Below are 115,343 nucleotides of genomic sequence, written 5' to 3'. Positions count from 1 at the left end.
GACCAAGTGGAATGATTTAAGCGAATCAAACAATATAACTCTGTATGCAATTTGCTGCGGTATCGTTGCGTCATCTCGCGTCACAATTAACTTATGTTGCGAAGTTGATTCGCTTATTTTGAATGGAAATACTCGTCCCATAGTTGGCTAAAGCGCTTGATGTATGGATTGTAAGGAATCTACCTTTCGGGGATTTGTGTCACCGCGGAGTTCCGTTGCCCGCGTATATCTTGCAATCTCTCATAGTTGATTTTTCAGACGGCAATTTCGTCCTTGAAGGATATCAAGCATGAACTCAAGCGCGAGTCGTTCAATTGAGGTTGATCTTCTGCGGGGAGTTATCTTTTTCGTGATAGCTCTTGACCACACCTTGAGCGGCTTGCTCCGGAACATCACGCTACACAGCTATGCGTATTGTGACGCGGCAGAAGGATTCGTGTTTTTGGGCGGCTATGCGTCGGCCGCAGCATACACGGGCGTTGCCAAAGCACGCGGTGAGATTGCCGCCAAGCGACGTTTTCTGAGGCGTGCGTGGCAGATATACCGCGCGTACCTGATTACTGCGGCACTAATGTTAGTGTGCAGCGCGATACTGGCGCGAGGGGCTGGTCTGCGTATCGACGGAGTGGTGTTATCTAGGATTGTGTTAAATCCGTTGCACTCGCTAGCAGATATCGCTCTGTTCCGCCGACAGCCGACACTGGCGGGAGTGTTGCCAATGTACGTTGTTTTTGCGCTGTGTGTACCGCTCACCGCGCCTCTCGCTCGAGATACTCCGGCGAAGGCCCTCGCACTGAGCTTTACCTTATGGCTCTTTGCTCCATGGCTGGGCGCAACGCTACCAGACGCGACTGGCGAGGGATGGGCGTTCAATCCCTTTGCCTGGCAGCTGATGTTCACCTTAGGAATGCTCTGCCGACTGCACCCGGTGTCTTCGCAATTTCAGGTTTCGAATAGAGGCAGATTTCTCACAAGTGCCGCCTTTTGCGTTGCGTTGGCGATTGCTCTATTCAGGCTTAGAGTTGACGTTCACCCGACGCCTGGATACATGAAGCAGAACCTCGCCGGTCTACGCGTAGTCAGCTTTCTCGCGATTGCTTGGCTCTGTGCGCAGTTTGTGCGAATAGGGTGGGGTCGAGCTTTGGCGACGCGTTTGACATGCGTGACCACCGTCGGTCAGCAAGGGCTGGTGTGTTTCGTTGCCGGTGGCGTTGTATCAATTCTGACCGATACATGCCTTCAATTCTTTCTGTCGAGGTGGTCTTCGGCAACGTTGGTGAACTGGCCCATACGCTTACTTGGTGACGCGTTCGTGATTGTAGCGCTGTTGTTTATCGGACATCTTTCGGCTGAGATTAAGCGGCTGCAAGCCTTCCGTTCGACGGAACGCGAAGTCATCAGAAGCATGCGAGAGGACTACCGTCTTCAGGTTCAACGGTGATGCGACCTACCAATTGTTAGCGAAGGACTGCCCGGACCAGACCGCGCCTCGGGTGGCAACTTTGTCTGGTTTGGATTGCGCAAGTACCGTTGTAAGTTCATAGCCACCGGCGCCGCGCCAGACTAGGCGGCGACTGCGCTTAATGCGACGAAGGCCATAGCCCATGTTCGCGACACACCTGCTTCGAGACCTGGGCCTGAAGAGTGCGGTGACTTGGAGTGGCCGCGACCGCGGTCGTTCGTCGGCCGACTCGCTGGGCGGATGTCGACCGCTCGGTCAAAGCGCACTTCAAGACGGGGCTGAAGAAGCAACTGGAGACATCTTGGGTGCCGGGCGCTGAACTGCGCTGGCTCTTCGTCGGTTGCCGCAATGGCGCGTTGCGTGGCGTCGGCTAACGTCTGGTATCCCTGGTCCGCGATGGAGCAAGCCCACCAGACATCGTTGTACTTGCGGTCGGCCGCTGCAATAGCGGCATCTATGAAGCTGCGACTTCTGCTAGGAAAGAAGGTCGAAACTTTTCCTAAATAGGTCCTACCGCGGCCGTCGACGTACGTCGGCTATCGCTGCAACGGACGCTCGAGAGGATTGGCCACGGCGCCTTGGTGTCGAAGGTCGTTCCGTCGACGATACCTGCATGTTTGCCCCGTTTTAGCGGAAACTTTTCGCCGATAGCGATTTCGGAATCTGAGCGCGAGTGTGCCTAGCTCGCTTTGTTCGTATGCCTACAATCGGTAAAAAGCACGAACCCAATAGCTGCAACAGTAGCAACTGTCACCACACCTAGCGCAATAAATCCTATCCACTGCGCCGGCAGTGCTGAGTCTACGATGGCGTACAGGTCAAACCAATGCGCGCCTGTGTGGGAGCTGAAGGGCATGCTATGTCCGGTCGGGTTAAGCCTCGTACTGTGTAAATACTCCAATGTTTACGTACATCGTAATGCGCCATTGGGAGTAGCCAGCCGAATTTAAGGCACTGTGCAGATTCGAGTCGAGTTCCGTAAGCGTCTATGTTCAAAAGTGGTCCGTCAATTTCGCACTTGTCCGATTCTCTGACGCTGTGTGACGCTCAGCGCACCGCCAGTTGTTGCGATTCGGTCGTTCTCGAAAGGAGGGCGACTTGGCCGGCTGGTACCTGGTTTGGATTGCGTCAACGTGCGTCAGAAATTTTTCCTCTGCGAAATTGAACGCGATTATTTGGTCAAAAATACTTGAGTTCTTAAGGCGCTTATCCACAAAGCTCTATGGTGCTCGGCACTGGCAGCGATGACCAGTGCGAGGTCATTGACGCTCCAGATTCAGGATAGGCCTCGGTTCAGGACATTCTGCTAACGGTCTTTAGAAGAGATGAAAAATCATCAGGCTACGAGCGCAACATACATCGTCGTGGGTGGCGGAACTACCGGCTGTATTGTGGCGTCGCGTCTTTCGGAGGACCCGTCAGCGACGGTCATCCTGATTGAAGAGGGGCCACGTGATTCAAGCCCTTACATCCGATTTCCCGGAACGTATTACAAGACTGCGCAGGGCGGCTTGCTCAAGCGCTATCGGTGGGAGCCGACGCCGGGCTACGAGCGTGAAGAGAACGACACAATGGTGCAAGCGAGCGTTCTCGGTGGTGGCAGTTCAGTGAACGGCATGGTCTACGTGCGTGGGAATCCTGCGGACTATGACAACTGGGAGGCAGCGGGCGCACGAGGTTGGTCGTACAGAGATGTGCTTCCGTATTTTCGACGTGCTGAGAGCAACAGCGACTTCGCCAATGAGCAGCACGGCATAGATGGTCCCGTTGGTATTAGCTTTCCTGCTAGCGTTCACCCGTTAACAAGGAAGTGGCTTCAGGCTTGTCAACAGTCTGGATTGCAATATGTGCCCGATTTCAATGGGGGCGTCCAGGACGGCTGCGGACTCTACCAGGTTGCAGTTAAGGGCGGCTATCGCTCAAGTTCGGCGAGTGCCTATTTGCGGCCGGCAGAAAAGCGCGGGAATCTCTCCGTGCTTGTGGGTGCCAAGGTACTCAAGATTCTGGTGGAGAAGCAGCGCGCGATTGGGGTTGAGTATGTCATCGCGGGCGAGACAAAGTGCGTCTATGCCGACAATGAAGTCATTGTTTCCTCAGGGACTATCAACACGCCAAAGCTCTTGATGCTGTCGGGTATTGGTCATGCAGCATTGCTTGAGCGACATGGAATCAAGATGCACGCCAACCTGCCAGGTGTAGGAAGGAATTTTCAGGACCATCTGGAGATGTCGCTCGTCTACCAGATGAAATCCGGTTCAGACAGTTACGACAAGTTCAAGAAGTTGCATTGGAAAGCCTGGGCGGCATTTCAATATGCTGTTGCCCGCAGTGGTCCTATTGCGTCAAACCTCATTGAAGGCGGGGCGTTTTGCCGGGGGACTCAAACAGGCCTGCCGCCAGACCTCCAATACTTTTTTATCGTCGGCGCAGGCGTAGAAGAGGGGACTGAAAGCGTACCTGGCGGGACAGGATGTACTCTGAACTTTGAACATGTGCAGCCGCATTCTCGCGGAGAGGTGTCATTGTTTAGTGCGAATCCGTCTGTGCCACCACGAATTGTGCCTAACTACATGGTTGAACAGCACGACGTCGACCGGTTGACCGAAGGGTTTCTCATCGGGCAAGAAATTATGGGCCAGGCTGCGATACGACCATATATTGAACGGGAACATTACCCCGGTAGGCAATTCGAGAATCGGACTCAGCTTGGTGAGTATCTTCGAAGGAATGCACGAGCGGCGCTTCACCCAGTTGGGACGTGCCGCATGGGTAGCGATTCGCTGAGCGTTGTCGACCCTGAACTTAGGGTGCGAGGAATTGATGGTCTTCGCATTGCAGATGCTTCCGTTATGCCGCGTATTCCGTCTGGCAACACGAACGCAGCCTGCACGATGATTGGTGAGAAGGCATCCGACATCATCCGTGGAAGGCGCCTGGCCGTGCAGGACATCGAACTCGCTGCGGGACAGGTGTAGTCAACGTAGTCAGTTGCGGTGTGCTTGACGAAGCCACCGCGGAACTTTGGAGTTCAACGGTGACATTCGATAACAACCGAATCACATTTAATACCACCGCCGCTAAGCACTCGACGCTGGTCATGGAACTTGATATTGCGCGCAGCGCCGGGTACACAGCGGTCGAAATAACGCAGGACAAAGTCTGTAGCTATCTTGACGCGGGCTACTCAGCTGATGACCTCCGCGGCGTACTTGATGGCTTTGTTGTCCATGGGATTGGGGCCCTCGTTGATATCGAACGACAGGGCAGTGCGGAGAAGGAGCTTTTCCGAGAGGCGGACAAATTGTTCACACTTGCCTCCGCAATCTGCGCGAAGGGTGTTCAGATTGTTTCTGGACCACTAGATGTCCAAGCTGTTCTGGATTTCAAAGAAAAGGGGTATTCGAAGCGCTACACAGGCCTGCTCCAGCATCACCAGGATGACCAAGTCAAGCTAACTGCGAAGAATCTGACCGCAATTGCCGACCGCGCGCGGGAGTACGGTTTGACCGTCTACCTTGAAGCACTCTCATGGGCGCCACTCAACTCACTTGCTGAACAGGTCGACGTCGTGCGGCGAGTCGGTCGCGAGAATCTGAAGCTCGTTATCGACTTCTGGCACTGCTACACATCAGGGGCAACGCCCGAAGACCTTTCGAAGGTCGAGCGCGAGCACATCTATGGCGTGCACGTGTGCGACTCTCTGCCTTATGAAGGAGGTGTTCCAGTGGAGACCGTTTTGCGCAACGTGCCGACGGGAAGTGGCGTGTTGAATTTGCGCGATTGGACTGACGCGGTGAAGGCAACGGGATTTAGAGGCTGGTGGTGCAGTGAAACTTTCTGCAAGAAGCAGCAGCAAAGCAATAGCTATACCATTGCAAAGGATATGAAGCGGCAGTTGGAGACGCTGGTCTTCAGCTGAAGAAATAGAGAAGCCCGTGGTACCGACACACGGGCTTAGTTTCACGCAGGCACTGGCTCACCGAGAATCCGGTGGGAGCGAGCTCCACACCTCGTTAGTGTGTGACGGTCAGGTCGCGTTGAATTGTGCGATGGTAGTGTCATAGACGTGCTTCGCACGTACGTCAACGGGTGCCTTGCGGAGGAAGTCAGAAAGAATTTCGACTCCCCAATATTTCTGATGGAATCCAGTCTTTTTCACCGCAGAAATGAAGGATGGACAATCGAGCTTTCCTTCGCCGCACGCCAAGCGGTGATACGTTGAGTCATTCATCAGCGTACCGATTGGGCTCGCATTAGCGTCGTTGAGTTCGATACCCTTGATAAGGTTGGCCGGAACTGCCGCAACTTCGTCGTAGGTAGTGCCGCTGCGGATGACATGCCAGATATCAATGACGAGGCCTCCGTTTTCCTGGCTGGCACCCTTTACGATTGGCAGTGCGTCTGCAAGGCCCGAGACCTTGCAAAATGGCATAAATTCAAGTCCAACAGTCGCGTTGATGGCGGCGAAGTCCTGGCAGAGCTTGGCGAATTCGTCAGCCATCTGACTGTGATTCGTCGGGGTGGCATCAAGGTGACTCACGCCGACTTTCAGATTGCACATCCCGAGTTCGCCACCAAAATCAAGAAACTCTCTGCGTGCACGGTCAGAGGCTTCGCGACGCCCGTCGGTCGTGTACCAATCCATTAGGATTTCGAGCTCAAAGAACTCGAGGCCGTTGTCCTTGAGGATACGTCGAACTCCAGCCGTGCCGTACTTCTGTACGCTGTACCTGCAATCGTCCAGGCTCAGGCCGATTCCTTTCCAGCCAGCCTTGGAGGCTGCTTCAGCTCGCACTTGGAGGCTGTCTGGGCTAATCCACTCGGCGTCGTCGGGGTGCGTTTCGCCTGCAATGGTCCAAAATGCTGCGAGCAAATTTGTGTCTTTACCGTTCATTTCACTATAGCCTTACATGATAATAGGGTCGTCTTGTCAGCAGCGAGCGCGTATGTGTGTTCTACGCTAATGCTGCTTTGCGTCATTCGGTGCGGAGCGGGCCTAAGAGTCGTTCACGGATGTCTCCGGCCTTCGTTACTCGAAACCCAAATGCAGCGGAGTTTTCCATTGAGCGCGAACTGTATGGAGCGAAAGGGGGGCGCTGAGACTATTCCTCCATCTTCCCGATATCGAGGCCGAAGCGGCTGAGGGTAACTGCCTCAACATCCAGTGGATACTTGCATGTGAGATACGCAGTCAGGGAAAGAACCGCCGCAGCAATTAGAAACCGTCTCATGTCTCGTATGAGGATAGTACTGGTTTTGCCATTGCGGCCGCTGCGGATGTCATATCGCCGGTTCGCACCTAGTTAGGGAAAGTATTTGGCTTCAAAATTTCGACGGCAATTTCGCAACGTAGTCGGGTAGTGACGCACTGTGGCGCAGGCAAATTGAATCGGCTTAGGGGAGGCCTCAGTTGTGGTCGAAGATTTTGGCCGTGGAGAATAGCGCGTCCTTCTGCATACGTCTGCGAAGGATTGCGAAGTTGATTACAGAGTTTCGACGGGAGAGACTCTTTTTCATCTTGCTGCAGTTTCGCGCGACCTGGGAGAAGAGAGATGGGTACCTGGCCTCTTGGTGGCAACTTATCCTGCTATGCGTTGTTCAGGGCGCTTGCTTCCGACAATGCCCTCAGCGTAATCGCATTGATGCTTACAGCGGGGATGCTTCTCGCTGTGGCTGCCATTTGGCTTTGGTGCCGGCGCGGAGTCGACAGGAAAACGGAAGCGAATTCTGAATCCGTTGTGACGCCGGGACCGGCGGATGCGGAGCGTAATGGGGTACTGGATGGAGCAGACGTCCATAGCGTGGGCCACTATTATCGCTGGCCTACGCGATTTTAGCCTTCTCCGCCCCAAATAATGCTCGAATTGTCTCCGGCCATGTATTCGCGAACTTCTAGCGGGAGTGATGAGTCACTAGGCAAAAGGACCGTCGCACTGCGCAGATGCTTCTTCTGGATTTTTCCCTTGTCGCAGAAGCTAAACACGAGCCTGGTCGAAAACGGCTGGCGATAGGAAGACGACGCCACGCCCGACACAAGGCCGTACAAGAAACGGATGGGACGACGGTGCTGGGGTGTCAATATAGAAAACGTAAGCTCGTTTTGCTGCTGCCCCTCGAAGTCGACCATGAAGATTCGGTCTCCGATGAGGAAACAAAATCCATAGTACGTGAACGAGTAGCCCGTCTTCCCGCTCCCATCGAGCAGTGGAAATCGCTCGACGGTAACGTGCTGGATTGTCGACTCTGCCTCGTAGAGGCATGTAACAGACCGCAGAATTCGTCCTTTGTAAATTGACGAGTTGTGGTACCGATAGTAAACGCCTAGGTAATCGCGCAGAGGCTCGACCGATGCCTTCGCGAACGGCAGAAAGGTTGCGAATTGCGAGGACGAGCGCAACCCCATGGGCAACTCACTCTCGAAACCCTCATAAAATTGCTTGAAGTCGGCCGGCTGACGGTAGAGGTCAGGCACCTCCATCATGAAGTGGCGCGCTATTTTTTGAAGCACCTTGTGCGAAGGTGCGTGCTGGCCGGCAAGGTACTTGTTGAACTGCTGCCGGTTAATGTCGAGGCTACGGCACAGACCGGCAACCGAACTACATGACTCGACCAGTAGCACGAGGTTCTTTTGGAGGTTGATGCGGTCTTGCGGTCTATCCATATACTTGGCGGAGATTCAAGGGTGGTGGGCGCCTTCACAGACCTGCGGCGTTCGCACCCTAACTTACCCAATCATTGCGAGCACCGCAAGATGCTCGCATATATAGGGTCAAAAGATGAGTTGAGGGGCTACGTTGTGGGCCTTCAGCGGATGAAGACGCGTGTTCCACCGCCGGCATGACTGCGAAGCGCTGCTTCGACAAATCTCATCCCCTCCACGCCATCATTGACATCCGTGAGCAACGTGCTTGCTGCGGGGACGGCGCTGTTTTCGAGCTTTGCTGCGATTTGCAATGCTGCGTCACGATAAAGCTGGGCGAATGCCTCGAAGAATCCTTCCGGGTGGCCGGCGGGAAAACGCGCCGCATGGTCTGCGGCAGGACTATGGGCACGTCCCTTGGTCAATCGGATAGTGTTCCCGTTGAGCGGCGTATGCCAGAGAAAATCCGGATGCTCCTGGTCGAAGGCTATGGAGCCGTTGGTCCCATAGACGCGAAGGCGGAGCGCGTTTCCCTCGCCTGCTGCAATCTGGCTCGCGATGAGGTTGCCGCGTGCGCCTGAGGCGTAGAAGAGCGTGGCCTGCACGTGGTCGTCAACTCGACGTCCCGGCACCATGGACGCGACGTCAGCCGACAATTCGTCGGGCAGCATTCCGGTGACAAAGCTCGCTAGGTGATAGGCATGAGTGCCAATGTCGCCAAGGCAACCACCTGCTCCCGTGCGGCTGGGGTCCGTGCGCCATTCGGCTTGCTTGTTTCCGCGCAGCTCGACCGGTTCCGTCAGCCAATCTTGAACGTATTCGACGGCGATAAAGCGCACATCGCCGAGTTCTCCTGCTGCCACAAGGTCCTTGGCATATCGGACCATCGGATAGCCCGAATACGTGTACGTAACGCCGAGAAGTCTGCCTTCGCGTTTCGCCAGGTCGCGCAAGTCGATAGCTTCCGCCAACGACAGTGCAAGTGGCTTGTCACACATGACGTGTATGCCGGCTTCCAGGAACGCCTTTGCAACAGGGGCGTGGAGGTGATTCGGGGTGACGATGGCGACTACGTCGATACCATCAGGACGCTTTGCCTCCGCGGCTGCCATCGCGCGGTAGTCCGTATAGACGCGCTCTGGGTCGAGGAAGAGGGCGCGGCCACTCTCTTGAGCTCTCTTCTCATCCGACGACAACGCCCCAGCAACGAACTCATAGCAGTCATCGAGTCGGGCGGCGAGCCGATGCACCCATCCGATGTAGCCACCTTGGCCACCGCCTACCATCCCGAGTCGCAGTCGACGATTCATTTGAGTCCCCAGTTGTAGGAATAGAAGTTTGCCCGCAAGGCTGCAGCCGAAGCCGGGCGAGAAAGATGTCCTGGAGCACGAGCAGTTGGCCGGCATTGAAGCGGCAGGCAGGCAACTAAGCGCCGACAGAATCGACGCCCTCGATAAGGCTTGCTGTTTGGCGTTGTCACTCAGGGACGACAACGACGCGATTCTCTGTGTCAAAGAACCGCGCAGTAGACGAACGTCCGATGCGGCGCAAACAATCCGTTTGCAGAAACATTCAGCAAACCAAGCAACGCAAACTGGAGCAAGGTGCGGAACAGACCAGTCCGTCCCGCACCTTTGTTCAGTGCCCGTTAGAAGCCGCGGCCTTCGACGTACTTGTCGCGGAGGTCGCCGAGGTAGGCCGGAACGGTGATGTCCCACCAGCCGGTCGGGTGCATGTTGCTGTACGGACGCTCAATCGAACAGATTGCCTCAACAACGTACGGCTTGCCCGACTGAATCGCGCGCTGCAGAGCGGCGCCGATTTGGCGGGGGTCGTCGACGCGCTCGCCTTCTGCGCCGAGCGACTTCGCGAAGTTCGCGATGTGCGCCGACCACGGCGAGCCATCCGGCGTCTTGAAGCCAGTGATAATTTCACGGTCTTCGCCGAACATGTTGAGCTGCAGGTTGCGGATGGCACCCCAGCCGCCGTTGTTGATGATGAGGAACACCGCGGGGATGCCCATCATCACAGCGGTCGCCAGTTCTTGACCCGTTTGCAGGAACGCGCCGTCGCCACAGACCGCGACTACCGGCTGATTCGGCGCGCCCAGCTTTGCGCCAATCGCGGCAGGCAGTGCGAAGCCAATGCCCGAGAAGCCGCCCGGCGTGATGTGCTGCTTTGCGCCGTAGACAGGGAATTCGTTGAATACCTGGTTCTGCGGGTTGCTCGAATCGGTCACGACGATGGTGTTGCGCGGCAGGACCTTGCGAGCCTCGAACAGAACTTGCGAGACCGTCATCGGCGAGTGATTGCATTCGCGCAGCGGGCGCAGATGCTCAAGCCATTGCGCCTTCAGTTCCTGCAGGCGGCGGAACTGCGGCGCGTTCTGGTAGTCGCGCGGCTTTGCGAGGTCGCGCATTTCATCGAGCAGCGCGGAGAGGATAGCCTTCGCGTCGCCGACGATGCCGACTTCCGCCGGGTAGTTCTTGCCGATTTCGAAGCCGTCGATGTCTACCTGAATGAGCTTGGTCTTCGGGATGTCGAAGGTGACGCCCGGACGGTACGACGAAGTGATACGGTCGCTGAAACGACAGCCGACTGACAGGATAACGTCGGCTTCACGGGTCATTGCGTTACCCGGGATGGAGCCGAGGTCCCCGCAGGGCCATGCATACAGCGGATGGTCTTCAGCGATGGAGCCCTTGCCCATGAACGACGTCGTGACCGCTGCGCCAACGTATTCAGCGATGGCGACGAGCAATTCAGTCGCTTCGGCCGCAATTACGCCGCCGCCGGCGAGGATGACCGGGCGCTCTGCGGAGAGCAGGAGCTTTGCCGCTTTGCTGATGTCGACCGGGTCGCCGTGAAGGCGGCCATGCGAACGATGGGTCTGCGACTCCGGCAGCTCGACGAGCGCCGCCTCAGCCTGCAAGTCTTGCGGCAGGTTGATGAGCGCCGGGCCGCGACGGCCCTCGAGCATGACGTTGAACGCCTGCGTCATTACGCCCGGGATTTGTGCAACATGGCTCGGCTGCCACCAGCGCTTCACGACCGGCTCTGCCATGCGGGGGAAGTTATCGCCGTGCGGGCGGTCGATTTCTTGCAGGACGCCCTTGCCGGTCATGTACGTGTGGACGCCGCCGGTAATAAGCAGTTGCGGAATCGAGTCAGCGAATGCCGTTGCCACGCCCGTGAGCGTGTTCGTTGCGCCTGGGCCAATCGACGAGCACACGGCTGCGATTTGGCCGGTCGCGCGGTAGTAGCCGTCGGCCATGTGCGACGCACCTTGTTCGTGCATCGCCGGGACGAGCGTGATTTCGTTCTGACGGTCCACGAATGCGTCGAGAAGCGCGGTGTTGCCGTGACCCGGGATGCCGAACGTGTAGGGCACCTTTTCGCGGACGAGATACTCGACGACGATTTGACCGCCGGTCATTTCCTTCTTTTCAGCCATTGAATTGCTCCTTTGCATGGCAACTTGATACAAATGCGCGCGTTTCCGCGACACGGTTTATGTTTTCTATTTATTGGCTATACAACGTATGGTTGGCCAACTCCGCACGACTCCTGAATCGGTCGTGTTAAGCGGCGTGTTGCGAAAACGTGCGAAAGTCCTCTTTCAACATATGGTCTGCTGCCCGTAACGCTTGCGCTACGATTGTCAGCGCAGGGTTAACTGCAGCTGAAGACGGCATGAACGACGCGTCTACAACGAAAAGATTCTCGTGCTCATGACTGCGGCAATACGGGTCAATGGCACTCGTCGTCGGGTCGACGCCGAATTTGACAGTACCGCACTGATGAGACGTCGAATGGCGAATCAGCGGCTTCACCAGGACGATGGGATATCCCGACTTCTTCAGCAGAGACGTCAACTTGTCAACGAGGCGATGGTGCGGCTTGAGATTGTTCCGTTTGATTGCGAGTTGAATCTTCCCGTCCCGCAGAACGATGCGGTTCTCTGGGTCAGGGAGGTCCTCGGAGAACGCAATCCAGTCCATGCTGTGGCGAGCCATCGTTGACCCAACGGCCTTTGGAAGGAAAGGGACGTTGGCTGAGAGCATGCCGCCCTGCAACTTGCCGAGCATCTGCGCGTGGCCGAGGGGGAAACGATAGTTGCCGTCACCAAAGTAATACTGGTTGAGCGCAAGCGTCTTCTGGAAGACCGTATCGTTTGTCTCGAAAGACAAGCCCATCAGCGCGGTTTGGTTGTGGGCCATGTAGTTGCGGCCAACCACGCCCGAGCGATTTGCGACGCCTTGGGGCGCGGTATCGGTTGCAGAACGCAGCAACAGGGCTGCGCTATTGATTGCGCCGCATGCGACAACCACAACTCCCGCACGTAGAACCTCATTTCGGCCATTGCGCGTCACCTCTACACCGTCAACGCGCTTGCCGTCGGCAGATAGCAGAAGCCGTTGAACATAGCAATGCGTGGCGATTTCGACGCGGCCAGTCTGAAGAGCGGGCGTTATGAGGCTGGTTTCAGCATCGTTCTTAGCGCCCAACTTGCACGGAAAGCCGTCGCAAGTTTTACACCGAATGCAACGTCCCTTCGGGCCAAAGTCAATTGCCTCGGGGAGTGCCGATGTACTCGCTCCGAGTTGACGCATCGTGTCTGCCATCCGCTGCACCAAAGGCTCGGAGACGAGCTTCGGCGACGGGTAAGGCTGGCTGCGCCACGGGGCACTGGGGTCACCGCTGTCGTCGCCGTGGACGTCGAAGATAGATTCAGCTTCGCAGTAATACGGCTCGATATCCGAGTAGCTAATCGGCCACGCTGGAGAGACACCTTCTTCGTGCTCCAGGACGCCAAAGTCCTCTTCGCGGAAGCGAATCATGCTGCCGCCATAGAACTTCGTACAGCCACCAACGTTGTAGTAGATGTTGGGTCGGAACTCGTGGCCAGTGCCATCAAGCCAACTGTCGTGCGCGGTGTACTTCTTCTGGTGGAAGACCGACGCAACGCTCCAGTTGTCATCTTCACGGGTCACCCAGTCGCCCCGCTCAAGGACCAGGACGTTAACCCCGTTTTCGGCCAAGCGGCGAGCTACGGTGCCTCCTCCGACTCCACTGCCGATTACGATAACGTCGTGATGTTTTTGCATGGTGACTTTAGGTATGTGGGGTTAGCGCTCCGCGAACTGTCTCGGTCGTTCGCTGTTCAAGCAGATGTCGCAAGTATTTGCGTCCAATTAAATCCGCTCAATTTCGCAACCACATCCAATCTGACGCAAAGTGACGCAGAAGAGGCTAATGGTTTAGCCTAAGTGCATTTCCAACCCTCTGCAAACGTCTTGCCCCTCAATGGAGTGCGTCAGTGTGTGTGTGTCTGGGCACGATGCTGGAGGCCAGGCAGACGGCTACAAGGAGAGCTGATAAGAGCCCGAAGGCTGCAGGCAGGCCGACGCCGTGGGCGATAAAGCCGATTGCGGCGGGGCCTGTCAAAGTTCCCGCATATCCGAGCGTTGCTGTTGCTGCTATGGCATGTTCCTTGGACATGGATTTGTCGGCACCGGCCGCTGAGTACAGAATCGGAACGACATTGGCGCAACCCAAGCCCATCAACGCGAAGCCAAAAATGGCGAGGTATGGGTCTGAAGCAAGGACAGCCAGAGCAATACCTGCGGCGCCAAGTGCGCTACCCAGTCTTACTACGCGGCGGGCTCCCAGCTTCGCCGCTATCCAGTCACCTGTGAGCCTCGCTGCCGTCATCGTGGCTGCGAAGACAGCATATCCAATGCCCGCCTTTGTCTCGGGCATTGCTTTAGACGTAGACAGGAGGAGCGCACTCCAGTCGAGCATCGCACCCTCAACTACCAGCAACATAAGGCACATGCAGCCGAGGAGGAGCACCCTTCCTCTGGGTAGGGTGAGCGAAGAGCGGTGTGCTTGGTTCCGGTCGCTGAGGAAGCGCCTACCAAAGATGAGAAGAGTTATGACCAGTGTTGATGCGGCTGCAATAGCCGTGGCAGACGGCGTGACGCCGGAAGAAAGTGCCACGGCTGCACCGCTTGACCCGGCGAAGCCTCCGACACTATAGAGCGCGTGGAAGCCTGACATCATGCGCCGGCTCGAATGTTGTTCGACAGCGACCGCGTGAATATTCATCGCGACTTCTAACGTCCCGATGGCAGCGCCGAAAATAGCGAGTACGAACCCGGTTACATAGAGTCCATCGACCGACCCGAGAAGACCAAGCATAGCGGCAACCAACACCATCGAAAAGCTGATGACGCGTTGGCAGCCGAATCTGGAGACGATATTCCCAGAGCCGAGCATTGCGAGAACAGAGCCGATGCCGAGACACAGGAGCAGGACGCCCAATGTCGCGTCATCAATGCCTAGCCGACTTTTTACAAATGGAACTAGCGGCGCCCATGAGGCAACTGCGAGGCCGGCAGCGAAGAAGGCAGCTCTCGTCGCGTGTTGATGCCAGACGGTCACAGCTGGATGGGATTTGGCGAAGCTGCAAGATGTCATCGACTAGCGGTCCTGTGTAGGATGAATCGTGAGATTTGGCTGACTGGCATCGAGTCAAATCCGTTGCCCGGTGGCAGCGAAACGCCTGATAGGTCTCGCGTATAGGAGTTTCGTGTGCGGTCAGCGTCAAGAATTCACGAATGCTACTCGACGTCAGTGTGCCAATGCAAATGATACGGTGTACTACATTTATAATGAAATTGGTTTGCCACATGCGGAAATAACCGCATGTGGCAATCGCGAAGAGCCTTAGAACGAATGGCGGATTCCAGCCACCGTAAGCACCTGGTAGTTCGCGCCGGAGTTGACGTCATAGGAGCCGATTACAGCTTGCGCGGGGCCTGCTCCATTCTGGCCGCTGGCATGCTGATATGCCGCGATGGCGTACAGGTCGGTCCGCTTGCTCAGGAAATAGTCGACGCCCAGTGCGACTTGATGATATGTCGCGGACGAGTCTCCCGTGGACTTCGTGTAGTTATAGCCAATCGTCGTTTGAAAGACCGGCGAGATTTGCCAAGTCGCGTATACCGAACCGTTTTGGAACTTTTGGGAATCGGTGAACGTCGAGTGGCCGTCCGGCGAATATTTGGAATAGCTGTACGCTGCCCCCACGGTCACCTGGTCAATCACATAGTGGCCACCGATACGCGCAATGTCGACAGCGTGAGCGGACGCATAAGCGGCGTTGACCGCACTGTTGAACAAGGAGTCTGCCGCGGTCGTACCGCGTGTGGAAAGGGTAGCGTTGCCGTTATCGATATGGATGTAGCCACCTGCAATCGAGAGCGGGCCGCGGTTGTACGAGGCGGCGCCCGAGTAGACCTGACCGGACCCTGTAGCACCGGCGATACCACCGAATGAGTACATTGCCTCAAGCGTTACGCCGCTCCAGTTCGGGCTAACCCACTTAACGGCATTGTCGAACCGCGCGCTGCTGTCATAGTTGTCGACGTCACCAGGCGTCGCGAAGATGCCCGAGAAAGAGTCCGCAGTAAGCGGTTGAAGAAGGTCTGAAATCGGGTCGTACTGCCGGCCGAGGGTTACAGCACCCCAAGTTGTCGGGGATGCGAGTCCAACCCACGCTTGGCGACCAAACAGGCGACCGTTCTGGTGCATTTGACCTGAGGCGATGTCGAAACCGTTTTCTACTTGAAAGTTTGCTGCCAGCCCGCCCCCGAGGTCCTCGGTCCCTTTCAGGCCCCATTCGTTTTCCGAGATGTTGCCGGTAGACATCTTCCACTGCGCACTATGACCTCCGCTGTTGTGGATATAGGCAAAGCCTGCATCCAGAATGCCGTAAAGCGTGACGCTACTTTGAGCGTGCGCATTAACACAGAATACGAGCCCGCACGCAGCGGACAGCGCGGAAAGTTTCTTCATGTCTGCTTCCTGTTTTCTAAAAAATTTAATTAGTTTGTATAACTAAGGGGATGGTCTTGAAGAAAGCTACGCAGCACTGCGTTCGACGCTCGTTGCGTGTCCAGAAGTGTTGGCAACCATAATTCCTGGCTCAATTTCGCAGCAGTAAAAATTGCCTTCGCACACTGACGCAGCGCGTGCGTCACTCAGAAGCGCCATGGCGCGAAGCTATGCGAAGGACCGCGGAATGGAAAGAGACAGTTTTTGGACGCAACATTGTCAAAGTTGCGAGCAGGTGTCCTGTTGGTCGCCGATAGCGTGCCTTCCAGCGGAGACTCCTACCGTTTCAAAGCTCGATGAGTTCAAAACGAAACGGGCGCAGAGCAGACTTAATTGACCCGCGTGGCAAGGGTCGTAGATGCAACCAGGAGACGTGATGCAGGCAGGAAGGGGCGGAGATAAGGGGGCGAGACGCTCAGTAGGTAGCTATGACTACGTTATCGTTGGTGCCGGAACGGCGGGGTGTGTCCTTGCAAACCGGCTATCCGAGGACGCTGACGTCTCAGTTTTGCTTCTTGAAGCCGGTGGTGTTGATGACTATCACTGGATACACGTGCCGGTCGGCTATCTCTATTGCATCGGAAATCCGCGGACAGACTGGTGCATGAAGACCGAGGCGCAGGCCGGCCTCAACGGTCGCGCGCTTTCTTATCCGCGTGGCCGGGTCCTCGGAGGCTGCTCGTCCATCAATGGGATGATTTACATGAGGGGGCAGCGCGAGGACTATGACGAGTGGGCCAGGCTGACTGGTGACTCGACGTGGAACTGGGACGCAGTACTGCCGGTCTTCCGTGATAGCGAGGACTATCACGGTGGTGCCAATGACGCACATGGCCGAGGTGGCCCGTGGCGTGTCGAGAAGCAGCGGTTGAAGTGGGAAATTCTTGAAGAGTTTTCACGCGCTGCGCAAGAAACAGGAATCCCCTTTACCAACGACTTCAACCGCGGCAACAACGCAGGTGTCGGTTACTTTGACGTCAACCAGAGGAGCGGTGTCCGCTGGAATGCTTCCAAAGCATTTCTGCGCCCAGCAATGAAGCGTCCGAACCTTACCGTCATAACCGGAGCCATGACGCAGCGCCTTAGCTTTGATGGCAAACGCTGTAACGGCGTGCACTTTCAGGTCAATGGCGAGGACGTGTGCGCGACCGCAAAGCTTGAAGTCGTCGTTAGTGCTGGCGCCGTAAATTCGCCGAAGCTTTTGGAGCTCTCCGGAGTCGGTAACGCCGCGCTTCTTAAGGGTTTCGGTGTAGATGTCGTGAACCATCTTGCGGGGGTCGGAGAGAATCTCCAGGACCACTTGCAACTGCGTATGGCTTACCGGGTCTCCGGGACGAAGACGCTCAATACGCTAAGTGCACATTGGTGGGGAAAGCTCGCGATTGGCATGGAGTACGTCTTCAAGCGTAGCGGGCCGATGGCGATGGCACCATCTCAACTGGGTGTATTCGCGAACAGTGGCACGGACGGCCTCGACGCGCGCCCGGATATTCAGTACCACGTCCAACCGCTGTCACTCGAGAAGTTCGGTGAGCCCTTGCATCCCTTTGACGCTTTTACAGCGTCAGTTTGCCAGTTGCGGCCTACCTCACGTGGGACGATTCACGTCAAATCGCGCGATGCCTCCGTCGCGCCCTCTATCGCTCCTAACTATCTGTCGACAGACTATGACAAGACGGTCGCGGTGAATGCACTTCGGTACACCCGTCATATCGTGTCGGCTCGTGCTCTCAAGAAGTATGAGCCTAAAGAGATTCTTCCCGGCCAGGAATACCAGACCGACGAGGAACTTGTGCGCGCGGCAGGAAACGTTGGCACCACGATTTTCCATCCGGTGGGCACGTGCAGGATGGGGAAAAAGGGAGATGTTGATGCTGTCGTAGACTCGCGCCTGCGCGTCTTCGGGGTAGAGGGGTTGCGCGTTGTCGACGCATCAATTATGCCGACAATCACCTCCGGAAACACCAATTCACCAACGGTGATGATTGCCGAGAATGCAAGTCGCATGATTAAGCAGGACAGAAGGGCAGGCACCGCTTCCACTATTGTTGAGCTGCCCGTAAGCAAAACAACCGCTTGAGGGTACTCCAGGCCAACTCGTCGCGACTAGCTCCAGTTGTACCATGCGTGAGGCCTTTCCTAGCCTCTTGGCGCAGGGCTTCGGCCCTGCTTTTTTTTGAGCTGAGCGCTTAGCGGCTCCGGCCACTTAAAGGCTCTGTGGCTTCTTCGAAGGCAGTACGTCGGGGAGATGACTATGCCTCGACAAGGTCTGCAACGAACTCTGTCCCGCATTCCTCGCTGCGCTGAGCCGATAGACAAGCCTCGACAATCGACAGGTTTGGCAGCCCGATGGCTGCTTTAGGATGACCCGGCTTGTACATTCTGTGCCCGCAGGATGGCTGAGCACAGAGTGCAGGCGGCTTGGGAGAGCTTGCGGTCGTTTGGGTGCGCACTAGGCAGTCGCTGTTTCGACGCGGAAGGTGCTGATGGCGGTGCTAAGTTGCGCGCCTTGTACTTCAAGTGACTTCGACGCGTTTGCGGCATCGTGAACAAGGGCAGCGTTTTGCTGGGTGGCAGCGTCCATATGCGATACAGCAGCATTGATTTGACTGATACCGCGACTTTGCTCTTCCGAGGCAGCCGCAATCTCGCCCATCAAGTTGCTAACTTGATTGACAGCTTTCGTCACCTCGAGCATCGCAAGCTCGGCTTGCTGAGCTAGCACCGAACCGTCCTCGATGCGCGCCACCGAGCTGCCGATGACTTCGGTGATTTCCTTTGCAGCGGTGGATGACCGCTGTGCAAGGCTTCGGACCTCGCTGGCGACCACGGCGAAACCACGTCCTTGCTCGCCAGCGCGCGCCGCTTCGACGGCGGCGTTTAGCGCCAGGATGTTGGTCTGAAAGGCAATGCCCTCGATGATTCCCGTGATTTCTGCGATTCTGTTCGAACCCGTGTGGATGGCTTGAATCGCGCCTATGACCTGACCGACGACGGCGTTACCGCGGGCGGCAGTTTCCGAGGCGTTGGCCGCTAGGATGCTAGCCTGGTGAGCATTTTCAGCGTTCAATTTCACGGTCGAGGTCAGCTCTTCCATAGTGGCTGCAGTCTCTTCTAGCGATGCGGCTTGCTGCTCTGTGCGTGCATTGAGCTCGGCGTTCCCTGTTGCAATTTCTGCAGTGCCATCAGCGATTCTGGTCGCTACTCCGTGTACGTTAGAAATCAATCGGACCAGACTCGCCTGCATGTAGCTAATCGACGCGAGGATGCTGCCAGACGGCGCATCGGATGCACTCGCAACTGGCCGCAAGTCACCATCGGCCACTCGCTGGGTGACCTCTCGGAGCAGGTCAGGTTCTGCCCCGAGAGCTCGTGTTAGGCCTCGAGTAATCAAGAGCCCTGCAATGATTGCTGAGAGAACGGAGACGACACAGATTCCGATGAGAAGGAGTCGCTGACGCGCGAAGCTCTCGGATGCGTTAGCAATTAGCGCGTTAGCCCGCGCTTGCGTAAAGTCGTCGTATGCGTTTGTCGCGTTTGTCAGCGAGACGAGAAGCGGGTAGCCCTGCCTCCCCATCAGCAGGATGGCGTCGGCATTGTCGAAGTTGTCCATTGCCTTAATCACTCTCATGGCAATCGGTGCATATTGGGCCTCAACGCCAGCGATGTCCGCAACGAGGGCGTCCGCTTTTGCATCGTTGTCGCTATGCATGCCAACTTCGTCCTGAAGTTGCTTGAGCTTTGCGTGCACATCGTCGTTAGCTCTTAGAGCGTCTGCTTTTCTTGCGTCGACCTCCGCTCCGGAGTTCGAAAGTAGCATCTCTTGGCTTGCGATGGCGCGCCGGTCTACCGCCGCCCGCACATCTTGTGCAAGCCTCGCGCGAGTGTTGATGCCGCTGACATAGTTCTCGAACCTCGAGTTCGCCGTGACGAGCGACGACAGTGCGGTTCCTGAAACAATTAGTACGAGGAAAGTCAGCGAGCCGAACGCAAACACTAGCTTCTGGCGCACTGTCATTGTCGAAGTTGTCACGCTGTCTCCTTTGGTGTTCTCTTAAGAAAGTGCCTTCGTGTTTTGAATTGGGCTTGGCCACGTGCTTCGGCTTGGATGCTGGCCAGTCAGACTGGTGGGCGCCGGCGCAAAGCGGGAGTTGCCCGTGTTCGCCACGTGTGCGACACGGTTCTAGCAAGCGAGAGATTGCATCCGCGAGCCGTTGGTCCCAATTCGGGTGACTAAGCTTCCGTGTACAAAAAGACGCGCTCAATTTCGCAAGCGTCTTAAAAACGACGCACTGCGACGCGCGTATTCCATTGCACCTGTGCGAGAGCGAGGCAGTGTCATTGTGGTGCGCTGCGCAATTGAGCAGCCCAAAAAGGTTAACGACTATTCGGCGGTTGCCGGAGGTTTACCGCCACCTAACCATGATGGTCAGCAAAGTCAGGCGAGAGGCACTCCCTATGAGGCGTTCGAGCGCCTCCTACGGGTTTGTCCTATTCGCACTTCGTCCGCTGGGCTTTCCGGGCGAGGGATTGCAGGTCGAAAGGGGCAGTCCATTGCTGGTGCGCCTTTGCGTCGGAAATGAAAGCGACCTCGGGGACTGCTGCAGCAACCAGCAAAACACCATGCGTCAGATTGCGTCAGGTTTAGCGGGGTTGCGAAATTGAGACCTGCATTTTGGATGCTGAAACTGCGTTCACGTTGAACCGATTTCCCAAGCAAAGGCCTTCAAGGGACCGCCCGTTCTAAGGCCCAGGGGCTACGTTCGCATCATTCCACTCTGTTAAGCGGGACCAGCGCAATGGCATCGATAAAGTTCGAGCACGTCTACAAGACGTTCGGCGAAACCAACGTGGTATCGGACCTCAACCTGGATGTCGAGGACGGCGAGTTTCTCGTATTCGTCGGACCATCGGGTTGTGGCAAATCAACGACCCTGCGCATGCTGGCCGGACTCGAAAACCCGACGGACGGTCGCATCTGGATTGGGAACAAGGATGTTACGGCCCTGCCTCCCGGCCGCCGCGATATTGCAATGGTGTTCCAGAGCTATGCGCTTTATCCGCACATGTCGATTTACAAGAACCTCGCCTTCGGGATGGAGGTGCGTAAGTCGAAGCCTGCGGAAATCCAGAGGCGCATACACGAGGTTGCCACAATGTTGAAGCTCGAGAACCTGCTTACGCGCAGCCCAGCTGAGCTTTCCGGTGGCCAACGTCAACGCGTTGCACTGGGCCGAGCGATGATTCGCGAGCCAAGGCTCTTCTTGCTTGACGAGCCGCTCTCCAACCTCGATGCCGCATTGCGCACTCACATGCGCAGTGAAATCTCGGACCTGCAACGACGGCTCGGCACGACGATGGTGTATGTCACGCACGACCAGGTTGAGGCGATGTCTATGGGCCACCGTATCGCAGTGTTTTCGGGTGGCAACCTCCTCCAGATTGACACGCCGGAGCGCCTTTATCGGCGTCCCGTGGACCGCTATGTTGCAACGTTTATCGGCTCCCCGCGAATGAACATTGCGTCCAGCGAAATCAGCCTCGGGTCCTCGGACGCCGACTGCCACGCTCTTGGCGCGAAGTTCCGCTTGCCGCCGGCTCAGCGCTCCGAATTCAACGGTTCCGCGCCATCGAATATCGAAGTTGGTATCCGCCCGGACGACCTCCATTGGGTCAAGGATGCGCCGGCGCGATGCGAGGTGCGCACTTCGGGCGTGGTCGAAGCAATTGAGACCACTGGGTCGGAGAATTTCGTGCGTGTCTCAATCAACGGGACTGCCGTGGATGCTCGATTCCCGAGTTTTTCTCCCGTGGGTATCGGCGAGCGAGTCGAGCTCGTTTTCGACCCCGCAGACCTTCACTACTTCGACGCCAATACCGGCAAGAGCCTCCGGCACTGAGGCGGGGTGGAACGTAGCTTCATTTCAACAATAGACACTAGGAGTCCAGCAATGCGTTGTTTTCCTCGTAAGAGCAGGAAGTTGGTCGCAGTAGCGTCCGCCATGTTGACCGCAGGGTCGTTGCTCTGCAGCGTTGCCCATGCGGATACCGTAGTCAAGCTCGCTTACGGTTCTGAGTACGTGATGGTCACGCCGGAGCTCACGAAGAAGTTCTGGGGTGACATCAAGACTGACTTTGAAAAGTCGCATCCTGGTGTCACGGTACAGCTTGTGCCGATTCCTGGTGGCTTCGACGACATCGTGACGAAGGTCAGCATGTCCTACGGGAACTCCAGCGCGGCTCCTGACGTCGCGCAGTTGCCGGCTCAAGAGATGGCGCAGTGGGCCGCGAGCGGGTACCTCATGCCGCTCAACCAGTATGTCGCCAACGCAGCCTGGTGGAAGGATGTTCCGGACGCGGTTAAGCAGGAAGCCACGACCGGCAAGGACGTCATTGGTATCAGCCAAGGCGTAAACACGTCCGGCTTGCTGTATGACCGTCAAATCTTCTCGAAGGCGGGCCTTCCGGCTGACTGGAAGCCCAAGAACTGGCAAGACGTCTTCGATGCAGCACGCAAGATTAAGAAGAGCGACCCCAGTGTCTGGCCGTTGTGGGCGATTACGGGGCCGGCTGGTGGCTCGTCAGCGCTCGTGTTGGGTGCCGCTAACCTCTTGATGGCGTCGAGTGACCCGACGATTAAGGACGCGTCCGGCAAGTGGGCAGTGGATACCAAGGGCATCCGCGAAGTCTTGAACTTCTATCGTCAAGCATCGGCTGAAGGGCTGCTCGCACCATCGTCGCTGCTTCTGAACGCGAACTCTCCGGCACTCGCAACGCCCGAGTTTCCGAAGCATCACATTGGCATTGCGCTGGTGGGCAACTACGTCCCCGCGGCATGGAGCAAATCCATGTGCGCCCCTTGCTGGCCTGACGCGCCAAAGTATGTGAGCTTCGCTCCGCTTCCGACTGTTACTGGCGGTGGCGTTGGGTATGCGAGTGCTTTCGGCGGCTGGGACCTGTCTATTTACAAGAAGTCTGCCCATCCCGATTTGGCTTGGCAACTGATTCAGCTGATTGTTGGCAAGCAGAATATTGTTAAGGGTGCTAACTGGACGGGCTTCGTACCGCCGCAAAAGACGTACTGGACTGACAAGGAATACACCGAACTCGCGCCGCCGTATCAGGAAGAATTCGGCAAGCTGCTTGCGGTGGCGAAGAGTGTACCCGCTGACCCGGACTATCCGGTCTGGGCGCATGCGTTCGAAGCGGCGACCGAGGCGCTCGTGCTCAAGCCGAAAATGAGCGTGGATGATGCAGTTCGTATGATGAAGAATGAACTGTCGAACCAACTCGGTGCAGACAAGTTGATGGCCGCACGATAGTTGATGTAGTTTGCTGGCCGCCGCTCCCGGGCGGCCAGCGGATGTTCTGGAGAGTTTTTAGAATGAATCAGACTACGTTCCGCCCTGTTAGTCTAGTTTTGCTGGCGCCAGCGGCTATTCTGCTGCTTTCGTTTTTCGCGCTGCCTGTCGTCTATGCAATCTACCTCGGATTCACCAACCTGCAGTTAATTGGACCGCACGCCGTCAACTACTGGTTCACGGGGCTGCAGAATGTTCGAACTCTTCTAGATGATGACGTCTTTTCGAGTTCGCTTTGGCAAACCGTTGTGTTTGTAGTTGGGTCTGGCGCGTTTGGCTCGACTGTCCTTGGGCTCGTGATGGCCCTGCTCATGCAAAAGGCGAGCGGCACCGTGAGCAGAGCGGTGTCCGGGCTGGCAATTCTCGCGTGGAACCTGCCACCTATCACCATTGCGGTCATCTGGTATGCGGCAACCACGAGTGGCGGCACCTTTCCGCGCATCTTGGGTGACGCCAACCACGACCTCCTTTACACCTACCCGATGCTAGTGGTGTCGATTGCGAACGTCTGGTCGCTTGCTGGCCTGTCGATGATTATGTTTTCTGCTGCTCTCAGAAGCATCCCGACCGAGATGGTGGAGGCGGCCATTCTCGAAAACGCGAGTGCCGCTCAGCGACTGTTCCGGCTCACTTTGCCAATGCTCAAGCCGACGATTCTGATGTCGTCGCTCCTGATGACGCTCCTGACGTTCGCGAATTTTACGCTCGTCTATCTGATGACCGGTGGCGGCCCCGACAACCAGACCAACATTCTGCCTATCTATTCTTACTTGCAGGGCTTCAAGTTCCATCGCTTGGGCTACAGCGCACTTCTCGGAAACGTTATTGTGCTGCTCTCTTCGGCGTTGGGTGTGGCTTTTGTACTCATCGCTCGCCAATATCGTCCTGGGCAAGTTCGAAAGAGCAAGCTGAAGACCATTCCCGCTTAACCGGTTGAAAACGCATCATGAAGGAATCCAGAATGGAACTGTCTGCTCAGAAGACGCCAGGAGAGTCCACGCTTCCCCACGCGCGTGCCAAGCGCCATTCCGTGCGCCGTGCCGAGCCAGTATCCGGCAAACTCTTCGCCAACCTCACTTTGCTGCTCATCGGCGCGTATTTTATCATCCCTGTCTTGTGGCTAGTGGTCGGCGCTTTCGACAAGAATGCGGGCTGGCAGATTCAAGTGCCTACGCTCACACTGGATAACTTTGTGGGCGCTTTGGCGGAAGGGAATGCGCAGGCTCTCTGGAATAGTGTAATTGTCTCGACGATAGCGGCACTAGTCTCCACTGGCGCGGGAATCTTGGCGGCATATTCGTTCTCGCGACATCGCATCCCATGGAAAGGGCCGATTCTGCTGACTATCCTTTTCCTCTCGGGCGTGCCCGTCACGATTCTAATTGTGCCGGTCTATAAGATGTTCGCGCAGTTCGACATGCTCTCCCTTGTACCGACAGCGGTACTGTTAGGCGTCACGTCGCTCCCGTTTGCCATCTATCTCATCAAAAACACGATTGACGCGATTCCGCGTGACCTGGAAGATGCGGCAAGCATGGAGCAGGCAAGTACGTTCCGTGTGCTTCGCTCAGTCATTGTTCCGTTGGCTATGCCCGGCATTGCATCTGCGGCTATCTTCAGCTTTGTGAACGCGTGGGGCAACTTTCTCATCCCGATTGTCCTGATTGCCGACCAATCGAGTCAACCTGCGCCCATCGCAATCTACAGCTTCATTGGTGCCGCAACGATTAGGTATGGACAGATTGCCGCGTTTTCGATTCTCTATTCGATGCCCGTCATCGTTCTTTACTTCGTGATGTCCCGATTCTTCAAGGGCGGTTTCTCGCTGAGCGGTGCTGTGCGCGGTTGACGGGAGGCGAGGGCTCTGAGTCTGCATGGGCTGATGATGCTCACGATTGACAACGAAACGGCTTTGAGTAGGTCGGCCTGGGCTGTCGCGGTGCGTCAAAGTGCGTCGCAAATTCGCCGAGTGCGAAATTGAGCCCAGCTTTTTTACCGCGAATACTGGTACACGAGGGGCGAATGCCTATGAATGACGCCTCTTGAGCATCAACATATCGGGAGTATCGAGTGAAGTTAACCGGCGGGCAGGTCATCGCGAAAGGGTTGCGCGCGTACGGAGTGCAATATGTCGCTGGTGTGCCCGGCTATGGAAACAGCGCGGTTCTGGAGGGGCTTAGTACACCAGGAGTCGGCATTCCGTTCATCAGGGTGGTGAACGAGCAAAGTGCGGTGCACATGGCGGACGGTTACTTTCGTGCATGCGGCAGCGCGATGGCCGTCATTCTCCCTGGGAAAACGGGGATTTTTACTGCAGCCGCGGCGCTTTCAAACTGCTTGTCCGACTCCTGTGGGGTACTGCTCGTAACCGGAGACCGCGCGGGTGACGACGCGAACGCGGTTTCCGCGAATTCGCCCCGGCCGAGAGCAGGGTGGGGTCCCGAGGCAACTTCGGGAGGCCTGAAGCAGTCGTGGAAAGTGCGGGGCTTCACAGAGTTGACCCAGGCAATCCATCGGGCATTTAACAGCGTGCTTGGTGCGCGTCCTGGCCCCGTTCATCTCGAAGTACCGTTCGAAATTCAAAGGCACGTCGACCATGTGGGCGCCGAGTCGCCACAGAATCGGCTTGCGCAGGGCAGGCTAAGGGGCGACCCCGCTGTCATCGAACAAGCGGCAAGTGTCCTCGCCAGTGCCGAGCGTCCCATCATCCTCGCTGGGGGCGGAGTTATCACAGCTGACGCTACTGCCGAACTTAACGCATTTGCAGAGGCGATTTTGGCACCCGTGTTAGTTGCAGGAAACGGCATCGGTGCGATTCCCCACGACCACGACTTGAACGCGGGCTGTGTAGGCTCTGCGGGAAGCCCATGCGGAGCAACCCTGCTTCGTAAGGCTGACGTCGTCGTTGCAGTGGGTAGCCGACTGTCAGACCTTCCAAATGTGTGTGACGGCGCTACTGCCTCCGACCTCGCAGGGAAGAAGCTGATTCAGATTGACGTCGAAAGGGACGAAATCGGAAGACGCTACCCCGTGGAGGTCGGCGTAGTAGCGGACGCAAAAAGTGCTCTCGTGGACCTCAAATCAGCTTTGAGCGGGAAGCTCAGACGCGCGTCGGGGGCAAGGCGGCAGGCGTTCATCGAACTGATGCGCGAGCTGCGGGGCCAGTGGAGAACAACCTTGGCTGCGAAGTCGGGTGCGCACGAAACACTCATCCGAGCGCCGCGGCCATTCCTTGAACTTCGCAAGATTTTGCACCGTGATGCGATTGCCGTAATCGGCTCAGGCGCGGTTGCACATATCGCGCGCGAGCACTTCCCGGTCTACGTACCGCGCACCTTTCTTTCTCCTGGTGCGTCGGTCGCTGGCGGATGGGCTGTTCCTGCTGCCATTGGCGCGAAGCTCGCGATGCCCGCGAGGCAAGTCGTATGTGTGGTAGAGGATGCTGACTTTCTCCAGTCGATGCAGGAAATGGCGGTTAGCGTCATGCACTGTATTCCCGTTGTTTTTGTGGTTTTCAATCAGAGCGGACCGGAATTTGTTCCGGGAGCTGTCGGCTCGCATGCAGCAAGACCTAGCGTAGGGGATTTTTCCCTTCCCGATGGACGGCCTTACTCTCTTGCATTCGCCGAAATTGCGCGGAGCTTTGGCCTCGACGCATGGCGTGTAGAGCATGCGTCGCAGCTAGACGGCGCTATCCGACGCGCGCTCGATAGTACTGGGCCTGCGTTGGTCGAAGTGATGATTGCACGCCATGAATCGGATGCAACGACCACGGTAGGGCTAGACGATTTGCAGGTTCACGCCGTGTAAAGACGCGTATCGAAGCGAGTCTCGCCCTGCGATGCGCAATGAGTCCGCGAATCGTCGCGTGGGAACGGCTCTCGCAGCGCAATACATCAAGGCGCTATCGCGGATGCTTCTTCCGGCAGGGCTCGCTCGGTCGCGGGTCCTTCAGATGGCATCGCGCGCGATATAGCTTGAATGCAGTTACCTTCTTACGCTTTTCAGCGAGATAGGTCGTCATCGATTTAGAGAGCGGATGTCCGACCTCGAGCCAGTTCGGCTTCGGGTTCTTTTGAAGCGCATGGTGCATTGGAAACTCAAATATAAAAGAGCGTCACAGTGCGTCATATTCAGGTGTCTCGCGAAATTGAGTTGGTGATTTTCTCGACTGATACTGATTCCGTGCTGCAAAAGTGACGCGCTTTCACACGAAGAACTTTTGGACTCTCTGAGTAGATTCCAGCTACGAACAACTTTTTTTGAAAAACCCGCTCAATTTTTGACTTTGCATCATAAGGGGCAATCATGTCGTTTTTTCTGAAGTCGGCTACCACGCAACCCACGGGCGAAGCTGACACCAAACAGGTCCGCCGCGTTGTCGAAGAGATGATTGCCGACATCTCGGCACGCGGCGACGAAGCGTTGCACGGATACTCCACCAAATTCGACAAGTGGAATCCCGCACAATTCCGACTGTCGCAAGAGCAAATCGACGCTTGTCTTGCCGAGCTTACTGAGCAGGAAATCGCGGATATCAAGTTCGCACAGGAGCAGGTTCGCAACTTTGCGCGGCATCAGCTGTCGTCGATGCGTGACATTGAAGTCGAAACGCTGCCGGGCGTAATTCTCGGACATAAGAACGTTCCCGTGCAGACTGTCGGTTGCTACATCCCGAGCGGCAAATACCCCCTGGTCGCATCGGCACACATGGGCATCGTGACGGCGAAAGTTGCCGGCGTTGACCGCGTTATTGCAACGTCGCCTCCGTTCGAGGGGCGCCCGAGCGCTCCGGTTATCGCGGCAATCCATCTGGCCGGTGCCGATGAGATTTATTGCATCGGCGGCGTTCAGGCCGTGACGGCAATGGCGCTCGGGATTGGCGAATTCCCGCAAGTGGACATCATCGTCGGGCCCGGCAATGCATACGTGGCCGAAGCGAAGCGTCAGTTGTTCGGTCAGGTTGGCATTGACCTTTTCGCGGGGCCGACCGAGACCGCGATTATTGCGGACGACTCGGTCGACGCTGAACTCATTGCCACCGACCTGCTCGGCCAAGCTGAGCATGGCCCGACTTCCCCGGCAGTGCTCATCACGACCTCGCGGAAACTCGGCGAAGAAACCCTCGTTGAGGTCGAGCGTCTGCTCAATCAACTCGACACTGCGGAAATCGCTCGGAAGGCGTGGGAGGGATACGGCGAAGTCATCATTTGTGAGAATGACGAAGAAGTGATTCGCGAATCGGACCGAGTGGCATCGGAGCACGTGCAGGTAATGACCCGTGACCCGGACTTCTTCTTGAAGCGCCTTCGCAATTACGGTGCGCTATTCCTTGGAGCCCGCACCAACGTCGCATATGGAGATAAGGTCATCGGGACGAACCACACGCTGCCGACGTCGGGTGCCGCCCGTTTCACGGGTGGCTTGTGGGTGGGGAAGTTCCTGAAGACCTGCACTTATCAGCGTATACTTACGGATGAGGCATCGGTGCTCGTTGGTGAGTATTGTTCACGGCTGTGCATTCTTGAAGGCTTCTCCGGGCACGCTGAGCAGGCGAATATCCGTCTGCGCCGTCTCGGCAATATCGATGTTCCTTATGGCAAGGCTGCCCCCGTCTCTACTGCAGCCGCGAAATAACCGAATGAACCGGGCTGCTTCGAACTGAAAGCATCCCGAGTGGTTGGCATGCGCTCTTGCCCGCTGGTTCTGCCAGCGGTGCAAGGGCGTTTTTCGCTTCTTCTCAAACTTATTTATACCGACCTCAGTCCGTTGTCGGACTTGAGACTGTTCAGGGACGATTTATGAACGATGTGCTGCGAGATGCCTACACAGTCCTGTTTCCAGCGTTTGGGTCACTCAGCCTGGATGCAAGCCTGGAGCGATACTTAGAGCGAGGGGGTGTTTGCTTGCTCGTCGGCGAAAGCCGTAAGGAGTATGTCGCACGTCAGATGCAGACAGACCGTTGCGCGAGCGAGACCGCTCAGCAGTTCAAGTCTCTAGCTCAGGCAGCAAGAAAAATTGCCGGCAGCGTAGTGATTGCAGTTGACCAGGAACTTAACGGAATACAGCGATTGCATCGATTGGTGCCTGCACTTCCTGAAATTTCAGACGCGCATGACATGTCATCCTCGCAATTGGCTGCCCAATGTGAAAGTGTCGCTCGGGCGGCGCGCGAACTCGGGGTGAACTTGTTTCTAGCTCCCATTGTAGATGTCGTGGTTGGGCCGAACCCTTGGCTAGAAGGACGAACGCTTGGCGCAGACCCAGCGGAAGTCGGCAGGCTCGCGCAAGCCTTCACTAGTGGCGTCCAGGCGGCTGGAGTTGCGGCGTGCGCAAAGCACTTTCCCGGTCATCCGGAGTCGAAGCTGGACCCGGCGGTCGCTGAGGCGGTCATCAGTTGCTCGCGAGCAGAGCTGGAGCCGAGCTTGGAGGTATTCCGGGGCGTGATTGCCAAAGGGGTGAAGGCAATTATGGTAGGCCCGGCGACAGTCACAGCAGTCGACGAACATTTTCCGTCAAGCAGGTCTCACGCGACCGTCGAGCTACTGCGCTCAGAACTCGCGTTTGATGGTCTTGTGATTTCGGACGACCTTGACGGTCCGGGAATTCTGCGCGGCATGTCGATTGAAGGCTGTGCCGTCGCTGCAATAGACGCCGGCGTCGATTTGTTGCTAGTGTCAAGTGAATCTGGGCTGGATTGCATTGCCGAGTCGATTGCCGATGCCGTTAAACACGGGAACCTGAAGCGCACCCGACTGGCGGAAGCCGCATCTCGAGTGAGAGTCTTCGCCGAGGAGCTCGACAGCGATAAGCGCGAGTAAAGCGCGCCTTGGTTGACGCCGAGCTGGCTGCCGGACCCTATGGCTCCAGCTTGCTTGTCTCTTCAAGTAGAGCTTGATGTAATGCCGGAGTTGCCGCAGCGATGACGCGACCGTTGCTTTCTGGTGTCAATGCGTTGCCGTTCCAATCTGTAATGACTCCACCAGCGCCGTTCACAACTGGGACAATCGGGAGGTAGTCATATGGTTTTAAGCCAGCTTCTACGACAGCGTCAACTTTTCCCGCTGCTAGCATAACGTAGCTGTAGCAATCCCCTCCAAATCTCCTGAATCGCGCTCTCTTGCTTAGAGCGTCGAACATTTTAAATTCCGAATTGCTGAACATATCGGGAGAAGTGGCAAACAAATTGCAGTTGCTCAGCTCTTGGCAACTGCTAGTGCTTATCGATGTGCCGTTTTTCTCCGTTCTACCGTCATAAGTACCGACGTATCGCTCGCGTAGTGCAGGAACGTCAACAATACCGAGTAGCGGTCGACCATTCTTGAGTAGTGCCAGCAATGTGCCCCAAATTGGCATGCCGCTGATAAAGCTTTTTGTTCCGTCGATGGGGTCAACTACCCAGCAATACTCAGCGGACAGGTTGATGGAGGCGTGTTCCTCGCCAAGTATGCCGTGTTGAGGGTACGCCGATGTAATGCGCTCGCGAATCAATGCTTCGATTTCAATGTCCGCGATAGTCACGGGACTCGCATCGGATTTCTGGTTGACGTTGACGTCTTGCATGAAGTAACGACGCGCTAGATTGCCCGTTTCATCTAACATTGAATTGGCAAGCTGTAGATGTTCATTGAACGCGTTCATGAGTGCCTCAGTCTGAAAGATTCATGCTCCACGCCGATAAGCGAGCGTATCCGTGACGCACAGCATAAGAGAGTTACTCTATTGTATGGCGTGGTTACGCGATTCGGTGTGCGAGATGCGATTCGCATCGAAAGGCATCGTTCGAAAGCAATTGTCTATTTCCATTTGCCGATAATTCTAAGGGAGAGCGTTCATGGGAAGACAGAATCGAATTGATAGTGATGTTGCTCAAAAAGTACGTGCGGTGGTGAGTTGCGCCCAGATGGAGAGGCGCATTGCAGGTGGTGTCGTCCTCGTCGCGAAGGACGGAGAACTGGTTGCGGAAGAAGCATTTGGATTTGAGAATTTGAGGCTCGCAGTTCCAATGAAGACCAGCCAGTGTTTCAGGTTGGCGTCTGTTACCAAGCCCATCGTGAGTCTTGCGGTGATAAGGCTTGTTGACTGTGGCGAGCTTGATTTGTACGAGCCTGTCACTCGTTGGCTCCCGTATTTTCGTCCATCACTAGCTACGGGAAATGTGCCAGGAATTACCTTGCATCATCTACTCACACATTCGTCCGGGCTGAGTTACGGCTTTCAGGAGGTCGCAGGTGGACAGTATGAGACGTTAGGCGTGTCTGATGGGCTGGACCAGTCGGGAATAAGCTTAGAAGAGAATCTCCGGCGGCTCTCCTCGGCTCATCTTCAGTTCGAGCCGGGCACCGCCTGGCGCTATTCGCTTGCAATCGATGTTCTAGGCGCCGTAATCGAGAAAGTCATAGGAGCTGAGCTACCCGTGGCTATAGAGGAACTGGTCTCAAGACCGCTAGGTTTGCAGTCACTGGCCTTTGCTGTATCGACAGATACAGCTCTCGCGGTCCCTTATGTGGACGGCGCCGGTGCCCTCGATGAGATGCCTGACTTTGCAGAAGTTACCCCTCCCGATGGAAACGGCGCAATCCGCTTTTCGCCAAATCGCGCCTATCTAGCTGACGAGTTCCCATCTGGCGGGGCTGGTATGGTCGGAACTGCCCCAGACGTTCTTAGACTCCTTGAAGTTCTTCGAAAGGATGGCGGTGGATTCATCAGTTCTCAGCGGGCGCGCACGATGTTCCATCCTCACGTTGGAGCAGACCTGAGAGGGCAGGGTGACGGCTGGGGCTATGGATATATGGGCGCGGTGCTCGTTGACCCTTCTGTGATGGATACTCCGCAATCGGTGGGAACCGTGGAGTGGGGGGGCGTGTATGGGCACAACTGGTTTGTTGACCGAACATCAGCGTTGACAGTCGTCTCGCTGACAAACACCACGTGGGAAGGTGTTGGCGGAAGCTTTCCGCAGGAGGTCCGTAACGCTATCTATGCGTCAATACGTTGACCTCGGAGTCATAGAGGACATCTCAGACCGGCTCTGACGAAAAGAGTCCGGGGTGACTGAAAGTCTCCCCGGACCCTGTATAGCGTTCAGTGCTCGAACGCTCAGAACTTGATACTTTGTCTGTGGAGCTCAGACGTCGATTGCGACTTTTCTTCCCAGAGCGAAACGCATGACGAGGAAGTAAGCGAGGCCGAGAGCTAACCACGTGCAGCCCATTTGCAACGTCGCAATTCGCATGGAAGACATAAGTGCGACGATGATTGCAAGGCCAATGAGCGGCATAGCCATGTGCGAGATGATTTTTCGTGAGCCCTTCTTGAACCAGAAGTATCCAATCAACGAGACGTTGACCAGCATAAACGCCGACAAGGCGCCGAAGTTCTGGAAAAGAGCGAGTTCGTCAAGATGGTCTTGAAATGCCAGGGACACCACGAGCGACACACCGGCAACAAAAAGATTGGCAACATAAGGCTGTCGGCTCTTCGTACTCAAACGAGCAAAGACATGAGGCAACTGACGGTCGCGGCCCATTGCATAGATGATTCGTGCGATTGCCAGTTGCGAAACAATCGTACAAGGTATGCCAAAGGCGAGTGCGGTGCCAATGGACGTCAGACCAAAGAGCCAATTGCCTCCTGCGTAGCGAGCGATGTCATAGAAGGCGGTATCAGCAGACGAGATATGTGCGCCAGGCGCCAAGTCGGCGGCGACCCACGTTTGCACGACGAAAAGCACAGCCATGATTGCCAGCGTTGCCATGCCAGCAAAACCAAGCAGGTGCTTCTGCTTCGGTCGAACCTCTTCTCCGAGCGTCGTTATCGCATCAAAGCCGAGGAAGTTGAGTGACGCGACGAGGATGCCGCTACCAGCTGCTGCCCAGGTAAAAGCGTGGGGATTGTAAAGGGAGCTGAGAGTCAACCCGCCGTTGCCTTTCCCGCTGTAGAGCGCGAAAAGCCCCGCACCGAGGAAGACAGCGAGTACGGCCATCATGATGACAAGGAAGATACGATTGGTCTTCGCTGTGACGGATACGCCGACAAGGTTAAGGAGCGTGCCGATTGCAATGAAACCAAGTATCCACGTCCAGCGCGGGACCTCCGGCAGGAGGCTATTCATCGCGGCGGCACTGATGATTGCCAGTAGCCCCGGGCTAATGATGTAGTCAAGGAAAAGCAGCCAGCCTGCAAAGAACCCGGCGACCTCACCGATGCCGTGCCGTGCATAAGTGTAGGCGGAGCCAGCATTCGGAAATTCTTTACTCAGCACCTGGTAGCTGCGTGCCGTGAATGCCATCGCAACTACGCTAAGGATGTAAATCAGCGGAACCATTCCGTTGCCAACGCTCGCGATGATGCCATACATCGCAAAGGGAGAGATTGGCAACATGTAGACCATGCCATATGCGATAAGGTCGCTCACGCTCAGCGCGCGGTTCAGACTCGTCGAATATTCGGCATCAGATTCTTGACTCGTGGGCCGCGTTTCATTTGCCGATACGCGGGTTGCAAAACTTTCCATGTGCTTATGACCTCCTCGCGGTACTACTCGATGACTTCTTTCTTTTGCACGTATCGCTCAATCAGCGTGCCGTATCGTTGGGTAGATAAATTCGGTATTAAATTATTTTAGCGACGATAGTCTGTTCGAAGTAACTAATACAGCTCCGCGCGTTTTATTCTGTAGTGCGCTTGGGCCGTCGCAGAGTTAATGTGCCTCACATGCCCGCGTGAAAAATTGGCGGCTCGCATGGCTAGCCAGTCAAGGGAATGGGCCGGACTTTGACTTTCTTCACACATAGCATCGATGCAATGGCAAATCTATCCCTCTTCTTGTCGCCCCACGTTGGCGCGGTAGTCAAGCAAATTGCAGATTGAATGGCACCACTGCGCTAAGAGCAACAAGCTAAGTGCAGTGTACGTTGCCAGAAATGAGGGTTGATAGTTCGCATGCGTCCCCCCGATGCAGCACAGCGACGCTATTGCTGCGTCAATGTGCGAAGCTTCTTGATATATTTACGGGGTAACCCTAATAAAACCTATCCGTTTTCCTGCTGAGAAGAGCTTCCATCACGATGTAGGAAAAGAACCCACAGCGTGATGCGCTCAATCGGGTCGTATTGCGACCCGATTTTTTGAGGTGGTTAGCTCGTGATTTCTACGCGAGTACCATCGGGTGCTACGAGGACAGCTTCGTAAAAGCCGTCTCCAGTCATCCGGGGCGACGACAACAAAAGTCCACTTGCATCGCAGCGCGCGGCTAAGGCGTCAACAGCTTCTTTACTCCCAAGCGAGAGAGCAATATGGTCCCATCCGATGCATTCGTCTGCGCTTTTATCGCCAACCCATGGGGCTGTCATTAACTCAATTTGGGCACCTCCTCCGGGAAACTGGACGAAGCAAGATTCGAAGCCTGGTCGGCGGGCGCTCTTGTATATCGCACCCACCTCAGCGTCAAAATACTGTCTCCAAAAATCTGCGGCGCCGACTAAGTCTCGTGTCCACAAAGCTACATGCGTTACTCGCATACATCATCCTCCGACGGTTTTTTAAAGGAAAATTAGGCGTTATCTAAGGCTGGTGGCGCTCTCAACAGCGTCGCGCCAGAGTTAGTGAGTTCGTTTGCTGTGAGGCTATCCACGTTGTGCTCAACGAAGATGAGGTCAAACTCGCTGAGCGAAGCGACACGAAATGTTGCGCTCGCTGTCAGTTTCTCATTGAGCGCCAACATAACGCGTTGCCGGCTATTGCGCACAAGGCACTTCTTGAAGTAGGCATCGTCCGAATTCCACACACTAAACCCAGATGACGCTGACACGGAGCATGCGCCAATGAAGCTTCTGTCAATATACATCTGTTCAACGGCTTGAAGTGCACTCGCATCAACAGCACCGCCGATGGAGCAATCAATTGTGCCACCCACCATGAAAAGCCTAATGTCTCCTCGCTGCATCGCAGCGGCCGCTATTTCGATGCAGTTCGTTGCGATGACTAAATCCAGTTGTGGCGGGATGAAGTCGACTATTGCAAGGTTGGTGCTGCCAGCGTCGAGGAAAACGAACTCGCTCGCGCGGATGGTCTGGGCGGCTGCCTGAGCTAACGCTGATTTACGATGCGCGTCGCGTCCAACCCGCGAGAGCATCGGTGTTTCGTCATGCGAGATAGGCAGCGCGCCCCCATAGACCCTGCGACATCGCCCTTCCGCGGCCAGCGCACGCAAGTCGCGTCTGATGGCATCTTCGGAAACGCCGTATTCTGCGGCGAGAGCAGCGGAGTTGACTGGCTGGCCGTTTGCCAATCGGCTTGCGATTAAATCGCGTCGGGCGAGGGGAAGAGGGGCATTCATTTCGTAATCGTAGTGTGGCGCGGCAAAATTCTAAAAGTAGCTGTCGAGCCACCGTGGATTGAATTGACCCTCGAGCGCTTCGCATCGCCTAAATGTCTACAGCCTCTTCTATGACTGCGGTAGGTAGCGCACTGACAATTCGTAAAGAAACTCCGCGGTAGCCTTCGAGCGCGATTCGTAGCGTGCCTAGCTCATCTAGGTCGCCCACCACTGACTCAGCAAGCATGTCGACAACCGGGCCTGGCGCAATGCCGGACAACTCAATCGTTTCATCTACAGTGCTCGCGCTGAAGTTAAGGGCGGTCACTTGCGTTCCCTTGCCGGCTGGGAGTTCATGGACCATGACTAGGAGGCTTGCAGAGGTGACGTCTGGAATCGCGATTTGTTTGCTGGACGCAATTTTATATGACTCACGGACTGCGAGGATGTGCTTGAGCTGAGATGCGAACGATTGCGGGTCAGCCAGCTGTTCGGGTAGATGGCCATACAACGCTAGCGCGCGTGGTATGCCTTCTTCCGATTCTGTTGCCGCTGGGTTTTCTCCCGTGAGGTCATAAGCCCCGCGCTGAATCCAACGAGTATCGCCATCGAACATACGCTCTTCAACTGTGGCAATCGGAAGGGGCAACGCACCGACAAGGTCCCATCCAGAAATTGCAAACACGCCGGGTTGAAGAGCGTTGTACATCGAGAGAAGGATGTGGACCTGACGGATGTTCTCCTTGTCTTGTTCCGACAGGCTGTGCAAGTCACGGATGTTGAGTGCTGCCGCGATGACACTTGCAGTTGTGCAGGAGACGCCGTTGGTAACAAAGCGAAGATTGTAGGGGGCGTGCTCCCCACTCAGCCGTTCATACATCGTCTCTCTAATGTGCTCGCGTAGGATGTTCCCGGGCCATGTCTGGCCCTGAAATGTGAACGTCGAATTGGCGTGAAGCGTCCAGAAGTGAACAAGCTCCAAGGTGAGCTCATCGTGATTCTGAAGAGCGTGAATGAGTGAGGCAGGGTCGATTCCATACTGGTGAACAGTTCGCAACATGAGACGCAGGAATTCTGTGTCACCTGTCAACAGTGCATGATGGTATGCAGGTCGGGTTATGAAGTCGTAAGAGAGGTCTGCACCCCCCTTGGACATCGCCGCGATGTCGTCGACGGTAAGATTCAGTTCCTGAAAGCTAAACCCACCTGCTTTGCGGATGGCCCCGCCGAGTAGCTGGTTTCCTGTAATTGAAAGTGGGTGGCTTTCCGACCAGGCATTCCCGTGGGGGCGCCGCTCGATGCCCAGGAAACCGTTGGCATCCAGGCGCAGTCCACGAGCACCGAGAATATCCAATGAATGGAGCGCGTCGCCTATGATGAGCTGCTGGGCTGCGAACGTTGGGTCGAGCCAGTTGAGTGAGGGTTGTCCCTCTTTGAAGTAGTGCAGGTAGACCCATCGGCGTACATTGCCGTCAACGCCGACCACGGGCGGGGTTGCGCTCCAGTCAGTCTCCTTTATGCCCGGCTCGAAGAAGATTACTCGCTGAAGTTGGCCTACGATGTAACACTTCTCCTTCAGAGCATCTACGGTCTCTGGTGCCAGATTGACGGAATCTCTGCCTTCGGAGACGTCTGGAAGAAGGCTCCAGTCTTCTCGCTTTATTTCAATCATGTGATAGAGACCGGGGTAGTCGCCATAGTTCATTTCGGCGAGCCTGAAGTCAGGTCCTTTCCCAGTATGCGATGGAACTACATCGTCAATTACAACCGCATTGTGTGCAGCGGCCATACGACTCATCGCTACGAATTGCTCTTCCGTGCCAAACCTCTGGTCAATCGACAAGCCAATGCGGTCGAAATTGCCGTCTACGGAGTGCGTGAATGTCTCTCCGCGGAGACCGCCGGCAACCTTCGTGGGCCCAGGGTGCAATGCTTGTATGCCGATAGACGACAGTGAGCGCCACAGGGTATTGCTTCCCAATGTCTGTAAAACCGACTCCCCGGGCGTGTTGATGACAGCACCAGGGTAAGCAGTGAGCCAGACAGATGACATGGCGCACGCGACTCGTGGACGGGCTTCGGCGTAAGGGTGAAGCCAGAGTCTGGCCTGTCCGGCATAGGTGCGCGCTCGGGCGCGTACCTGATGGAGCATGGATTGACCGACAAGCCATTCGACGTATTCTGGTGCAGGAGCATTCATGGCAGACCTCCTTGGGAAAGTCATTCATAGCGCCTGAGCGGAAAGTTCGCTCGAGCGGCAAAGGCTCGTCGCAAAGCCGATACCCGGAAAGTCCTCTGCGTCAGTCTGCGAGTGGCCACACCGCACCAAAGGTGGCCAGGTCGTTGTAAACAGGAGTCTTCGCCGGGAATGGATTTTCGGCGCCAGCTTCTACGATGCCGACAAACGGCATCCCGACTTCACATGCTGCTGCGAATTCTGTGGTCGAGTCGCCAATCGCAAGTATTTGCTCGAACGCGTATCCAGTTGCACGCGCAATCGCCGTGAACGCTTCGACCTTTCCGGTTGGTGAGCCCGTAATCGTCTGGAAGAAGTCAGCCATATCTCTATCTCCCACGATTTTGAGTAAATCGTCATGAGATGTACCGGAGACGAGGTGTAGCGAGAGCGTGCGCTCGAATCGCCGGAGGAAATTGCGTGCGCCGGGCAGTTCTGCGCAAAACGCGATTTGGTCCATGAGCAAGTTGCTGTAGCGTTTGGCCAGAGCAGCAATAGCTTTTGAGTCGGGTTCGCGACCGAATATCGAGCGCTCGAAGTGCTCGAACTTTTTCACTCGCCCTACGCCGCCGTGAGCAGCCTGATACGCGAGAATCGCGGATTTCTCTTGCTCACTTAGCGGGAATGGGTAGGATGCGATGAATAGGTCAGCCTTGAGCGAGACTGAGTCAAGTATCACGCCATCAAAGTCGAAAGCAATTGCGCGGATTTTGTTGAATTGAATGGTGCTCATGACGTTCCTCTACGCTGCTCAATTGGCCTGACAACGATGTTCACTTAGGGGCCATATGCATGACGGTTGCCGGTTCGAACTGCCCGTTCTTTTCGGTGTAGACCGTGACAACAGGGTCGGTAATATCGCCTCTTGCTGTATAGGCGAAGTGTCCGGTCACCCCACTATAGTTAGTGCTCTGAACCGCGGATAAAACCTGTGGCGCGCTGGTCGAATTGGACCGTTTCATGGCGTTAGCTACGATGTAGACGCCATCATAGAAGAACGGCGCGAGAAAGCGCACGGGTGTCTGGAAGCGTGCTTCATATGAGCGAGAGAATGCTTCTCCACGCTGCATGCTGGCCAACGGCGCGCCGACGCTAGTACAGATGACGTGCTGCGCGGCCTGCTTCGCAAGGTCAATCATTGTAGGTGTGCAGATGCCGTCTCCACCCAGCAACGGTACTGCGATGCCAAGTGCAATTGCTTGTCGGACGAGCGGAGCACCCATCGCGTCCATGCCGCCGAACATAATTGCGTCTGGCTTTTCTGATTTAATCTTTGTCAGGACGGATTTGAAGTCTATCGACTTGTCAGAAACGGCATCTCTCGAAACAATCTGCATGCCTATTGCGTTTGCGGATTTCGAAAATTCGTCTGCCAAGCCCAATCCGAAAGCACTCGCATCATCAATAACCGCAACTCGTTTCGTCTTGAGAACGTCGTGAGCATACGCGGCAAGGGCAGGCCCCTGGTTAGCATCAGTCGCGGTCAACCTAAATGCCGCGCGGTATCCAAGTTGCGTGTAACCCGGATTTGATGCGGTCGAGAGGAGCGCAATGTGTGCAGCGTTGTAGATACGAGCAGCGGGAATCGCGACTCCAGAATTCATGTGACCAACAACTGCAACGACACCATAGTCGACCAATTGTTGAGCGACTTGCGTTCCAGTGCGAGGGTCTGCGGCATCGTCCTCAGAAATCAATTGAAGCTGGATTTTACGGCCGTCTATAACCAGCCCTTTGGCGTTAATCTCATCGACTGCAAGCTGCGCACCGTTCTGATTGTCTTTGCCGAGATGCGCTTGGGCACCCGTCAGCGGAGACGCGAAACCAATTTTCACTATAACGGTCCCCGCCGTCTGAGATATCTCGCTAGCGCCACCAGTGTTACTGACGACTGCAGCGGCAAGAAGGGCTGTGGAGCAGGCGAATCGATTGAATGTCATGTTAAAAATCCCAGCGTCGTTCAGTTACTCGGCGTCACTTGCATTTGCCCGGTCTACTGCCGTGCAGTGCAGTGGCTTTGACGAAGCCATCGCAGTGCGAACTAGCATAGCGGCGATGCCAATTAGGGCTATCAATGCGACAGCAAGCGCGCAATGCATCCAGGACAGGGGAAGGAATTGCTCTAGTAGGGCAAAGAGCGAAACGTCACCGGCGAAGGAACCAAAAATCATAATAGTCTCCATAGCGGTCCAATAAGTGGGGGCGAAACATGTCCGTGTCACTCTGTCGCCGATGACGCTGACTATCGCTTGTTAGCGCTGCATGGTAAGGCGGGCCTGGTTAGTTGGCTCCGTCAGAATCTCTGGGCGCAGGATGTTGGCTAGCTCGTCTGCGGTGAGTAGCCCCTTCTCAAGGACGATTTCCGATACGCCGCGCCCCGACTCAAGGGCAGCGCGTGCGACTTCGGTTGCGTTCGCGTAGCCGATGTACGGATTCAGGGCGGTGACAATGCCGATAGAACGGTTGACGGTATCGAGAAGGTGTTCGCGATTGGCCGTAATTCCGGATACGCACCTGCGCGCGAGAGTCTCGCAGCCAGCTTTCATGTGCATGAGGCTCTTGAAGAGGCTGTGAGCGATGATGGGCTCGAATGCGTTCAACTGGAGTTGCCCGCCTTCTGCAGCCATCGTTACGGTCATGTCGTTGCCGATGACCTCAAAAGCAATCTGATTTACCACTTCAGGAATAACTGGGTTGACCTTCCCAGGCATGATGCTCGAGCCGGCCTGCATCGGCGGGAGATTGATTTCGCCAAGGCCGGCACGCGGACCAGACGAAAGAAGACGGAGGTCATTGCATACCTTCGACAGCTTCACCGCGACACGCTTGAGTACACCAGACAGCTGGACGAATGCACCAACGTCTTGCGTCGCTTCAATGAGATTCGACGCTGTGACGAGCTCAAGACCTGTAACCTGATTCAAGTGGTTACGAACGGCGGCGGCGTAGTCGGGATGCGCCGTAATGCCGGTTCCAATTGCAGTCGCGCCAAGATTGATTTCGCGAAGTAGGGTTGCTGCTTCTGCAAGGCGTGCCTCGTCCTCGCCGAGCATGACTGCATATGACGAGAACTCCTGCCCAAGTGTCATCGGAACAGCGTCTTGCAACTGCGTGCGGCCCATCTTCAGAACCTTGGCAAACTCCTTTGCTTTTGCCTCGAAGGAAAGGCGCAGCTCGGCCATGGCACCGCAAAGGTCCACAATCAGACGTTGCAATGCCAGCTTGATAGCAGTCGGATAGACGTCGTTCGTACTCTGACTCATGTTGACGTCTTCGTTTGGGTGGAGAAATTCGTACTCGCCCCGACGATGCCCCGCAATTTCCAGCGCGCGATTTGCAACGACCTCGTTTGCGTTCATGTTCGTCGACGTACCAGCTCCGCCCTGAATAACGTCAACCGGGAAGTGCTCGTGTAGAGCACCGTCAACGATTTCGCGGCACGCCGCGACAATCCAGTCAGCCTTGTGCCGCGAAAGCAGTCCGAGCTCGGCGTTCGCGAGCGCCGCCGCGGCCTTAATTTCGACAAGTGCATTCACGAGTGCCGGGTAATCTGCCACCGTCGTCCCGGTTATCGGGAAGTTGTTCATCGCGCGCAACGTATGAACGCCGTAATAGGCATCAGAGGGGACAGGGAGGTCGCCAAGCAGGTCGTGCTCAAGGCGGGCATCAGCGAAGGGTGTCATGTAAGTCCTCAAAGTTTGGCGAGTTTTTCAGAGTTATTTACAGCCGAATCCTGCTTCTCAACGGCGTTTTGCCGTCCACTTCATATGGCGTAAACCCTTGACTAGACGGCTGTTCCGGCCAGTTTTTGGGCTTCAGCCCTCCATTGGTCGAATCATAGTCCAGACCGCGAAAAAATGAAATCCTTTACATTGAGAGAAAACGTGACTAACATTCGTTCATAGGCCGTCAAATCGGGAGTTTTATGAAGAACCGGTGTGGCGAAGCTCATTGAGGAGTGGGTGCTCGGATGCATTTACTCTGTAAAAATGTAATCGTTTACTATCGTAAACACTGATTTGAGCCTTCGAGGGTCGAATCAGCTCTTAAAAGAGGTGGAGCATGAGCGCAGTCGAGCAACAGGCAGTTCAAGCCGGCGTCGAGGAAGAGGCACGCGCGGGCGGCAAGTACATGGTGGTCACCCCGGAAACCGAGGAGAGCTATTGGCAGCCGCAGCCAGCGAACGGCCACGCGTCGGTTCACGTTGCTCCTCATCTCGTCCCGATGGACCGTCCTTTCTCTGCTGGAACGCAAACGCTTCCGCCTGGCGGTGTAGTACGCAAGCACTCGCACGATGCGAACGAGGAAGTTCTGCACTTCATTTCTGGCTCAGGTAAGGCCGTGCTGGACGGTACGGAATATCGACTTGGCGCGGGCACGACGCTTTTCCTGGGCAAGCTCCGCACGCACACGTTTATCAACGACGGCGACACGGACCTGCACTGGGCGTGGTTCTTCGTGCCGTCGGGTCTTGAAAACTTCTTCCGCGACATCGGCCGCGAGCGTAAGCCGGGTGACGCAACGCCTGAACCGTTCGGCCGTCCGGAAAACGTCGCTGAAATCGAGGCGCGCACTGTCTTCGCGACGGGCGCGGGTCAAAAGTGATTGCAGAAACGAACAGCAGCGCAATCCATTACGACGTTGCGGGTGATGGGGACGCGTTGGTTCTCATTTCCGGACTTGGTGGACTCGGTGCTTTCTGGAAGCCAGTCGTTCCACTGCTGGCGGAACGCTTCCGTGTTGTCACCCTGGACCATCCGGGCGTCGGCAAGAGTTCGACGCGGGAAGGCCAAACCATTCCGGGCATCGCTGAAGCTGTTCTTGCAGTGATGGACCGGGAGCGCATCCAGACTGCTCATTTCGTTGGGCACTCGACTGGCAGTCTTGTGGCGCAGACGCTTGCGTTGGACTACACGAGTCGCTGTGAGCGAGTGGTTTTGAGCGGCGGTTGGGCTAGGGTGGATAAGCGGTTCCGGGACCTGTTTGCGTTTCGTCGATTCCTTCTCGAAACCAATGGGGTTGCTGCTTACAACGCCCTGTCGCGCATCGGTGGATATGACGGTCGCTGGTACAGCGAAAACCTGGCTTCAGATTCGGCACCTGACTTCTCTGCTGAACAGGAGGCGGACGTTGCGACCATCGTGAAGCGACTCGACATGTTGCTCGGATATGAGCGCGTCGCTGATTTGGCGGCTTTGCACAAGGACGTTCTTGTTATTGGTGCGGCAGATGATTTCATTGTGCCGTTCTACAACTCTGAAGACCTTGTGCGATTGATTCCAGCAGCGGAATTGAAACAGCTTGATGGCGGTCATTTTTTTCCGCAGGTCCATCCGAAGGCATTCGCGATGTGCGTAACGTCGTTCCTGGAGCGTAAATGAACTCTTCTACCGTTTTGGACGTAGCGCATAGCGAGGCTTCTTCCACGGTCATCAGCGCGTCGTCGCAGCAGCGCATTGCAATTATCGGTATGGGCGCGATGGGGCGCCGTGTCGTTTCGTCCCTGCGCGCTGGTCCGTTCAATGGCTTGGCGATTGCTGGTCTAGACCCCTACGCAGATGCACAGGCACTGAAGGCTGGTCTGGGCGTTGACCTGTTCGCGAATCTCGATGACCTGATGGCCTGGAAGCCGACAGTAGTCGTAGAGTGCGCGGGCCACGCAGCCGTCGAAGGAGTTGTCGCGCAATGTCTCGAGCGTGGCGTCGATGCAATCGTGGCCTCGGTGGGCGCGCTGTCATCTGACGAACTCCGAACTCGCCTCCATGATGCACAGGAAGTCGGCGGCTCTGAGCTTACCGTCGTGTCGGGCGCGATTGGTGGTCTCGATGCGTTGAGCGCAGCCCGCGGCAGCGGTATCGAATCGGTGAAATACATAGGGCGCAAGCCGCCTCGCGCCTGGAGTGGCACCCCGGCGGACGGCGAATTTGACCTCGATGCAATCGATAAGCCGACGGTCATTTTCGAAGGCACGGCGGCCGAATCTGCGCGTCAATATCCGAAGAACGCGAACGTGACGGCGGCTGTAGCTATCGCTGGCATTGGATTCGAGAAGACGCACGTAACGATGATGGCCGACCCAACCGTCAACAAGAACGTTCACGAAGTTGAGGCAAAAGGCCCGTTCGGCCAATTGAATATTCGCCTCGAAAACAACCCGCTGCCCGACAACCCCAAGACGTCGTGGCTGGCAGCTCTCAGTATTGAAGACGCAATCCTGCGTCGTCTTCAGCATGTAATTTGAGTGAGGATTGAAATGCGACTCGAAGGAAAAATTGCCCTGGTGACTGGGGCGGCCGCTGGTATCGGTGAAGCAACGGCGGAATTGTTCGCCAAAGAAGGCGCCTATGTTGTTATTGCCGACCGTAACTACGAACTGGCCAAAGCGGTAGCTGAGAGCATTGGTGACAAGGCGTTCGCAGTTCAGGTCGACGTAACGAGCGCCCAGCAGGTCAAGGAAATGGTTCAAGCCACTGTGGCTAAGTTCGGCGGCCTCGACATTCTGGTCAACAACGCCGGTATGGGAACCCGCGGCAGCGTTGTCACCATCGAAGAAGATGAGTGGGATTTGCTCATCGACGTGAACCTGAAGAGCGTGTACCTCTGTTCGAAGTTCGCGATTCCCGAGATGGTCAAGCGTGGTAAGGGCTCGGTCGTCAATCTCGCCTCAACAGTCTCCGTTGCCGGTATTCCTGACCGCGCAGCGTACTGTGCAGCAAAGGGTGGTGTCGCTGCACTGACGCGCGCGATGGCGATGGACCACGCGGAAACGAATGTCCGCGTGAACAGTGTTGCGCCGGGCGTTACGTGGTCTAAATACTATGACCAGATGCTCAAGGAAGTCCCGGACCCGGAAGCATTCGTGGCGGCACTCAAAGCTCGCGCGCCGGTGAACCGTTACGCGTCGCCTGACGAAATCGCCACCGCAATTTTGTATCTTGCATCGGATGAATCCTCGTTTGTGACGGGTTCGATGGTCACCGTCGACGGCGGCTATACCGCTCGCTAACGAAGGGCTGCGCGATGATTTATGAACTGCGAGAGTACACGCTTGACGTGGAAAATGCTCAGCCATACTTCGACCTCTTTCGAGATGTGGGTATGCCGATTCGCGGCAACGACTATGGTCGCCTTGTGGGTAACTGGACGGTCGATGGCGAGTATGTGAAGTTTGTCCACATCTGGGAATATGCTTCTCTTGAGGACCGCGCCCAGAAGCGTTCAGCACTTGGGAAGGTCGATGCCTGGTCGCGAACGTTCTTGCCGGAAGCGGCTAGGCGAGTGTCCTCGCAGTTTCTTACCATTCTGAATCCAGCTGGTGGCCGAATTCGTTCGGAGCCTGGGGCTCACTTCCCAGAATTGGATGGGCGTGTTCTGCACATGCTGCGCTGCCGGTTGGGGACAGCGCCAAGTATCGCTGCGGCAATTGACCAGGGGAGCGCAGCGAGATACGACGGAATATGGATTGGCGAGTTTCCTGACCCGAACACAATCTATGTTCTTGGCGACGAACAGTCGGTTCCGGCCCGCCATGGGGAGTTGGACGACCTTGGCGTCATCTACGCCAGCTCCCGAAAAATCTCCGCAGGCCCATATCGTTAAGCGAGGAAGGTAACCCGAGGGCGGCGCGAGCGGACCAATGAATGCACCAAACCATGCGTGAGGTCCCTACACCTCACTTTTGCGCGCAGAGCGTTCGCGTTCTGCGCGCTTTTTTTTCAGGAAGATTGACTGATGCGAATTGCACAAATTGCTCCGCTTCATGAGGCTGTCCCTCCGAAGCTGTATGGCGGCACGGAGCGTGTCGTCTCATATCTCACTGACGCACTGGTGGACCTCGGGCATGATGTAACTCTCTTTGCGAGTGGCGATTCGGTGACCAAGGCAAATCTCCACGCTTCGTGGCCGACTGCACTTCGCCTCGACAGGACGATTCGCGACACCAATGCCCCTCATTTTTTGATGCTCGAGCATGTGCGACGTCTTGCAGACGAGTTTGACATTCTCCACTTCCACCTTGATTATCTGCCTTTCCCGCTCTTCAGTGAGCTTGGAATTCCGTTCGTCACAACGCTGCATGGCCGACTGGACTTGCCGGAAATCCACCCCGCGTTCAAACGTTTCCCCGAAGCGCCACTTGTCTCAATCTCGGACGCACAACGGGTGCCGATGCCGACAGCAAATTGGGTATCCACTGTCCAGCATGGACTCCCTGCGGGCTTGTTGACCCCACTGCCACACAAAGCGGACGGAGCATATCTAGCTTTTCTCGGCCGCATTTGTCCTGAAAAGGGCGTCGATTCAGCAATCAAGATTGCCGCGGCGACGGGTCTTCCGCTGAAAATTGCTGCGAAGGTGGACAGGGTCGATGTCGACTACTACGAGCGTGAAATCAAGCCGCTACTTGCTACCAGCGATGTCGAGTTCATTGGTGAAATCAACGAGACACAGAAGCCCGCTTTCCTCTCCGGAGCACGGGCGCTGCTTCTGCCTATCGACTGGCCGGAGCCTTTCGGGTTGGTGATGATTGAGGCCATGGCCTGTGGCACGCCTACCATCGCATTTCGGCGAGGCTCGGTTCCGGAAGTTATTGACCACGGCGTCACAGGGTACATCGTCAGCGATATACAGGAAGCCGTAGACGCAGTCGGGCAAATTGGAGAGCTGTCGCGGGAGGAAATCCGCAGTCAATTTGAGCGCCGCTATACGGCGGAGCGCATGGCAAGCGACTACGTAGTGACTTACAAGGCATTGGTCAAGCAGACATCCCGGGAAGCACGAAATGGACTCTACAGCGTCTAACACCTGTACGCGACAGGTGGTCGCTGCAGATGCGAGTATTGGCAGTCGACAGGTGTTCGCGACGAGAGTCGCTTTCCTTGTCACCGGAATCGGGGTCTCTATTTGGGCTCCGCTGGTTCCCTTCGCAAAATCGCGCCTCGGCGTTGGTGATGCGACGCTGGGTCTTCTGATTCTGTGTCTCGGAGCTGGCTCGGTAATCTCGATGCCGCTTTGTCACCAGATAATCAAGCGTGTCGGCCCGCGAGCAGTAATTTTGCTCGGGGTCAGCATGATGTCGCTCGCTCTTCCTCTTTTAGCGTTTGAGGCCACTGTGCCATCAATGGCCGTTTCGCTATTGCTATTCGGTGCGGCGGTTGGACTTCTGGATGTTTCTATCAATGTGCATGCGCTGCTGGTCGAGAAGGGCGCCGGGCGAGCGCTTATGTCAGGATTCCACGGTCTTTTCAGCGTGGGTGGCATTGCAGGCTCAGTTCTCGGTAGCGGTTTGCTCTCGGTCGGAGTAACACCGCTAGTCGTCGCCTGCACGGTTTCAGCTGGTGTCGTGGCGCTGACTGCGATTTCGGCGAAGGCGCTGATTCCCAGCAGTATGCGTGCAGATGGTGGAGGAGGTTTTGCGCTTCCGCATGGCAGTGTAGTCGCTATGGGGCTTGTCGGCCTCTGCGTGTTTCTCGTCGAAGGAGCGATGCTTGACTGGAGTGCACTTTTTCTGACGGTCACCAAGTCATTTCCGGAGCGCCTTGCTGGGCTGGGTTACACGGGCTTTGCAATCGCAATGGCGGTTGGTCGTCTCTTGGGTGACGCATTGTCACGCAGGGCGAAGCCGGCGCTCATAGTGGCAATAGGCGGAATTTGCGGTGCTGCTGGTATCGTACTTGCGCTTTTTGCGCCTTCTGGCGCATTCGCAATCGCGGGGTTTCTGCTGACTGGCGCTGGATGCGCGAACATAGTTCCAGTTCTGTTTAGTGCTGTAGGCAGTCAAAAGGCGATGGAGCCGGGAGCTGCGGTCGCTGCATTGACGACAATGGGATACGCCGGTGCATTAGCCGGCCCAGCCGCCATCGGTTTCGTCTCCCATGCTGTGGGACTGCGCGTCGCGTTTTCGCTGCTCGCTGGACTGCTCGTTTTGGCGGCGCTGGTTGGTTGGATTCTGTTCAAGGACTCTTCGGTCCATCGCACACAAACACACTAAGCTGAAATCGAATCCGTACTGACAGAAAGATAGGCATGGCAAAGTGCTTAGGTATCGGGTGCTTCTCGAGCCTTGGCGAACGGCTAAATAAGCAGTTCGCCAAGGCTCTTTCGTTTAGAAGCGGTGACGCATCCCCACGATGGCCATTATCTGTGAGTTTGCTCCCGACGGGATATCGAAGGAGCCGATAACTGCCTGCGCCGGTCCGTCGCCATTGCTGCCGCTTGCATGTTGGTACCCGGCCATCACATACACGTCGGTGCGTTTGCTCAGCAGGTAATCACCACCCACGTTGACCTGATGGTATTTGGCTGACGAATCACCATTTGCCTTGGTGTAGTTATAACCGGCAATCGCCGAGAAAGCCGAGGTGACCTGCCACAGCGCGAAGACTGAGCCGTTGTGATATTTCTCGTTTGTGCCGAAGCTTGATGCTGCATCGGCCACGTAGTCGGTGAAGCTATATGCTGCGCCTACTGTTACGGGGCCAATCACGTATTGACCGCCAATACGCGCGATGTTGATAGCGCGCGCACTAGCGTACGCAGAATTGACCGGGCTGTTGAAGAGCGTATCCGCCGACGTTGTTCCGCGCGTTGTTGCTTGTGCGTTGCCGTTGTCGATGTGCAGATAGCCTGCAGCAACAGAGAAGGGTCCCTGAGCGTATGCAGCTCCTACAGACCACGTCTGGCCAGAACCCGTCGCACCTGCCACTCCCCCGAAGCCATACATCGCCTCCAAGGTGACGCCACCCCAGCTTGGGCTGGTCCATTTGGCTGTATTGTTGAAACGTGCACTGCTGTCGTAGTTGTCGACGTCGCCAGGAGATGCAAAGAAGCCAGAGAACTGGTCAGCGGTAATCGGCTGAACGAGGTCAGAGAGAGGGTCGTACTGCCGCCCAAACGTCAGCGTGCCGAATTGCGTGCTGGCGAGCCCCACAAATGCCTGACGGCCGAAGAGACGGCTGTTCTGTTGTGCAATACCGGTTCCGATGTCGAATCCGTTTTCGAGCTGGAAGACGGCAGACAAACCGCCGCCGAGGTCTTCACTTCCTTTAAGGCCCCATTCACTTTGCGACAGGTTGCCCGACGACATCTTCCACTGGCTCGAGTGGCCATCGCTGTTGTGCACATACGCGAGGCCCGTATCCACAATCCCATAAAGGGTTACCGAACTCTGCGCGTGAGCGGAGAACGACAGCATGCTCGTGACCGCGAGGGAAATTGCTGACAGCGTAATCCGATTCATGATTTTATAAATTTGGAGTAGACAAAGGCCACGCGCTCAGCGAGAGCGCGGCCACATCAGAACTACTTGGAGATGCTGCAAGAAGGCGGCACACCAGATATTCCCAAGGACAACTTATTTTTAAGGAGAAAAAAATCCGAAAAACTTGGGAATCGTCCTTCCCGCGAGCCAGGGTGTCGCGGGAAGGATATTGACCGGTGGAGAGGGTATTACTGATGTGCCGACAGGTTAGGGACCAGCGAGAGTCCCCGGCGACGATTCACAAAGTAGTAGAGCGCGCCCGGCACCAGCAAGCTCGGAATCCAGCTCACGTCTGCGCCAATCAGCTTGGCGAAGTAGCTGTGATAGAACGACATGTCCATGAAGGGAACTTGAACCAGGACTGCAACCAGGAAAATGGTGAGTGTCGACCAGTTGTATTTGCCGTAGATGCCGTTCTCGTTGTACATGTCAGGCACGCTGTATCGGCCTTTACGCACGAGGTAGTAGTCGACCAGGTTAATCGAACTCCAAGGCACGAGAACATAAATCTGTGCAACCAGGATGTCGGAGAAGTAATCGTTGAAGTGGTATTGCGTGCCGATTGCGATTGCCGTAGCAACGATAGCAATCAGGGCCATGATGGTGAATTTCATGGTCTTGCTGACTCGCGACATGCCTTTGAAGCCGGTGAAAATCGTCGTGGTCGACATATAGGCGCTGTACAGGTTCAGCACGTTGATTTCGAGCACGCCGAGGACGATGATAATCAGCGCCGGACGCGACCAGCCAGCGAAGAGGCTCGCGAGGCCCGTACCCGGGTCTTTCGTCACGTCAGCGATACCGCCGGCGAGGATGGCGCCAAGAATCATAACGAGCGTGGAGCCGAGGGCATTGCCAATGTAGCTGAACCAGAACGTCTGCTTAGTCGAGATGTTTTTCGGCAGGTAGCGCGAGTAGTCGGCGACGTACGGGCCGAAGCCGAGGGTCCAAGAAGCCGCTTGCGCAACCACAAGCATGAATGCGCTGTTGATGTAGCCGTGCGTGCTTGCCGAGAACGCATGTGCCGAGAAGGGCTTCTGGAAGGCGACAAATGCGGCTACAGCGAAGATGATGCCGGAAAGGGCAGACATCCATGCACCCATGCGGTGAATCAATTCATAGCCGATGTAGCTGATAATCAAAGTCAGCAGGCCAAACACGATGATGGCCGTATTGTCGGACATGAAGAAGATTGACTTGATGGAGTCCCTCATCACGACACCGTTGGCAGCCGTGAAAAGAATGTACGAGATGACGACGATGAACAGCGGAATGCCGGCGCCGAAAACGCCGAACTGTGCGCGGCTCTGAATCATCTGCGGAATGCCCAGATGGGGGCCTTGCGCCGAGTGGCCAGCCATGAAGACTGTGCCAATAAGGTTGCCCAAAATGAGGCCGACGATGGTCCAGAACACGCTGAGTCCTGCTGCCACACCGAGCGTACCGACCACGAGAGTGGTGACTTGCATGTTGGCGCTGAACCAAATCGTGAAGAGACGGCTTGGTTTGCCGTAACGCTCATTCTCGGGAATGAATTCAATACTTCTATTTTCGATGTCCATCGCGTCCTCGCAAGGGTAAAAAGCGCAAGCCGGCCAGCTCCTGCATCCGGCTGATGCATATAGCGCGAAACTCGGACGGTAGACCGTACCGACGCTTCTGCGGCATGCGTAAACTGTAATCCTTTACATTCCAACATCAATGCGGGGTTTCCCTATCGCAGGTCAAAAAACGCCGGAATTTACGGTGCTAATTGACGTATCAGGGAAGTATTCCGAACGGCGTATAGTGACAAAAACGCTTGGAAGGCGACGTATTGGTGTTTTGAAAGTAAAGGATTACATTGATATAAGCAGTATCTGTGCCAGTACTTGTGTAGACGCAGTTTCGGCGGATTGTGGCTCGGAAGCGCGGGGAAATCACGCAGGACATTTCGGCGGATGCCCGCGGAAAGTGCGTAATGGTGACTTTTGGGGCGTTGCAACTTGGTGCAGGCCTGATGATATGGAGAGGCTTTATGTTCGAATCGTGTCGATGGCTCAACCCACCAGAGGTTTGGAGTGTCGAGGGAGAAATTCTGCGAGTACGCACTTCAGAGGACTCGGACTTTTGGCGAGAGACGCACTACGGATTTACGAGGCATTCCGGCCACTGTTTTGGGCTTGAGGTGACAGGAGACGTCTCCGCCCAGGTGTTCATCCGCGCGAACTTCCGCGAGCTATATGACCAGGCAGGCTTGATGTTGAGAATCGACGAGTCCAACTGGGTCAAGGCTGGCGCAGAGTTCAGCGATGGCGAAATTCTGCTCGGTAGTGTTCTGACAGCTGGTCGCTCAGATTGGGCGACCGGGACGGTCGCTGACACCAGTGACGGACTTTGGGTAAGGTTGGGGATTTGCGAAGGTGTTCTGCGTGTGCAGTATTCGCTCGATGGCGAGCGGTGGCCGATGCTTCGCCTCGCACCGTTCCCCGTTTCCGGTCGCTACATGATTGGGATTTACTGCTGTACCCCTGAGAGAGCGGGGCTCGAAGTTGAATTTTCGAAGTTCGCTGTCAGTGCACCGCTTGGCCGCGACCTCCATGACTTGCGGTAGTCGACGATTTTGTTCGGGGCCATCTGCGCACATGTGAAGGCTCAGGTGGTCCCGCATCGCATGGCTCAGGCTTCTTGGGTGGTTGGACGCGCCTCAGAGGCCTCTCGAGCTGGCGGGACGCTCGTTGAGTCTCGTACAACCAACTTTGTATCTAGCCTGACGGACATGATTTTCTTCCGGTCACTCAGCGCATCGAGTATCGCCTGTGCTGCATGGTGACCCATTTCCGGAGCCGGAACTGATATTGTGGTCAGTGGTGGCTCGAAAATCGTTGTGTAGTCGTCGTCGTCAAAGCCGGTAATGGAAATGTCTTCGGGCACACGGAGTCCGAGTCGGCGACATTCAGCAATTGCACTGAATGCGAAGATGTCGCTGTTACAAACGACGGCAGTGGTCCCGGGAAACTCATCGTTTATTTGGCGCATCGCTTCCCCGCCGCGGAAGACAGCGGAGCCGTAGCTCTTCTCAATAACATGGCACTCATCTCCCAGGCCATGCGCTTTGAGCGTGTCCTGAAAAGCTTGAATCCTCGATTGCTGCCTGTCGTTTCCGCGCACAGGACCCGCCATCATGACCAGGCGTTTGTGGCCAAGGCGCAACAGGAACTCCACCATCTGTTTTGTCGCGGAATAGTTGTCGAAGCCGATTGATGGGAAGTGCTCGTCGTTTGTGAACGAGTAGGTCGAAACGCACGGAATATCCTTGTCGACGAGATATTCACGAAGGCGCTCATCATCGATACGTCCGACAAAAAGAAGCGCTTCCGCGCCTTTTTCTACAAGTGCCCGAACTTGTTCGAACATGTTCGTGTTGTCGAACCCAGTTGTCAGCACGAAGACGCTATATCCCGCTGCCGTCATCTTCTCCTCAAAGCTGTGCACAAGTCGCGCAAAAATCGAGTAGTCGAGTGTGGGAATGACTGCGCCGATGATGTGCGTTTTTTGCAGTCGGAGTGCTTTCGCCGACGGGTTAGCGCTATAGCCAAGCTTCTGTGCGACGGCAAGAACTTTGTCCCGCACTTCCTCGCGGACGAGGTGCGGCAGGTTGAACGCCCGCGACACAGTTGCGACGGATACGCCTGCTGCCTTTGCAACGTCCGTCACGTTAGCTTTCTGTCTAGGTTTGTTCATTTCCAAGTTCCAAAAATCTCAGTTCGGCTTCAGCGGCATGTCTTGGCGCCGGTCGGAGCGCTCACGCGCATCGAAGAAAACGATTACTTTCAGTGCATTGGATGCACCGTAGCTCGAAGGTCAATCGCTGTCTGAGGTAATTTATCGTTTAAAAACAACGTTATTTCGGTCGTGATGCCAATCTTCGCAAACGACTCACTAGGTATTTTTCTGCAACACACCAGTCGGACACGCTGCTATCATACCCCTGACGTCGTGTTTTTTACAGAAAAAAGACTGGTCGAATGTAACGGGCATAGTTGGGTAAGAGCGTATCGAACCCGTCTGGTTTGGTTTAAGGGCAGAAAGCGGAGTCTGTAACCCTTTACAGTAAAGGAGCAGGTGGATGCGTTGGAAGAATGTCTACCAAGTGGTGGACTGCCATGCCGAAGGTGAGGTTGGCAAGGTGCTGACCGGAGGCGTCTTCGATGTCCCTGGCGAGACCATGTTCGATAAGCGCAACTTCCTGATGAAGCACCGGGACGATATTCGTCGTCTATGCTTGCTCGAGCCTCGAGGTTCCGTGACCGACACATTGAGCATTGTGCTCCCGGCGACGCACCCTGACGCGCAGTTGGGATTTGTGTCCGCCACGGTCACCGAGTATCCGGTCATGTCCGGGTCAAACGTAATTGCTTTAGCAACGGTCCTGCTGGAAACGGGCATCTTGCCTATGAACGAGCCTCGCACCGATTTTGTCCTCGAGGCACCCGCGGGACTTATCCGCGTGAGCTGTCAGTGCAACGGTGGCAAAGTGCAATCCGTTCGCTTCACGAATCAACCGTCGTTTGTGTATTACACCGATGAGGAGCTTGATGTTGAGGGACTTGGCCGCATTTCGGTTGACGTAGCGTACGGCGGCGAGACCTTCGTTATGGTCGATGCAGGGGCATTGGGTTTAGCATTAGAAGCTAGCGAGGCGCGGGAGCTCTGTGCTGTTGGCGAGGCAATAAAGAGTGCTGCAAACAGTCGATTAAAGGTGCAGCACCCGATGAATTCGCAGGTGACGGGTATAGGCCAGGTCCAATTCATGGGGCCAGTCGCGCGAGACGGTTCGATTGTGACGTCACGCAACGCCGTTGTGCTTTCGCCGGGGCGTTTGGACCGGTCGCCATGCGGCACCGGAACCGCTGCGAGGCTTGCGCTTATGTACGCGCGGAAAGAGATAGCAGAGGGAGAAACGTTTATTCATGAATCTCTCATTGGAGCGCGTCTCGAAAGTCGGATAGAGCGCGTCGTCATGGAGGGGCCGCAAATTGCGGTTGAGGCGAGCGTGGAAGGGCGTGCTTGGATAACGGGCCTTCACCAGGTCGGTATGGACCCATCGGACCCGTTCGGAACAGGATTTGTTTTGCCAGATACTCACGCCTGGTTCCCAGGCGATGAAGGTCGGCATTTTTTTTGAACTTTCTAGTAATCGATTACAGGAGTGGATTATGGCTCGGCGTTATGAACTCTTCGTGGACGGCAAGTGGACGGCTGCCAGCACCGGTCAATTCATCGACCGGGTTTCGCCCGCACACGGCGAAATTCTCGCTTCATTCTCTGCCGGTAGCGCGGAAGACCTGTCGAATGCTGTCTCAGCCGCGCGCGCGCGTTTCGACGATGGCAGTTGGTCTCGCCTGCCCGGCGCGACGCGCGCCACGCTCATCAACAAATGGGCATCGCTGATTGAGCGTGACCTCGAAAAGCTCGCGAAAATTGAAGCGGAAGAAGTGGGCAAGCCGATTCGCTATGCGCGTGCAGAAGTGGCTGGTAGCGTTGACCTCGCGCGCTACGCAGCGTCCCTCGCATGGCAACTGAGCGGAAACGCGTTCACGAACCTGGGTGAGGATAAGCTCGGTCTGGTGACCCGCGAAGCACGTGGCGTCGTGGGGATGATTGTGCCGTGGAACTTCCCGCTGGTTACGCTGTTCCAGAAGCTTCCGTTCGCGCTGGCTGCGGGTTGTACGACGGTAATCAAGCCTTCGGAACTCACTTCGGGTACAGCGCTTGAAGTAGCAGCGCTGGCCAAAGAAGCCGGAATTCCGGATGGTGTCATCAATGTAGTCACGGGCACGGGCCAGGCTGTAGGCGAAGCTATGTCGACGCACCGCGATGTCGACATGATTTCGTTCACGGGCTCGACGGTCGTGGGCAAGCAAATCGCGAAGAATGCCGCGGACACTGTGAAGCATGTCGCCCTTGAATTGGGCGGAAAGGCTGCAAACGTCGTTTTCGCGGACGCAGACCTTGACGCAGCGCTTGATGGCGTCCTGTTCGGCACCATCCTTAATCAAGGCGAAGAGTGCGTCGCTGGCACGCGTTTGCTGATTGAAGAATCGGTTGCCGACGCCTTTGTGCAGAAGCTCGTTGAGCGCGCGAAGAAGGTTGTCGTGGGCTTGCCGCTGGACGACAAGACCGACGTCGGTGCGCTGATTCACGAGCAGCACATGAACAAGGTGCTTGAATACATCCGTATCGGTAAGGAAGAGGGTGCCCATCTGGCGGTTGGTGGCAACCGTGTCACGGCGAACGGCCTCGATAAGGGCTTCTTCGTCGATACGACGATTTTCACTAACGTGACGCCGCAGATGCGGGTCTTCCGCGAAGAGATTTTTGGTCCGGTGCTTACTGTTACGACCTTCAAAACGGTCGAGGAAGCAGTTGCGCTCGCGAATGACACCAACTACGGCCTCGGTAATGGTCTGTGGACGAAGGACATCGACAAGGCCATCGCAGTGTCGCAGCGCCTGCGCAGCGGTACTGTCTTCGTGAACACCTATCTTGAAAGTGCCCCGCAGATGCCTTTCGGTGGGTTTAAGGAGAGTGGAGTCGGCCGTGAAAACGGAATCGATGGTCTCATGGAATACACGGAAGTCAAGTCGACGTTCGTGAAGCTTGGCAAGCGCGTTCCGGTTCTGCCGACGACGATTGCCGGCAGTCACTAAGCGAAGACAAAGGGGCATCTTGTTGGCCTGATGCCCCCAAAATACAGTGAACGAGGCATGAATGCAGCGCAGGTGAGCAGCTTGCGCTGCGTTCAAATGTGAGAGTGAGATGAAGCTTAAACGGATGGTAAACGTGGTCGGTGTGCACACCGGCGGCGAACGTAATGACGTCATCACGGGCGGCGTTCTTGACGTTCCGGGTGCGACGATGTTCGACAAGATGAAGTATCTGGAGACGCAGGGCGACGACCTGCGGAAGTTCCTTCTCCAGGAACCGCGCGGCAGCGTTACACAGTGCGTCAACCTGGTGCTACCTTCCTCACACCCAGAGGCTGATGCCGGCTTTGTCATCATGGAAGCCGAGTATTATGTGCCGATGTCCGGCAGCAATACTATTTGCACGGTAACCGCATTGCTGGAAACGGGAATGCTGCCCATGCAAGAGCCGTACACAGACGTGACACTCGAAGCGCCCGGCGGCCTCGTGCGCGTTCGTGCCGAATGCAAGGACGGTAAGTGCGTGAACGTCACGTTCTCCAACGTGCCTTGTTTCGTCTTTGGGCTCGATGTTCCTATCGACGTCCCCGGAATTGGCAAGTTGACCGTTGACGTAGCGTATGGTGGCATGATTTACGTTCTCGTCGACGCCCAAGCCCTAGGGTTCAAAATCACGCCTGATGAGGCTGGCAAACTGGTCGAGGTCGGCGAAAGAATCAAGCGCGCCGCGGCCGAACAGTTCCCGGCAGTACATCCGGAGAATCCGGAAATCCACACCATCAATCAGACACTTTTCGCTGGCCCGATTGAGCGCACGGAGCAAGGGTTAACATCTCGCAATGGCGTGATTGTCTCGCCGGGGCGGCTTGACCGTTCACCCTGCGGAACCGGCACGAGTGCACGACTTGCTGTCATGCATGCGCGCGGTCAAATTCAACAAGGGGAGCGTTTCCTTCATCGCTCGATTCTCGACACTGAGTTTTTCGGTGAAATCACTGAAACGCTTTCAATTGGTGGAAAGCCGGGCATTCGCCCGAGCATTACAGGTAGCGCATGGATTACGGGTTTCCATCAATACGTTCTCGATTCAACTGACCCGTTGCCGACGGGTTATACGCTGAGTGACCTCTGGCGCAAGCCTGACTGAATGTCACTGTAGCGGAGACATCTACCATATTTGTATTTCTAGCCGCGGCCGCTTCGAAGAAGTGGCCGCGGTTCGTTTATGCGGTCAGCAGATACGGTTAGCGGTAGCCAAAATAAATCACAACGCTCTAATAATTTCGTATAACTAAGGGGATTTGGATGTATGCGTGGAGAAAGTTAAGTTTACGGGCACGACTACTTCTGGTTGTTGTAGCAATGGTCGCTACAGGGTTCGGCTCGACCATCGCCATTCTTGCGGGGCGCGCTGCATCCATGCAGGAGAGTTTGGCCGGCGACTACTCCGTTGCGCTTGCGAGCCGCGAAGCGGGTAAGGTGTCCGACCAGCTCAATGCTGCACTGCGCACAGCGGAAACTGTCGCTTCGACCTTTTCGACACTTCAGAAAATGGGACATGCAGAGCGCAGCACTGCAGATGCTGTGCTTGAGTCTGTCGTTAGAGTGCATCCAGAATTTCTTGGGATGGCAACAGCATGGGAAACTGACGCGTTCGATGGCAAGGACTCAGAGCACGCGAATGACAACGATAATGCTCGCGCGATACACGGAAGATACGCTGCTGCCGCGTCTTGGAATGCGAATCACGAAATCTGGCTTGAGCACATTGGCAGTTTCGAGTTACCGACTGACCCGAACGGTGGCGAGTGGTACGTGAAGCCCAAAACGTCGCTAAAACCAGCAATAGTGGAGCCATATACTTATCCCATCGACGGGAAGGTCATGCTCATGACGACTGTCTCAGCGCCAGTCGTCGTTGACGGCCGTTTCCGCGGTGTAGTTACGGTGGATATCCCGTTGGACAAGCTGCAGGCCGGTTTGAATGCGATTCATCCGTACGGGACGGGCTATGTAACCTTGGTGTCGAATGGCGGCACAGTCATTTCGACGCCAGAAGCCGCAAAACTGGGTACGCATGAAGACGTCAGGCCGGTTGACGTAGCAAGCGGGGAAAGCGGCGTCCAGTCGGATGCGTACGATGACTATTTGAAGGCAGTCGCGCGAAAGATAGCAGTGCCCGTCGATATTGAAGGTACTGGGACGCCATGGAGCTTCTCACTGTACGCACCGCTTGACCAAATTTTGGCACAGGTACGTTCACTGGGGCGCATCGCAGCGATACTTGGCTCAGTCAGTGTGCTCGCCGTTTGTATCGTTCTGGCACTTGCCTTGCAGCGAATGGTTGTGCTGCCAGTGGGCGGAGAGCCTGCAGACGCTGCAACGCTCGCGCTCGCGGTTGCAGGCGGCGATTTGGCATACAAGTTGCAAGCCACTCCAACTCGACCGAACAGTGTTCTCGGCGCGATGGCGACGATGCAGGCGAATTTGAAACGGATGGTTGGTGACGTGGGGCAAGTAATCGAGAGTGTGGCAGTCGGAGCGTCGGAAATATCGAAGGGAAATAATGACCTATCGATGCGTACAGAACAACAGGCGGCGGCACTTCAGCAAACGTCGGCAACACTGGAGGAGTTGGCTCAAACGGTGGGCAAGAATGCGGACGACGCTGCCCATGCAGACGAACTGGCACGCGGAGCGACATCCCAGGCAGAAATGGGCTCGACGTCGGTTGTGAAGGTGCAGGAGGTTGCATTCGATATGGCGAAGGACGTTGAAAAAATGTCTTCCATCATCGCAGCTATACAGAGCATTTCCTTTCAGACAAATATTCTCGCACTCAACGCCGCAATCGAGGCAGCGAGGGCTGGCGAGCAAGGTCGAGGTTTCTCCGTGGTTGCGAATGAAGTTCGCCAGCTTGCGCAACGTAGCAACGCGGCCGCGAACGAAATTAAAGGGCTGATTGAGCTAGCGATTTCAAAGAGTGCCCGCTGTGCGGCACTTGCAGCTGAGGCTGGCATTTCGATTACGGAGCTTTGTGGCTCGGTAAGCCGTGTCACTGTGTTCATGACCGAAATCGCGCGTGCGTCGCGAGAGCAAAGCGATGGCATTGAGCAAATTAATCGTGCTGTTGCGCAGATGGATACGTCGACGCAGCAAAATGCTGCTCTCGTTGAACAATCCGCTGCGGTAGCTGCTGCGTTGAAAGACCGTGCTTCCGAACTAAGTGCAACGATGGTGGTTTTCCGACTGTAGGAACCTCGTGACAGCCAGCGCTCTTCAGGCGCTGGTTCTGATATTCGGAAGCGCTGCTGGTCATAAACGCTCAAGCCCGTTAGCCCCGCAAAAATGCAAAAGCGGCCGTGAACATCTCTGTTCACGGCCGCAATCACGCGCGCCGGAAGTCCGGCGCTAGCGCGGTCTGCGTGGTTCTTACGCCACCTTGTAATAGTCTGCTTTTGTGGCAGCTCGTTCGCGGCGGCCGCGGATGCTGTCTGCGATTTTCTCGGCCATCATGATGACAGGTGCGTTCAGGTTGCCGCTGACAATTTCCGGCATGATGGACGCGTCGACGACACGGACGTTGTCGACGCCGTGCACACGGCCTTCTGCATTAACTACAGCATCATCGCCTTCGCCCATTCGGCAGGTGCAGCTCGGATGGTAGTTCGTGCCGGCAGTGTCGCGCAGATAGGCGAGAATTTGCTCGTCTGTAGCGACCTTTGCGCCTGGGGTGACTTCTTCGCCACGCAAACTTGCCCACGCTTCTTGTCCAACGACATTGCGGATGGCTTTGACCGCAGCGATGGCGTCGCGCTTGTCTGTTTCCGTCGAAAGGAAGTTGAAGATGAATTTTGGCGGTGCGAGGGGGTCGGCGCTGTCAATCCAGACTTTACCTTCGCTAGTCGGACGCATCAGGCTGAAGAAGTACTGGAAGCCGTTCTCCAGCTTCACGTTGCCGTGCTGAAACTCACCGAGCATCGGAATGAACTCGAACTGGACGTTCGGGACCTTGACGTCGTTTTGCGTACGGATAAACGCGCCGACTTCGAAGAAGTTGGTCGCGCCCAAGCCAGTCTTGAAGAACTTCCACATCACGCCAAGCTTCAGCTTGCCAAATGCCGAAAGTTCGCGCGCTGCAGAGACGTTCTGCGTGGCACGGTATTGCACGGGTGCAGCAAGGTGGTCCTTGAGGCCTTTACCAACGCCTGGCAAATCAGACACGACTGGAATGGAGAGCTTGCTCAGGTCCGCGCCATTGCCGATGCCGGAAAGCAACAGGATTTGCGGAGAGTGAATTGCGCCACCGCACACGATAGCTTCGGCGGAAACGCCGATGCGCTTCGTTTCGCCACCAACACGCACCTGAACCGCAACGGCGCGCTTGTTGGCAAATTCAAGCTTCAGAACACGCGCACCGCTCCAGACATGCAGATTTTCACGAACAGGGAAGGCGTGAAGATAAGCGCGGGACGTGCTCCAGCGCAGGCCTTTGTGCACATTGCGCTGTGTGATGTGGACACCTTCTTGACGGTATCCATTGTGGTCGGCTACGTGAGGCAAACCCGCCTGCTGGCCTGCTTCCAGAAACGCGTGATAGAGCGGATTGTCTGCTTTGCACGTCTCGATATGCATCGGACCACCGACACCGCGGTAGTCGTTCGCACCTTTGTCGAACGTCTCGGCTTTGCGGAAATATGGCAGGACATCGGCGTAGCTCCAGCCCTTATTGCCGAGTGCCTCCCAGTTATCGTAGTCCCACGGATTGCCGCGCACCCAGTTCATGCCGTTGATGGATGATGAGCCGCCCAGCACGCGGCCACGCGCTTCGTAGATTTTGCGGTTGTTCAGGTGCGGTTCGGGTTCACTGTGGAGATACCAATTGAACTTGTCATCCATCAGCGGAAAGCCGAGTGCTGCCGGCATACGAATGAACGTGCTGTTGTCCTTCGGGCCGGCCTCGATAAGTAACACGCGCGAACCCTTGTCCTCAGCCAGGCGGCTGGCGACGACGCTACCTGCGGAACCAGAGCCAATCACCACGTAGTCGTATTCGCTACGGATGGACCGACCATGAATGTCTTGCATTTGAAGCCTCCAGATTTCTGAAAATAACCGCACTTTCGAGCGTCTGCGTCTATGACGTCGTGGGTTCGCGAACACGAAAGCACGCGTAACTGCTCGATTTGCTTGAATTCTATGCCGCCGAAAAAAACCTGTAAAGGATTACATTCGTGGGGCTTGCCAGGGTTTTCCTTAGCATTCTTGAAAAGTGCTGTCGGCAGTGGCTTAAGGAGGCAGTGCTTGTGGGGCGGGGCTGAAATCTAGATTTGTGATTGGTGGTGCCTTTGTAACGACCGATTTCTGTGTGTAAAAGATTACATCTGACTGCAACGCGGTCTGGCGTCCAGCACCAAGTAAAATTACAAATGAACTTACTTAGCTTGGATAACGACGCACAGTCAGAAGGCGCATGTTTAGGCGTCGTTAGCCCGGGGAATTCATGCGTAAATTGACCCTATTTATTTTTTTAATCCCCATCACGCTTCTCGCTACAAGAGGCGCTCGCGCGGGCGAGGATTTGTCCCGCCCGGGGCTGCACGTCGAGCGTGGTTTTGACGCTGAGTATTCCCCGTATGTAAATGCTTCGCCCAAGCGACTGCTGCTGATTTCCGTTGAGAAGCCGCCCTCAATAGCGCTAGAGATTCACCTGCGAACGCGGCCTTCTTCGTCAGGCTGCAAGTTCGCCCGACATGGCCTTGCGCGCTTTCTGGGATTTCATCCAGTCATAACCGATGTGTTCTCAATCCCAGCCGGCACCTCCAATGCACAACTCAGGGTTGCCATAGACGGCTACACAGCAAAGGACTGTCGGTGGACCGCCGCCGATATTGGCGTCCGCTACAGTCAGCCAGCAAAAGATGGCGCTGCGTTCAGCGACAGATTGGATTGGAAATTTGCTCCTAGAGGCGATGCGGATGCACGGGTTAATGCCAGATGTGTTCGCTCTTCGCCTGCGCGCAATGCACGGACATTGTTGTCTTGTTCATTTGAAGCGCAAAGTGCTCAAACATCAGAATTGAGCCGCGCAGGAGGACGTTTAAGCCTTCATTTTTCGATGGACAATTGATGTCTCGTTCGCTGATTCCCCGGGCGCGGAACTCCGCCGTGCTACGCATGACTACGGAAGTTCACGCGACAAGGTTGCCGAGTAAAAGTCAATAAATGCTCGAACTTTGCTTGAAACGGTCTTCTTTCGGGGATACACAGCCCACACCGCTGGCGAGCCCTTCGACGGTTTGATTTCCCATTCTGGCATCAATGTGACCAACTGGCCGTCAACGAGTGCTTCGCTGCACGCCCACGTCGGCAACAGTGCGACGCCATGCCCTTTGATTGCGAGCTCGAACAACGAATCGGTGTCGTTGATGCACAAGCGCCCATGTACATCGATGGCCACTTCTCGAGGCGCACTGCTAGTCGCTCGCCTGACAAAGACCCAGCGGTCGTCAACGGAAAGCGAAAAGCGAAGCAACTCGTGGTTGGCTAAGTCGGCGGGCTCAATGGGTCTACCGCGTTTGGCAATGTAAGTTGGGCTCGCGAAGGCCATCCTGTGATGGGCGGTAAGTTGTCGAGCCATAAGCTGAGAGTCGGCCAGTGCGCCTGTCCGCACAGCGAGGTCGAATCCGGTATCTACGAGATTCACGACCTCATCCGTCACAACAACGTCAAGGTCAATCTTCGGAAACCTTGCGAGAAAATCAGGTAGGTGAGGGACGATGTGCTTGCGCCCGAAAGACGAGGGTATGGTGACACGTAGCAAGCCTTGTGGGGAGCGATTTAGGGATGAGGTTATCTCGCGGGCATCGTCCAAGCTTCTGATAACCAAAATGCCCTGTTGACGGAAAACGCGCCCCCCCTCGGTTAGTACAAGCCCACGCGTTGAGCGGTTAAAGAGCGCAATCCCAAGGTCCTTCTCTAGTTCGGTGATGTAACGCGAAACCGTTGAAGTCTTCACGCCAAGGCGGTCGGCCGCTTTGCTGAAGCTTCCACACTCCGCGGCGTAGAGAAAGGCGCGAATGCCAGCGAAGTAGTCCATTATCGGCGTATCAAAAAATGCGGAGATTTCGCGGATTCTAGGGCAAATCTCTGTGCGGTTACGAGGCAATTCGACTGTCAAGAGCGTGCTGCTGCAGTTTTTTCGCGCGCTCCTGAACTTTCTGATTATTCAATAGGTGAGAATAATTGCATCCTAGGTCAAACCTATGATGATGATATTCACCATCCTTCTGGCGCTTTCCGCCCAATCTGGTTCTGGGATATAGCTGGCGATTCCAGCGATTGCGCACAATAGGTCGAGTGATTCGATTGCAACAACGACATCCCCACTCTGTACCGCCCTTTTCAAGAGTCGGTCTAGCGCTGTTACAAGAGATTCACCTGACAGCGCACAAAACTCATCAGCGTCGGGTGACATGCAACTGAGTACACCCGCCATGATTTGTCTGTTCGCCAACGATTCAATGAATAGCAGTAACCATTCTCGAATCGCGTCAACTGGAGGATGACTTAGAGCAAGTCTTTCAGCGGCGGCGGTCAACCGGCTGCCTTGGTCGCGGTATAGCTCGTTGACTAACACCTCACGGCTAGGGAAATGCCGATAGAGCGTTCCAATTCCCACGCCAGCCGTTCGTGCAATGTCCTCAAGGCTAGCAGACATACCCTTTTCGGCAAACGCGGTTTTCGCGACATCTAACAGTCGCTGGCGATTGCGCTCTGCGTCCGCGCGAGGCTTTCGTTTTGGGATTTGGTCAGGCACGATTTATATTCCTTGCAACCGGATGGTGCCTCCGTTTAATATTCGGAGGCTGCCTCATGTTAAGCCTTCACACTTGGCGGCGCAACCTATTCAGAAGGCGCTGGAGAGCACTTATGTCACAGGTATGGTTCATCACAGGCGCTTCGCGTGGCCTCGGGAGAGCAATCGCAAATGCTGCGCTCGCTGAAGGTCACTCTGTCGTGGCGACGACGCGAAACGGCTCTTTTACAGACGTGGGTGCTGAGCATCGCGACCGCTTGCTGGTGATGCCGCTTGACGTTACTGCGCCTGAACTCAGTGCCTACACGGAGGTGGTGGACGCGGCTATAGCGCGCTTCGGTCGCATTGATGTGCTCGTGAATAACGCTGGATATGGTGCCTTGACGCTCTTTGAGGAATCAGATGAGGCGCAAGTTCGAGCGGCATTTGAGACAAACGTGTTTGGGTTGATGCGTGTTACGCGGGCAGTGCTCCCGTCTATGCGACGCCAGATGGCAGGGCACCTTTTCAATATTTCCTCGTTGGCCGGATATGTGGGTGGTGGCGCGTTGTATTCCGCGACGAAGTTTGCAGTCACCGGATTTACAGAGTCACTCGCCGTCGAACTGAGCCCGTTTGGTATCAAGGTAACTAATGTGGCGCCAGGATATTTTCGGACGGACTTCCTTGATAGCTCGTCCGTGCAGTTTAAGACTGCTAATGAATTGCCCGACTATGAAACGTCGCGACAAGCTCGCCTAGGTTTTCTGCAGCAGGCAAACCATAACCAGAACGGTGACCCTGATGCTCTGGGGCGTCTTCTAGTCCATGTAGCCAGCACAAACCACCCACCGCTTCACCTTCCGGTTGGAATGGATGCAATTGACGGAATTGAGCAGCATCAACGTGCTCTTTCGACTGACATCGCGACTTGGAGAGACAAGTCGACTGCCACAGCACATGATTCAGTCTGAAGTCTACCGACTGGTTTGCACCGTTCTTGGCTAACAGTGCCGAACCTAATGCCGTTGACCAAAGCTTGGGTTCGGAATTCTATATGCCAGCTATTCGCAATTCATTCTACGCTTCGCCTCTTTATAGGGCAGACGTTTGCAACAGCCTACCGCGACTATAAGTCCTCGTTAGCGCTCCATCTATGCGTATCGAGCAATTGAATGCAATCGCCAAATGAAATCCTAAGCTTTTTGACGATTGCGAAGAACTGATGTGCTTCTTCGTCGGTCAACACGCCAAAGACTACGTCGTTAGCGAAGAGTCGCATTGGCGCGACCTTAAGAATTAGGTCCGTCCCTGCATCAGTCAGGCTGAGCAGCATGCTCCGCCGGTCGTTGTCGCTGGCTTCTTTGCGGAGGTATCCCTGTTTGACGAGTTTATTCGATTCGGTGGTAACGAAGGGACTTGATACGCCCAGATAACTTGCGATTTGCCCGACGCTCGAAGACTTTAGCTCACCAACGAGGCCCAAGATGCTGAACTGGGGAGGCGTAACTCCAAGAAAGGCCGCGTACCTGGTCCGGACGTCCAGCATCGCCGCGGATGCCGAAGTGAAGTCGTACATGGCTTGACGGAAGCGTCCATCGGAGCCATTGGCGAGCATCGACTTAAGAGACGTACTTGGGGGCGGAAATTGCACGTTGGGCGATGACGAATTTTGGACAGAGCGCTCTTTGCTGCTCGCAACCCCGTCGTTCATCGCGGTTTCGGAAATTCCATGCGTTTTGCTAGTTGCTTTAGGCATTTGAAGTCGTGCTGGAGAAGAGCTTAGTTGATTCTACCTTTTCAAACCTCCCCAGGTATCAGCGTCAAGGAAGCCAAAACAATGTCGCTAGCGACGCGAATCGAGATAGACATCAGGTGTCTCGATTCGCAACCGAGCTTCTGCACTCCGCGCTTAACTTCCGCCTCTTGCAAAGCCCGTACTGGCTTCGATAGCTGCAACGTTCATTGGACGGTCAAACGGCTCCGGCGCAGCTTCGCCGGGCGTACGGTGCCGACCGACATTGCGGAAGAACGCCTCAAGACCGGCAGGAATGTACAGCCAAGTCCAATGCATGTCGACGTCCCCGTCGTTTATGAACATGTGAGACCGCAATTTCCCGAGATACAACGTCGAGCCAGCAGCGAGCCGATACTCGACTCCATCGAGAAGTGCTTTTCCAGAGCCGGAAATGAAGTGCAGAACCTCCTCGTTTTCGTCGTGTGAGTGTTGCCGAACTATGCCACCGGGAGGCAGCGTCTGCGTACCGAAAGAGAACGGAACAGACATTGGCACCAGGTGGGGGGCGACATGTACGGATGCATATCCGTTCGCCGGTTGTGGCTGCCAATAGCTTTCCTCTCCATCGGGACAGACGACCAGATACTTGCCACCGTCGCGAGCTACTTCGTGAGCGGCATTGTGATGCAACGGTAACGGAAACGCTGTCTGGGACATGAAACGGCTCCTTGCAAAGGATTTGAGCGGGACTGAGTGTAAGTAACTTAGTTATGTAAGTTACTTACATAATAGGCCGTGCAGTTCGATGAGGCAAGTGCTCAGATTTGATTTGGGTCAAATGACCTGTGCAAGCGGTGTGTGACGACGTTGGATGGTTGGAGCACGCTCTGGCGACGTGTGGCAGTTGGTCTAAATACAAGCAAACATCAGCGACGCGAGCGGGCTGGCTGCCACCATTCGTGATGGTCTAGATTGCGCAGGAGGCTTGCGCGATGTCGCTCTCGGCGGTAGTGGACGACAACGCCAAGAGCAGCAACGATTAGCACTATCGTGCCGACAGCCATACCAAGCTAGGATTGGACCATGTGAGCCTCCGTGGCGACACGCGCAAGACAGACGAGTGCTGTTTTCGATTCATGTCTCAATATAGCCTGGCTTAGAGAGCCGCGTTGCACGTTTGTCCGTCAGAATCACCGACCAGAATTCGCTATAAGGGGGAATCTTGGCCTACTTTCAAACGGGCAACGGGAACTAAGGCGCCGTTGCTAGCGGAGCCTCGACGATATGTATTGAAAGGTCCATCGTCGTGAGATTCACAGTGCTGGCCAGAGGATGGCAATGAGTGGAACGATGAGTGAGGTAATCAGCCCATTGAGCCCAATGCCAATGGCGGCAAATGCAGCAGCCAGGCCATTCAGTGGCGCTACCTGAGCCGCGGCAATGCCACTTCCTGCGACGCCAGCGGCAAGGCCGTGTGAACGCCAGTCGTCAATGCGAAGCCATCGAAGAACTGTTTGCCCAATTACGGCAGCAACGATGCCGCCGCCAATCGCCAGCGCTGCCGTCAGGGCGGGCACGCCACCGACTTCCTGCGACACAGCCATCGCAATAGGCGTTGTGACGGCCTTCGGCGCCATGGACAATGCGACATCCCGGCCGCCATCGAGCAACCAAACAATAAGAACACCACTGATGGTCGACGTGACTGAGCCCGCGAGAAGCGCGAGTCCCAGTCCATGCAAGCTGCGCCGGATGTGCTCGATGTTCAGCGCCAGCGGGATGGCAAGCGCGACCGTCGCTGGTCCTAGGAGGAAATTGATGAACTGCGCTCCGGCAAAATATTCATGATAAGGCGTACCCGTTATCTGCAGAACGCCGACCATCAATGCAATTGCTATCAGCACGGGATTAGCAAGCGGCGACTTGCGACATAGCCGCTGCACCAGTTGTCCAATGGCAAAAGCCGCAACAGTCAGGGTGAGCCAAAGAAGTGGCGTCGGTGCAAGAGGAGTCCAGATTGTTGTGAACATTGTCACGCCTCCTGCCGTTCGCGTGCGAGTTCTGCATTCGATGCGCGTTCAGTCAGTCTCATGATGCGATGCATAACCAATCCGGTCACGATAAGACCAAGAATCGTAGAGACAACCACACCCACGACGATTGGCAGCCACGCGCGCCGAAGCACGCTGAGTTCGGCGATGATTCCGACGCCTGCTGGCACAAAGAGTAGGCCCATATTTGAAATCAGGGTCGACGCGCTCTTTTCCAGGGGAGACGGTCCCATAGGTGTCTTCTCGAGCCAACGCTTCGCAGGTCCGATGAGCGCGACGGCGAGTATGAACATGCCAACGACCGGGCCGGGCAGAGGAAGGTGGAGGACGCGGCGAAGTACCTCGCCAATCAGTTGTGCACCAATGAGGATAACTATTGCAAACGGCATGGCTATTATGAGATTGCTCTTCCGCGCAGTGCCAGACAACAAAGGGGCACCTCGGACTGGGCTTGGACGCACGGGAAGATGGGGCGCTTAACACTCCGACGGCCAGCGGAGGTCAAATGAAGTCCGCTGTGGCAAGTCGCCGGGAAGAGTGTGGGAGGGTAGGCGACGATGCACTCGTGCAGAATGCTCTTTGCGGGAAATCAGTTTTGCAGAAAAGGGATAGCCAAACCCGTTACATCGTCTAACGATGGGGTCTTCTAGCAATCGCGGAACCGTCAGATGCGAGGGTTGCACGGGTTATAAATGTGCATCGACCCATGCACGGAGACCACGCTAGACCTGCTTCTTGCGCCTCTTGCTCGGTATTAAACACGTCTGGCACGCCTGACGCTTCAATGAGCTTGTTTTTTTGACTGATGGTGCCGCTTGCTGCGAATCTTCCCGGCGAAAGCACTCGTCCTGTTGCGCTACGGCGTGTCCCCATAGCACGAATGCCTTGTAGCTCACTTGTTCCATGAATCTCCCATCGCTCTTCGATGTGCGTTTGGAGAGTTGTTCTATGCGATGGCAGAACACGCGCCCCGGATTCTACGGGGCGCATGAGCATAGTCGTTCGATATTACGGAAGCGCGTCCTCGACTAGCTCAATCCAATGGCGGACGCGGGTTCGACCAGCTCCATCCAGATGCGTTTGGCAGCCGATATTTGCCGTTACGATTAGCTCCGGATTGCCGCTCTCAAGGGCATCGAGCTTTCGGTCCCGTAGTGCCGTAGAGAGTTCGGGTTGCGTAAGCGAATAAGTACCTGCCGAGCCGCAGCAAAGGTGGCTGTCAGGAACGTCTGTCAGCTCATAGCCGAGCCTAGTCAGCAATCCCTCAACGACACCTCCGAGCTTTTGCGCATGCTGAAGTGTGCACGGACAGTGGAACGCTATCTTCTCGCGTTTCCCGGCTCGAAGACTTTCGATGGGCTCTGCGCATATTACCTCGGAAAGGTCGCGCGTCAGCGCGCTCACGCGCGCAGCCTTTGTTGCGTAGTTCGGGTCGTCACGCAACAGATGGCCATACTCCTTCACAAATGCACCGCAGCCACTTGCCGTCTGAATGATTGCTTCGGCACCTGCATCTATTTCAGGCCACCACGCGTCGATATTTCGGCGAGCCCGCCCCAGTCCGACTTCCTGGGCGTTCAGATGGTAATCCGTAGCGCCACAACAGCCGCTTCTCGGCGCCTTGACGATGCTGATACCCAGACGGTCGAGAACACGAACTGCCGCCGAGTTGGTGTTTGGCGAGAGTGCAGGCTGCACACAACCTTCAAGAATAAGCATTCGCCTTTCATGGTTGACTGCTGGCCGCATCTTGGGCATGACCGCTTTGCTCGGGATTTTTTCTTGGAGCTTATGTGGAAGCAATGGACGTGCAAGGCGCCCAGCCTTCAGTAGAGTGCTGAAGACTTTTGCTCGGGGAATAACTTGACGAAGGCCATTTCGCAGAACACGCGAGCCAGACGGGCGACTCACTCGGCGCTCGAGTTCTGCACGCCCGATGTCGAGCAGGGTGTGATATTCGACGCCTGAAGGGCAGGTGGTTTCACAGTTTCGACAGGTCAAGCATCGGTCGAGATGGAGCTGCGTCTTCTCGGTGACATCCTCCCCTTCGAGTAGTTGCTTAATGAGATAGATGCGACCACGAGGTCCATCAAGTTCGTTTCCCAGGATTTGATACGTTGGGCATGTCGCATTGCAGAAGCCACAATGCACGCAACTGCGCAGAATCGATTCGGCCTCGTCCGCTCGTGGGAGCTTTTTCGCCTGTTCACTAAGTTTGGTCTGCATGATGCGTCGCGTTAGAGGTTGGCGTACATTCGTCCGGGGTTAAAAATACCCCGCGGGTCTAGTTGGCTCTTCAGTGCGCGATGAAGGCGCCATAGCGATGCAGGTAGCTGCGGGAATGGACTATCGGCCTCGCTATTGGGCGTGTAGCAGATGGCATGGCCGCCGGCAGCCTGTGCAATTTCGCGAATCGTTGATGGTGACTCGTTACTCTTTAGCCAACGTTGAGCGCCGCCCCAATCAAGCAACACTTCGCCGGGTAGTGGCATTAAGCGAGTCGCAGCGGGAAGAGAGAGCCGGTACAGTGGCTCGGCTGCCTGGAAGAAAGGAAGTTGGCGCTCGCGCAGCTTCGTCCAAAAGTCCATGTCGAGGTAATCTCCGCCAATGCGCACAATCGCAGACGTCACCGAGCCTTCCCCACCTTCCAGACGTACGTGGAGGCGACCGTCGAGATAGCATGCTCCAGTAACTGGCAGCGCGCCGCGCCGCCAGTTCAACAACTCCGACATTGCAGCGGTCGGGCTCAACTCTTGGACAATGCTTTGCGTAGCGCGTGGCTTGGGAAGTACCTTGAGCGAAAGTTCGGTCAGCACGCCGAGGCATCCGAAGCTCCCGGCTGCAAGTCGGGCCATGTCGTAGCCAGCTACGTTCTTCATCACCTCGCCACCGAAACGGAGATGTTTCGCCGCCCCGGTAATCAGACGGCAGCCGAGAACAAAGTCGCGCATGGAGCCTGACCAGGGGCGACGTGGTCCGGAGAGACCGCTTGCAACAGCACCTCCGACCGTTGCGATTCCGTCATGTTCAGGCGGCTCGCACGGCAGCATTTGGCCAGCCTTATCAAGCGCTGCTGAAAGTTCAGCTACAGGCGTGCCACAGCGCGCCGTTATGACCAGTTCCGTTGGCTCGTAGCGGACAATGCCACTATGACTGCGTGTGTCGAGCTCAACGGCGCCTCCCGGCGCGGCGCGACCGAGGCACGCCTTACTGTTGCCTCCGCGAATGCTAAGTGGAGTACGCATCAGTGCAGCGCGAGCGACTTCGTCGACGAGGCGGTCGCTATCGTCCATTGAAAGTAGGGAGGGCAACATCAGAATCGCTCCAACTCAGGAAACGGCAGAGCGCCGCGGTGGACGTGCATGGAGCCGAATTCAGCGCACCGATGCAAGGTTGGTATGTTCTTCCCTGGGTTCAAAAGGCCCTTCGGGTCAAACGCAGCTTTGAGAGAGTGGAATAGGCACAACTCGTCGGCATTGAATTGCGCACACATCTGATTGATTTTTTCGCGTCCGACACCGTGTTCCCCGGTGATGCTCCCTCCAACCTTCACGCACAACTCCAGAATGGCGCCACCGAGTGCCTCAGCACAGTCTGTTTCGCCAGCGTTCGCATCAAACAGAATCAGCGGATGGAGATTGCCGTCTCCTGCATGGAACACGTTTGCCACGCGAAGCCCGTGCTCGGCGGATAGCGTTTCGATGCCTGTAAGGACACCGGGAAGTTCCCGCCGAGGAATCGTTCCGTCCATACAGTAGTAATCCGGAGATATGCGGCCGACAGCAGGAAATGCATTCTTGCGGCCTGCCCAGAACTTCTGGCGCTCGGCGTCGTCTCTCGCCAATCGGACGTCCGATGCCCCTGCGGCTCGCAGAATAGATTCAACCTTTGCGCACTCCTCAGCGACATCGCTTTCGGCGCCATCGACTTCGCACAAGAGAATTGCTGCGGCGTCGACCGGATAGCCGGCGTGTATGAAATCTTCTACGGCTCGAATGGCTAGGTTGTCCATCATTTCGAGGCCACCGGGAATTACGCCGGCAGCGATGATGTCGGCCACAGCGGAGCCTGCCCGCTCAACTTCATCGAAGCTTGCCAAGAGCACGCGAGCACTTTGAGGTTTGGTCAATAGCTTGACAGTCACTTCGACAACAATGCCGAGCATCCCTTCAGAGCCTGTGAACAAGGCCAATAAATCAAACCCCGGAAAATCTAGCGCCTCCGAACCGAGTGTTACCAGTTCGCCTTCAATCGTCAGTATTTCAAGCTTCAGAATGTTGTGAACAGTCAGGCCATATTTCAGGCAGTGAACACCACCGGCATTCTCTGCGACGTTTCCGCCTATCGAACATGCGATTTGGGATGAGGGGTCCGGAGCGTAATAGAGTCCAAACTTCGCAGCAGCTTGTGAAATGGCTAGGTTTCGCACCCCAGGTTGGACACGGGCGATGCTCGCTTCTGGGTCAACCTCGAGGATGCGGTTAAAGCGTGCCATGACGAGCAGGATGCCTTTTTCTAGCGGAAGGGCGCCGCCAGAGAGTCCGGTCCCTGCACCACGAGCTACTACTGGGATGCTGACCTCATTTGCGTAGCGCAGCAGCCCTTGGACTTGCTCTATGGTTTCTGGAAGAGCGACAAGTAGAGGCGTGGTGCGATATGCCGAAAGACCATCGCACTCGAACGGACGCAAGTCCTCGATTTCATGGAGAACTGTGAGGTCCGGGACGCGCAGTCGCAATTCTGCGACAACGGTTGCTCTGTCATGGGTGACGAGCGGGCCATCGACCGCTTCGTCATAGCGATAACTCATGGGATGTCTCCTCGCCTTGTCCGGCGGCTCACATTGAGCCGTCGGCAAGTGTCTTGACAACGATTTTCACTGCACCATTTAGGGTTGTCGATGGCTTGGAGCAGTGGTCATACCAGTTTTTCGAGTGGATGATTTCCCCAGTTGCCACCAGAGCCGCCTGCCGCCGATGATTGAGGCCTTCTCTTTGAGCTGTGATTTTCAATATCTCTACTGGTCATACCACTTTGTAGCGGACACGCCATGGAACTACGTGATGGTGCCAACGAACACCCTGCGCGGCAGGTTGCTGACGTCGTTGCCGAGCAGATTGAACGCCTTGTTATCGACGGCGTACTGAAAGAGGGACAAGCGCTCCCATCCGAGCGTCGTCTCGTCGAGAAGCTCGGTGTATCGAGAACTGCGCTGCGAGAAGGTCTGAAGCTCCTAAGGGCGCGGGGGATTATCGAAACCTCGCACGGGAGAGGTTCGACGGTAGCAAGCCTCACAGGAAAAACGGAGATGTCTCCGTTAATGTACTTACTTGGCTCTCAGCCTCGTACGCTTTATGAGTTGTACGAGGTTCGGGGATTGCTCGAAGCGGAATCTGCACGACTTGCTGCGCTTCGTGGCACACAAGCGGACTATGTGCTCATTACGCGCCGATACGAGGAGATGGTCGCGGCCGAGGGAGGAGACGTCAGTCCCTCAATGCATGCTAGGCTCGACCACGCTTTTCACCGCGCTATTTGTGAAGCATCGCACAACGCTGTACTCGTTCATACGCTCAGTGTGCTGACGGAGCCGCTTTTGAGTTCGGTATTCGCATCAGTGAACAACCTTTATCATCGAGAGCCGCATAAACGCGTCATTGACCGTCAACATGCTCGCTTATACAACGCCGTGGTCGGCAAACTTCCAGAGCAAGCGAGGAAGGCCGCGGCAGACCATATAAATAGCATTTGCGCGGCTCTACGAGAAATCGAGCAGGAGGAGCAACGGTTGGTTCGGGCGACGCTTCGGCTTGAAGGTTGGCAGTGACGACTAAAGTCCGCATCTTACCTTGCTGGTCAAAGGCGGTTGCTGGGAATGAAAGGTGTCCTTTCGAAATGATTTGTTTTAATTCCTGCGGGGTGGAAATCTCTGTTATATCAATCAGATATGGGTATTCGATATCCGGGGGAGATGTTTCCCCCCATGGCTCAGCGGCCGGTCCGCACTTCTGCGCAGACCGGTAGCGCATAGTTAGCGTGTGCGTTGTACAGCTACACTTTCGAGTTGCACTTCGGAAGCACCACGCGCAGCTCGTATCGAGAGCGCGCCGGTCTGGGAGCTCAACGTCAGCGTTTTATTGAGAATCAGGTCAGACGCTTTTTCCCCAATCATGATTGCCGGCGCATTAGTATTGCCAGAAGTGACGACTGGCATGATTGACGCGTCAGCAATACGCAATCCGGTGATTCCGTGAACGCGAAGGTTAGGGTCAACAACTGCCATGTCATCGACTCCCATCTTGCACGTGCCCGACGGATGGTATTGGCTATCGACCGTCTTGCGAACGTACGCTTCGAGTTCTCGGTCACTCTGCGCGCTGGCGCTCGGGTTGACTTCCTCTCCCCGAATTCCATCAAATGCTCCGCTACCGTTGATGGCACGAGCAAGACGAATCCCAGCAACAAGCGCCGCAACATCATACGGGTCGGACAAATAGTTGTGACGTATGAGAGGAGCCTGTAGTGGGTCCTTCGATTGTAACGATACCGTCCCGCGCGAGCGCGGACGCATGCCTCCTGCGGAGATGCCGTAGCCGTTGAACGCTGCCAGTTTCTTCGAGCCGCCCGAAATATCCTTCGTTACCGGATAAATCTGGATTTGCAGGTCGGGACGTGGTTCCGACGAGCTACTTCGGACAAAAGCCTGTGCCGCCATCGGGAACACCGAAAATGGACCCGAATCGTGTACGAGGTATTCAAGGAGCGCTGCGGCACCACGAAGCGGATTCGTTCGAATCGAGTGGAACGTTATCGGCTTCGTGCAACGAACCTGTATCAGGCTGCCACAATGGTCCTGAAGATTTTGACCGACGCCTTTTAGGTCGTGAAGCGGAGTGATGCCCAGCTTACGCAGTTGGTCCGCATCGCCAATACCTGCGAGCATAAGCAATTGTGGTGAAAGGTACGCGCCAGCTGACAGGACTACTTCGCCGGCCGAGGCAGTCGCTTCTTTTCCTTCATGCAAATATCGCACTCCCACACAAGTTTGACGTTGCATGATGAGGCCGGTAACTTGTGCACGCGTGAGAACCGTAAGATTCTTTCGGTCACGGATAGGGTGCAGATACGCGTGAGCGCTGGAACAGCGTCGCGCGCGTCCATGCTCCATCGTGTACTGAGTCCAATTGAAACCCTCGGTGTCGCCGAGATTGTAGTCATCGACAACGGGGTATCCGAGTTGGCGCCCAGCCTCGAGGAATGACTCAAAGATGGGGGAGCGGTAACGACCGAGGTCGGTCTGGACGGGACCCGAGGTACCCCGAATACCTCGGGCGTTGCCGCTCCAGCTTTCGGCTCGCATGAAATAGGGCAGCACATCTTTGTAGGACCAGCCACGTGCTCCCAGGTTCTGCCAGCTGTCGAAATCCGCGGCATGTCCACGGACGTAAATCATCCCGTTAATGGCAGACGAGCCCCCAACGACCTTGCCTCGAGGCACGAACACGCGCTTGTCCGCTGCGCCGGCCTCGGGTTCGGTGTGGAAACGCCAATCTAACTTGCTACCAACGGTCCAGAGCTCACCAATAGGGAAGCGAATCAACGGGCTTGAGTCCGGTGCGCCCGCTTCAAGCAGGAGGACTTTGCACGTCGGGTCCGCGCTTAAGCGGTTAGCGAGAGCGCAACCGGCTGAGCCCGCGCCAACAATCACAAAATCGTAAGATGCAGCCACGATGTAGTCATCTCCGGCAGTAGCAGTTCACTTGAGCGGTATCGCGCTCTGGTCAATCGATGATGACGCCCATCTACGGGCGTCTTGGCGGTCTTATTTGACGAGGCCCAACTCTTCCCATGCTTTGCTAAGTTCGTCCCATGTTTTGCGTGCGCCGGCCGGAAGCTTACTGCCGTACTTTGCTTTGGGAAAGTACTCATTCTTCAGGAGCTGCTGCGCCACCGTACGCATAATCAAGCTCTCACGCGTGTGAAGAGTGACCATACGCGCATCACGTATCAAGCGTTGAATCGGATTCCACTTGAACATGGCACGTGTGCCTACAACATCAACAACCGCCCTAGAGACGTCAAGTGCAGTTTCCTTTGACGCATGGAGTGCCTGGAGCGTCGTGAATGCTGCTTTTCCCCAGTCCTTCTGGTCGTAGAGCCATTGTGCTCGCCACCACAGAGCGCGGGTCGATTCAATCTGCGTCGACATTTCGCCAAGCGCATACATGATGGTGTCGTCCTTCTGGAGGAACGGCCGCTCTGCGACGGTTTCGCGTGCGATGTCGTACATGCCTTGTGCACAGCCAAGTGCGATGGTCGTGTACGCAATTTCGAACGTGTAGTTGTGAATCTGGTTGAAGTCGCCAGGTTGGCCGATGACGTTCTTCCAGGGAACGAAAATGTTCGAAAATTTCGCCATGCCGGACGCCGAAGCGCGGATTGCTGCGGCTTCCTCCCAGTCTTTCAGGAATTCAATGCCGGAGTTAGGCTGTTCGATAACAACGAGGCACACACCGTGGTCGGTATCGGACGTACCCGGAGCAAGTGCCCAGAAGAGTAGGTATTTGGCCGCGGCTCCCATCGTCGTAAAGCCTTTATTACCGTTGGCCAAGAAGCCGCCCTCTACCGGCGTGAGGTCGCTCTCGAACGAGAGCTTTCCGTCCGCACCAACCGCTGTGACGTTGGTTTTCGGCGGACGAACTTCACTGCCGCACGACGACAGACGCGCGCCAGTCTCTGCTACATCACCAAGGATGCGGGTTTTTTGCTCCTCGTTGCCAAGGTGAGCAATCAACCCGATGCAGTGGAACTGTGCCTGAAGAGCCCACGCAGTGTTGCCGCAAACCGAAGCGATGACTTCCAGCACTGCGTTGCACGCAAAGCTAAACCCTGCGTCATCGCTACCCGCACCGCCATATTGCCTCGGCACGGCGAGTTTCATGAAGCCCTGTTCGGTCAAGAGCTTGAAATTTTCCTCGGGCCAGCCCCCGTCTTCGTCAAGGCCACGTGCCCGTTCGGCGAGGATGGGCTTGAGGGCTTGGGCTTTTTCAATCCATTCCTGTTCGAATGGCGTCGGTGCAAATGAGCGCATGAGCAATTCTCCGGTACGACGGTGTTTGACAAATGTGCGTGCAGTATGCAGTTCGAAAAAATGCATGTCAAACATGTTTTTACGGTTTCTGAAAGGCTTAAGCGTATTCCCTGGGACCGGTCTTGGCGCTCAGCAAACTGCGACTGCTCCGAATGGTCAGTTGGCACGTCAGAACTTGATGCGAGACTCGGTCGTGCGGGCGTCTATCTGACGGGTAATTCGGCAAAGCATTGATTTGTATGGATTAATTTGTGATTTATTGATGGTTTGATAAGTTGTTAGCCGGCATGAACAAGCATCTAAATTGATGTGTGATGCGGGCTTCGTTGGCAACGTTACTAGGGGTTCGAGGTCCTCGAGAGCCAAAGCTGTCGGGGTTTACCATGCATATTTGTTTCTTTCTTGACGCTCCTCAAATTATTACCCCATACTGCATTCACCCTCTGAACACTGCATACTGCGCACAGTTTTCATGACCGCAGTTAGGAGCCTAGGATGTCCGAAGTAATCGAGCCGTTAGAACAAATGTGCGGGACCCTAATCGAGCGGAAAAAAGCATTGCGAGCGGCGCTGTCGAAGTTGCCGCGCCGCAAGCTTGGCCACTTTCCGACGCCCCTGGATAAATGCGAACGCTTTAGCGCGTCTCTGGGAGGTGTGTCAGTCTGGGTTAAGCGAGATGACTGCTCGGGTCTCGCTTTCGGTGGCAACAAAACCCGTCAACTTCAATTTGTGCTGGGTGACGCGCTAGCTAGCGGCGCAGACGTAATCATTCAGGGAGCCGCATCACAATCGAACCACTCTCGTCAGGTTGCTGCTGCGTCAGCGAAGCTTGGTGTGAAGTGTGTGCTGATGCCCCGGCAGGATAAGAAGGCTTCAGTCGTACAGGGCAATGCGCTTATTGCCAGACTGTTCGGCGCCGAAATTGAGCCAGTACCGAATGATGCTTCAATGAAAGAGGCGAAGGACCGAACTGCTGCACGTTTGCGTGAAGCAGGCCATACGCCTTTTGTTGTTGGTATGGGCGCCGAACGCGCACTTACGCTGGCTGCGCTTGCATACATCGACGCGTTGCTGGAAATCGTCGACGAATTCGAGTATCGAGGCGAGCCGCTCCCGACTCATATTTACACGACATCGCAAGGAAGTACGCAAGCCGGTCTGCTAGCAGGCGCGCGCCTGCTTGGGCTAAATATTCGTGTGGTTGGTATTAATCCGATGGATGCGTCGAACGAAGCGTATGTCGATGTTAGTGCCATAGAGCAACAAGCAATTGGCGCAGCTGCGCTAGTCGGCTACTCGATTGAGCTTAAACCGGGCGACGTAGAGAACTGTACGGATTTCGTTGCGCCAGGCTATGGATTGCCGTCGCCCGAAGGGCAGGAAGCTATCGCAATGATGGCTAGACTTGAGGGGATGCTATTTGACCCGGTCTATTCGGGGAAGGGGCTCTCCGGAATGGTTGGGCATATCCGGTCGAGCGTTATCCCGTCTGGCGCTCGTGTGGTTTTCATTCACACCGGTGGTTTGCCGGCCCTGTTCTCATATTCCGATGAGATGCTCGCTTCGGGCGAAGCTTGAAGTGCTTGCTGGGGTTCTTCGCGAAGGTTTTTGGTGCTCTACGATAGGGCTCTTGAGGTCATCATCCGAAAGTGCCTGTTCACTCCGGTAATACCTAATGGTTGAGTGTGCGAAATGACAGTTCTAAGCGTTAAAGATTTGCGGAAGAGGTATGGGCATGTCGATGCATTGGTGGGCGCATCGATGTCAATCAACGCTGGCGAGGTCGTCTCGCTAATCGGTGACAACGGTGCGGGAAAAAGCACGTTGGTTCGTATTCTTTCAGGTGTTGAAGCGGCCGACAGTGGCCACTTTGAATTTGATGGCAAAGCTCTTGACGCGGGAGATATTTCGAAGCGCCGCGAATTGGGCATCGAGACAGTGTTTCAGGACCTGGCACTTGCTGACGATTTAAACCCCGTGCAGAACTTGTTTCTTGGTCGAGAAGTCATGAGGCAGGGCATTCTTGGCAAGCTTGGTTTCATGGACACGAAGGCCATGGAAAAGCAAGGGCGCCATGCGTTGCAAACGCTTGGGGCCACGGTACGGAACTTCTCAGGTCGCGTGGGTGGTATGTCAGGTGGCCAGAAACAGTCGATTGCTGTTTGCCGTGCCGCGACTTGGGCGAACAAGCTCATTTTTCTTGATGAGCCGACAGCTGCGCTCGGAGTGCCTCAAACGAAAGGCGTCATGGACCTTATCCGTCGCGTCCGTGACTCGGGGGTGGCAGTGATTCTTATCAGTCACTCGATGCCGCATGTTCTGGAAATCAGTGACCGGATTGTTGTATTGCGTCGTGGTCGTACGGTGGCGAACTATACGCCCGCGAACACGAGTGTCGAAGAACTTGTCGGTGCGATGACCGGTGCGCTTGAAGTCGGAGAGAAGAAATGAGCAACCCCGTAGATAACTTGACGCTCCCGCAAGAGGAGACCGCGAACTTTCTGCTGCGCCTTAAATCGTTTCAGGGCAGCCGGATTGCTATCGTCCTTCTTGTGCTACTCGTGATTTTCTCGGCGCTCTCGCCGGAAAGTTTCTTCACAATCTCAAACTTCCGCTCCATCTTGTTCAACACGGCTATCTTGGCTGTGATGGGCGTTGGAATGACCTTTGTGATTATCACTGGAGGTGTCGACCTTTCGGTTGGTAGTGTTCTGGTCTTCAGCAGCGTCGTCGCAAGTCAGGCGATGCGCGCGATGGGCGGTGATGGATGGGGCGCCGCGACAGTTGGAATCATCGTCGCGATGGCTGCCGGCACTGCATGGGGAATCCTGAACGGATACATCATTGCTAAGGCGAAGATTCCCGCGCTGATTGTGACGCTCGGTACACTTGGTATGGCATTGGGTCTTGCGCAGATTCTCACGAACGGCGTGGACATCCGCTATGTACCGGCTGTACTTTCAGACACCATCGGCTTCGGGCAGATTTTTGGTCAGATTCCGGTGCTCGTAGCGATTGCTGCAGTGCTCGTCATCATCGGTGGCATTGCCTTGCATAAGACCCGATTCGGCTTGTACACCTACGCTACTGGTTCGAACTATCAGTCTCTCAAGCGTGTTGGCGTCAACGTCGACCTTCATCTCATCAAGATTTATGCGCTGTCGGGTTTGACCGCTGGTCTCGGCGGTGTGCTTAGCCTTGCGTATTTCGAAACGACGACTATAGGTGGTCAAGGTCAAACCAACCTGAATGTCATCGCGGGTGTCGTGATTGGTGGCACCAGCCTTTTTGGTGGCAGCGGCACGATGTTTGGCACGGTGATTGGTCTTTTCGTTCCGTTCGTTTTGCTGAACGGGTTTGTGATTCTCGGCGTGCAGCCTTACTGGCAGCAGGTTGTTGTCGGTGCGGTGCTGATTGCAGCCGTGTACTTCGACCAGACGAAGCGGACCGCACGGGTTAGCGGCGATGGCCGCAATTTCCTGCAACGCCTCGTTGGTATCAAGTCGAAGTAGTTCGCTCGCGAAATTGGATATGACAGCCTCTGTCTCAGGATGACTAGTTATATGAAACGAAAGAGTCTCACGATTGGATGTCTCGCCGCCACAGCGATTTCGGTCTCGATTGCCGCTAACGCGGAACCGAAGAAAATCGTTCTTTTGAATGGCATCGCTGGCGACCCGATGTACATCACCATGACATGCGGCGCGCAGGATGTGGCCAAGAAGCACGGTTATGCGTTCGATGCACAGGGACCCCAGAAGTGGGATGCCGCGATGCAGCGTCCAATTCTCGATTCCATCATTGCGTCGAAGCCCGCCGGCATCATTGTTGTGCCAACTGACGACACGGCGCTAACGCGTGCAATGAAGCAAGCGAAGCAGGATGGCATCAAGATTGTGCTCGCGGACACGTCGACGAAGGATATGTCTTTCGCCTCCTCGTTCGTCACATCAGACGACGCAGCAATCGGTCGTGCTGCATTCGATACGCTGAAGAAGCTTGCTCCGCAAGGTGGTGCGATTCTGAGCCTTGGCGCCGCACCGGGCGTGAGCACTAGCGATGGACGCGTTGCTGCTTTCCGCAAGTCTGTCGCGGCCGACCCGAAGTACAAGGATGTTGGCGTGCAATACGCGCAGACCGACACAACGCGCGCGAATCAGGTTGTCTCATCGGCCCTGCAGCGCAACCCCAATCTGGTCGGCATCTTCTCTGTTGACGCACTGACTGCAGACGGAGCCGCAGCGGCTGTTCGTCAAGCCGGCCAGGCGGGCAAGGTGCAGATTATCTCGGTGGATGCGAGTCCCAATCAGGTTTCGGCCGTTCGCGAGGGCACGCAACAAGGGCTCATAGCGCAAGAGCCGTATGTTATCGGCTCGCAAGCGGCGGAGCAGCTTATTGCCGCGATTGAAGGCAAGCCCACGAAAGCACGCGTCGATACTGGCACCGTGACCATAACGAAGGCGAATGCCGACACGGCGGAAGGCAAGTCCGGGGAATATCTGAGCGCTTGCAAGTAAGAGCTATGTGTCGACGAGGGAATGCTAGAGGCACGGCAGAGCTATGCATGCTCGGGCTCTTCGTCCACAGCCTTCAACTAAGTCGATGCATCAGTGTTGAAAACGGGAGTCGACAGATGTTGCGAAGCCGCTAACGTCAGGTGTGAAAATGGATGAACATTCTAAGCAGCAAAATTACCGCAGCATCCGTAGTTATCTCGAAAAGCCGATTCCTCACGAGGTTCTCAATAATGTCCTTGAGGCGGCGTGGCGCGGTCCGACTTCGAGCAACTGTCAGCAGGTCTCTCTGGTCGTGGTTCAGGACCCAGAGCGTCGACGACAAATCGCAGAAATTGCTGGAGGCCAAGCTTATATCGCCCAGGCACCAGTATTCGTCTGCTTTGTCGTCGACTTCTACAAAACCAGCCTTGCAGTCGAAGTTGCCGGTGAGAAGCAGTTGATTCACGAGAGCGTCGAAGGCTTTGCCGTAGGGGCCGTTGACGTTGGCATTGCGATGGGCAACGTGCTAACGGCAGCAAGAGCAGCCGGACTTGGCGTAGTGCCGATTGGCGGCATTCGAAAGGACTCGGCAGCAATGGTGCGGCTCCTGAATTTGCCACCGATGACTTTCCCGCTAACCGGCGTTGTTCTGGGTTATCCAGCCGTAGTTGGCTCACGCAAACCGCGATTGCCTTTCGAAAGTTTTGTACATAGTGAGTTGTATAACCGTGAGGTCTTGCCAGCGGCTATCAAAGATTACGACGACACCATCCTGCGCTATTGGGCTGAAACTGGCCGAGCCGACGGCGAGAAATGGTCGTCGAGCGTTGCTCGGCGGTACAAGCAGGTTTATTTCCCTGACGTTGGTTCCGTAGCGCTGGCGCAAGGGTTCAAGCTGGGCCAGTGAGCCTGAGAGAGCGGCGGTGGTGATGCGGCAAACAATGCCGAGTTGAGAAGTAGCCCGGCTGAGACCGGGCGCTTCGTCGGCGGTTGCCCTAGTGTATACTGTCTGGACCATGCACTTCGGTGCACGGTTTGAAAGAGACCAAAAGTTTCGTATGTGCACACTCGTGCTCTGTCGCTAATTTGTGACTTTGTCGAGTTGGCGTCCTACGAGGCAGTCAAAAGCAGTGTGCCATCCAAATGCCAGATATTGAAAAGAACGTCCCGTTGGGCGAGCAGGCCTATGCGGCAATCAAGAAGATGATTATCGAGGGCGAGCTTGCGAGCAATCAGGCTGTGCCCGAGAGCGTTCTCGCAAAACGGCTCGGTATCAGCAGGTCACCTGTGAAGGCCGCACTTACACGGCTCATGGAAGACGGGTTTGTCATTGGCGAACCTTGGAAGGTGCCGTACGTTGCCCCCGTGAGCGCAAAATATATTGACGATGTCTATCAGCTCCGAAAGGCGTTGGAGACGCAGTGCGCAAGTCAGGCGCTCAATCGAATTCCGAGTGCCGAAATTGAGGCGCTTGCGGCAATGCTTGTCGGTATCCTTCCAGAAATTGAATCTGGCAACTACGCTCCCGTGCGAGATGCGTTCAGACGTTTCGAAGGTATTTTGCTGGAAAACTGCGATAACGAACTCTTGCGGATGATGCTCATCAAGCTCCGGGACCATATTGAGCGGGTTCGGTTCGCGACTCTCTCCATTGAGGAAGGAGAGTTTCATCATCGGGAGTATTGGATTCTCCGGGAAGAGGTTGATGCAATGCGCGCGCGTGATGCCAGCCGTCTCTCCCGTATCTTGTCTGAACATACTGACGCCTACAGGCAGTGGATTGTTCAGCAATGGGACCTCGTCGCGAGCCGGCTGGATGCAGAATCCGCGCTGCAGCAGTGATTTGTCATGCCTTCCGTTATCGGCTAGTTCACTGGCTGTCGAAATAAAGAAACTTTTTTCAGTATACTGCATGCAATAGACTAATTTTTTTGCTTATTGCAAAAATGGGTCTTTCAATTCAGGTCTCTGGGTTCTTCCGTCGGTGCAACGCCGACGTGACATGCACAGCATGTTCGGCCCTGAGTGAGTAGGCAGGTTGATATCCATCGGTCTGCTGACTCCTGAATCCCCTCATATCAAGGCTTTCTGGCGAGCTAATAGCGCTCTTTCCTGTCAGAGCCCATCGCATCCATCAGGCCGCTGCGTTGCATCAATCCTAGGCCTTTTCCTAACCAAGCGCTTTAGCACCTCTTCTTTGACCATCTTGGCAAATTCCTGTTGACCGCGAATTTGTTTGTCGATACTGTATGCTGCATGCACTTTGAGCGGAGGAGGTCCAATGTCTCTCAATACAAATGTGGGTATCGGCGAAGATATCGCCGCTGTTGCGTTGCCCCCCGGGATTGATGCGAATACTTTCAAGGGCATCTTTGGCGGTTTCCCGAGCGGAGTGACCGTCGTAGCAGCCACCGACGAAGCCGGCAACCCAGTTGGCCTCACGGTCAGCGCAGTGATGTCCCTTTCCCTTGCGCCGCCGCAACTGCTGATTTGCCTGCAGTCGGTCAAGCACACACTGAAGGTCATCGAATCTGTAGGCAAGTTTTCGGTCAACTTCCTTGCGATGGACCAGTCCTGGATTTCGGACAAGTTCGCCGTACCGGCAGGCGACAAGTTTGCTGAGCTCGACTGGGTATTCGGTGGCGCGACGGGGGCGCCTGTCATCCGCGGTGTTCGGGCGTACGCCGAGTGCGAAGTCGAAACGCTGATTAAGTCGGGTGACCACACCATGGTTGTTGGCCATATCGTGGCTGGCGGTATCGAAGATGTTCATCCACTCGTGTATCACGCCCGCAAATACGTTTCGCTTGGTGAGCATCCTGGGAATTCGTCCGAGAGTGCCGTGCGTCGTGTTGTAAATGCGAGGTAAGTGATGGAAAAGAGAGTTGGCATCGCGGCTATCTTCCACGAAACGAATACGTACGCTAGTCGGACGAGTCTGGGGGATTTTTCGATTCAGCGCGGTGAAGAAATCAACACGCTGAACAAGCACACACGCACGTACATTGGCGGAATGCTTGCTGGCTGCGACGACGAGAGGTTAGAGGCGGTGCCGCTCTTTTACGCGGAAGCGACGCCGTCCGGGAAGATTGAGCGGTGCGCGTACGAGCAGATGAAGGCGGAACTGCTTTCACTTGTACAGGATGCGAACCTAGATGGCCTACTGCTGCCCATCCACGGTGCCGGTGTCTCGGAGGAGATTGACTCGGTCGAGGGTGACCTCTGTGAGGCTTTGAAGGAGGCTTTGCCGCCAGGATTTCCCGTTGTAGCGACCCTCGACTTGCACGGCAATCTCGAGGCTCGTCTCGGCCAGTTTTGCTCGGCACTCTTCGCAGGGCGGTTCAATCCCCACGTTGACCAGTTCGAACGCGGATGGGAAGCAGCGAAGTGCATTGGCGCAATGCTACGAAGCGAACTGGTGCCCGAGGCATATGTTGAGCAGATTCCGTTTCAATTTCCGCCTGTTCCGACTTCTCTGCCGGTGTTCGTTGCTCTGGACGAACTTTGCCAAGCCGCCGAAGCGAGGCCCGGTGTTCTTGCCGCACGCATCATGCACGGCTTCCCTTTCGCCGATATACCGGCAGCAGGCGCGTCCGTTTGCGTGACAACGGACTCCGCAGTGACTTCAGCCGAGGCGCTCGCCAAGGAAATCGCCAGTGCGTTCTGGCAGCAGCGCGAGAACGTGCGGGTTTCGCGCTATAGCGCGCAGGGCGCTGTTAACGCGGCCCTGAACTGCTCAGGCGAGCGGGTGCTTATCAACGAATTCTCCGACAACACAGGCGGCGGTGCGCCGGGCGACGGCACGCACTTGCTGCGAGCTTTGCTGGACTCTGGTGTGAGCGCGTGCTTCTCGCATGTCTTCGACAAGGAAACGGTGGCGCAAGCAGCAAAAGCTGGTGTCGGTGCAGTTATCGATGTGCGCCTTGGCGGCAAGACCAACCCGATGCATGGAGACCCGATTGTCGCTAGAGCTGAAGTTATGGCTGTCGGCAATGGCAGGTTCACTGTCAAAAGCAATATGGGCACTGGCGAGACCATTGACCTTGGATTGCTCACGACCTTACGTATAGGCAGCATGGACATCATCGTATCGAGCGGCCGCCGGCAGACGCTCGATGATGGCTGGTTCATCAAGGCTGGAGTGGATATTGAGCAGTATCCAGTAGTCGCACTTAAATCGAGCCAGCATTTCCGCGCGTACTTCGGGACCCGCTTCTCGAAAATATTCACAGCGGACCCGCCAGGAATTTCGTCCGCAGACCTGTCCTGTTTTCCTCGGCAAAAGAAGACGCGCCACGTCTGGCCGCTGGACACCGATGCGACCTACCCACAAGAGTGCTCAGCAGAAAAATGAGGAACGCAATGAATAGCCCGTTGAACGACGCCGCCGGCGCTACTGAAATCAAGTTCGATTTTTCGCCGGCAGAATACCAGACGCGGCTCGCAGCTGTTCGCAGACAGATGGAACTCCGCGGCGCGGACGTGCTTCTCGTTGACCAGTTGGACCACATTGCATATCTGTTTGGCTATTTGGGGACGGCGGCGCGCTATCAAGCAGCGCTTGTGCCCCTGAAGGGTGAGCCACACATGGTTGTGCGAGAACTTGACTTTGGGACCTTTAAATCTCAAAGCTGGATGACGTCGTACGAAAAATGCACCGACGAAGAAGACTCCGTTGTCCGCGTTGCGCAGGCAATCAAGACGTTGGGGGCAAAGGCACTGGCAGTAGAGAAAGACAGCAATATTCTTACCGTCGCCAGATTCGCGCAACTGAATCGGCTGCTCCCTGACGTCAAATTCGTTGACTTCGGCGGTGCGATTTGGGAGCAGCGTCTTATCAAATCTCAAGAAGAAATTGCCTATCTTGAACGAGCTGCGGCGATTGCTGACGCCGCGCTGGTTGCTGGCGCAAGGAAGGCGGTGCCCGGCGAGAAGGACTATACCGTTGCGATTGCGACTTATGACGCTACGCTGCGGCTGGGTGCCGACAACACGCGTGCTGCGGTGTTCGGTAGTTGCTTCCAGGTCGACAGCCTTCATAACGGCCTTAGTGGTCGGACTTTCGAAGAAGGGGGCATCTACTTCATCGAATCGATGCCCCAATACCGGGGCTACGCTGCACGCATTCTGCGTCCTGTGGCCATTGGCAAGATTTCTCCGAACGACAAAAGCCTCGCGAATCGCATCGTAGAAATTCAGGACGAACAAATCACCGCAATGAAGGTTGGGGCAACCGCGGAAGATGTCGACGCAATCGCGCGCAAGAAGGTTCTCGCTGAAGGGCTCAAGGTCGAGTTTCCTCAATTGAGCGCATACACGCTCGGATATCACGCCGTACCTCGCACAAGTGACCACACGAGAATCATCGCGCCGAAGCAGCAATGGACGTTGCAGGCAGGCATGGTTTTTCACGTAGTGCTGCATGCATATGGCTTGCCGTTCAGTGAGACGGTGCTGGTCACCAATAATGGGCCTCGTCGACTCACACAGCTTCCGCGCACGATGTTTCAGGGCGGCGAACACTAAAGCGGCTCGAAGAGACGCTTCGAACTCGAACGAATTTCGTAGGTGACCAATGTCACAAGAAAATCTTACTACCAGCCTCGATTTCGCAAATCCTCAAATCCGGTTGAGCTTTGACAAATTCGATATGGCTGATGCGCTGAAACTTGGTTTGACAATCCTCGAACTCGCGCAGGCGAGGAATCACGTTGTGAGTATCGGTGTCGATATGGGCGAACAAATTATCTTTCGCGCGGCACTTCTCGGAACAAATGCTGATTATCAAACGTGGGTCGACCGGAAGTTCAACGCTGTACGTCGATTCGCGAAGAGCTCGTATGCACTTGAAGTTGGGCTGCAGAGCAACCCTGAATTCGCAAATGAACGAGCTCTTGACCCGACGCGCTTCGCCCTCGTAGGCGGTGCCGTGCCCATCCTTATTGGTAATGCACTGGTCGGCGTAGTGGGTGTCGCGGGCTTGCAGTCTTGTCAGGACCACGCTCTAGTGGTCGATGCCCTACTGCAAGTGGGGGCCGAAGTGGTCGAGCAATGACCGGCTTTAGGTTTTATTTCCAATTTCATGGCAAACGCATAGCTGGGCGCGCCCGAGAGGTTTCATCATGACAGCAGGCAAGCTGTTTTCAGGTTTTAGTCAACAGGAATACGAGCAGCGGATTGCACAGGTGAGAACCACGATGGCTGAGCGTGGTGGGGACCTGCTGCTGGTCGACCAAATCGACAACATGGCGTATCTCTTTGGCTACGCACACTCTGGTGCGCGCTATCAGGCTGGGCTGCTACCTCTTGTGGGTTCGCCGGTGCTGATTGTGCGCCGCTCCGACTTGCTCGCAGCCCGTGACAAGTCTTGGGTCGAAGAGTTTGTCGCATATGAAGAATATGACGATGAGGTGCAGGACGTTGCGCGTGCAATATCGGAATTCGCTCCAAAGAAGCTGCTTGTCGAAGCCGATAGCAATTTCCTCACGGTCCAGCGAATGGAGAAGCTCCGTTCTCGACTCGGCGACCTTGAAGTTGCTGATTTTTCGGGAGTGATGTGGGAGCAGAGGCTGATTAAGTCCCCAGCCGAGATTGACTGCCTCGCGCGCGCCAGCGCAATTGCTGACGCCGCAATCATGAGCGGTGTAAACGCGGTGGGCGTCGGTAAATCGGAGCGCGACCCAGCGTGCGCAACTTACGCGGCCGCAATTGAACTCGGCGCGGACAACGGCCGCGTCGCTGTGTTCGGCTATGGTTCGACTGTCGCGAACATGCACGGCCGCCTTGGTGACCGCACGATGGAGGCGGGTGAACTGTACTTCATCGAGGCGGTGCCGCAAGTCTCCGGCTACTCGGCGCGTATCGCACGTCCGATTGCATTGGCGCATGCATCTGCGAAGCATCAGCACATAGCTGAGCGTCTTGTCGCTATCCAGGACCGGCAGATTGCCGCCATGGTGCCAGGTGCAATTTCCGGCGAGGTCGACCGTCTTTGCCGTGATGCAGTGCTGAAGGAAGGACTGAAAGCTCACTTTCCGCAGGTGACCGGGTACACGCTGGGCTTTCATGCTGTGCCGCGCACCAGCGACCACACCCGCATTTTCATGCCTAACGAGACGTGGAGAATTGAGGCAGGCATGGTGTTCCACATCATCGTCTACGCTGAAGGTATTCCGTTCAGTGAGACCGTACATGTCACGGAGAACGGACCACGTCGGCTTACGAAATCTAACAGGGAGCTTTTTGTACGATGAACCAAGTTAAACGTGCTCTTGTTATTGGCGGCGCAGGGGGCATGGGTGCCGCGGGCGTTAAATCCCTGGTAAAAGCAGGCTGGCAGGTCACGATTGCTGACCTGTCCGAGCCTGACGTTGACCTCGGTTCGGCTGCGTTTTTTAAAACCGATGTAAGCAGCGACGCCGATTTGCGTGCAGCCGTAGAAGGCTCGGTCAAGATACTTGGTGGCCTCGATGCCGTCTGGAATAACGCCGGTGTTTGTTTGCTCGGCAACGCAGAAACGATGAAGGTTGAGGACTTCGATAAGTCCTACCTCGTCAACGTTCGCGCGAATGCGATTCTTGCGCGTCTCGTTGTCCCTCATCTGCGCACAGCTGGCGGCGGCAGCATTCTCTTCACCGCGTCAGGTGCAGGCGTATTCATAGCTCCCGGTGTGATGCCATATGGTGTTTCGAAAGCGGCACTAGTTGCGATGACGCGACATCTCGCACTTGAGTATGGCAAGTGCGGCATCCGGGTGAATGCCTTGTGTCCGGGATGGATTGACACGAAGTTCAACACACCGTCGTGGGAGCTGTTCGGCGGCCGCGAGACATTCCTGGAAAAAGTGCCGGCCAGTATTCCGCTAGGACGCATGGGCACTGTCGAAGAAATGGGCGACTTTGTGCGCTTCATTCTGTCGCCGGAGGCGAGCTTCATGACGGGGCAGGCTCTCACGATGGACGGTGGCGAGTCGCTTCGCGCGGGCGCGACGCGCTAATGCAGCGCTAGCCGACGTCGTCCACGTGCGTCAGAGGCGTCCCTCCGCTTTCGATGCGCTCACAAATCTGATTTCGGTGGGGCAGTCGGTCAGGACTGACCACCACAGCTAATGGATATCGAATCATGTCGGAAATTCTCATTCGCAACGCACGTCTGCTCGATACGCTGGAAGGCAAACTCACCAGCGGTATGGATATTCGCATCGACGGTGAGCTCATCGTCGAAGTTGGCTCTGGGTTGAATGCGTCAGCCGGGACAACGGTCTACGACGCGAACGGTCGTGTTGTGATGCCAGGATTGATTGACGCACACGTTCACTCGATGGCCGCTGTCAACGACCACATGTTGCTTGCATGCCTCTCGCCGTATCTCGTTGCGGCCCATGCGAAAGAAAACTTGGCGTCGATGCTGCGCCGCGGCTTCACGTCGGTTCGAGACGCAGGCGGTGCTGAAGGTGGCCTTGCGGAAGCGTCACGTCTACGCCTGTTTGAAAGCCCGCGCTTGTTCGTGGCGGGTTTGGCCTTGGCCGTAACCGCAGGCCAAGGTGACTTTCGTCGCCGACCCGAGCATACGATGGGCTGCCCGATGTGTCGCAGCACGCGCACGATTTCGCGAACTGTCGATGGCGTGGATGAAATTCGCAAGGCAGTACGCGAAGAAATCATGTCGGGTGCTAGCCAGATTAAGGTCATGGCCAGCGGCGGCAATAGTGGCAATTTTCACATTGAGACGCCGCACTTCACGGAAGAAGAATTGCGTACGATGGTGACTGAAGCGCGCAGCTTCGGCAAGTATGTGATGGCGCATGCATATGGTGTTACGGCAATTCGCCGTGCAGTCGACGCAGGCGTTCGCACGATTGAGCACGGTAACCTTATCGACGAGGAGACCGCAAAGTACATCGCTGATAAGGCTTACGTGGTTCCGACGCTGACGACGTACGAAGCGGGTATCAAGCACGCGCCTGACTTTAAGACGAAGCCGCATATCGTTGAGCAAATCAAGGACGTGCTTGAGCGTGGAACGGCAGCACTGCGCATGATGCGCAATGTCGGTGTCAAGTTGGGCTTTGGTACCGACCTTGAAGGTATCTGCAATCCATATCAACTGCGTGAATTTGCGTTGCGCACGCGCGGTGGTGAAACAACCTCCGAAATCCTTCACTCTGCAACGATTGTGAATGCCGAAATCCTTCAGATGGAAGGCAAGCTCGGCGTGTTGAAGCCGGGTGCGCTGGCGGACCTGCTGATTGTGGATGGCAACCCCCTCGAAGACCTTGGGCTGTTCCAAGAGGACGGCAGCAATATCAAGCTGACGATGGTGAACGGGCACGTCTACAAGGACTCGCTGCCGACTAACTAAGTGCATTGGGAACCGGCTAATTCAAAAAGGTGAGTCGTAGGTATGAATCGAACGTATAACGGATTTGAACTTCCGCTGTATCAAAAGCCGGTGTATGCCTATACATCTGTGCAGCTCGACAATGGTGTCGCGTATGTGAGCGGTAGTGTTCCGAAGACTGGCGACGTGGATTTGTATCCAGGGAAGCTCGGGAAAGATGTGACGGTTGAGCAGGCGCAAGATGCGGCCAGGCTTGCGGTGATGAACTCCCTAGCGTCGCTAGACAATGTACTCGGGAGCCTCGACGCAGTGCGCAAGGTTTTGAAGATGACGGTGTTCGTCGCCTCCGCACCCGGCTTCAACTTGCAACCCAAGGTCGCGGATGCTGCTTCGGAGTTGCTGGCGAAGATTTTCGAAGAACGAGGCCTTCATGCCCGCTCCGCAGTTGGAGTTGCAGAGCTCCCGCGAAATTCGTGCGTCGAAATCGAACTGACGGTAGCTGTGGGCGGCGAGTTCGGCTGATGGTCATACGAGGGTGTGCAGAGGCACTTTCGTGTGTAATCGTGCACGCACGGATTGCAGGCTCTTCTGTTTTTTGATGGGCGCGTTCACCCCGCCGCGCATGTTGGTGGGTATGCGTGCTAAGTGGAGTACTAGAGAAATGATTGCGGGAAAGACTATCGAGCAGTGGTTGGAGAGCAATCCTTTACTTGGAGACCTCATCAAGCTGAAGGAAGTCACGTGGTGCAACGATGGAGTGGCGCCAGCAGCCGAGGCGTTGCCAGATGTCGGGCTGACCGCAGATGACGTCAAAGACGCGAGCGCCCGCCTGCAGCGCTTCGCTCCCTACATTGCACGCAAATTCCCGGAGACAGAGCCGGTAGGTGGCGTTATTGAATCTCCGATTCGGGGAGTCCCATTTCTGCAGGACGCGCTTTCTAAACTTAAAGGAACGGAGCTACCTGGGCTGCTTTGGCTGAAGCTTGACAGCCATCTGCCGATTTCGGGCTCCATCAAAGCGCGCGGAGGGATTTATGAGGTACTTAAGCATGCGGAGACGCTGGCATTGAAGGAAGGGCTGCTAGTGGAAACCGATGACTATTCCAAGCTGGATAGCGACGAGTTTCGCGAGTTCTTCAGTGCATACAAAATTGCAGTGGGCTCCACGGGCAACTTGGGCCTGTCAATTGGCATTATGGGAGCAGTTCTCGGCTTCAACGTGACTGTGCATATGTCATCCGATGCACGTGAGTGGAAGAAGACCAAGCTCCGTTCTCATGGCGTGAAAGTAGTCGAGCATGCCGCGGATTACAGCGCAGCTGTGGAAGTGGGGCGTCAAGAGGCGGCTGCGGACCCCAAGTGCCATTTCATCGACGATGAGAATTCACGCAATTTGTTCCTGGGCTATGCAATTGCCGCAGAGCGGCTTAAGAAGCAGCTCGAAGCCAGTCAGGTTGTAGTTGACGCAGAACATCCGTTGTTCGTGTATTTACCTTGTGGTGTCGGTGGTGGTCCTGGTGGCGTCGCGTTTGGCTTGAAGCTGACGTTCGGCGACGCCGTGCACTGCGTGTTCGCTGAGCCGACGCACTCGCCTTGCATGCTGCTGGGCGTCTACACCGGAAAGCACGATGCCGTATCGGTGCAGGACTTCGGCATAGATAACATCACAGCGGCTGATGGGCTTGCGGTCGGTCGTCCGTCAGGGTTTGTGGGCAAGGCCATGCGGCGACTCATCGACGGCTATTACACGGTCAACGACGAAGAGCTGTATCGCTTTCTCGCTCTGACAGAGCGTGTTGAGGGCATTCGACTCGAGCCGTCTGCTCTCGCTGGTGTTGCTGGGATGCTGCGTATCTTAGCGCCGGAGCAAAGCACTTATCGCCAGCGATTCGGTATGAGCTCGGAAATACTCGAGAGAGCGACTCATATCGCGTGGGCAACTGGCGGCAGTATGGTCCCCGAAGCCGAGATGGATGCCTATCTCGCCAAAGGGCGCGAAATTCTTTAGGCCGGAGAAAGTAATGAAGATGAGTCCCGTGACGCCAAAGGACCTGCGTGGTTCCGTGATTGCAGTTCCGCCTCTGGCTCGGCGGTCCGACGGTACATGCGCGAGTGAGGAAAATCTAGCATTGCTCAATCACATGAAGGAGGGAGGCATAACGTCTTTCATGTATGGAGGCAATGCGAACTTCTACAACCTTGGAGTTACCGAGTTCGGTCAAGTTGTTGACGACCTTTCCACGCATCTGAACGCGGATGAGTGGCTGATTCCGGGCGTAGGTGCCGATTTCGGAAAGGCGCGTGAGCAACTTGCAATGCTCACTGAGCGAGCGTTCCCGACAGCGATGGTGCTCCCACTTCGTTTTCCGTCGTCTGCGAAGGGGGTAGCGACCGGTTTACGTAAGCTGGCCGACTCCTTCGGCAAGCCGCTGATTGCATATCTGAAGGACGATGGCTACATCTCGGAGAATGACCTCACTGCGCTGGTCAAAGATGGAGCAGTTTGCGCCATCAAATACGCAATCGTTCGAGAGGACCCGCGCCAAGACGCGGTCTTGTCATCGCTTGTACAAAGCATTGGAACCGACATTATCATCAGCGGTATCGGTGAGCGACCGGTAGTGGACCACTTTCGCGACTTTGGGCTGCGCTCGTTTACGTCTGGCTCTGGCTGTGTGGCCCCCGCCTTGGCGAGTGCTATTCGAATTGCGCTCATGGATGGCAACCTCGAGCTTGCGGAGGAGCTTAGGGAGAAGTTCATCCCACTTGAAAATGCGCGCGACAATTATTCACCGATTCGTGTACTTCATTCCGCGGTTGAGGCTGCGGGCATTGCGACAACCGGCCCGCTAGGAGAGTTCCTCTCGGTGTTGGACGACCCTGCTCAAATCCACGAGACTGCGTGCGCGGCGATAGACCTGGTTGAATTTAACCGTTACGCGCTCATGGGTGCAGCGCCGATGAATAAGGTATGTCGTCAGCTTGCATAACGGCGAAATTGCTCAATGCCGTTAGGCAGTTGCATCACACATCACCGGGCACGAGTTTCTTCGCGTGCTGAGCAGCTAGAACTATTGGACAATTGTGGGCGCAGTTGCATTAGTACGTGTCACGGGAAAGTGTAATCTCAGCACTGACCGACCGTAGTCCCCGATAGGTGGATAGTAAGCGCTTCGGGGTCCGGCAAAGTGGGCGCTGAATAGTGCGAGGTTAGCAGCGCTCTCATTGCTTGACGCGTAATTCCAATCATTGAAGGCTGAATTGAGTCGAGAAACCTTTGCTCCAGAATGAAGTAGGCATCATAGGTGAGGACCGAGATACCTGAGGGTATCTCGACGTCTGACATCTGCAGACATTGAGCGGCGTACGTTGCCAATTGCGGGTCGGTACAAAAAAGCGCAGTGTATGTTTCGGTTGCTGCGAGGATTTTGGAAATCTCAGCAGATAACTCGACATTGTTCCTGACTTTGACCGTAAGTGCTCTGCAGAGCTTTGACCTGTACGGCGAGAATTCTTCCAGAAAGCCACCGACTACGACGCCGTCTGTGGTGTTTCCCCTTGTCAGGATAGCAACGTTCCTGTGGCGTTTCTCTTTCAGAACACGTCCCGCAGTTATCCCCGCCGACAGGTGGATGGTTGTAGTGAATTCGTTGCTCGAAAGCTCGGGACGCATATCGAGGAAGGTAATGTCTTTGAACGACTTCTGGAGACTACTACGGCTCTCATCGTTAAGTTCGGGGCAATGCACGAGAACCGCGTCGCAGTTGCGCTCGATGAGCGAATGAATCGTCTGTAATGCTTGTTCGGCCTGTGCTTGAGTTGGGTCGCTGCTCGCTATAGCGAGCAGCAGGCCATTTTCTCGTGTGATGCGTGATGCCTCTTGAAGGATGGCTGCATCGCGCTGATTCAAAAGCGAAGAAACGTAAACACCAATCACCCGGGTTTTGCGCGTCACTAGTGCTTGTGCGATTGTCGAAGGGTGGTAATTCAATGTGGCTGCCGCCTCCCTCACGCGTCTCGTTACAGCATCTGACGCGGAGCCTTTGCCCGAAAGCGCTCTCGAGGCCGTACCCAATCCTACGCCTGCTAGAACTGCGACTTCCTTCAAGTTTGAGGCCAATGATGGTCTCCATCGTCAACTAACGTTCGTCGCCAAGCCTGCTGATTGGTCACATTAGCGAGAGAGCTACCATCTATTGATGGATTGCGCGCCGGAACAAGGAACTGCATAATTCTGCGTGCAGTATGCAGTGTGGAGCGCAACCAGTCAAACCATCAAGTCGGACTGAACCAATCTCAATGGGAGATGCCCGGGAGGCCGATATGAGCTACAGCGGACCGAGGAAAGCGCTCAGTGGGATGCTCGTTGAGTATCTGCGAGAGCAGGTTGTGGCGGAGACACTCCGGGGGGCGACAGGCTCCCCTCAGAATCCGAGCTCATGTTTGCGTTTCAGGTCAGTCGCTCGGTAGTTCGCGAGGCACTTTCACATCTGAACGCGAAGGGGGAAGTGGAGACGCGCCACGGAGTTGGGAGCTTTGTCTCAAATGCGGTTGGCGTTGTCGAAAAGGCTCGCGGGCTGGTCCGATATTCGGTAGCTGATGTACTCGAAGTGTTTGAGGTCCGTATGGGGTTCGAACCGGACTGTGCTGGTCTCGCCGCGCAGCGAGCTCACGAGTCGGATATGAACCGCATCGAGGTTGCTTTTCTGCTATCCCAGCAGCGAGCGACCGAGCAGTTGCCTTGTGTGGAGGCGAATTTCCGGTTTCACGAGGCAATCGCATATGCCACACGGAATCACAGGTTCGTTGGAATTCTCGAGCAGGTCCACCGGCAAAGTGATGCGGCCGAGCAGTGGGGGGAGTGTGGCGTGCGTCTGGGTTTGCAACAGGCGCTGCATGAGCGAACAAACATATTCGCAGCCATCAAGAGCCGGGATGCTGACTGTGCCCGAGCTGCAATGCGTATTCATCTCATCAATGGCTCTGAACGATGCCGTCAATGGCGAGGCGCCGATTTTGAGAAGCGACGCCTCGTCTCCACCCCGTAGCATGAGCGGTCACTTTTCGTTAGCTGTGCCCTCGGAGCATCCGGCAAAGCAGACTCCAAACCCCGGCTTTCGAGAGTTTTCGGCCATCACTACGCGCGTCAGAAAGGCTCGACAGTGCGACGGCTGCGCCTAACGTGTAGATTTGATGCTTCATGGCTTCACTCCAAGTTTCCGCTGAAACGAATGGCAGCGGTATAAGACATAAATGCTGTATGCACTACGCAGTTTTTGACGCCAAATTCCAAATGTCAAGCGGCCAGAAAGAACGAGGAAGGGGCCGACGGCATCTTGGTGATTTCTTCTGCATTGTTGGAAGATGCCGCCGGCTTTTACAGCATTAGTTACTTACTGCATTCCGTTCGATACGCTGCCGCCTTACCCTCAGGAGTATCGACGTTAGCTTTCGTGATGATTGTTGTATCGGTCAAAACCCTCGCCTTCGGCGTGCGGCCTTCAATGGACGCAATCAGTTGTTCCGCGGCTTGGGCGCCTTCTTCGTAGGGTTTTTGCGCAATGAGCGCCTGTTGATTACCGTCCTTGACCGCTGAAATCTGTCCCGGAACAGCGTCGACCGTGACGATTTGCACCTTGCCTGTCAGGTTCGCTTGACGGACAGCTGCAGCCGCGCCGTCGGCATCGTCGCTATCGACTGAGAAGATACCGACGAGGTGGGGGTGCCGTTGTAGCGTCGACGAGATGACGTTTGCTGCACGAGTGGTATCGGACTGACCGTACTGTACGCCGAGGTCTTTAAATTTCGGGTCAGCAGCGGCAGCCGCCCGAAATGCTGCGACGCGACCATCGCTGGTGCTTACACCAGGCTCGCCGGCGATACTCATAACTTCACCGCCCTGCGGTGCGAGCTTCTTCATTGCCTCAAAAGCCGATTTGCCAACAGCGTCGTCATCTGCCGTAACGAACGACACAGCGACAGACAGGTCTTTCGTCCGGGTGTCTGCGAGGGCGATTTTGATGCCCTGGCTTTGCGCTTGCTTAAGCGCGCGCGTTAGTGCGGTATCGTCGGTCGGTACCACGATAATGCCCGCGGGTTTCGATGCAATGATGGAGTCGAGAATGGGACGCTGCAACGCTGCATCCCATTTTAGTGGACCCTGTGAGTCGAATGTGTAGCCGTGCTTCTTAGCGACATCTTGAGCGCCGCATCCCATCGTCACGTACATTGGGTCTCCAGCGATACCAGTCAACAAGACAATCCGTTTATCTGCTGCGGCGTTTGCCATTGTCGTGGACAGGATGGCAGTAGCCATTCCGAAGGCGAATGCGGTGTAGTTGAGTTTCATGTCTGAGAATCGTCCTGAGTAGAGTATTTCCAGTTTGTCGAGCGGTGTTCTCTGAATCAAAGTGCGGTTTCGAATTCGCCTGATAAATCCGTCGCGCCTTGATGAGCTAGACGGTGGCGTAGACGAAACGACGGGCGCCGCTGTGACCAACGGGTATCCCATCTTTTAAACATCAATGCTGCTAAAAATCAAATGATTAATTTGAAGTGCGAAATAAAAATGATGGTGTACTGTCCTGTTTGGCTGAATTACTCTTGATGACTAGAGAGGACTGGGGTTCTTGCCGGCCAAAAATCAGAACAGGTGCTGAATACCGATGTACGCGCCACTTTGCGCATGGCCCGGCAGCGGATTTTCGTTATAGCTGCCGTCGCTTTGGACGCCGCCGGGGCCTTCACTGTTCGGGTCAAGTCCAAAATTGGCCGTGCGACTGTTCTGGACGGTGGCGATTTGGAAGTCGAGGAGAGTGCGCTTCGACAGGTTGTAAGTGCCGCCAATGGTGTACAGCGTCGCATTTCCTCCGCCGTTGTTCGCATTGATGTGATAGGCCGCGGCTGTCAAGGTCGTGACGGGATTTATGTTCCAGGTAACACCGCCCCATTCGAAATCGGTTGTGGTGGGGCTGCCAACTGCGGTGTTTCTCATTCCCGAAGTTCGAGAGGCCTCATAACCGGCCATAAGCTTAAATGGGGCGAGGAAAACGTTCAGTGCTGCGGTATATTCGCGTGAAGCCGTGAATGGATTGTCGAGTTGCCCATTCGCTGCATCGCGGATTTCGTCATAGATACCGCGCACTTGGAAGAGCGAATTGGTATAGGTAACCTGCAAGCCATCTGCCCGGCCTTGGTTTGTTGTGCCGTTCCCGTTGAAGTTGGTCGCATTTGACAAGGCATATTGACCATAGACGTCAAAGCCACCGAATTTTGGCGACTGGTACGAGACGACGTTGTTAAGCTGAGGCCAATTGCGACCGCGGACAAGAGAAGCTGAAGACCAGTTCGATTGACCGAGCGGGTCGAAGTCCCAGATGCCGTTGGCAATCCAGCTTTGGCGGCCGAGGAGAACTGTGCCGTAGTCGTCGCTTGCAAGTCCGACTGCCGCCCAATTGTCGAACAGCGTATTGGCAGTATTGAGTTGGCCGTTGACAACGCTGAAATACTCCTCCAGATGAAAAATAGCCTTGAAGCCAGGTGCCAGTTCTTCAGAGCCTTGCATACCCCAGTAGCTTGCGCCCCAGTTGCCACTTTCGACGCGAAATCGGCTAGACGACGAGCCGTTGGCGTTCTGTAACCCACTGACGTACTCCAAACCCGCGTCCAGTCGTCCATAAAGCGTGACGCTACTCTGAGCATGACAAATCGATGAGCATGAAGCGAGAGCTACAGCCCAGAGAATTTTCTGCATAACGCTTACCTCGTAGTGATTGAAGGTTGTGGTGAACTACTTCGGTGAAAGATTTGTATAACTAAAGATTTTGTAAGGTTGCGTGGTGGTGGCAATTGAGCGAGGACGCCGTTTTTGACGTCGGCATTCAAGAGAGGGTAGTCTCGCACCTTATAAGTGCGTACTTCATGCTGCGCGCTGTATGCACTTTGATGAGACGCAGTATCAGAAGACATTTTTCCCCTGTCAAGCAGGGTAAGTACTTTCTTGGGAGGGACGAGAAGTGCGGGGCGATTTTGCTTGCATCACCCCGCCAACGACCGGTACACGCTCTTCAAACGCAGGGACACGGTGTTGTTTTTTGTACCGACACTTTTGAAAATTGCGAGAAGGTGGTACAAATTATCAAAGTGCATGCAGGGTGCACTTTGACGTGGTGAGTGCTTATTGGCTGTTTTGGGTGCTGCGGAGCTTCCACTGTTCGACAATCCACACCCGGAATGCGTCAGTGTGGTCAGCAAGAATGCGAACTAAACGGTCGGAATCGCGTGCACGCATTGCGTCTAGTTCGTCCTTGAGAATCCAATATTCGCGGTGATGGAACTCACTATCGTCAATGGAGCGGCTTGCGTGACGAACACGTTCGATATGGTCTCGAAGTTTGCCGAGCATCATTCGGAGCAACTCATTGTCGCAATTACGCAGGAGGATGTCCTGAAACAGGAAGAACGCGTCGCGCACGCGACTGTAGTTACCTGCATCGAAGTCGGGCTGAATGCTCGTGAGCAATGCGGCGAACTGCTCAATCTCGGCACTTGAAATGCGATTGAGCGCCTGGGCGGCACATTGTGTCTCTAGGGCCTTTCGGAGTTGGTATACGTCATCAATGTACTTCTCGTCGACTGGCGAGACATATGGAACCTTCCAGGCTTCGCCAATTACGAACCCATCTTCCATCAATCGAGTTAGCGCGGCCTTGACTGGCGAGCGACTTATCCCAAGTTTCTTGGCCAAGACGCTTTCCGGGACGGGCTGATTGGGAGCCAGCTCTCCTTCAATGACCATCCTCTTGATGGCGATGTAGGCCTGTTTTTCTAAAGGGACGTTTTTCTCGATATCTGTCATGAAGGCAGCCTGTTTCGATGAATGACGCATCCAGGGCCAGACCGACGCAGCTGGGCCCGGATGTGGCGATTTTGGGACGCACCGCTCAGTATACTGCACGCCATAAATCTCTCAGATTCGGGTTTCCTCTTCGCAGAGTCAGCAGACGTGAGTGGGGCATCAGTCGGAATCGACCACTGAGCTCGAAAATGGGGCTCCACGTTGTTTTCGCGTACAAATTCTGGTATCAATAATGCAGTTTGCTTGAGCCTCGTGCTGAGTGGTCCGGCCACCGGAACCGCAAATTTGCACGGAGCGCCCGGCGTGCAGCAATGTATCGCCGGACGGGTCAGCCATAGCATCGGCGCGCCCGCAGGAAACTGACTTTCCCGGGCGAGGGGCAAGCGAACCAATGCGGCCCCATACCCAACAAGAACCAGAAAAATGGGCCCGCTCTATAAGAAGCTTTGTCGTACACCGAATCTCCGCAAGGCTGCGCGAGCAGTTTTGGTGAACGCCCTAAATTCAACCTCCGAAAGTACTCGCGAGGAAGCAAAGACATTCCAGCTCGCCCTCGATAAGCACCTTGTGGCGCTACGGAAAGAGTTGATTGCGGGCAACTTCAAGTTCCCACCGGCCCGTGGCGTAGCGGCCAAGAAGGCCAACAAGACGAAACGCCGCCCCATTGTTATTGCCCCCATCAAATCACGTGTTGTTCAGCGTGCGATTCTCGATGTACTGAGCGGTATGAAGTTCGTGAAGGAAGTGCAAAAGAAGTGGTTCAATTTCGGTGGTGTCGAGGACGGTGGAGTAGCGAAGGCCATCCAGCGGGCATATGAAGGTGCGGTGCACTACCCATACTACATTCGCACTGACATCAAAGACTTCTTCACGCAGGTCCCGAAGGACGCGTTGCTCGCAATCGTCACGAAGCACACGGAAGACCCAGAGTTCGATGCATTGTTAAAGAGTGCAATGCAGGTTGAGCTTGCAAACATCGCGGAGCTGAAGGAACACCAGGACATCTTCCCTTTGTCGTCGCGCGGCGTGGCTCAAGGCTCTTGCCTATCGCCATTGCTATGCAACCTGCTTCTGCACGACATCGATGTGCAACTGAACGGTGGGGACTGTATGTCAGTCCGTTACATCGACGACCTCATCATCTTTGCGCCCAATCGAAGCCAAGCATTCAAGAGGTTGAAGGAGCTGAAGCTGGCGCTCAGCCACTTCAAGCTCGACGCATACGACCCACCGACGCGGGGTAAGCAATCGGATTCGGCGAAGGCAGCTGCAGGCGAAACAAAGAAGGGATTTTCTTTCTTGGGGTGTGACGTATCGCCAGAGGCTATCTCGCCAGGGAAATCTGCCCGCGCTTCGTTGCTCGCGAAGGTGGATGCACTCTGCAAAAGTGCATTGGACAGCGAGCGGCATCTGAATATCCGCGCGAAGATGCCACTGCAGTTTTTGAGCGACCCTACGTTACTTGGCACATATTGGAGAATCTCGAATACCGTTCGAGCGTGGGGGGCTGCGTTCTCGTTCTGCACAGATAAGCGCATTTTTAGACAGCTTGATACCGAAGTCGATGGGCGAATGAAGGAATTTCGCCGTCAATGGAATATAAAGACAAAACCACTGGATGCGGCGGACCGGCAACGGCTCGTCGGCATGAACTTGCTCGACGACACAGTCTTTAAGCCGGAATTTATAGAGCTTGTTTCTTCACGAGCTGGGACTAAAGCGCTCAGGAGCCAAGCGGCCTGACCAAAGCATCTCTCTAAAAGCTGTGGAATTGCTGACATGTGCGGCGCTTCTAAGAAAAAGACCCGTTAAGCTTCCAGAAGCGTGAAAACGCAATGAGGGCGCGGGTTCCTCAAGACCATCATTTTCATCTATCAATGGCAAGTGCAATTTGCAAAACGTGCATCGACGACTCCTACCTTGGGGAGGCGACGCGACCTTACTTCGTCACGCGAAAGTGTGTGCGATGTGACTGTAGAACCCGCTCTGCAGTAACTGTCGAGTCGCTGGCTAAAGTCATTGAACCCGTGTTGCGTAAGCACTACCGTCTTGGCGACCAAGAGAAGCGATTCAATCCGGGGAGCGACTATCGCGGTGAATGGATTCAAAGGGGCGAGTCGCTTTCTGATATCGTCAAAACGGTCACCGCTCAGTACTTCCCATTTCACGACGAACTTGTTGATGCGATTGTTGAATTGGACGATTATTGGCCTCAAGACGGAGGCGGTCCGCTTTGGGACGAGACGCAGAACTATGTCTTGCGGCCAACCTATTCGGACGACCCTGGTGAGGAATGGCGACTAGCCGCGGAGGAACTGAAGCATAGTCGCCGTTTCTTTAGTCCTCGTGCGTACGAACTCTTTGGTGACCTTTTTGCAGACGTTGGTAAGCTTGAACTCGGCGCTGGGAGGCGACGACAACTAGTTGTCGATGCGTTGCCGGCAGGGACCGGATTCTTCCGCGCACGTGTGTGTGCATCAATGTCGGCGATTAAAGCCGTCATCGCTGATGCGGCTGCGCAAGTTGGGCCGCCCCCGGCAGAGAGCGCGAAGGCAGGCAGGATGAATGCGGAAGGTGTCATCGCGCTTTATGTTGCTCTTAACGAAGACACGGCACGGGCTGAGGTTCGTCCAGCCATTGGCAACGACGTTGCGGTCATTAGGCTTGAGTCTATCGAGCGACTAAAGGTACTTGATTTCGAAAGGCTGGAGCGCGCAACGGCGATAAACAGGCTGAGCCTGTTCCAGCCTGATTACGACGAGAAGCTGAAGCGACATTGGCTCTTGCATATGCTTCATCACCTCGTCTCGCAGCCTGTCGTTCCCGGAAGAGAGGCAGACTATCTCATGACTCAGATGATGGGCGAGTACCTCAATCAGGTACATGAGGAGAAGTTCGATGGCGTTAAATTCTCTTCTGTTCAGCACGCGGGAGGCACGAACGTCGTGCTCTTCAATCGGACAACCGCGCAAGGTACGCTCGAGGAGCGGTTTGCAGTGCAATTCGTGCCAGGGAGTCTAAAATTTTCGCGAACCACAGGTGTGAAGTATTCACATGCGGCTGTCGACTACGTAGATACCCTAGGCGGAGGGCCTTTGGTTACTGTGCATGACGGTTACGGCAATGATGAAATCGAATTTTAAGTCGAGCTGCTGAGTTCAAGTGCAACGTGCAGTTCTCGTCATCATTGCATTGAGAAAAGAGGGGATTTTCTCTGCTGTATCGCGAGGAGCGCAGCATCACTAAAAGACGCTGGAAGCGGGAAAGGGTTAGCCACTGATTAACGTAGAACGAGCAATTCGGAAGGGATTGGCAACATCAAACTACAACTTTCTTAACATCGCTGCGCACTATGGCATAGTGCGTGGAGTCCGTGGATAGAGAGAGGAAATCGCAATGGCAACACTTGAATCGATTCAGGAAAAGATTGCAAAACTGCAGGCCCAGGCGGCGGTAGTGGCTTCGACCAAGTCGACCGCGGCGCTCGAAAAAATTCGAGACTTGATGCACAAACACAGCATTAGCGTTGCCGATATTGAGGCGTTCGTCGGAAAGCGCCGCGGTCGCAAGCCTGGCGAGGCGGCAAGTGCGAAGTCGGCTACATCGGCAGCGAAGTATTTTGACCCGAAGACCGGCGCAGCCTGGACCGGCCATGGGCGCGCGCCGCAATGGATTGCGAACGCGAAGGACCGGAGCAAGTTTCTCGTCGCAGGTGCAACGTCGTCCAGAAGCGCGGTCGTAAAGCGAGCCGGAAAGCCCGGCAACTATCGTCGAGGTCCGCAACCAGCGTTGTACGCTGACCCCAAGAGCGGGGCGACGTGGAGTGGCCGGGGCCGTGCACCGTCATGGATTGCAAATACGAAAGACCGAACGCGCTTCCTGATTGCGAAGCCGTAACTCGTCGTGAAGCTAGCGGGAGCGTGTTGCTTCTGCTCGCGAGGCGTCGGCAGCCATGCCGCCTTCTGCCATTAGAAGGTGCCGCAGCGACCAAAACACTGGACGCCAGGCACTTGAATTGAGTTGCCTGGTGGCATCCTCTCGCCGCGTTTTCCTGCGCCCAGAGGTCGAGTGGTGACTCGCGCAGTTCAACATGCGCGCCGGTCGTCGTCGTTGTGACATCAAGGAGAGCCCCGGCATGGCTTCGCACCCGATAGCCGTTCGGTCGGGAGAGTCTATGTATATCGGTCGTAATTTCGACCCATCGTTCATAGACGCATGTCGAATATGTATCGGCGTTCTTTGTGGTCTCTGCGGCGAACGTCAGCAACCGCTGTTCAACTGACTCGGTCATCAATGCTGAAAACTGTGCCGTTATCGTGGAGCCCATTCAGCGGGAAAGCGGTGCGCATCCCGCATCGCAGGCGTTTCTCAATTGCCTGCGTCATGCTTGCAATGAGCACGAGGCGTTGCTGATATTCGACGAAGTCCAAACCGGCGTCGGTCGAACCGGCTCGCTGTTTGGCTACATGGCTTTCGGGGTTGTGCCTGACATACTTACGACGGCGAGGGCCTAGGCAATGGCGTACCCATCGGCGCCATGCTGACGACCGACTGACGACCGACGAAATCGGGAAGCACTTTGTACCAGGCGCACACGGCTCACGTTCGGGAACAATCCGCTGGCCACAGCGGTGGCGGACAAGGTCATCCAACTGGTCAACACGTCGAGCATGCTGGAACCCGGTCGCTCGTAGTCGAACGTGCGTGTGCTGTATCTCGTGCCCGCCACATGGCCGGCATTCCGCATTTGTCTGAGGCTTGCCCAATTGCCCGGTGCGCTAACTCTACGAACGAGGGTTGAACTTCGTGATAGCGTGCTAGGATGATTCGCACAGAGCGCGCGGAGGCCGACATGGAGACGTTCACAGATACTTATCAAGGTCTCGAGATTCACGTGCAGGTCTTTTCCGTTTCGTCAGGAGAAGCCGACGTATCCTGTCGTATCGTCGACCCAACGGAGCCACGCTTGGCGCCGCTAACAGCCGAGGTTATGCGGGTGCCGGGAGGACCGTTTCCTCAGACGCTTGCGGTGCGTATCGGCGTCGCATATTGCATGGGTATCATTGACTGCTATCGTGACGAGGACGAGCACACTCTGCACTAACGGCGTTCATAATGCCCCGTGGCCGGCACGTAAGGAGTTCACGCTGCTCTGACGTGCTCGGTCTTGACGGTAGCGAGCCGGCTGCCCGCGAACGGGTCATTGCCCCAGTCAACGCCGGAGCGATGCTTAGGCTGGGCTTCCGTTGATTTGCTGATTGCGAAGTGTTCGAGCGACTGGCCCGCGCTGGTGGCCTGGACCAGCCACTGCGGGATATCGCCTTTGCCGTCCCATGTATTTCCGAAAGCGTCACGGTAACGCGCCGCTCGAGTTTTCTCTTGGTCAGCTGCGATTGACGCGGCTACATCGTCGGGTTCGATGCCCAACTCGGCCATCCTGCGGCGCAGGTAGGCCACTATGCTGTCTCGTTTTCTTTCGTCCATCGACTTGCGCTCCACTCTGGGAGCTAATCTAGAGCAGGTAAGGGTAGGTCGTATATGGCCAGGATAACACAAGTCAACTGGCGTATTCCTAGCTGCGGTCGGTTGAAGCGAATTGAGCCTACGCGGACTCACAGACCGAGCTTTTTCGAGGCTATCGCTAATGCTAACGAGCGTGTCGAATCGCTAGTGAATTGTCAAAGTAACTCAGTTCGCAGATAGCTTGGATGTAGAAGTGCGCTACCTGATGAAGGAAGTCTAAAGACATCTTTAGGTATCGAGTTTTAAATTTTGGCACAGAGAGGTATCGGTTGACTACCTGCGGCCCTTTAGCGTGAACGGTGCGAGAAACGACTGAACGTCCACTTGCTGTCCTTGCAGTAGGAGCAGTCGAGCGTGCAGCACGGTATTTTCCAGAACAAGCTTTGCGGTACTGAGAAGATAGAGCGCATGGATATCAGAGGTTGGCATACCCTCTTCGACGACGTTGTGCCGTTCTACGAGCGAGCTCATCACGAGACGTCTGAGCTCTTCCTCCCCAAAGGGTAGGTCGGCATAGTCGATGGGGTCCTCAGCTTCGACTTCACGCAACATTTCAACCAGGGTGTCGGTGCTCACTTGCATGTGTGGCTCCTTAACATCGGGGCGCGAAACGCTTTCAGGCTAACGGCTTCCTCGGCGCGTGTCCAGCGAACAAACTAAACCGGCCCTGCATCTGCGGTCGGCGGCTGGCGAGCAACGAGCGCTACGCGAAATCTGGCGGTCAGCGAGTCGATTCCCGTGACTATCCGTGCTGGTCGACCCAGACAAGAGCCCACTCCAAAACGGCGCTCTGGGCTTTCTCTTCTGAGCTAAACGTCCCTACGACCCCAGACGACTCAATAAGCCGAATGTCCCGGGTGGATTGTGCTGCTCGCAGCATCTCGGTCGGGAGCAAGAGGTTCATCTTGTTGCGCAATTGCATGTCCCCATAGTACGTAATCGGCGCAGCTTCACGCGCAGCCTGCGCCTTGAGAGATGTAAGCAACGCTCTGCGCATGAATCTGCTGGACGACAGGTTTCCGGTAGTCGAGGAACCAGCCACGGTTCAGGTTGAAGAGCTGCACAAGGTCTGACTCGGTCTGTGGGAATGGCAAATCGAGTGCGCGAACAGCGAGCGCGCGACATGCGTCGATGAGCTGTGCACGCACAAGCCAATCGCACGATGCGCCGTTTGAGCTCAGCCACATTTGGGCCGACTCGATGAGGTGGTCCGTCCGAAGCCATTCCCCACTGCGCGCAAATGCGAACAGCTGGCCGACGACAAGGAACGTGAGTAGCTCCGCTTTCGTTTCGGCATCCCACTTGTTCATTTCGCTGCTTCCACGTCAGGCGCAGTCGCGTTGTTCTTCGGCGCGCGCGGCGGAGCGGGGCACGGCTCCGCATGCATCAATTCCGCTGGGAACAGGTTGAGAAACGAGCGGGCCTCGTCCATCGAGCGGCTGCCGAGCCAGCTCTCGTAATCGGTCGGCCGCACGATGACGACCGAGCGCTTCTCGTCACCCGGTTTGTGGAAGCGCTGCATCAACGCGTGTTCGTTCGAGTTGACGGTCAGCATGGTGAACGACAGCGCCGTGCCTGCTTCGCCTTCGTCCCATTCCCTCCATAGCCCAGCAATGGCGAACGGCTCGCCTGAGGCCATGTTGATGCGCCAACGAACGGCCTTCCCGCTCTCGTAGTTCGGCTCGTAAAACGCTTCGCACGGCACGAGGCACAGCTGCTGCCGCTTCCACGCTCCGCTGAAGCTGCGCTTTTCGCCCACGCTCTCTGCGCGCGCGTTCATCGTGTCGAAGACCCGTACGCCAGGTGGGATATGCTTGCGCGGAACCATGCCGAACGTGGCGACGTCCGCCTGTTGGCCAGCCTCTGCGCGCCGGATAATTGGTGCGGGGTAGTCCTTGTAGACTTCGTCGCGCCACGGGCTCTCAGGCGGCTCCACGCCGAAATGCCGGAAGATGCGGTCGCGACGCGCAGCAGCGTAGTTCGTACACATTTTTCCTCCTGGCGAGCCGAATGCGTGGTTCCAAGCGCCAGCGCGGTGAAATAAAGCGCTGCCTTCGACTCTACGCGACAAACAGTCGGCATTCCGGCTGGCGAGCGGCCGCATGGTATTTAGCGCTCGATGCCGGCTATGCCTTCTCCTCTTGACGCACCTCCTGCATCCCTCGCTATACTGTATATCCATACAGCATTAATGGCAAAGTGATGGAGCCGGTCTGGGAATACAAATGGGCAGTCTGGGATGAGGTCAAGACCTGTTTCGTGCCCACGCCGATATGGCTCACGGATGAGGAGGCTCGTTCGGACTGGTACGCTTACGAGATGTGCGTCTACCGCCTCGAGCATACGAAGAGGGACCGCATGCACGCGGCTGGGCCCGGTGTCGACCCGCCGGCACCTGACCTACCATGGCGCCGCGAGCGGCTTGTGCGTGAGGAGCGACGCCGATATGGTCTGCCGCCTTTCTTCACGCCGCTGGATGCGGAGCTACGGCGAATCTGGACAAAGCATCCGCGGGACTACGTTCGCCAACTCGCCCTGGAAGTTCAGTGCGGGCGCTACGCTATCTCGGAACTGGAGGCGATTGCCGCGGAGGGCTATTGGCAGCTCCAGAAGGGGCACGCGACCGTCGTCGATGCTCGTCGAGCTATGGGGCGCTTCCGGCGCAGGCTAATGCAGGGGCTGCAGAGAATCGGCCCTATCACGTGGCAGAAACGTCGTTGACACGGTGGATTTGTCTTTGGCGCATTCCCTAAAATACCTCGTCTCGAAGGAGCAGGTTCGACCTCATGACCAACGACGCGAAAATCGAGCACGACATCTCGCCAGCGGCGCTGGTGGCAGGCAGCCCGTCCGAGGCTGACCGCTATCTTTGCGACCTTCTCTGGGAAAATGCGAACCCCGGCATCCGTCCGGAGCACGTGCTGAACTGGGCAAACATTCTGAGCGCCCGAGGGGAACCGTTCGCTTCGCACGCTGCAGTCTGCCATTACTGGCTCTACGAGCATTACGCTGGCTACGACCACAAACGCCCCTTCGACGCGGTGCCAGGGGATGCAGCCCGAGACGCCAAAAGCCGCTACCGAGCTGGGGGCTCGTAAGTGTGCGCCGCACGAGTGCGTGCTGCAGCCGTTACTCGCTATGGAAGCCGACTGTGCGGCGCTCTCCAGGACTGGCCGGTTGAAGCGCAGCGACAGTTACACCGGCTGAATGTTAGCAGCCTGCTTTCCCTTGGGACCCTGCTTCACTTCATACGTCACCTTCTGTCCTTCCTGAAGCGACTTGAATCCCTTTCCCTGCACTTCGGAGAAATGAGCGAAGAGGTCTTCGCCGCCGTCATCCGGAGAGATGAAGCCAAAGCCCTTTGCGTCGTTGAACCACTTCACGGTACCCGTTGCCATTTTCTACATGCTCCTGGAATTTAAGAACGTTGGCGAAGCTATCGCCAACGCATATCGATGCTGCATAGAGCAATTTAGCGAATAGACGGCTCGCGAGCAACCTTGCTTCCATTACGCAAGTCGGCGGTCGCCCGCATGCGCACTCATCCTCTTAAACACGCGCATGCAATGTGCAAAACGTCTGTGAGCCACCACGCATTTCGAGCGCATCGCCGCATGGTGCTGCCCGTATTTCTTGTACGATACGGCTCGCCCTAAAGGGCGTGCAATGCGTGTTGCATCGACAGTTCGTGGGAGAAACCGCAATGCCGGTTTATTGCACATTCACACTCAACAAGAAGACGACCTCGGCGCTGGTCTGCTCAGGCTTTGGCGCGGTCGAAGCCTACTCAGGGCACGGGAAAGGGCGGGACAATCCTGACGATGTTGCTGACCAGGATGTCGGCGCACTACCGCCGGGAACGTACTATCTGATTGACCGCCAATCGGGTGGTCGCTTCGGCTGGCTCCACGATTTTCAGGCGCGCTACTTCGGCAGTACGGACCGTCAGAGGTGGTTCATGCTGTGGAACTCGCGCGGTGGTGACGTCACGATGATTGGCGGCATCAAACGCGGTGCGTTCCGCCTGCATCCCGAGGGGCCACTGCATCTCAGCGATGGATGCATCACCGTAAAGTCCGGCGCGCTGTTCGATAGGCTGCAAAGCTATATCCGCTCGAATCCACCTGATATGGTCGTTCCAGGAACGACTTTGAAGGCCTACGGCACGGTGCAGGTGCGATGAAGAAGCTCGTTTTGTTCGGGTGGTGTGTCGCGTCCGTAGCGGTATGGCTAATCGCAGGGTGGGCGATATCGAACGGCCTGTTATCGCTGACGGGCGAGATGCCCCTGTGGCTTGAGCACGTCATTCGCTGGGGCTTCCGTGTTGTCTATCACGACGATACGCCGGACCCCGAGGACATGCAGACGGTCGCCATCACGCTCTTCATTTTGGCTGTGTTTGCGGTGTTCGCGGTTGTGGTCGTCTGGCTAAGCCGGCTCGCGTGGAAACGCGTTAGCAAGAAGCTCGCGTGATACAGAGCATAAGCATCGAAGAGCGCCGTGAGTGCTTGTGCATCATGTCGGATGTCCGGGAATGGGAAGCAAAGGGTTTCGAAGGAAGCCTGTCGAAGTCGCGAAGGGGCAAGTCATGCCCGATGTTCTTGCGCCAGCGCCAGGTTCAGGAGAGCGCCGTGTTCATTGGGTTACCTAGCGTCTGGTGAGGCCCGCTGGCGTCCCTTGAGTTCACGAAGCTCTGTTGGTTTAGGACGGTCGGTATTTTTGGTGTTCTTCGGGGCGAGGAGCCCGTATCGCAACGTCACGCCCTTCAGCGTTAATTCGCAAACATATCAACATTCAATTTTTCACCATGTATCCGATACAACAGAAATTCGGCCTTCTTTATTGTGCCACAACGCTGCTTTTTCTCACCTCCTGCCACAGCGCATCAGATAGCCCACTCGCTCGCGCAGCCTCCGCACTTGCGAAGACTGAGGCCCCCCATGACGCCGAATGGGTCCAACTCGAAAGCAGTGACGCAGCCGTGCAGGAGTGTGCCATCAAGTTCCGGGACGTCGACCACCCTTGGACTGCGCGCATTGGACTTAAGCCGGGACAGTACGCTATTCACGCTCGCATCGAACAAGACGGAACAAGTGGTTCCTGGTCGTCAGGCGAGGTTTGGTCTGATGCGAAGACCGGTGATGGCAAAGACACGCTGGATGAGAGCACGCTCAAGGCGAGATTGCATGACTGCGACACGCACGTGATGTCCGTCGGTCTGCTTGAGAGCAATCTTGGCCCTGATAATGCCGTCGTAGTAGGACTGCGGGCGCTGGAAAAGCAGGATATCGAGAAGGCGAAGGCGCTACGCAATTCGGGTCAAAGCGGCAGCTAGGTCTGATGCACTATCAAGTGGCGAATTCGTGGTCGCAGCATCGCGACATTACCGAACTGACGTTGATGCAATGCGATATTTGCCGTCAGCGTCAACGTTAGTCGACGCTGACGGCAACAACCTTTGGCGCCTGCGCCTACGAAGCTTGGCCCGGGGCCTGTGGCGCTCCCTCGAAGAGGAGTTGCAGTGGGTTCACGCCAACGGAATCGGCCGCTAGATACATGCCTGCTTAGTCGATACGGGTGAGGGCTCATTCAGGTTGCATTCGCAACGTTCGTGCAGTGTCTTGAGCCGGGCATGATGGTGACGCGCTTTGCCATAGCTGAGGCCTGCCCGGATACGTCCGTGATACGAATCTTCGAGAAGTCGAAAACGAGCGACTTGCCCACGTTTTGTCACGGTGATGTTGCCCGCGTCCGTTACATAGTTCTCTTCCGCTTCCTCGACTTCACCTAGGAGGGCGAATTCTAAGCTCTCGCAGAGCCTTGTCTTCCCAATGCTATTCGGGCCGTAGAAGAGGACGATTTGCTTGGCGACGTCGAACTTCTCGGTCAGCCGGAAGCCGCGAAACGGCCCGAGCGTGAAGTTTCGTAGTCGCCTCCACGGCCATGTACCGTATGCGGCTTGTACGACCTTCGCCGGTGCCACGTCCTGCACGTGTAGCAGCGAATCGCGCATAAGCGGGACAAGGTGGGCCGAACGGGCGCTGCGCGGCGGCGTTGTATTTGCGAGCTCGTCGAAATTCTACAAACATAGCAGGGCCAGGCGCCGAACCTCGACGGGAGTGTCTCCGCCAGGCTCGTAGAGCCACTGCACGAAAAGTTCGAAATCTTGTTTTGCGGTAGCCATGATTTTCGTCTACTTAACGTCCTTGCCGCCTGATGTAGGACGCCGGTCTGCCAGTGCATGTCATTTCACTGCGGAATTTGGACTACTAGTGGTCGCCCTTTGATGGATTCGCCACAGCCCAATGCCAAGACGCGTCCAGTGGCTTCTTGTCCGAATCTGCTCAGTGACAACGCCGCTCTCCGTCCGCTTCGCGTACGTGCTGACACTTGAACAATGGCCCGTGCGAGGCCTGCCCCGACGCTCAAGGTCGTCCAGCGCAAGTACTCTGAGTTGCCAAATATATTTCGATATGAAAGCTTTCAGGGTGGGGCAGGTGCTAGCTGAGTGATTCGGATGCATCCTCTTGGTCCGATGTTACATCCCCGTCAACATAAAATGCGCAGACCCGCAAACGTTTTCCTGCTGCTGTCGACAACATAGTAAATGCCGCTAGTCCGGGGGAACGTTGTTCGCTAGCCATCGACCTTCGACAACGTCGACTAACCAGATAATGCCACTGGAATTCGATTAATTATGCATTTTGCATGTGTGCGAACCCGAGCCTCATCCGCCACGCAGAGTTTAGGGCATACTTCAGCTTACACGCGCCCGACCAGCGCGGCAAAGCAGTCTAAAGCGACAGCGCGAGACCACAATGAACATCGATTTCCATTCTGAAGTTGTGTGTGCAATGGCTTGGCGCGGTGGGTCGCGTCCGGTGTAACGCGCTAAGAATAGCGCGCGGTTCGACCGGAGATGCAGGCTGTCGTTCGGTTCTCCACAGGACTCTCGTGGTTCGTTGCTCCGAACGCAAAGCTTGGCAACAAAGAACTGCAGGGCGCGTCCGATAATGTACGTATGCATAGGCTTTTGCCTGCTGCACAGCAACTCAAGATTGCGACCTATTGGTCGCATCTGCCGTCAGAACGGAAGCGAATAACACGGTGAAATCGGGATTCGAGCAGTACTTCAGGCCTCTTATCGGAAAGCACCTCGTCCAGAACCGCCTTCGTCGGCTTCCGGATGATAGTGCGCTGGACCCTACGGTCTCCGCTTACTTCTTGTACCCGGCGTTTGAAGGCGGGAAGCCTGCAATTGGGGCCCTTGTTAAGGCGATGAAGCTTGAGATTCCGGCCTTTTGTTGCACGAAGAGGGAGCGTGCAAGGGCACAGGAAATCGACCGAGAGAGCGGATTGGATTCCTTTGAAACTCAGATACTGGTCGACAAAGCTCGTAGTCTGTTCATCAAGGCTACCGTGGGAAAGAAGGACTCCGGGGAGGGAGGCGAACTACTGTTGTTTGCTTTCATTGAGCACTTCCTGAACGCCCCTATCATCCTTTCGAAGATGCGGTTGAAGACCAACACGCAGATGCCCGTTCACGGAGCCGATGGAGTCCACGCTCGGTGGGACGACGACTCAAACAGCCTCGTTGTCATATTCGGTGAATCCAAAGTCCACGCAACTATTCACGCCGCACTAAAGTCGGCGTCAGAATCCGTAAGCTCGTTCGCTGCTGATATTGGTGGCCGAAAGGGTTACGAGCTCCAATTGACCACTGACCATGTGGACCTTGACGGCTTCCCGGAAAACTACAAGGAAGAACTGCTCCGGTACCTCCATCCCTTCGCGACAGAGGAGGGTACGCGGCGCCAAGAGAGATTCGCCATCCTGCTGGCATACACGTCCGAAGGGTATGTGATGCCCGACAGCGTAAAGGCGGCCGAGGCAGAAGAAACGTTTCTCAGACACTACCGGAAGAAACTCGCGCCTGCAGTAAATCTCGCGAAGCAGCGTCTCGAGAAGGTCGGAGTGGACCTAGAGATGGTCGACCTGTTTATTTTGCCAATGCCCAATGTCCAGGAGTTCCGGGATATGTTCGACAAGGTGCTGCGTGACGGACTTTAGAACACGATTGGCGGACGAAGTATCGACGCACGATGATTTTCGAGCAGCGTACGATTGCCTCCAGCGCGATAGCCTAATTTCGCTGCTGAACGGTCGACGGCGATTGACGGCAGACCTAAGTAAGAAACTTCTCCGGTCAGCATTGATATTCGCGCAGAGTGGCCGTGAGTCCCATTTCATGCTCGCGCAGAACATCGCGTACTGTCTTGCTGCGACGCCTATAACGGATGAAGAGCGGGTGGTATGTCGACATATTCTCGCAACCGTCGGCAATTTTCCGGCCGGAGATTTCATATCTTCGACCGTTGACGATAAGGCCAGGTTGCCTTGGCAGTTGGAAATGTCCGAGCTCGGGAGGCGAGAACGCAACACAGTTTTTGTTTCGGGAAAACCGGAACTGCTGACAGATTTTCAGTTCAACGTATGGGGCGAGCTGCATGGGCACCAGCACATTAGTGTTAGCGCACCTACGTCGGCAGGGAAGTCGTACATTGTCCAAGCCTTCATTAAAGAGACCTTGGAGAATTCCGACGCTGTTTTAGACATTGCATACGTCGTTCCGTCACGCTCGCTGATTCATGAGGTACAAGGCAACCTGTCGAGGCTTCTAGGCAACTTGGATAATGCACCAGTGGTCAGCAGCGTCCCCCGTACAAGACTTGAGTTGGCGCCACACCAATCGCGCGTGTTTGTGTTTACCCAAGAGCGTCTTCGGACGGCCCTCGACCAAAGCGAGTTAACACTCGATTTGCTGATTGTCGATGAAGCGCAGCAAATTGCGGACGGTGCCCGCGGGATGCTATTGCAGAACTGCCTTGAGGACGTGGCAACACGGATGCCGCGTTCCAAGATTCTGTTCATTACACCTGGAACGCAGAGCGCGGCATCCATAGGCAGGTTGCTTGGCATACAAGGCATGGCCGACATCGGAACAAGGCTAAGACCCGTTCGTCAGAACCTCATCTACGTGAACTTTGAGGAAGCTAAGCGTGATGAACATATGGTACTCACGCTGCAACGACCAGAAGGGGGCCGTCTGCACATTGGCAGATTGCTTGCGAGCGAAGCAAATTCCGAAATCGACCGATTCATCGACGCAATTTTGCGTCTGGGCGTGGATGGGCAAAGCCTCGTCTATGCGTCTTCTAAGCATCCCGCCGAAGGCATCGCGAATGAGATAGCAAGGAGAAACGCGAGCGATGATTCCGAACTGCGTCTACGCGAACTCGCCAATTTTATTAGAAAGCACGTTCATCCGGAGTTCACACTGGCCGATTGCGTTGAGCAAGGGGTCGGCTTCCACTTCGGGAACATGCCAACAAACATTACAAAAGCAATTGAGGAATATTTCTCGGAGGGCCTGCTCCACACATTAGTCTGCACCTCAACGCTTCTTCAGGGAGTGAATCTTCCAGCTCGCAATATCTTTCTGTACAAGCCGGAAAAAGGCAGTCATACGCCGATGAATCCAGATGATTTCTGGAATCTTGCAGGGCGAGCTGGGCGACTCAGAAAAGACACGCACGGAAATGTGTTCTTGGTTAGCTATGATTCTTGGAAGAACAGGCCGGCGCACGAGCCGCCATCCACTTCTGTAACATCAGCATTTACGACAGCGCTGACGACCGAGCAGCCATCAATGCTCACGTTTGCGCGCAACCACAATCACAACTCGGGCGTTCGCCGAACAGCGTTTGCAGAGAGCGTGTTCGCACGCCTGTTCACTGATGCGAAAACAGGTGTTCTCGACGAGACGATTCGGCGCGTTGCCCCGACGGGATTGCACTCGACCGCAGTGCAATTGGTTGCCTCCGTAAAGGGCCACCTAGACAGGGTGACGTTGCCCGCAGAGCATCTGAAGCGTCATGCGATGATTTCGCCGCTGCGCCAGCAGCAAATGTACGACGTGCTCAGGGACGCGGTCGTCAAAGGGAATATGGAGGTCCACATACCTTTACATCCCCGACAAAAATACGGCGAGGTCAAAGAGCGGCTCATGTTCATTCTGTCGCTCATACACTCAAACATCGAGGGGATTCCAAGTCGCGCCCACCGTTACTACGGTTGGTTTGCGTTGTCATGGATGCGGGGTCGCTCGCTGTATGACATGATTGACTTTCAGCTCAAGTGGACCCGGATACAAGCGCAGAAGGATGGATATGACGGCCTCGTTCCTGCCGGCAACACTATTAAACGAGTGATGAAGCAGATTGAGGAGCAACTTCGATTCAAATACGTGAAATTTGTTGCATGTTACATCGATTTGCTCAAGCTTGCGGCTAAGGCCGAGAGCGGCGTGGAGCTGAACGATGTCCCGCCTATTCCTCTCTTCTTGGAGCTCGGCGCTTGTTCGGGAACAAGGATTGGTTGCATGGACCTAGGGATGTCTCGAATCGCAGCGCGGGAAGTAACTGACATCTGGGAAAGCAAGGACCAAGACAGGGGCAGTGTCAAAAAGCAGTGGAGGCCATTGCGGAGCGCAAATCTTAGGAGGTGAGCGCAGCTAGTAGGACG

At 55.7% G+C, this 115,343-nt stretch carries 96 protein-coding genes and 2 pseudogenes; 56 read left to right on the top strand and 42 right to left on the bottom strand.

Annotation, left to right across the window (positions count from 1 at the left end):
• The first annotated feature begins 289 nt into the window (after positions 1-289).
• The 4 genes from G3N59_RS11675 (at position 290) to G3N59_RS11660 (ending at position 5,381) form a co-directional block, all read left to right on the top strand.
• Positions 290-1,441, top strand: coding sequence for an OpgC domain-containing protein (locus G3N59_RS11675; protein WP_205982767.1), 1,152 nt, complete (start codon positions 290-292; stop codon positions 1,439-1,441).
• A gap of 218 nt (positions 1,442-1,659) precedes the next feature.
• Positions 1,660-1,836: a hypothetical protein gene (locus G3N59_RS11670; RefSeq protein WP_205982766.1), complete on the top strand. Its 177-nt coding sequence runs from the start codon at positions 1,660-1,662 to the stop codon at positions 1,834-1,836.
• A gap of 951 nt (positions 1,837-2,787) precedes the next feature.
• Positions 2,788-4,437 (top strand): GMC family oxidoreductase N-terminal domain-containing protein, encoded by a 1,650-nt coding sequence (locus G3N59_RS11665; protein WP_205982765.1) that lies wholly within the window; start codon positions 2,788-2,790, stop codon positions 4,435-4,437.
• Between the two features lie 59 nt (positions 4,438-4,496).
• Positions 4,497-5,381 (top strand): sugar phosphate isomerase/epimerase family protein, encoded by an 885-nt coding sequence (locus G3N59_RS11660; RefSeq protein ID WP_346777876.1) that lies wholly within the window; start codon positions 4,497-4,499, stop codon positions 5,379-5,381.
• 108 nt (positions 5,382-5,489) lie between these two features.
• Here G3N59_RS11660 and G3N59_RS11655 read toward each other — a convergent pair whose 3' ends face one another.
• The 7 genes from G3N59_RS11655 to G3N59_RS11625 form a co-directional block, all read right to left on the bottom strand.
• The gene (locus tag G3N59_RS11655; protein WP_205982764.1) at positions 5,490-6,356 is read right to left on the bottom strand and encodes a sugar phosphate isomerase/epimerase; all 867 of its coding nucleotides are present in this window, start codon (positions 6,354-6,356) and stop codon (positions 5,490-5,492) included.
• Between the two features lie 939 nt (positions 6,357-7,295).
• Entirely contained in the window at positions 7,296-8,123 is an 828-nt protein-coding gene (locus tag G3N59_RS11650) for an XRE family transcriptional regulator (protein ID WP_205982763.1), read from the bottom strand.
• Positions 8,124-8,266: 143 nt separating this feature from the next.
• Entirely contained in the window at positions 8,267-9,412 is a 1,146-nt protein-coding gene (locus G3N59_RS11645; RefSeq protein ID WP_241023381.1) for a Gfo/Idh/MocA family oxidoreductase, read from the bottom strand.
• 338 nt (positions 9,413-9,750) lie between these two features.
• Complete coding sequence (locus G3N59_RS11640) at positions 9,751-11,556, bottom strand: thiamine pyrophosphate-binding protein (protein WP_205982762.1); 1,806 nt, start codon at positions 11,554-11,556, stop codon at positions 9,751-9,753.
• 127 nt (positions 11,557-11,683) lie between these two features.
• Positions 11,684-13,210 (bottom strand): GMC family oxidoreductase, encoded by a 1,527-nt coding sequence (locus tag G3N59_RS11635; protein WP_205982761.1) that lies wholly within the window; start codon positions 13,208-13,210, stop codon positions 11,684-11,686.
• Between the two features lie 196 nt (positions 13,211-13,406).
• Positions 13,407-14,585 (bottom strand): MFS transporter, encoded by a 1,179-nt coding sequence (locus G3N59_RS11630; protein ID WP_205982760.1) that lies wholly within the window; start codon positions 14,583-14,585, stop codon positions 13,407-13,409.
• Positions 14,586-14,834: 249 nt separating this feature from the next.
• On the bottom strand, positions 14,835-15,965 hold the full coding sequence (locus G3N59_RS11625; RefSeq protein ID WP_205982759.1) for a porin: 1,131 nt from the start codon (positions 15,963-15,965) through the stop codon (positions 14,835-14,837).
• A 415-nt stretch (positions 15,966-16,380) separates the two neighbouring features.
• Between G3N59_RS11625 and G3N59_RS11620 the strand changes: the two genes are divergently transcribed.
• Positions 16,381-18,084, top strand: a complete 1,704-nt coding sequence (locus G3N59_RS11620) for a GMC family oxidoreductase N-terminal domain-containing protein (protein ID WP_205982951.1) — start codon at positions 16,381-16,383, stop codon at positions 18,082-18,084.
• 372 nt (positions 18,085-18,456) lie between these two features.
• Here G3N59_RS11620 and G3N59_RS37295 read toward each other — a convergent pair whose 3' ends face one another.
• Entirely contained in the window at positions 18,457-20,037 is a 1,581-nt protein-coding gene (locus G3N59_RS37295) for a methyl-accepting chemotaxis protein (protein ID WP_346777875.1), read from the bottom strand.
• 766 nt (positions 20,038-20,803) lie between these two features.
• Between G3N59_RS37295 and G3N59_RS11610 the strand changes: the two genes are divergently transcribed.
• The 7 genes from G3N59_RS11610 (at position 20,804) to G3N59_RS11580 (ending at position 30,186) form a co-directional block, all read left to right on the top strand.
• Positions 20,804-21,904 (top strand): ABC transporter ATP-binding protein, encoded by a 1,101-nt coding sequence (locus G3N59_RS11610; RefSeq protein ID WP_205982758.1) that lies wholly within the window; start codon positions 20,804-20,806, stop codon positions 21,902-21,904.
• 102 nt (positions 21,905-22,006) lie between these two features.
• Positions 22,007-23,326: an extracellular solute-binding protein gene (locus tag G3N59_RS11605; protein WP_205982757.1), complete on the top strand. Its 1,320-nt coding sequence runs from the start codon at positions 22,007-22,009 to the stop codon at positions 23,324-23,326.
• A gap of 62 nt (positions 23,327-23,388) precedes the next feature.
• Positions 23,389-24,294, top strand: a complete 906-nt coding sequence (locus G3N59_RS11600) for a sugar ABC transporter permease (protein WP_205982756.1) — start codon at positions 23,389-23,391, stop codon at positions 24,292-24,294.
• 32 nt (positions 24,295-24,326) lie between these two features.
• Positions 24,327-25,214 (top strand): carbohydrate ABC transporter permease, encoded by an 888-nt coding sequence (locus G3N59_RS11595; protein ID WP_205982755.1) that lies wholly within the window; start codon positions 24,327-24,329, stop codon positions 25,212-25,214.
• 221 nt (positions 25,215-25,435) lie between these two features.
• On the top strand, positions 25,436-27,175 hold the full coding sequence (locus G3N59_RS37445; protein ID WP_205982754.1) for a thiamine pyrophosphate-binding protein: 1,740 nt from the start codon (positions 25,436-25,438) through the stop codon (positions 27,173-27,175).
• Positions 27,176-27,673: 498 nt separating this feature from the next.
• On the top strand, positions 27,674-29,002 hold the full coding sequence (gene hisD / locus G3N59_RS11585; protein ID WP_205982753.1) for a histidinol dehydrogenase: 1,329 nt from the start codon (positions 27,674-27,676) through the stop codon (positions 29,000-29,002).
• A 164-nt stretch (positions 29,003-29,166) separates the two neighbouring features.
• Positions 29,167-30,186 carry a glycoside hydrolase family 3 protein gene (locus G3N59_RS11580; RefSeq protein ID WP_205982752.1) on the top strand — a complete coding sequence of 340 codons (1,020 nt, stop codon included), beginning with the start codon at positions 29,167-29,169 and terminating at the stop codon, positions 30,184-30,186.
• A gap of 37 nt (positions 30,187-30,223) precedes the next feature.
• Here the strand turns inward: G3N59_RS11580 and hisN are convergent, their stop codons facing one another.
• The gene (hisN, locus tag G3N59_RS11575; protein ID WP_205982751.1) at positions 30,224-31,006 is read right to left on the bottom strand and encodes a histidinol-phosphatase; all 783 of its coding nucleotides are present in this window, start codon (positions 31,004-31,006) and stop codon (positions 30,224-30,226) included.
• Between the two features lie 193 nt (positions 31,007-31,199).
• On the opposite strand from hisN, the gene G3N59_RS11570 reads away from it, so the two are divergent.
• Positions 31,200-32,363 (top strand): serine hydrolase domain-containing protein, encoded by a 1,164-nt coding sequence (locus tag G3N59_RS11570; protein ID WP_205982750.1) that lies wholly within the window; start codon positions 31,200-31,202, stop codon positions 32,361-32,363.
• A 129-nt stretch (positions 32,364-32,492) separates the two neighbouring features.
• On the opposite strand, the gene G3N59_RS11565 is transcribed toward G3N59_RS11570, so the two are convergent.
• The 7 genes from G3N59_RS11565 to aspA form a co-directional block, all read right to left on the bottom strand.
• The gene (locus G3N59_RS11565) at positions 32,493-33,881 is read right to left on the bottom strand and encodes an APC family permease (RefSeq protein ID WP_205982749.1); all 1,389 of its coding nucleotides are present in this window, start codon (positions 33,879-33,881) and stop codon (positions 32,493-32,495) included.
• A gap of 622 nt (positions 33,882-34,503) precedes the next feature.
• Positions 34,504-34,887, bottom strand: a complete 384-nt coding sequence (locus tag G3N59_RS11560; RefSeq protein WP_205982748.1) for a VOC family protein — start codon at positions 34,885-34,887, stop codon at positions 34,504-34,506.
• 32 nt (positions 34,888-34,919) lie between these two features.
• Complete coding sequence (locus G3N59_RS11555; RefSeq protein WP_205982747.1) at positions 34,920-35,705, bottom strand: DeoR/GlpR family DNA-binding transcription regulator; 786 nt, start codon at positions 35,703-35,705, stop codon at positions 34,920-34,922.
• Between the two features lie 88 nt (positions 35,706-35,793).
• Complete coding sequence (treS, locus tag G3N59_RS11550) at positions 35,794-37,884, bottom strand: maltose alpha-D-glucosyltransferase (protein ID WP_205982746.1); 2,091 nt, start codon at positions 37,882-37,884, stop codon at positions 35,794-35,796.
• Between the two features lie 100 nt (positions 37,885-37,984).
• Positions 37,985-38,653, bottom strand: coding sequence for an HAD family hydrolase (locus G3N59_RS11545; protein WP_205982745.1), 669 nt, complete (start codon positions 38,651-38,653; stop codon positions 37,985-37,987).
• Between the two features lie 40 nt (positions 38,654-38,693).
• Positions 38,694-39,860, bottom strand: a complete 1,167-nt coding sequence (locus tag G3N59_RS11540; protein ID WP_205982744.1) for a branched-chain amino acid ABC transporter substrate-binding protein — start codon at positions 39,858-39,860, stop codon at positions 38,694-38,696.
• A 312-nt stretch (positions 39,861-40,172) separates the two neighbouring features.
• On the bottom strand, positions 40,173-41,603 hold the full coding sequence (gene aspA, locus G3N59_RS11535; RefSeq protein WP_205982743.1) for an aspartate ammonia-lyase: 1,431 nt from the start codon (positions 41,601-41,603) through the stop codon (positions 40,173-40,175).
• Positions 41,604-41,982: 379 nt separating this feature from the next.
• Between aspA and G3N59_RS11530 the strand changes: the two genes are divergently transcribed.
• From G3N59_RS11530 to G3N59_RS11500, 7 genes are all read left to right on the top strand, one after another.
• Positions 41,983-42,525, top strand: a complete 543-nt coding sequence (locus G3N59_RS11530) for a cupin domain-containing protein (RefSeq protein ID WP_205982742.1) — start codon at positions 41,983-41,985, stop codon at positions 42,523-42,525.
• Entirely contained in the window at positions 42,522-43,301 is a 780-nt protein-coding gene (locus tag G3N59_RS11525; RefSeq protein ID WP_205982741.1) for an alpha/beta hydrolase, read from the top strand. Before G3N59_RS11530 ends, G3N59_RS11525 begins: the two co-directional genes overlap by 4 nt.
• On the top strand, positions 43,298-44,161 hold the full coding sequence (locus tag G3N59_RS11520; protein ID WP_205982740.1) for an aspartate dehydrogenase: 864 nt from the start codon (positions 43,298-43,300) through the stop codon (positions 44,159-44,161). Before G3N59_RS11525 ends, G3N59_RS11520 begins: the two co-directional genes overlap by 4 nt.
• A 12-nt stretch (positions 44,162-44,173) precedes the next feature.
• The gene (locus tag G3N59_RS11515; RefSeq protein ID WP_241023380.1) at positions 44,174-44,926 is read left to right on the top strand and encodes an SDR family oxidoreductase; all 753 of its coding nucleotides are present in this window, start codon (positions 44,174-44,176) and stop codon (positions 44,924-44,926) included.
• 14 nt (positions 44,927-44,940) lie between these two features.
• Positions 44,941-45,519 (top strand): NIPSNAP family protein, encoded by a 579-nt coding sequence (locus tag G3N59_RS11510; protein ID WP_205982739.1) that lies wholly within the window; start codon positions 44,941-44,943, stop codon positions 45,517-45,519.
• Between the two features lie 132 nt (positions 45,520-45,651).
• The gene (locus G3N59_RS11505; RefSeq protein WP_205982738.1) at positions 45,652-46,719 is read left to right on the top strand and encodes a glycosyltransferase family 4 protein; all 1,068 of its coding nucleotides are present in this window, start codon (positions 45,652-45,654) and stop codon (positions 46,717-46,719) included.
• Complete coding sequence (locus G3N59_RS11500; RefSeq protein WP_205982737.1) at positions 46,700-47,908, top strand: MFS transporter; 1,209 nt, start codon at positions 46,700-46,702, stop codon at positions 47,906-47,908. The genes G3N59_RS11505 and G3N59_RS11500 overlap by 20 nt, the downstream gene beginning before the upstream one ends.
• 114 nt (positions 47,909-48,022) lie before the next feature.
• Here the strand turns inward: G3N59_RS11500 and G3N59_RS11495 are convergent, their stop codons facing one another.
• Both G3N59_RS11495 and G3N59_RS11490 read right to left on the bottom strand, forming a co-directional pair.
• Positions 48,023-49,156 carry a porin gene (locus G3N59_RS11495; protein ID WP_205982736.1) on the bottom strand — a complete coding sequence of 378 codons (1,134 nt, stop codon included), beginning with the start codon at positions 49,154-49,156 and terminating at the stop codon, positions 48,023-48,025.
• Positions 49,157-49,365: 209 nt separating this feature from the next.
• Positions 49,366-50,739, bottom strand: coding sequence for a cytosine permease (locus G3N59_RS11490; RefSeq protein ID WP_205982735.1), 1,374 nt, complete (start codon positions 50,737-50,739; stop codon positions 49,366-49,368).
• A gap of 398 nt (positions 50,740-51,137) precedes the next feature.
• Here G3N59_RS11490 and G3N59_RS11485 point away from each other — a divergent pair, with 398 nt between their 5' ends.
• Positions 51,138-51,770, top strand: coding sequence for a DUF1349 domain-containing protein (locus G3N59_RS11485; RefSeq protein ID WP_241023379.1), 633 nt, complete (start codon positions 51,138-51,140; stop codon positions 51,768-51,770).
• Positions 51,771-51,835: 65 nt separating this feature from the next.
• Here G3N59_RS11485 and G3N59_RS11480 read toward each other — a convergent pair whose 3' ends face one another.
• The gene (locus tag G3N59_RS11480) at positions 51,836-52,900 is read right to left on the bottom strand and encodes a LacI family DNA-binding transcriptional regulator (protein WP_205982734.1); all 1,065 of its coding nucleotides are present in this window, start codon (positions 52,898-52,900) and stop codon (positions 51,836-51,838) included.
• A 385-nt stretch (positions 52,901-53,285) separates the two neighbouring features.
• Here G3N59_RS11480 and G3N59_RS11475 point away from each other — a divergent pair, with 385 nt between their 5' ends.
• The 4 genes from G3N59_RS11475 to G3N59_RS11460 all read left to right on the top strand — a co-directional run bounded on the left by G3N59_RS11475 (position 53,286) and on the right by G3N59_RS11460 (position 59,121).
• Entirely contained in the window at positions 53,286-54,344 is a 1,059-nt protein-coding gene (locus G3N59_RS11475; protein WP_205982733.1) for a proline racemase family protein, read from the top strand.
• Positions 54,322-55,869 (top strand): aldehyde dehydrogenase family protein, encoded by a 1,548-nt coding sequence (locus G3N59_RS11470; RefSeq protein ID WP_241023378.1) that lies wholly within the window; start codon positions 54,322-54,324, stop codon positions 55,867-55,869. The genes G3N59_RS11475 and G3N59_RS11470 overlap by 23 nt, the downstream gene beginning before the upstream one ends.
• A 109-nt stretch (positions 55,870-55,978) precedes the next feature.
• Complete coding sequence (locus G3N59_RS11465) at positions 55,979-57,013, top strand: proline racemase family protein (protein ID WP_205982732.1); 1,035 nt, start codon at positions 55,979-55,981, stop codon at positions 57,011-57,013.
• 158 nt (positions 57,014-57,171) lie between these two features.
• Positions 57,172-59,121, top strand: a complete 1,950-nt coding sequence (locus tag G3N59_RS11460) for a methyl-accepting chemotaxis protein (protein WP_205982731.1) — start codon at positions 57,172-57,174, stop codon at positions 59,119-59,121.
• A 177-nt stretch (positions 59,122-59,298) separates the two neighbouring features.
• On the opposite strand, the gene G3N59_RS11455 is transcribed toward G3N59_RS11460, so the two are convergent.
• Positions 59,299-60,954, bottom strand: coding sequence for a choline dehydrogenase (locus G3N59_RS11455; protein WP_205982730.1), 1,656 nt, complete (start codon positions 60,952-60,954; stop codon positions 59,299-59,301).
• A 415-nt stretch (positions 60,955-61,369) separates the two neighbouring features.
• On the opposite strand from G3N59_RS11455, the gene G3N59_RS11450 reads away from it, so the two are divergent.
• The gene (locus G3N59_RS11450) at positions 61,370-61,996 is read left to right on the top strand and encodes a hypothetical protein (protein ID WP_205982729.1); all 627 of its coding nucleotides are present in this window, start codon (positions 61,370-61,372) and stop codon (positions 61,994-61,996) included.
• A 51-nt stretch (positions 61,997-62,047) separates the two neighbouring features.
• On the opposite strand, the gene G3N59_RS11445 is transcribed toward G3N59_RS11450, so the two are convergent.
• Positions 62,048-62,965, bottom strand: a complete 918-nt coding sequence (locus G3N59_RS11445; RefSeq protein ID WP_205982946.1) for a LysR family transcriptional regulator — start codon at positions 62,963-62,965, stop codon at positions 62,048-62,050.
• Between the two features lie 153 nt (positions 62,966-63,118).
• Complete coding sequence (locus G3N59_RS11440; RefSeq protein ID WP_205982728.1) at positions 63,119-63,685, bottom strand: TetR family transcriptional regulator; 567 nt, start codon at positions 63,683-63,685, stop codon at positions 63,119-63,121.
• 113 nt (positions 63,686-63,798) lie between these two features.
• Here G3N59_RS11440 and G3N59_RS11435 point away from each other — a divergent pair, with 113 nt between their 5' ends.
• On the top strand, positions 63,799-64,638 hold the full coding sequence (locus tag G3N59_RS11435) for an SDR family NAD(P)-dependent oxidoreductase (RefSeq protein ID WP_205982727.1): 840 nt from the start codon (positions 63,799-63,801) through the stop codon (positions 64,636-64,638).
• Positions 64,639-64,793: 155 nt separating this feature from the next.
• Here G3N59_RS11435 and G3N59_RS11430 read toward each other — a convergent pair whose 3' ends face one another.
• From G3N59_RS11430 to glcD, 8 genes and pseudogenes are all read right to left on the bottom strand, one after another.
• Positions 64,794-65,423 (bottom strand): MarR family transcriptional regulator, encoded by a 630-nt coding sequence (locus G3N59_RS11430; RefSeq protein WP_205982726.1) that lies wholly within the window; start codon positions 65,421-65,423, stop codon positions 64,794-64,796.
• 153 nt (positions 65,424-65,576) lie between these two features.
• Entirely contained in the window at positions 65,577-66,119 is a 543-nt protein-coding gene (locus G3N59_RS11425; protein WP_205982725.1) for a cupin domain-containing protein, read from the bottom strand.
• 596 nt (positions 66,120-66,715) lie between these two features.
• Positions 66,716-67,432 (bottom strand): LrgB family protein, encoded by a 717-nt coding sequence (locus G3N59_RS11420; protein WP_205982724.1) that lies wholly within the window; start codon positions 67,430-67,432, stop codon positions 66,716-66,718.
• Positions 67,433-67,434: 2 nt separating this feature from the next.
• Positions 67,435-67,842, bottom strand: coding sequence for a CidA/LrgA family protein (locus tag G3N59_RS11415; RefSeq protein ID WP_205982723.1), 408 nt, complete (start codon positions 67,840-67,842; stop codon positions 67,435-67,437).
• A gap of 297 nt (positions 67,843-68,139) precedes the next feature.
• Positions 68,140-68,358, bottom strand: a pseudogene (locus G3N59_RS36975) (hypothetical protein).
• Positions 68,359-68,461: 103 nt separating this feature from the next.
• Entirely contained in the window at positions 68,462-69,679 is a 1,218-nt protein-coding gene (glcF, locus tag G3N59_RS11410; RefSeq protein WP_205982722.1) for a glycolate oxidase subunit GlcF, read from the bottom strand.
• An 11-nt stretch (positions 69,680-69,690) separates the two neighbouring features.
• Complete coding sequence (glcE, locus tag G3N59_RS11405; RefSeq protein ID WP_205982721.1) at positions 69,691-70,767, bottom strand: glycolate oxidase subunit GlcE; 1,077 nt, start codon at positions 70,765-70,767, stop codon at positions 69,691-69,693.
• Positions 70,767-72,263, bottom strand: a complete 1,497-nt coding sequence (gene glcD / locus G3N59_RS11400) for a glycolate oxidase subunit GlcD (protein WP_205982720.1) — start codon at positions 72,261-72,263, stop codon at positions 70,767-70,769. The genes glcE and glcD overlap by 1 nt, the downstream gene beginning before the upstream one ends.
• Positions 72,264-72,503: 240 nt before the next feature.
• On the opposite strand from glcD, the gene glcC reads away from it, so the two are divergent.
• Entirely contained in the window at positions 72,504-73,280 is a 777-nt protein-coding gene (glcC, locus tag G3N59_RS11395; RefSeq protein ID WP_205982719.1) for a transcriptional regulator GlcC, read from the top strand.
• A 204-nt stretch (positions 73,281-73,484) separates the two neighbouring features.
• On the opposite strand, the gene G3N59_RS37440 is transcribed toward glcC, so the two are convergent.
• Positions 73,485-75,182: a GMC family oxidoreductase N-terminal domain-containing protein gene (locus G3N59_RS37440; RefSeq protein WP_205982718.1), complete on the bottom strand. Its 1,698-nt coding sequence runs from the start codon at positions 75,180-75,182 to the stop codon at positions 73,485-73,487.
• A gap of 93 nt (positions 75,183-75,275) precedes the next feature.
• A complete protein-coding gene (locus tag G3N59_RS11385; protein ID WP_205982717.1) occupies positions 75,276-76,619 on the bottom strand; it encodes an acyl-CoA dehydrogenase family protein in 1,344 nt (447 codons plus the stop codon).
• Positions 76,620-77,039: 420 nt separating this feature from the next.
• Between G3N59_RS11385 and G3N59_RS11380 the strand changes: the two genes are divergently transcribed.
• The 16 genes from G3N59_RS11380 to G3N59_RS11305 all read left to right on the top strand — a co-directional run bounded on the left by G3N59_RS11380 (position 77,040) and on the right by G3N59_RS11305 (position 93,369).
• On the top strand, positions 77,040-78,122 hold the full coding sequence (locus G3N59_RS11380; RefSeq protein ID WP_205982716.1) for a pyridoxal-phosphate dependent enzyme: 1,083 nt from the start codon (positions 77,040-77,042) through the stop codon (positions 78,120-78,122).
• 114 nt (positions 78,123-78,236) lie between these two features.
• A complete protein-coding gene (locus tag G3N59_RS11375) occupies positions 78,237-78,995 on the top strand; it encodes an ATP-binding cassette domain-containing protein (protein WP_205982715.1) in 759 nt (252 codons plus the stop codon).
• Entirely contained in the window at positions 78,992-80,056 is a 1,065-nt protein-coding gene (locus tag G3N59_RS11370; protein WP_205982714.1) for an ABC transporter permease, read from the top strand. The genes G3N59_RS11375 and G3N59_RS11370 overlap by 4 nt, the downstream gene beginning before the upstream one ends.
• Before the next feature lie 51 nt (positions 80,057-80,107).
• Complete coding sequence (locus tag G3N59_RS11365; RefSeq protein ID WP_205982713.1) at positions 80,108-81,061, top strand: substrate-binding domain-containing protein; 954 nt, start codon at positions 80,108-80,110, stop codon at positions 81,059-81,061.
• A gap of 148 nt (positions 81,062-81,209) precedes the next feature.
• Entirely contained in the window at positions 81,210-81,947 is a 738-nt protein-coding gene (locus G3N59_RS11360) for an NADPH-dependent oxidoreductase (protein ID WP_205982712.1), read from the top strand.
• Between the two features lie 236 nt (positions 81,948-82,183).
• Complete coding sequence (locus tag G3N59_RS11355; protein WP_205982711.1) at positions 82,184-82,882, top strand: GntR family transcriptional regulator; 699 nt, start codon at positions 82,184-82,186, stop codon at positions 82,880-82,882.
• Positions 82,883-83,321: 439 nt separating this feature from the next.
• Complete coding sequence (locus G3N59_RS11350) at positions 83,322-83,909, top strand: flavin reductase family protein (RefSeq protein WP_205982710.1); 588 nt, start codon at positions 83,322-83,324, stop codon at positions 83,907-83,909.
• Positions 83,910-83,912: 3 nt separating this feature from the next.
• On the top strand, positions 83,913-85,394 hold the full coding sequence (locus G3N59_RS11345; protein ID WP_205982709.1) for a M81 family metallopeptidase: 1,482 nt from the start codon (positions 83,913-83,915) through the stop codon (positions 85,392-85,394).
• Between the two features lie 8 nt (positions 85,395-85,402).
• Positions 85,403-86,566 carry a Xaa-Pro peptidase family protein gene (locus G3N59_RS11340; protein WP_205982708.1) on the top strand — a complete coding sequence of 388 codons (1,164 nt, stop codon included), beginning with the start codon at positions 85,403-85,405 and terminating at the stop codon, positions 86,564-86,566.
• A gap of 49 nt (positions 86,567-86,615) precedes the next feature.
• A complete protein-coding gene (locus G3N59_RS11335; RefSeq protein ID WP_205982707.1) occupies positions 86,616-87,095 on the top strand; it encodes a heme-binding protein in 480 nt (159 codons plus the stop codon).
• A gap of 67 nt (positions 87,096-87,162) precedes the next feature.
• Positions 87,163-88,293 (top strand): Xaa-Pro peptidase family protein, encoded by a 1,131-nt coding sequence (locus G3N59_RS11330; protein WP_205982706.1) that lies wholly within the window; start codon positions 87,163-87,165, stop codon positions 88,291-88,293.
• Complete coding sequence (locus G3N59_RS11325) at positions 88,290-89,036, top strand: SDR family oxidoreductase (RefSeq protein WP_205982705.1); 747 nt, start codon at positions 88,290-88,292, stop codon at positions 89,034-89,036. The genes G3N59_RS11330 and G3N59_RS11325 overlap by 4 nt, the downstream gene beginning before the upstream one ends.
• A gap of 125 nt (positions 89,037-89,161) precedes the next feature.
• Positions 89,162-90,400 (top strand): amidohydrolase family protein, encoded by a 1,239-nt coding sequence (locus G3N59_RS11320; RefSeq protein ID WP_205982704.1) that lies wholly within the window; start codon positions 89,162-89,164, stop codon positions 90,398-90,400.
• A 42-nt stretch (positions 90,401-90,442) separates the two neighbouring features.
• Complete coding sequence (locus G3N59_RS11315) at positions 90,443-90,901, top strand: RidA family protein (RefSeq protein WP_205982703.1); 459 nt, start codon at positions 90,443-90,445, stop codon at positions 90,899-90,901.
• A gap of 139 nt (positions 90,902-91,040) precedes the next feature.
• Positions 91,041-92,387 carry a D-serine ammonia-lyase gene (dsdA, locus tag G3N59_RS11310; RefSeq protein WP_205982702.1) on the top strand — a complete coding sequence of 449 codons (1,347 nt, stop codon included), beginning with the start codon at positions 91,041-91,043 and terminating at the stop codon, positions 92,385-92,387.
• A 13-nt stretch (positions 92,388-92,400) separates the two neighbouring features.
• The gene (locus G3N59_RS11305) at positions 92,401-93,369 is read left to right on the top strand and encodes a dihydrodipicolinate synthase family protein (RefSeq protein ID WP_205982701.1); all 969 of its coding nucleotides are present in this window, start codon (positions 92,401-92,403) and stop codon (positions 93,367-93,369) included.
• A gap of 137 nt (positions 93,370-93,506) precedes the next feature.
• Here the strand turns inward: G3N59_RS11305 and G3N59_RS36960 are convergent, their stop codons facing one another.
• Entirely contained in the window at positions 93,507-94,334 is an 828-nt protein-coding gene (locus G3N59_RS36960; RefSeq protein ID WP_346777874.1) for a substrate-binding domain-containing protein, read from the bottom strand.
• Between the two features lie 484 nt (positions 94,335-94,818).
• Here G3N59_RS36960 and G3N59_RS11290 point away from each other — a divergent pair, with 484 nt between their 5' ends.
• On the top strand, positions 94,819-95,427 hold the full coding sequence (locus tag G3N59_RS11290; RefSeq protein WP_277397909.1) for an FCD domain-containing protein: 609 nt from the start codon (positions 94,819-94,821) through the stop codon (positions 95,425-95,427).
• 341 nt (positions 95,428-95,768) lie between these two features.
• Here G3N59_RS11290 and G3N59_RS11285 read toward each other — a convergent pair whose 3' ends face one another.
• The 3 genes from G3N59_RS11285 to G3N59_RS11275 form a co-directional block, all read right to left on the bottom strand.
• Complete coding sequence (locus G3N59_RS11285) at positions 95,769-96,728, bottom strand: substrate-binding domain-containing protein (protein ID WP_205982699.1); 960 nt, start codon at positions 96,726-96,728, stop codon at positions 95,769-95,771.
• A 294-nt stretch (positions 96,729-97,022) separates the two neighbouring features.
• On the bottom strand, positions 97,023-98,132 hold the full coding sequence (locus G3N59_RS11280) for a porin (RefSeq protein ID WP_205982698.1): 1,110 nt from the start codon (positions 98,130-98,132) through the stop codon (positions 97,023-97,025).
• 423 nt (positions 98,133-98,555) lie between these two features.
• Positions 98,556-99,236 carry a GntR family transcriptional regulator gene (locus G3N59_RS11275; protein WP_205982697.1) on the bottom strand — a complete coding sequence of 227 codons (681 nt, stop codon included), beginning with the start codon at positions 99,234-99,236 and terminating at the stop codon, positions 98,556-98,558.
• 423 nt (positions 99,237-99,659) lie between these two features.
• Between G3N59_RS11275 and G3N59_RS11270 the strand changes: the two genes are divergently transcribed.
• From G3N59_RS11270 to G3N59_RS11250, 5 genes and pseudogenes are all read left to right on the top strand, one after another.
• Positions 99,660-100,979 carry a reverse transcriptase domain-containing protein gene (locus G3N59_RS11270; protein ID WP_205982696.1) on the top strand — a complete coding sequence of 440 codons (1,320 nt, stop codon included), beginning with the start codon at positions 99,660-99,662 and terminating at the stop codon, positions 100,977-100,979.
• Positions 100,980-101,263: 284 nt separating this feature from the next.
• The gene (locus G3N59_RS11265) at positions 101,264-102,379 is read left to right on the top strand and encodes an RES family NAD+ phosphorylase (RefSeq protein ID WP_346777873.1); all 1,116 of its coding nucleotides are present in this window, start codon (positions 101,264-101,266) and stop codon (positions 102,377-102,379) included.
• Positions 102,380-102,632: 253 nt separating this feature from the next.
• Positions 102,633-103,133, top strand: coding sequence for an H-NS family nucleoid-associated regulatory protein (locus G3N59_RS11260; RefSeq protein ID WP_205982694.1), 501 nt, complete (start codon positions 102,633-102,635; stop codon positions 103,131-103,133).
• 401 nt (positions 103,134-103,534) lie between these two features.
• Positions 103,535-103,915 (top strand): annotated as a pseudogene (locus tag G3N59_RS11255) (aminotransferase class III-fold pyridoxal phosphate-dependent enzyme); the annotation flags it as partial.
• 173 nt (positions 103,916-104,088) lie between these two features.
• The gene (locus G3N59_RS11250) at positions 104,089-104,340 is read left to right on the top strand and encodes a hypothetical protein (RefSeq protein ID WP_205982693.1); all 252 of its coding nucleotides are present in this window, start codon (positions 104,089-104,091) and stop codon (positions 104,338-104,340) included.
• Positions 104,341-104,378: 38 nt separating this feature from the next.
• Here the strand turns inward: G3N59_RS11250 and G3N59_RS11245 are convergent, their stop codons facing one another.
• From G3N59_RS11245 to G3N59_RS11230, 4 genes are all read right to left on the bottom strand, one after another.
• Complete coding sequence (locus G3N59_RS11245) at positions 104,379-104,720, bottom strand: H-NS family nucleoid-associated regulatory protein (protein ID WP_205982692.1); 342 nt, start codon at positions 104,718-104,720, stop codon at positions 104,379-104,381.
• Between the two features lie 312 nt (positions 104,721-105,032).
• Positions 105,033-105,341, bottom strand: coding sequence for a hypothetical protein (locus tag G3N59_RS11240; RefSeq protein ID WP_205982691.1), 309 nt, complete (start codon positions 105,339-105,341; stop codon positions 105,033-105,035).
• 368 nt (positions 105,342-105,709) lie between these two features.
• Entirely contained in the window at positions 105,710-106,069 is a 360-nt protein-coding gene (locus G3N59_RS11235) for a hypothetical protein (protein ID WP_205982690.1), read from the bottom strand.
• Complete coding sequence (locus G3N59_RS11230) at positions 106,066-106,749, bottom strand: SOS response-associated peptidase family protein (RefSeq protein ID WP_205982945.1); 684 nt, start codon at positions 106,747-106,749, stop codon at positions 106,066-106,068. The genes G3N59_RS11235 and G3N59_RS11230 overlap by 4 nt, the downstream gene beginning before the upstream one ends.
• Before the next feature lie 796 nt (positions 106,750-107,545).
• Here G3N59_RS11230 and G3N59_RS11225 point away from each other — a divergent pair.
• A complete protein-coding gene (locus G3N59_RS11225) occupies positions 107,546-107,857 on the top strand; it encodes a hypothetical protein (protein ID WP_124261414.1) in 312 nt (103 codons plus the stop codon).
• Between the two features lie 96 nt (positions 107,858-107,953).
• On the opposite strand, the gene G3N59_RS11220 is transcribed toward G3N59_RS11225, so the two are convergent.
• Positions 107,954-108,157 (bottom strand): cold-shock protein, encoded by a 204-nt coding sequence (locus tag G3N59_RS11220; RefSeq protein ID WP_074982234.1) that lies wholly within the window; start codon positions 108,155-108,157, stop codon positions 107,954-107,956.
• A gap of 305 nt (positions 108,158-108,462) precedes the next feature.
• On the opposite strand from G3N59_RS11220, the gene G3N59_RS11215 reads away from it, so the two are divergent.
• The 3 genes from G3N59_RS11215 to G3N59_RS11205 all read left to right on the top strand — a co-directional run bounded on the left by G3N59_RS11215 (position 108,463) and on the right by G3N59_RS11205 (position 110,094).
• Positions 108,463-108,942, top strand: a complete 480-nt coding sequence (locus G3N59_RS11215; RefSeq protein ID WP_205982944.1) for a DUF2778 domain-containing protein — start codon at positions 108,463-108,465, stop codon at positions 108,940-108,942.
• Positions 108,939-109,232, top strand: a complete 294-nt coding sequence (locus G3N59_RS11210; RefSeq protein WP_205982689.1) for a hypothetical protein — start codon at positions 108,939-108,941, stop codon at positions 109,230-109,232. The genes G3N59_RS11215 and G3N59_RS11210 overlap by 4 nt, the downstream gene beginning before the upstream one ends.
• Before the next feature lie 334 nt (positions 109,233-109,566).
• Positions 109,567-110,094: a hypothetical protein gene (locus G3N59_RS11205; protein ID WP_205982688.1), complete on the top strand. Its 528-nt coding sequence runs from the start codon at positions 109,567-109,569 to the stop codon at positions 110,092-110,094.
• A 213-nt stretch (positions 110,095-110,307) separates the two neighbouring features.
• Here the strand turns inward: G3N59_RS11205 and G3N59_RS11200 are convergent, their stop codons facing one another.
• Positions 110,308-110,772 carry an AAA family ATPase gene (locus G3N59_RS11200; RefSeq protein ID WP_205982687.1) on the bottom strand — a complete coding sequence of 155 codons (465 nt, stop codon included), beginning with the start codon at positions 110,770-110,772 and terminating at the stop codon, positions 110,308-110,310.
• Between the two features lie 1,094 nt (positions 110,773-111,866).
• On the opposite strand from G3N59_RS11200, the gene G3N59_RS11195 reads away from it, so the two are divergent.
• The gene (locus G3N59_RS11195; RefSeq protein ID WP_205982686.1) at positions 111,867-112,829 is read left to right on the top strand and encodes a DUF1837 domain-containing protein; all 963 of its coding nucleotides are present in this window, start codon (positions 111,867-111,869) and stop codon (positions 112,827-112,829) included.
• Positions 112,830-113,007: 178 nt separating this feature from the next.
• A complete protein-coding gene (locus tag G3N59_RS11190) occupies positions 113,008-115,326 on the top strand; it encodes a DEAD/DEAH box helicase (RefSeq protein WP_205982685.1) in 2,319 nt (772 codons plus the stop codon).
• The last annotated feature ends 17 nt before the right edge of the window (positions 115,327-115,343 follow it).

The sequence above is a fragment of the Paraburkholderia sp. Ac-20340 genome, from assembly GCF_017104965.1.
GTDB lineage: Bacteria > Pseudomonadota > Gammaproteobacteria > Burkholderiales > Burkholderiaceae > Paraburkholderia.
This window is presented reverse-complemented; position numbering and strand designations above follow the sequence as displayed.

Bases quoted from the DNA above. Each gene is read 5' to 3' on its own strand.
- G3N59_RS11675 (WP_205982767.1), top strand. From the start codon at position 290: ATGAACTCAAGCGCGAGTCGTTCAATTGAGGTTGATCTTCTGCGGGGA.
- G3N59_RS11665 (WP_205982765.1), top strand. From the start codon at position 2,788: ATGAAAAATCATCAGGCTACGAGCGCAACATACATCGTCGTGGGTGGC.
- G3N59_RS11655 (WP_205982764.1), bottom strand. From the start codon at position 6,356: ATGAACGGTAAAGACACAAATTTGCTCGCAGCATTTTGGACCATTGCA.
- G3N59_RS11650 (WP_205982763.1), bottom strand. From the start codon at position 8,123: ATGGATAGACCGCAAGACCGCATCAACCTCCAAAAGAACCTCGTGCTA.
- G3N59_RS11645 (WP_241023381.1), bottom strand. From the start codon at position 9,412: ATGAATCGTCGACTGCGACTCGGGATGGTAGGCGGTGGCCAAGGTGGC.
- G3N59_RS11640 (WP_205982762.1), bottom strand. From the start codon at position 11,556: ATGGCTGAAAAGAAGGAAATGACCGGCGGTCAAATCGTCGTCGAGTAT.
- G3N59_RS11635 (WP_205982761.1), bottom strand. From the start codon at position 13,210: ATGCAAAAACATCACGACGTTATCGTAATCGGCAGTGGAGTCGGAGGA.
- G3N59_RS11630 (WP_205982760.1), bottom strand. From the start codon at position 14,585: ATGACATCTTGCAGCTTCGCCAAATCCCATCCAGCTGTGACCGTCTGG.
- G3N59_RS11625 (WP_205982759.1), bottom strand. From the start codon at position 15,965: ATGAAGAAACTTTCCGCGCTGTCCGCTGCGTGCGGGCTCGTATTCTGT.
- G3N59_RS11620 (WP_205982951.1), top strand. From the start codon at position 16,381: ATGCAGGCAGGAAGGGGCGGAGATAAGGGGGCGAGACGCTCAGTAGGT.
- G3N59_RS11610 (WP_205982758.1), top strand. From the start codon at position 20,804: ATGGCATCGATAAAGTTCGAGCACGTCTACAAGACGTTCGGCGAAACC.
- G3N59_RS11605 (WP_205982757.1), top strand. From the start codon at position 22,007: ATGTTGACCGCAGGGTCGTTGCTCTGCAGCGTTGCCCATGCGGATACC.
- G3N59_RS11600 (WP_205982756.1), top strand. From the start codon at position 23,389: ATGAATCAGACTACGTTCCGCCCTGTTAGTCTAGTTTTGCTGGCGCCA.
- G3N59_RS11595 (WP_205982755.1), top strand. From the start codon at position 24,327: ATGGAACTGTCTGCTCAGAAGACGCCAGGAGAGTCCACGCTTCCCCAC.
- hisD (WP_205982753.1), top strand. From the start codon at position 27,674: ATGTCGTTTTTTCTGAAGTCGGCTACCACGCAACCCACGGGCGAAGCT.
- G3N59_RS11580 (WP_205982752.1), top strand. From the start codon at position 29,167: ATGAACGATGTGCTGCGAGATGCCTACACAGTCCTGTTTCCAGCGTTT.
- hisN (WP_205982751.1), bottom strand. From the start codon at position 31,006: ATGAACGCGTTCAATGAACATCTACAGCTTGCCAATTCAATGTTAGAT.
- G3N59_RS11570 (WP_205982750.1), top strand. From the start codon at position 31,200: ATGGGAAGACAGAATCGAATTGATAGTGATGTTGCTCAAAAAGTACGT.
- G3N59_RS11565 (WP_205982749.1), bottom strand. From the start codon at position 33,881: ATGGAAAGTTTTGCAACCCGCGTATCGGCAAATGAAACGCGGCCCACG.
- G3N59_RS11560 (WP_205982748.1), bottom strand. From the start codon at position 34,887: ATGCGAGTAACGCATGTAGCTTTGTGGACACGAGACTTAGTCGGCGCC.
- G3N59_RS11555 (WP_205982747.1), bottom strand. From the start codon at position 35,705: ATGAATGCCCCTCTTCCCCTCGCCCGACGCGATTTAATCGCAAGCCGA.
- treS (WP_205982746.1), bottom strand. From the start codon at position 37,884: ATGAATGCTCCTGCACCAGAATACGTCGAATGGCTTGTCGGTCAATCC.
- G3N59_RS11545 (WP_205982745.1), bottom strand. From the start codon at position 38,653: ATGAGCACCATTCAATTCAACAAAATCCGCGCAATTGCTTTCGACTTT.
- G3N59_RS11540 (WP_205982744.1), bottom strand. From the start codon at position 39,860: ATGACATTCAATCGATTCGCCTGCTCCACAGCCCTTCTTGCCGCTGCA.
- aspA (WP_205982743.1), bottom strand. From the start codon at position 41,603: ATGACACCCTTCGCTGATGCCCGCCTTGAGCACGACCTGCTTGGCGAC.
- G3N59_RS11530 (WP_205982742.1), top strand. From the start codon at position 41,983: ATGAGCGCAGTCGAGCAACAGGCAGTTCAAGCCGGCGTCGAGGAAGAG.
- G3N59_RS11520 (WP_205982740.1), top strand. From the start codon at position 43,298: ATGAACTCTTCTACCGTTTTGGACGTAGCGCATAGCGAGGCTTCTTCC.
- G3N59_RS11515 (WP_241023380.1), top strand. From the start codon at position 44,174: ATGCGACTCGAAGGAAAAATTGCCCTGGTGACTGGGGCGGCCGCTGGT.
- G3N59_RS11510 (WP_205982739.1), top strand. From the start codon at position 44,941: ATGATTTATGAACTGCGAGAGTACACGCTTGACGTGGAAAATGCTCAG.
- G3N59_RS11505 (WP_205982738.1), top strand. From the start codon at position 45,652: ATGCGAATTGCACAAATTGCTCCGCTTCATGAGGCTGTCCCTCCGAAG.
- G3N59_RS11500 (WP_205982737.1), top strand. From the start codon at position 46,700: ATGGACTCTACAGCGTCTAACACCTGTACGCGACAGGTGGTCGCTGCA.
- G3N59_RS11495 (WP_205982736.1), bottom strand. From the start codon at position 49,156: ATGAATCGGATTACGCTGTCAGCAATTTCCCTCGCGGTCACGAGCATG.
- G3N59_RS11490 (WP_205982735.1), bottom strand. From the start codon at position 50,739: ATGGACATCGAAAATAGAAGTATTGAATTCATTCCCGAGAATGAGCGT.
- G3N59_RS11485 (WP_241023379.1), top strand. From the start codon at position 51,138: ATGGTGACTTTTGGGGCGTTGCAACTTGGTGCAGGCCTGATGATATGG.
- G3N59_RS11480 (WP_205982734.1), bottom strand. From the start codon at position 52,900: ATGAACAAACCTAGACAGAAAGCTAACGTGACGGACGTTGCAAAGGCA.
- G3N59_RS11475 (WP_205982733.1), top strand. From the start codon at position 53,286: ATGCGTTGGAAGAATGTCTACCAAGTGGTGGACTGCCATGCCGAAGGT.
- G3N59_RS11470 (WP_241023378.1), top strand. From the start codon at position 54,322: ATGAAGGTCGGCATTTTTTTTGAACTTTCTAGTAATCGATTACAGGAG.
- G3N59_RS11465 (WP_205982732.1), top strand. From the start codon at position 55,979: ATGAAGCTTAAACGGATGGTAAACGTGGTCGGTGTGCACACCGGCGGC.
- G3N59_RS11460 (WP_205982731.1), top strand. From the start codon at position 57,172: ATGTATGCGTGGAGAAAGTTAAGTTTACGGGCACGACTACTTCTGGTT.
- G3N59_RS11455 (WP_205982730.1), bottom strand. From the start codon at position 60,954: ATGCAAGACATTCATGGTCGGTCCATCCGTAGCGAATACGACTACGTG.
- G3N59_RS11450 (WP_205982729.1), top strand. From the start codon at position 61,370: ATGCGTAAATTGACCCTATTTATTTTTTTAATCCCCATCACGCTTCTC.
- G3N59_RS11445 (WP_205982946.1), bottom strand. From the start codon at position 62,965: ATGGACTACTTCGCTGGCATTCGCGCCTTTCTCTACGCCGCGGAGTGT.
- G3N59_RS11435 (WP_205982727.1), top strand. From the start codon at position 63,799: ATGTCACAGGTATGGTTCATCACAGGCGCTTCGCGTGGCCTCGGGAGA.
- G3N59_RS11430 (WP_205982726.1), bottom strand. From the start codon at position 65,423: ATGCCTAAAGCAACTAGCAAAACGCATGGAATTTCCGAAACCGCGATG.
- G3N59_RS11425 (WP_205982725.1), bottom strand. From the start codon at position 66,119: ATGTCCCAGACAGCGTTTCCGTTACCGTTGCATCACAATGCCGCTCAC.
- G3N59_RS11420 (WP_205982724.1), bottom strand. From the start codon at position 67,432: ATGTTCACAACAATCTGGACTCCTCTTGCACCGACGCCACTTCTTTGG.
- G3N59_RS11415 (WP_205982723.1), bottom strand. From the start codon at position 67,842: ATGCCGTTTGCAATAGTTATCCTCATTGGTGCACAACTGATTGGCGAG.
- glcF (WP_205982722.1), bottom strand. From the start codon at position 69,679: ATGCAGACCAAACTTAGTGAACAGGCGAAAAAGCTCCCACGAGCGGAC.
- glcE (WP_205982721.1), bottom strand. From the start codon at position 70,767: ATGTTGCCCTCCCTACTTTCAATGGACGATAGCGACCGCCTCGTCGAC.
- glcD (WP_205982720.1), bottom strand. From the start codon at position 72,263: ATGAGTTATCGCTATGACGAAGCGGTCGATGGCCCGCTCGTCACCCAT.
- glcC (WP_205982719.1), top strand. From the start codon at position 72,504: ATGGAACTACGTGATGGTGCCAACGAACACCCTGCGCGGCAGGTTGCT.
- G3N59_RS11385 (WP_205982717.1), bottom strand. From the start codon at position 76,619: ATGTTTGACATGCATTTTTTCGAACTGCATACTGCACGCACATTTGTC.
- G3N59_RS11380 (WP_205982716.1), top strand. From the start codon at position 77,040: ATGTCCGAAGTAATCGAGCCGTTAGAACAAATGTGCGGGACCCTAATC.
- G3N59_RS11375 (WP_205982715.1), top strand. From the start codon at position 78,237: ATGACAGTTCTAAGCGTTAAAGATTTGCGGAAGAGGTATGGGCATGTC.
- G3N59_RS11370 (WP_205982714.1), top strand. From the start codon at position 78,992: ATGAGCAACCCCGTAGATAACTTGACGCTCCCGCAAGAGGAGACCGCG.
- G3N59_RS11365 (WP_205982713.1), top strand. From the start codon at position 80,108: ATGAAACGAAAGAGTCTCACGATTGGATGTCTCGCCGCCACAGCGATT.
- G3N59_RS11360 (WP_205982712.1), top strand. From the start codon at position 81,210: ATGGATGAACATTCTAAGCAGCAAAATTACCGCAGCATCCGTAGTTAT.
- G3N59_RS11355 (WP_205982711.1), top strand. From the start codon at position 82,184: ATGCCAGATATTGAAAAGAACGTCCCGTTGGGCGAGCAGGCCTATGCG.
- G3N59_RS11350 (WP_205982710.1), top strand. From the start codon at position 83,322: ATGTCTCTCAATACAAATGTGGGTATCGGCGAAGATATCGCCGCTGTT.
- G3N59_RS11345 (WP_205982709.1), top strand. From the start codon at position 83,913: ATGGAAAAGAGAGTTGGCATCGCGGCTATCTTCCACGAAACGAATACG.
- G3N59_RS11340 (WP_205982708.1), top strand. From the start codon at position 85,403: ATGAATAGCCCGTTGAACGACGCCGCCGGCGCTACTGAAATCAAGTTC.
- G3N59_RS11335 (WP_205982707.1), top strand. From the start codon at position 86,616: ATGTCACAAGAAAATCTTACTACCAGCCTCGATTTCGCAAATCCTCAA.
- G3N59_RS11330 (WP_205982706.1), top strand. From the start codon at position 87,163: ATGACAGCAGGCAAGCTGTTTTCAGGTTTTAGTCAACAGGAATACGAG.
- G3N59_RS11325 (WP_205982705.1), top strand. From the start codon at position 88,290: ATGAACCAAGTTAAACGTGCTCTTGTTATTGGCGGCGCAGGGGGCATG.
- G3N59_RS11320 (WP_205982704.1), top strand. From the start codon at position 89,162: ATGTCGGAAATTCTCATTCGCAACGCACGTCTGCTCGATACGCTGGAA.
- G3N59_RS11315 (WP_205982703.1), top strand. From the start codon at position 90,443: ATGAATCGAACGTATAACGGATTTGAACTTCCGCTGTATCAAAAGCCG.
- dsdA (WP_205982702.1), top strand. From the start codon at position 91,041: ATGATTGCGGGAAAGACTATCGAGCAGTGGTTGGAGAGCAATCCTTTA.
- G3N59_RS11305 (WP_205982701.1), top strand. From the start codon at position 92,401: ATGAAGATGAGTCCCGTGACGCCAAAGGACCTGCGTGGTTCCGTGATT.
- G3N59_RS11290 (WP_277397909.1), top strand. From the start codon at position 94,819: ATGTTTGCGTTTCAGGTCAGTCGCTCGGTAGTTCGCGAGGCACTTTCA.
- G3N59_RS11285 (WP_205982699.1), bottom strand. From the start codon at position 96,728: ATGAAACTCAACTACACCGCATTCGCCTTCGGAATGGCTACTGCCATC.
- G3N59_RS11280 (WP_205982698.1), bottom strand. From the start codon at position 98,132: ATGCAGAAAATTCTCTGGGCTGTAGCTCTCGCTTCATGCTCATCGATT.
- G3N59_RS11275 (WP_205982697.1), bottom strand. From the start codon at position 99,236: ATGACAGATATCGAGAAAAACGTCCCTTTAGAAAAACAGGCCTACATC.
- G3N59_RS11270 (WP_205982696.1), top strand. From the start codon at position 99,660: ATGGGCCCGCTCTATAAGAAGCTTTGTCGTACACCGAATCTCCGCAAG.
- G3N59_RS11260 (WP_205982694.1), top strand. From the start codon at position 102,633: ATGGCAACACTTGAATCGATTCAGGAAAAGATTGCAAAACTGCAGGCC.
- G3N59_RS11250 (WP_205982693.1), top strand. From the start codon at position 104,089: ATGGAGACGTTCACAGATACTTATCAAGGTCTCGAGATTCACGTGCAG.
- G3N59_RS11245 (WP_205982692.1), bottom strand. From the start codon at position 104,720: ATGGACGAAAGAAAACGAGACAGCATAGTGGCCTACCTGCGCCGCAGG.
- G3N59_RS11240 (WP_205982691.1), bottom strand. From the start codon at position 105,341: ATGCAAGTGAGCACCGACACCCTGGTTGAAATGTTGCGTGAAGTCGAA.
- G3N59_RS11235 (WP_205982690.1), bottom strand. From the start codon at position 106,069: ATGAACAAGTGGGATGCCGAAACGAAAGCGGAGCTACTCACGTTCCTT.
- G3N59_RS11230 (WP_205982945.1), bottom strand. From the start codon at position 106,749: ATGTGTACGAACTACGCTGCTGCGCGTCGCGACCGCATCTTCCGGCAT.
- G3N59_RS11225 (WP_124261414.1), top strand. From the start codon at position 107,546: ATGACCAACGACGCGAAAATCGAGCACGACATCTCGCCAGCGGCGCTG.
- G3N59_RS11220 (WP_074982234.1), bottom strand. From the start codon at position 108,157: ATGGCAACGGGTACCGTGAAGTGGTTCAACGACGCAAAGGGCTTTGGC.
- G3N59_RS11215 (WP_205982944.1), top strand. From the start codon at position 108,463: ATGCCGGTTTATTGCACATTCACACTCAACAAGAAGACGACCTCGGCG.
- G3N59_RS11210 (WP_205982689.1), top strand. From the start codon at position 108,939: ATGAAGAAGCTCGTTTTGTTCGGGTGGTGTGTCGCGTCCGTAGCGGTA.
- G3N59_RS11205 (WP_205982688.1), top strand. From the start codon at position 109,567: ATGTATCCGATACAACAGAAATTCGGCCTTCTTTATTGTGCCACAACG.
- G3N59_RS11200 (WP_205982687.1), bottom strand. From the start codon at position 110,772: ATGCGCGATTCGCTGCTACACGTGCAGGACGTGGCACCGGCGAAGGTC.
- G3N59_RS11190 (WP_205982685.1), top strand. From the start codon at position 113,008: ATGCTCGCGCAGAACATCGCGTACTGTCTTGCTGCGACGCCTATAACG.